The organism is Stenotrophomonas maltophilia complex sp. Om-AH-Sm3 (genome assembly GCF_059337855.1).
The window spans coordinates 1-114572 of record NZ_JBYBLQ010000007.1; the positions used below are offsets into that span (position 1 = coordinate 1).

At 67.2% G+C, this 114572-nt stretch carries 94 protein-coding genes, 1 other RNA gene, 2 pseudogenes and 1 riboswitch (1 of these 98 running past the window's edge); of the genes and pseudogenes, 49 read left to right on the top strand and 48 right to left on the bottom strand.

What is annotated here, in order from left to right; all coding sequences use genetic code 11:
- Positions 1-179: 179 nt before the first annotated feature.
- On the bottom strand, positions 180-1502 hold the full coding sequence (locus AC10QF_RS10255) for an aminopeptidase P N-terminal domain-containing protein (protein ID WP_088123875.1): 1323 nt from the start codon (positions 1500-1502) through the stop codon (positions 180-182).
- A gap of 5 nt (positions 1503-1507) precedes the next feature.
- Positions 1508-2056, bottom strand: coding sequence for a UPF0149 family protein (locus AC10QF_RS10260; protein ID WP_005418994.1), 549 nt, complete (start codon positions 2054-2056; stop codon positions 1508-1510).
- A gap of 154 nt (positions 2057-2210) precedes the next feature.
- Between AC10QF_RS10260 and AC10QF_RS10265 the strand changes: the two genes are divergently transcribed.
- The 8 genes from AC10QF_RS10265 (at position 2211) to AC10QF_RS10300 (ending at position 6337) form a co-directional block, all read left to right on the top strand.
- A complete protein-coding gene (locus tag AC10QF_RS10265; RefSeq protein WP_005418996.1) occupies positions 2211-2432 on the top strand; it encodes a TIGR02449 family protein in 222 nt (73 codons plus the stop codon).
- A complete protein-coding gene (locus AC10QF_RS10270) occupies positions 2429-2725 on the top strand; it encodes a cell division protein ZapA (RefSeq protein WP_005410899.1) in 297 nt (98 codons plus the stop codon). Before AC10QF_RS10265 ends, AC10QF_RS10270 begins: the two co-directional genes overlap by 4 nt.
- A 153-nt stretch (positions 2726-2878) precedes the next feature.
- Positions 2879-3064, top strand: a non-coding RNA gene (gene ssrS / locus AC10QF_RS10275) — 6S RNA.
- An 83-nt stretch (positions 3065-3147) separates the two neighbouring features.
- Entirely contained in the window at positions 3148-3741 is a 594-nt protein-coding gene (locus AC10QF_RS10280) for a 5-formyltetrahydrofolate cyclo-ligase (RefSeq protein ID WP_032954483.1), read from the top strand.
- Positions 3738-4217, top strand: a complete 480-nt coding sequence (locus AC10QF_RS10285) for an EVE domain-containing protein (protein WP_005419001.1) — start codon at positions 3738-3740, stop codon at positions 4215-4217. The genes AC10QF_RS10280 and AC10QF_RS10285 overlap by 4 nt, the downstream gene beginning before the upstream one ends.
- Positions 4218-4240: 23 nt before the next feature.
- A complete protein-coding gene (gene rpiA, locus AC10QF_RS10290; protein WP_005419003.1) occupies positions 4241-4888 on the top strand; it encodes a ribose-5-phosphate isomerase RpiA in 648 nt (215 codons plus the stop codon).
- 21 nt (positions 4889-4909) lie between these two features.
- Positions 4910-5356 (top strand): DUF192 domain-containing protein, encoded by a 447-nt coding sequence (locus AC10QF_RS10295; RefSeq protein WP_005419005.1) that lies wholly within the window; start codon positions 4910-4912, stop codon positions 5354-5356.
- Positions 5357-5491: 135 nt separating this feature from the next.
- Positions 5492-6337 (top strand): SirB1 family protein, encoded by an 846-nt coding sequence (locus AC10QF_RS10300; RefSeq protein WP_005419007.1) that lies wholly within the window; start codon positions 5492-5494, stop codon positions 6335-6337.
- Positions 6338-6377: 40 nt separating this feature from the next.
- Here the strand turns inward: AC10QF_RS10300 and AC10QF_RS10305 are convergent, their stop codons facing one another.
- The gene (locus AC10QF_RS10305; protein WP_014038358.1) at positions 6378-6602 is read right to left on the bottom strand and encodes a rubredoxin; all 225 of its coding nucleotides are present in this window, start codon (positions 6600-6602) and stop codon (positions 6378-6380) included.
- Between the two features lie 34 nt (positions 6603-6636).
- Here AC10QF_RS10305 and thiE point away from each other — a divergent pair, with 34 nt between their 5' ends.
- Both thiE and hemL read left to right on the top strand, forming a co-directional pair.
- Positions 6637-7263, top strand: coding sequence for a thiamine phosphate synthase (thiE, locus tag AC10QF_RS10310; RefSeq protein WP_053497472.1), 627 nt, complete (start codon positions 6637-6639; stop codon positions 7261-7263).
- Between the two features lie 16 nt (positions 7264-7279).
- Positions 7280-8569 (top strand): glutamate-1-semialdehyde 2,1-aminomutase, encoded by a 1290-nt coding sequence (hemL, locus tag AC10QF_RS10315; RefSeq protein ID WP_494542134.1) that lies wholly within the window; start codon positions 7280-7282, stop codon positions 8567-8569.
- Positions 8570-8670: 101 nt separating this feature from the next.
- Here the strand turns inward: hemL and azu are convergent, their stop codons facing one another.
- The gene (azu, locus tag AC10QF_RS10320) at positions 8671-9120 is read right to left on the bottom strand and encodes an azurin (RefSeq protein ID WP_049413722.1); all 450 of its coding nucleotides are present in this window, start codon (positions 9118-9120) and stop codon (positions 8671-8673) included.
- A gap of 123 nt (positions 9121-9243) precedes the next feature.
- On the opposite strand from azu, the gene AC10QF_RS10325 reads away from it, so the two are divergent.
- Positions 9244-9846, top strand: coding sequence for an HAD-IA family hydrolase (locus AC10QF_RS10325; protein WP_494542135.1), 603 nt, complete (start codon positions 9244-9246; stop codon positions 9844-9846).
- Positions 9847-9899: 53 nt separating this feature from the next.
- On the opposite strand, the gene AC10QF_RS10330 is transcribed toward AC10QF_RS10325, so the two are convergent.
- Positions 9900-11126, bottom strand: coding sequence for an acetylornithine transaminase (locus AC10QF_RS10330; RefSeq protein ID WP_494542136.1), 1227 nt, complete (start codon positions 11124-11126; stop codon positions 9900-9902).
- Between the two features lie 63 nt (positions 11127-11189).
- On the opposite strand from AC10QF_RS10330, the gene AC10QF_RS10335 reads away from it, so the two are divergent.
- Complete coding sequence (locus tag AC10QF_RS10335) at positions 11190-12062, top strand: ion transporter (protein WP_069139259.1); 873 nt, start codon at positions 11190-11192, stop codon at positions 12060-12062.
- Positions 12063-12164: 102 nt separating this feature from the next.
- Here AC10QF_RS10335 and AC10QF_RS10340 read toward each other — a convergent pair whose 3' ends face one another.
- From AC10QF_RS10340 to AC10QF_RS10350, 3 genes are all read right to left on the bottom strand, one after another.
- Entirely contained in the window at positions 12165-13106 is a 942-nt protein-coding gene (locus AC10QF_RS10340) for a YiiG family protein (RefSeq protein ID WP_494542137.1), read from the bottom strand.
- A 160-nt stretch (positions 13107-13266) separates the two neighbouring features.
- The gene (locus AC10QF_RS10345; RefSeq protein ID WP_494542138.1) at positions 13267-14259 is read right to left on the bottom strand and encodes a YiiG family protein; all 993 of its coding nucleotides are present in this window, start codon (positions 14257-14259) and stop codon (positions 13267-13269) included.
- Positions 14260-14351: 92 nt separating this feature from the next.
- Positions 14352-15170, bottom strand: coding sequence for an SDR family oxidoreductase (locus AC10QF_RS10350; protein WP_494542139.1), 819 nt, complete (start codon positions 15168-15170; stop codon positions 14352-14354).
- Positions 15171-15278: 108 nt separating this feature from the next.
- Between AC10QF_RS10350 and AC10QF_RS10355 the strand changes: the two genes are divergently transcribed.
- Complete coding sequence (locus tag AC10QF_RS10355) at positions 15279-15962, top strand: hypothetical protein (RefSeq protein WP_494542140.1); 684 nt, start codon at positions 15279-15281, stop codon at positions 15960-15962.
- Positions 15963-16017: 55 nt separating this feature from the next.
- On the opposite strand, the gene AC10QF_RS10360 is transcribed toward AC10QF_RS10355, so the two are convergent.
- Together AC10QF_RS10360 and AC10QF_RS10365 are read right to left on the bottom strand one after the other, a co-directional pair.
- Positions 16018-16524 carry a DUF2867 domain-containing protein gene (locus AC10QF_RS10360; RefSeq protein ID WP_134971396.1) on the bottom strand — a complete coding sequence of 169 codons (507 nt, stop codon included), beginning with the start codon at positions 16522-16524 and terminating at the stop codon, positions 16018-16020.
- Complete coding sequence (locus AC10QF_RS10365; RefSeq protein ID WP_049413709.1) at positions 16521-17183, bottom strand: serine/threonine-protein kinase; 663 nt, start codon at positions 17181-17183, stop codon at positions 16521-16523. The genes AC10QF_RS10360 and AC10QF_RS10365 overlap by 4 nt, the downstream gene beginning before the upstream one ends.
- Before the next feature lie 85 nt (positions 17184-17268).
- Between AC10QF_RS10365 and AC10QF_RS10370 the strand changes: the two genes are divergently transcribed.
- A complete protein-coding gene (locus tag AC10QF_RS10370; RefSeq protein ID WP_065185341.1) occupies positions 17269-19263 on the top strand; it encodes a bifunctional DedA family/phosphatase PAP2 family protein in 1995 nt (664 codons plus the stop codon).
- A gap of 128 nt (positions 19264-19391) precedes the next feature.
- On the opposite strand, the gene AC10QF_RS10375 is transcribed toward AC10QF_RS10370, so the two are convergent.
- From AC10QF_RS10375 to AC10QF_RS10385, 3 genes are all read right to left on the bottom strand, one after another.
- Entirely contained in the window at positions 19392-19970 is a 579-nt protein-coding gene (locus AC10QF_RS10375; RefSeq protein ID WP_005419042.1) for an LON peptidase substrate-binding domain-containing protein, read from the bottom strand.
- Positions 19967-21331 carry a UDP-N-acetylmuramate:L-alanyl-gamma-D-glutamyl-meso-diaminopimelate ligase gene (mpl, locus tag AC10QF_RS10380; RefSeq protein ID WP_494542141.1) on the bottom strand — a complete coding sequence of 455 codons (1365 nt, stop codon included), beginning with the start codon at positions 21329-21331 and terminating at the stop codon, positions 19967-19969. The genes AC10QF_RS10375 and mpl overlap by 4 nt, the downstream gene beginning before the upstream one ends.
- Before the next feature lie 328 nt (positions 21332-21659).
- Positions 21660-22223 (bottom strand): adenylate kinase, encoded by a 564-nt coding sequence (locus tag AC10QF_RS10385; RefSeq protein ID WP_005419045.1) that lies wholly within the window; start codon positions 22221-22223, stop codon positions 21660-21662.
- A 136-nt stretch (positions 22224-22359) separates the two neighbouring features.
- Here AC10QF_RS10385 and AC10QF_RS10390 point away from each other — a divergent pair, with 136 nt between their 5' ends.
- Together AC10QF_RS10390 and AC10QF_RS10395 are read left to right on the top strand one after the other, a co-directional pair.
- The gene (locus AC10QF_RS10390) at positions 22360-23616 is read left to right on the top strand and encodes a 6-phosphofructokinase (RefSeq protein ID WP_005419049.1); all 1257 of its coding nucleotides are present in this window, start codon (positions 22360-22362) and stop codon (positions 23614-23616) included.
- 117 nt (positions 23617-23733) lie between these two features.
- Complete coding sequence (locus tag AC10QF_RS10395) at positions 23734-24123, top strand: DUF488 domain-containing protein (protein ID WP_005419050.1); 390 nt, start codon at positions 23734-23736, stop codon at positions 24121-24123.
- Positions 24124-24175: 52 nt separating this feature from the next.
- Here AC10QF_RS10395 and AC10QF_RS10400 read toward each other — a convergent pair whose 3' ends face one another.
- A complete protein-coding gene (locus AC10QF_RS10400) occupies positions 24176-24679 on the bottom strand; it encodes a hypothetical protein (protein ID WP_061480501.1) in 504 nt (167 codons plus the stop codon).
- Positions 24680-24987: 308 nt separating this feature from the next.
- Between AC10QF_RS10400 and AC10QF_RS10405 the strand changes: the two genes are divergently transcribed.
- On the top strand, positions 24988-27015 hold the full coding sequence (locus AC10QF_RS10405; protein ID WP_494542142.1) for a sodium-translocating pyrophosphatase: 2028 nt from the start codon (positions 24988-24990) through the stop codon (positions 27013-27015).
- Positions 27016-27134: 119 nt separating this feature from the next.
- On the opposite strand, the pseudogene AC10QF_RS10410 reads toward AC10QF_RS10405, so the two are convergent.
- Together AC10QF_RS10410 and AC10QF_RS10415 are read right to left on the bottom strand one after the other, a co-directional pair.
- Positions 27135-27577: pseudogene (locus AC10QF_RS10410) on the bottom strand (YbaN family protein).
- Between the two features lie 31 nt (positions 27578-27608).
- A complete protein-coding gene (locus AC10QF_RS10415; protein ID WP_262222003.1) occupies positions 27609-28196 on the bottom strand; it encodes a biliverdin-producing heme oxygenase in 588 nt (195 codons plus the stop codon).
- A 107-nt stretch (positions 28197-28303) separates the two neighbouring features.
- On the opposite strand from AC10QF_RS10415, the gene AC10QF_RS10420 reads away from it, so the two are divergent.
- Positions 28304-28561 carry a DUF2789 domain-containing protein gene (locus tag AC10QF_RS10420; RefSeq protein ID WP_164093374.1) on the top strand — a complete coding sequence of 86 codons (258 nt, stop codon included), beginning with the start codon at positions 28304-28306 and terminating at the stop codon, positions 28559-28561.
- A gap of 98 nt (positions 28562-28659) precedes the next feature.
- Here the strand turns inward: AC10QF_RS10420 and AC10QF_RS10425 are convergent.
- The 5 genes and pseudogenes from AC10QF_RS10425 to AC10QF_RS10445 all read right to left on the bottom strand — a co-directional run bounded on the left by AC10QF_RS10425 (position 28660) and on the right by AC10QF_RS10445 (position 34440).
- Positions 28660-31577, bottom strand: a pseudogene (locus tag AC10QF_RS10425) (TonB-dependent receptor).
- Positions 31578-31832: 255 nt separating this feature from the next.
- Entirely contained in the window at positions 31833-32768 is a 936-nt protein-coding gene (locus tag AC10QF_RS10430; protein ID WP_494542143.1) for a FecR family protein, read from the bottom strand.
- Between the two features lie 104 nt (positions 32769-32872).
- Positions 32873-33373, bottom strand: coding sequence for an RNA polymerase sigma factor (locus AC10QF_RS10435; protein WP_138952562.1), 501 nt, complete (start codon positions 33371-33373; stop codon positions 32873-32875).
- An 84-nt stretch (positions 33374-33457) separates the two neighbouring features.
- Entirely contained in the window at positions 33458-33949 is a 492-nt protein-coding gene (locus AC10QF_RS10440) for a hypothetical protein (protein WP_494542144.1), read from the bottom strand.
- The gene (locus AC10QF_RS10445) at positions 33949-34440 is read right to left on the bottom strand and encodes a hypothetical protein (protein WP_061480508.1); all 492 of its coding nucleotides are present in this window, start codon (positions 34438-34440) and stop codon (positions 33949-33951) included. The genes AC10QF_RS10440 and AC10QF_RS10445 overlap by 1 nt, the downstream gene beginning before the upstream one ends.
- A gap of 184 nt (positions 34441-34624) precedes the next feature.
- Here AC10QF_RS10445 and ppa point away from each other — a divergent pair, with 184 nt between their 5' ends.
- Together ppa and AC10QF_RS10455 are read left to right on the top strand one after the other, a co-directional pair.
- Entirely contained in the window at positions 34625-35161 is a 537-nt protein-coding gene (gene ppa / locus AC10QF_RS10450; protein WP_005410935.1) for an inorganic diphosphatase, read from the top strand.
- Positions 35162-35313: 152 nt separating this feature from the next.
- Entirely contained in the window at positions 35314-36435 is a 1122-nt protein-coding gene (locus AC10QF_RS10455) for an HDOD domain-containing protein (RefSeq protein WP_494542145.1), read from the top strand.
- A 67-nt stretch (positions 36436-36502) separates the two neighbouring features.
- Here the strand turns inward: AC10QF_RS10455 and AC10QF_RS10460 are convergent, their stop codons facing one another.
- The 6 genes from AC10QF_RS10460 to thiC form a co-directional block, all read right to left on the bottom strand.
- Positions 36503-36712 carry a hypothetical protein gene (locus AC10QF_RS10460; protein ID WP_032954496.1) on the bottom strand — a complete coding sequence of 70 codons (210 nt, stop codon included), beginning with the start codon at positions 36710-36712 and terminating at the stop codon, positions 36503-36505.
- A 166-nt stretch (positions 36713-36878) separates the two neighbouring features.
- Positions 36879-39749 (bottom strand): TonB-dependent receptor plug domain-containing protein, encoded by a 2871-nt coding sequence (locus AC10QF_RS10465; RefSeq protein ID WP_494542146.1) that lies wholly within the window; start codon positions 39747-39749, stop codon positions 36879-36881.
- Between the two features lie 49 nt (positions 39750-39798).
- On the bottom strand, positions 39799-40698 hold the full coding sequence (locus tag AC10QF_RS10470) for a helix-turn-helix transcriptional regulator (protein WP_049435641.1): 900 nt from the start codon (positions 40696-40698) through the stop codon (positions 39799-39801).
- A 115-nt stretch (positions 40699-40813) separates the two neighbouring features.
- Positions 40814-43132: a winged helix-turn-helix domain-containing protein gene (locus tag AC10QF_RS10475; RefSeq protein WP_494542147.1), complete on the bottom strand. Its 2319-nt coding sequence runs from the start codon at positions 43130-43132 to the stop codon at positions 40814-40816.
- Between the two features lie 259 nt (positions 43133-43391).
- Positions 43392-44063 carry an ion channel gene (locus AC10QF_RS10480; protein WP_494542148.1) on the bottom strand — a complete coding sequence of 224 codons (672 nt, stop codon included), beginning with the start codon at positions 44061-44063 and terminating at the stop codon, positions 43392-43394.
- A gap of 136 nt (positions 44064-44199) precedes the next feature.
- The gene (thiC, locus tag AC10QF_RS10485; RefSeq protein ID WP_494542149.1) at positions 44200-46044 is read right to left on the bottom strand and encodes a phosphomethylpyrimidine synthase ThiC; all 1845 of its coding nucleotides are present in this window, start codon (positions 46042-46044) and stop codon (positions 44200-44202) included.
- An 82-nt stretch (positions 46045-46126) separates the two neighbouring features.
- Positions 46127-46228, bottom strand: a riboswitch (TPP riboswitch).
- A gap of 224 nt (positions 46229-46452) precedes the next feature.
- On the opposite strand from thiC, the gene AC10QF_RS10490 reads away from it, so the two are divergent.
- Entirely contained in the window at positions 46453-48030 is a 1578-nt protein-coding gene (locus AC10QF_RS10490; RefSeq protein ID WP_494542150.1) for a BCCT family transporter, read from the top strand.
- A gap of 558 nt (positions 48031-48588) precedes the next feature.
- On the opposite strand, the gene ggt is transcribed toward AC10QF_RS10490, so the two are convergent.
- Complete coding sequence (gene ggt, locus AC10QF_RS10495) at positions 48589-50307, bottom strand: gamma-glutamyltransferase (RefSeq protein ID WP_053499098.1); 1719 nt, start codon at positions 50305-50307, stop codon at positions 48589-48591.
- Between the two features lie 686 nt (positions 50308-50993).
- Here ggt and ilvC point away from each other — a divergent pair.
- From ilvC to leuB, 9 genes are all read left to right on the top strand, one after another.
- Positions 50994-51968: a ketol-acid reductoisomerase gene (gene ilvC, locus AC10QF_RS10500; protein WP_053499062.1), complete on the top strand. Its 975-nt coding sequence runs from the start codon at positions 50994-50996 to the stop codon at positions 51966-51968.
- Positions 51969-52007: 39 nt separating this feature from the next.
- Positions 52008-53744 carry an acetolactate synthase 2 catalytic subunit gene (gene ilvG, locus AC10QF_RS10505; protein ID WP_005419106.1) on the top strand — a complete coding sequence of 579 codons (1737 nt, stop codon included), beginning with the start codon at positions 52008-52010 and terminating at the stop codon, positions 53742-53744.
- Positions 53728-53979, top strand: coding sequence for an ACT domain-containing protein (locus AC10QF_RS10510; protein ID WP_494542151.1), 252 nt, complete (start codon positions 53728-53730; stop codon positions 53977-53979). The genes ilvG and AC10QF_RS10510 overlap by 17 nt, the downstream gene beginning before the upstream one ends.
- 96 nt (positions 53980-54075) lie before the next feature.
- Entirely contained in the window at positions 54076-55167 is a 1092-nt protein-coding gene (locus AC10QF_RS10515) for a threonine dehydratase (RefSeq protein WP_053499063.1), read from the top strand.
- Positions 55164-56750: a 2-isopropylmalate synthase gene (locus AC10QF_RS10520; protein WP_197577121.1), complete on the top strand. Its 1587-nt coding sequence runs from the start codon at positions 55164-55166 to the stop codon at positions 56748-56750. Before AC10QF_RS10515 ends, AC10QF_RS10520 begins: the two co-directional genes overlap by 4 nt.
- Before the next feature lie 10 nt (positions 56751-56760).
- The gene (locus AC10QF_RS10525; protein ID WP_057503969.1) at positions 56761-57540 is read left to right on the top strand and encodes a class I SAM-dependent methyltransferase; all 780 of its coding nucleotides are present in this window, start codon (positions 56761-56763) and stop codon (positions 57538-57540) included.
- A 60-nt stretch (positions 57541-57600) separates the two neighbouring features.
- Complete coding sequence (gene leuC / locus AC10QF_RS10530) at positions 57601-59019, top strand: 3-isopropylmalate dehydratase large subunit (RefSeq protein ID WP_049413322.1); 1419 nt, start codon at positions 57601-57603, stop codon at positions 59017-59019.
- A complete protein-coding gene (gene leuD / locus AC10QF_RS10535) occupies positions 59019-59597 on the top strand; it encodes a 3-isopropylmalate dehydratase small subunit (RefSeq protein WP_099483929.1) in 579 nt (192 codons plus the stop codon). The genes leuC and leuD overlap by 1 nt, the downstream gene beginning before the upstream one ends.
- Positions 59587-60648 (top strand): 3-isopropylmalate dehydrogenase, encoded by a 1062-nt coding sequence (leuB, locus tag AC10QF_RS10540; protein WP_494542152.1) that lies wholly within the window; start codon positions 59587-59589, stop codon positions 60646-60648. Before leuD ends, leuB begins: the two co-directional genes overlap by 11 nt.
- Positions 60649-60755: 107 nt before the next feature.
- Here the strand turns inward: leuB and AC10QF_RS10545 are convergent, their stop codons facing one another.
- Complete coding sequence (locus AC10QF_RS10545) at positions 60756-61529, bottom strand: SDR family oxidoreductase (RefSeq protein ID WP_019662047.1); 774 nt, start codon at positions 61527-61529, stop codon at positions 60756-60758.
- A 117-nt stretch (positions 61530-61646) separates the two neighbouring features.
- Between AC10QF_RS10545 and AC10QF_RS10550 the strand changes: the two genes are divergently transcribed.
- Positions 61647-62552 carry a LysR family transcriptional regulator gene (locus AC10QF_RS10550; protein ID WP_021202147.1) on the top strand — a complete coding sequence of 302 codons (906 nt, stop codon included), beginning with the start codon at positions 61647-61649 and terminating at the stop codon, positions 62550-62552.
- A gap of 127 nt (positions 62553-62679) precedes the next feature.
- On the opposite strand, the gene AC10QF_RS10555 is transcribed toward AC10QF_RS10550, so the two are convergent.
- Both AC10QF_RS10555 and AC10QF_RS10560 read right to left on the bottom strand, forming a co-directional pair.
- The gene (locus AC10QF_RS10555; RefSeq protein WP_019662049.1) at positions 62680-65841 is read right to left on the bottom strand and encodes an efflux RND transporter permease subunit; all 3162 of its coding nucleotides are present in this window, start codon (positions 65839-65841) and stop codon (positions 62680-62682) included.
- A 4-nt stretch (positions 65842-65845) separates the two neighbouring features.
- Positions 65846-66976: an efflux RND transporter periplasmic adaptor subunit gene (locus tag AC10QF_RS10560; protein ID WP_019662050.1), complete on the bottom strand. Its 1131-nt coding sequence runs from the start codon at positions 66974-66976 to the stop codon at positions 65846-65848.
- Between the two features lie 117 nt (positions 66977-67093).
- Here AC10QF_RS10560 and AC10QF_RS10565 point away from each other — a divergent pair, with 117 nt between their 5' ends.
- The 3 genes from AC10QF_RS10565 (at position 67094) to AC10QF_RS10575 (ending at position 69932) form a co-directional block, all read left to right on the top strand.
- The gene (locus AC10QF_RS10565; RefSeq protein WP_494542153.1) at positions 67094-67774 is read left to right on the top strand and encodes a TetR/AcrR family transcriptional regulator; all 681 of its coding nucleotides are present in this window, start codon (positions 67094-67096) and stop codon (positions 67772-67774) included.
- A gap of 135 nt (positions 67775-67909) precedes the next feature.
- Positions 67910-68557: a protein-L-isoaspartate O-methyltransferase family protein gene (locus AC10QF_RS10570; protein ID WP_049416694.1), complete on the top strand. Its 648-nt coding sequence runs from the start codon at positions 67910-67912 to the stop codon at positions 68555-68557.
- Between the two features lie 16 nt (positions 68558-68573).
- Positions 68574-69932 carry a TolC family outer membrane protein gene (locus tag AC10QF_RS10575; RefSeq protein ID WP_049416692.1) on the top strand — a complete coding sequence of 453 codons (1359 nt, stop codon included), beginning with the start codon at positions 68574-68576 and terminating at the stop codon, positions 69930-69932.
- A gap of 95 nt (positions 69933-70027) precedes the next feature.
- On the opposite strand, the gene AC10QF_RS10580 is transcribed toward AC10QF_RS10575, so the two are convergent.
- A complete protein-coding gene (locus AC10QF_RS10580) occupies positions 70028-71227 on the bottom strand; it encodes an APC family permease (protein ID WP_428993119.1) in 1200 nt (399 codons plus the stop codon).
- 271 nt (positions 71228-71498) lie between these two features.
- On the bottom strand, positions 71499-72797 hold the full coding sequence (gene waaA, locus AC10QF_RS10585; protein WP_049416687.1) for a lipid IV(A) 3-deoxy-D-manno-octulosonic acid transferase: 1299 nt from the start codon (positions 72795-72797) through the stop codon (positions 71499-71501).
- A 60-nt stretch (positions 72798-72857) separates the two neighbouring features.
- Between waaA and AC10QF_RS10590 the strand changes: the two genes are divergently transcribed.
- Entirely contained in the window at positions 72858-73775 is a 918-nt protein-coding gene (locus AC10QF_RS10590; RefSeq protein WP_099485843.1) for an LpxL/LpxP family Kdo(2)-lipid IV(A) lauroyl/palmitoleoyl acyltransferase, read from the top strand.
- 101 nt (positions 73776-73876) lie between these two features.
- Here the strand turns inward: AC10QF_RS10590 and AC10QF_RS10595 are convergent, their stop codons facing one another.
- From AC10QF_RS10595 to AC10QF_RS10605, 3 genes are read right to left on the bottom strand one after another with little or no spacing between them, the layout of a single operon-like run.
- On the bottom strand, positions 73877-75208 hold the full coding sequence (locus AC10QF_RS10595) for an O-antigen ligase family protein (protein ID WP_049440945.1): 1332 nt from the start codon (positions 75206-75208) through the stop codon (positions 73877-73879).
- Positions 75189-76304, bottom strand: coding sequence for a glycosyltransferase (locus tag AC10QF_RS10600; RefSeq protein ID WP_494542154.1), 1116 nt, complete (start codon positions 76302-76304; stop codon positions 75189-75191). Before AC10QF_RS10600 ends, AC10QF_RS10595 begins: the two co-directional genes overlap by 20 nt.
- 15 nt (positions 76305-76319) lie before the next feature.
- Complete coding sequence (locus AC10QF_RS10605) at positions 76320-76517, bottom strand: zinc-finger domain-containing protein (protein WP_494542155.1); 198 nt, start codon at positions 76515-76517, stop codon at positions 76320-76322.
- A 418-nt stretch (positions 76518-76935) separates the two neighbouring features.
- Between AC10QF_RS10605 and AC10QF_RS10610 the strand changes: the two genes are divergently transcribed.
- The gene (locus AC10QF_RS10610; RefSeq protein ID WP_494542156.1) at positions 76936-80280 is read left to right on the top strand and encodes a GH92 family glycosyl hydrolase; all 3345 of its coding nucleotides are present in this window, start codon (positions 76936-76938) and stop codon (positions 80278-80280) included.
- Entirely contained in the window at positions 80277-81020 is a 744-nt protein-coding gene (locus AC10QF_RS10615) for a basic secretory protein-like protein (protein ID WP_099495284.1), read from the top strand. Before AC10QF_RS10610 ends, AC10QF_RS10615 begins: the two co-directional genes overlap by 4 nt.
- A 392-nt stretch (positions 81021-81412) precedes the next feature.
- Here AC10QF_RS10615 and AC10QF_RS10620 read toward each other — a convergent pair whose 3' ends face one another.
- Positions 81413-83704: an NADP-dependent malic enzyme gene (locus AC10QF_RS10620; RefSeq protein ID WP_005419150.1), complete on the bottom strand. Its 2292-nt coding sequence runs from the start codon at positions 83702-83704 to the stop codon at positions 81413-81415.
- Between the two features lie 229 nt (positions 83705-83933).
- Positions 83934-85277 carry a dicarboxylate/amino acid:cation symporter gene (locus tag AC10QF_RS10625; protein ID WP_494542157.1) on the bottom strand — a complete coding sequence of 448 codons (1344 nt, stop codon included), beginning with the start codon at positions 85275-85277 and terminating at the stop codon, positions 83934-83936.
- Positions 85278-85608: 331 nt separating this feature from the next.
- Here AC10QF_RS10625 and AC10QF_RS10630 point away from each other — a divergent pair, with 331 nt between their 5' ends.
- Positions 85609-86778, top strand: a complete 1170-nt coding sequence (locus AC10QF_RS10630) for an OprO/OprP family phosphate-selective porin (RefSeq protein WP_494542158.1) — start codon at positions 85609-85611, stop codon at positions 86776-86778.
- A 66-nt stretch (positions 86779-86844) separates the two neighbouring features.
- Positions 86845-89487, top strand: a complete 2643-nt coding sequence (locus AC10QF_RS10635) for a hybrid sensor histidine kinase/response regulator (protein ID WP_494542159.1) — start codon at positions 86845-86847, stop codon at positions 89485-89487.
- 558 nt (positions 89488-90045) lie between these two features.
- Here AC10QF_RS10635 and AC10QF_RS10640 read toward each other — a convergent pair.
- Genes AC10QF_RS10640 through AC10QF_RS10655 form a run of 4 tightly spaced genes read right to left on the bottom strand, consistent with a single transcriptional unit; the run spans position 90046 to position 93850 of the window.
- Complete coding sequence (locus AC10QF_RS10640) at positions 90046-90696, bottom strand: response regulator (protein WP_494542160.1); 651 nt, start codon at positions 90694-90696, stop codon at positions 90046-90048.
- A gap of 28 nt (positions 90697-90724) precedes the next feature.
- Positions 90725-91780 carry an ABC transporter substrate-binding protein gene (locus AC10QF_RS10645; protein WP_494542161.1) on the bottom strand — a complete coding sequence of 352 codons (1056 nt, stop codon included), beginning with the start codon at positions 91778-91780 and terminating at the stop codon, positions 90725-90727.
- Positions 91777-93168: a sensor histidine kinase N-terminal domain-containing protein gene (locus AC10QF_RS10650; protein ID WP_494542211.1), complete on the bottom strand. Its 1392-nt coding sequence runs from the start codon at positions 93166-93168 to the stop codon at positions 91777-91779. The genes AC10QF_RS10645 and AC10QF_RS10650 overlap by 4 nt, the downstream gene beginning before the upstream one ends.
- Positions 93161-93850 carry a response regulator transcription factor gene (locus AC10QF_RS10655; RefSeq protein ID WP_164145465.1) on the bottom strand — a complete coding sequence of 230 codons (690 nt, stop codon included), beginning with the start codon at positions 93848-93850 and terminating at the stop codon, positions 93161-93163. The genes AC10QF_RS10650 and AC10QF_RS10655 overlap by 8 nt, the downstream gene beginning before the upstream one ends.
- Before the next feature lie 232 nt (positions 93851-94082).
- Between AC10QF_RS10655 and AC10QF_RS10660 the strand changes: the two genes are divergently transcribed.
- The 4 genes from AC10QF_RS10660 (at position 94083) to AC10QF_RS10675 (ending at position 99886) form a co-directional block, all read left to right on the top strand.
- Positions 94083-95222: an OprO/OprP family phosphate-selective porin gene (locus AC10QF_RS10660; RefSeq protein ID WP_494542212.1), complete on the top strand. Its 1140-nt coding sequence runs from the start codon at positions 94083-94085 to the stop codon at positions 95220-95222.
- A gap of 74 nt (positions 95223-95296) precedes the next feature.
- On the top strand, positions 95297-96625 hold the full coding sequence (locus AC10QF_RS10665) for a CitMHS family transporter (RefSeq protein WP_029550722.1): 1329 nt from the start codon (positions 95297-95299) through the stop codon (positions 96623-96625).
- 24 nt (positions 96626-96649) lie between these two features.
- A complete protein-coding gene (gene phbB, locus AC10QF_RS10670; protein ID WP_005419193.1) occupies positions 96650-97390 on the top strand; it encodes an acetoacetyl-CoA reductase in 741 nt (246 codons plus the stop codon).
- Between the two features lie 201 nt (positions 97391-97591).
- Positions 97592-99886: a TonB-dependent receptor gene (locus AC10QF_RS10675; RefSeq protein ID WP_494542162.1), complete on the top strand. Its 2295-nt coding sequence runs from the start codon at positions 97592-97594 to the stop codon at positions 99884-99886.
- Between the two features lie 447 nt (positions 99887-100333).
- Here AC10QF_RS10675 and AC10QF_RS10680 read toward each other — a convergent pair whose 3' ends face one another.
- Both AC10QF_RS10680 and rsgA read right to left on the bottom strand, forming a co-directional pair.
- Complete coding sequence (locus AC10QF_RS10680; protein ID WP_494542163.1) at positions 100334-101611, bottom strand: flavohemoglobin expression-modulating QEGLA motif protein; 1278 nt, start codon at positions 101609-101611, stop codon at positions 100334-100336.
- A 99-nt stretch (positions 101612-101710) separates the two neighbouring features.
- The gene (gene rsgA / locus AC10QF_RS10685) at positions 101711-102820 is read right to left on the bottom strand and encodes a ribosome small subunit-dependent GTPase A (RefSeq protein ID WP_494542213.1); all 1110 of its coding nucleotides are present in this window, start codon (positions 102818-102820) and stop codon (positions 101711-101713) included.
- Positions 102821-102934: 114 nt separating this feature from the next.
- Here rsgA and AC10QF_RS10690 point away from each other — a divergent pair, with 114 nt between their 5' ends.
- The 3 genes from AC10QF_RS10690 to AC10QF_RS10700 are packed head-to-tail and all read left to right on the top strand — an operon-like array spanning position 102935 to position 105554.
- Entirely contained in the window at positions 102935-104209 is a 1275-nt protein-coding gene (locus tag AC10QF_RS10690; protein ID WP_005419200.1) for a pyridoxal phosphate-dependent aminotransferase, read from the top strand.
- Positions 104210-104212: 3 nt separating this feature from the next.
- Positions 104213-104830: an SGNH/GDSL hydrolase family protein gene (locus AC10QF_RS10695; protein WP_494542164.1), complete on the top strand. Its 618-nt coding sequence runs from the start codon at positions 104213-104215 to the stop codon at positions 104828-104830.
- A gap of 4 nt (positions 104831-104834) precedes the next feature.
- The gene (locus tag AC10QF_RS10700) at positions 104835-105554 is read left to right on the top strand and encodes a methyltransferase domain-containing protein (protein ID WP_494542165.1); all 720 of its coding nucleotides are present in this window, start codon (positions 104835-104837) and stop codon (positions 105552-105554) included.
- 125 nt (positions 105555-105679) lie between these two features.
- Here AC10QF_RS10700 and AC10QF_RS10705 read toward each other — a convergent pair whose 3' ends face one another.
- The gene (locus tag AC10QF_RS10705; RefSeq protein ID WP_032954516.1) at positions 105680-106459 is read right to left on the bottom strand and encodes a polysaccharide deacetylase family protein; all 780 of its coding nucleotides are present in this window, start codon (positions 106457-106459) and stop codon (positions 105680-105682) included.
- A gap of 59 nt (positions 106460-106518) precedes the next feature.
- Here AC10QF_RS10705 and grxD point away from each other — a divergent pair, with 59 nt between their 5' ends.
- A complete protein-coding gene (grxD, locus tag AC10QF_RS10710; RefSeq protein ID WP_494542166.1) occupies positions 106519-107445 on the top strand; it encodes a Grx4 family monothiol glutaredoxin in 927 nt (308 codons plus the stop codon).
- Positions 107446-107567: 122 nt separating this feature from the next.
- Here the strand turns inward: grxD and AC10QF_RS10715 are convergent, their stop codons facing one another.
- From AC10QF_RS10715 to AC10QF_RS10725, 3 genes are all read right to left on the bottom strand, one after another.
- Positions 107568-108107 (bottom strand): DUF924 family protein, encoded by a 540-nt coding sequence (locus tag AC10QF_RS10715; RefSeq protein ID WP_005419210.1) that lies wholly within the window; start codon positions 108105-108107, stop codon positions 107568-107570.
- 43 nt (positions 108108-108150) lie between these two features.
- On the bottom strand, positions 108151-108927 hold the full coding sequence (locus AC10QF_RS10720) for an AMP nucleosidase (RefSeq protein ID WP_494542167.1): 777 nt from the start codon (positions 108925-108927) through the stop codon (positions 108151-108153).
- A 125-nt stretch (positions 108928-109052) separates the two neighbouring features.
- Positions 109053-112646: an autotransporter domain-containing protein gene (locus AC10QF_RS10725; protein ID WP_494542168.1), complete on the bottom strand. Its 3594-nt coding sequence runs from the start codon at positions 112644-112646 to the stop codon at positions 109053-109055.
- Between the two features lie 249 nt (positions 112647-112895).
- On the opposite strand from AC10QF_RS10725, the gene AC10QF_RS10730 reads away from it, so the two are divergent.
- Complete coding sequence (locus AC10QF_RS10730) at positions 112896-114305, top strand: amidohydrolase (RefSeq protein WP_235646793.1); 1410 nt, start codon at positions 112896-112898, stop codon at positions 114303-114305.
- Positions 114305-114572 carry the 5' end (the start) of an amidohydrolase family protein gene (locus AC10QF_RS10735; RefSeq protein WP_494542169.1) on the top strand. The gene runs 995 nt beyond the window's last position, so 268 of the gene's 1263 nt are visible here — the first part of the coding sequence; it begins with the start codon at positions 114305-114307; its stop codon lies off the right edge, out of view. Before AC10QF_RS10730 ends, AC10QF_RS10735 begins: the two co-directional genes overlap by 1 nt.

The window sequence follows — 114572 nt, forward strand, 5'->3', positions numbered from 1 at the left end:
GGGTGGGCAGGACCGTTGGCGCCATGGATGGCGCCATCGAGCCCCCATGGATGGGTTTACGGCGTGTCCTGACCACCCACACCGCCCCGCCATCCCACGCAATGCCGCTCTTGCTTCGGCCGTTGCCGTTGCTTCGGCTTGCAGCGGGTGCAGGGCCGCAAGCCCTGCAGAAAAACACCCTACCCCGCCATCACCGCTTCGATCTCATCGGCGCTGCGCGCCAGGCCTTCGGTCAGCACGCGATGACCGTCATCGGTGATCAGCACATCGTCTTCAGTGCGGATGCCGATACCGCGCCAACGCGGTTCCACCGTCGTGTCGTCCACGCCGATGTACAGCCCCGGCTCGATGGTGAACGCCATGCCAGGCTCCAGAAGGCGTGAATCACCGGCGAGGCGGTAATCGCCTACATCGTGCACGTCCAATCCGATCCAGTGGCCGGTCTTGTGCCGGTAGAAGCGCTGGTACAGGCCTTCGGACAGATTCTTTTCCAGCGTGCCCTTCAGCAGGCCCAGCCGCAGCAGGCCCTCGGTCAAGGTCTGCACTGCGGCCAGATGGCCGGCCTCGTAGGGCACGCCCGGCTTGGCCTGGGCCAGCGCCGCCGCCTGCGCTTCACCGACCAGGTCGTGCAGCGCGCGCTGCTCGGCACTGAAGCGGCCGTTCACCGGGAAGGTGCGGGTGATGTCGCTGGCGTAGCCGCGGTACTCGGCACCTGCATCGATCAGCACCAACTCGCCATCGCGCGACCGCGCGTTGTTGTCGCGGTAATGCAGGATGCAGCCGTTGCGGCCGGCACCGACGATGCTGCAATACGCAGGCACCGCATCGCTGGCGCGGAACACGCGTTCCAGCTCGGCCTGCAGCTCGTACTCGTGGATGCCGGCCCTGGCGGCCTTCATCGCCGCCAGATGCGCACGCACGCTGATCTGTGCGGCGTGGTGCATCAGTGCCACTTCGGCGCCGGATTTGAACAGGCGCTGCTCGTGCAGCAGGTGGCCCAGCTCCAGGAACTCATGTGGCGGCTGCGCACCGTGGCGTACCTGCGAACGCACGCGGTTGACCCAGCCGATCAGCTTCAGATCGAAGTCGGCGTCGCGGCCGAAGTGGTAGTAGACGCGCGAGCGCCCTTCCAACAGGCCCGGCAGGATGTCGTCCAGATCATCGATCGGGTAGGCATCGTCCATGCCGTACTGCGCTACCGCGCCTTCCTGGCCGGCGCGGCTGCCGTCCCATGCCTCGCGCTCGGCATCGCGCTCGCGGCAGAACAGGATGGCCTCGCCATGGCGGCGGCCCGGAATCAGCACCAGCACCGCTTCCGGTTCCGGGAAGCCGGTCAGGTACTGGAAATCCGAATCCTGGCGGAACGGATAATGGGTATCGAGGCTGCGCACCTTCTCGGCTGCGGCCGGCAGTACCAGGATCGCATCCTCGCCAGCCATGTCCATCAGCTGGCGGCGGCGACGCTTGTATTCGCCGGCCGCGATGCCGGTGCGCTGCTTGATATCCATCAGTTCAGGCGCTGCCGATGGCGCGCGGCCAGCACCACGTCGCCGTGCAGCAGCAGCACCGCCACACGGATGAATTCCTCGATCTCCGACAGGGCTTCGTCGTCGTCATCGCCGCCGGCCTCGAAATCCTCACTGGACGCACGCGCCAGGCTGGCCATGTCGGTCAGCGCTTCTTCGCCCTCTTCGGACAGGGCCGGGCGGCGGCCGCCGCTGCCCAGGCCGAAGCCGCCCAGGAACGAGCGGGTCCAGCTGAACATGGCATCGGCCTGCGCGGACACATCGTCGCTGTCGGCGAGCAGCAGTTCGAAGGCGAAGTCGCGGTCTTCCAGCTGCTTGATGGTGGCCTGCAGCAGCTGCCCCAGCACGCTGTCGGCAGCCACCGGTGGCAGGGTGTCATCGGCCAGCACGCGCGCCGGCCAATCGTTGCCGGGGGCGCCGCCGGCGGCCAGCCAGCCGCACAGCGCTCCGTGCAGCTCGGCAGCGGTAGCGCCCAGGCCCAGCGCCTGGCTGGCGCGGGTAACGTCGTCGACGGAGGGAAGTTCGGTCATCGTGCGGCTCGTTCGGAATAAGGAAACCCGGGGTGCGCACGCGCGCGCCCGTGAGACCCCGTAGTGTAGCAACCCTGCGGCATCCTCTCGTGGCCGTCCGGCCTTGCTGCGACAGCGCTTGACCGCCCTCACCCGGCTTGCCTATCGTGCCCGCATGGAACCCGCCGATCCCCTTGCCCAGCTGCAGGACTTTGCCGCCCGCGTGGACGCGTTGCTTGAACGCAACCAGCGCCTGGCCGAGGAGAACCGCAGCCTGCGCCACCAGCAGGAACAGCTGGTGGCCGAGCGCTCGACGCTGCTGGCCAAGAACGAACAGGCGCGCTCGCGGGTGGAAGCGATGATCAGCCGGCTCAAATCCCTGGAGCAGCACACATGAGCGCCGAACCGGTCAGTGTCCGCATCCTCGATCGTGAATACACCGTGGGCGTCGGCGGCGACGAACGCGACAGCCTGATGGCTGCTGCGCGCCTGCTCGATGCGCGCATGCGCGAGATCCGCGGCAGCAACCGCATGGCCGCCGTCGACCGCGTCGCCGTGCTGGCCGCGCTGAACCTGGCCCACGAACTGCAGCTGCTGCGCGACGAGAACGCCCGCCAGGCCGTGGCGCTGCAGCAGACGCTGGCCGACCTGAACCGGCGCCTGGACCGCGCCATCGACGGCACCCCATAAAAAAAGGGGACGGAGGGAATTAAGGCGCATTCGCCCCTTCCGTGCTGGAAACGCCTTAATTCCCTCCGTCCCCTTTTCGCTTGTCTGAATTGGCACGGACTGTTGCCGACGAACGGCCTATCCAGATCCTGCGTGCTGGCTATAATGGCCACGCGTTCTCTGCGGTACTCGACGGCATGTGCAAACATTCGCCTTGTCCCTTAAGAACGACACCGGGAGCGCGACAGCGCCGGGAGTGCAGGTCCGCCTTGTAGCGGGAAGCCCGATGGTTCTCCAGCGTTCCCACTTGAGCCCCCGGGTTCAAGGTCGTTTCGCATGCATCGACATTGCGGAGAATGCAATATTCCAGCAAGGGCGGCGTCTTCGGGCGTCGCCCTTGTTCTTTCCGGCACAATGACGGCTGATCCTTGCCGCTCGCTGCCATGACCGACCCGCGCCAGGCCCTGCGCCACGACCTGCGGCAACGCCGCCGTGACCTTAACGCTGGTGAGCGCATCGCCGCCGCCGAATCGCTTGCCGATGCCCTGCTCGCCCTGCCGTTCGCCCCGCGCGAAGGCGCCGTGGCCGGCTACTGGGCGCTGGATGGCGAAATCGCCCTGCACCGCTGGCAGCTGCAGCTGCCCGAAGGACTCACCTACTGCCTGCCGGTGCTGGCCGGCGACGTGCTGCGCTTCGCACCATGGCGGCCCGGGCAGCCGCTGACCAGCAACCGCTATGGCATCCCCGAGCCGGACGTGGCCGTGGAAGACACCCTGGAACCGGAACGGATGGCGCTGGTCGTGACCCCATTGGTGGGTTTCGACGCACAGTGCCGCCGGCTGGGCATGGGGGGCGGCTGGTATGATCGCAGCTTCGCCTTCCGCCACGACCGGCCGGCGCCGCCCTGGCTGGTCGGTGCTGCGTTCGCGGTGCAGCAGGTCGAGTCCTTGCCGGTGGCGTCGTGGGACGTGCCGGTGGATGCGATCTGCACCGAAGACGGCACCCTGTTCCCCTCCGCTGCCCCCGTGAACGCATGACCGCCCGCAAGCGCTACTGGCTGATGAAGTCCGAACCGGACGCCTTCTCCATCGATGACCTGGCCAAGGTCAAGGTCGAACCCTGGAACGGGGTGCGCAACTACCAGGCGCGCAATTTCATGCGCGATGGCATGCAGGTGGGCGACGGCATCCTGTTCTACCACTCCAACACCAAGGTGCCCGGCATCGTCGGCCTGGCCACCGTCGCCAGCCCAGCCTACCCGGACGACACCCAGTTCGACCCGAAATCCGACTACCACGACCCCAAGAGCACGCGCGAAAACCCGCGCTGGATGCTGGTGGACGTGGCCTTCGACCGCAAGCTCAAGCAGGTGATCGCGCTGGACGAGATCAAGCTGCACGCTGACGAGCTCGGCGAGGGCTTCCCGCTGGTTGCCAAGGGCAATCGCCTGTCGGTGTTCCCGGTGACCGCCGCGCAGTGGAAGCTGCTGCTGTCGCTGGAAAAGAAATCCTGATTCCCCGCCTGAGAGTTCTTCCCATGTCCGAAGCCAAGCGCCTGGCCGCCGAGAAAGCCATCGAGTACGTCGAAGACGGCATGATCGTCGGTGTCGGCACCGGTTCCACCGTGGCCTATTTCATCGATGCCCTGGCCCGCATCCAGCACCGCATCAAGGGAGCCGTGTCCAGCTCCGAGCAGAGCACCGCACGCCTGAAGCAGCACGGCATCGAGGTGATCGAGCTGAACCACAGTGGCAACCTGTCGCTGTACGTCGATGGCGCCGACGAGTGCGACCCGAACAAGTGCCTGATCAAGGGCGGCGGCGCCGCACTGACCCGCGAGAAGATCATTGCCGAGGCCAGCGAGCGCTTCATCTGCATCGTCGACCCGAGCAAGCAGGTGCCGGTGCTGGGCAAGTTCCCGCTGCCGGTGGAAGTGATCCCGATGGCGCGCAGCCTGGTCGCCCGCCAGATCCGCGACATGACCGGCGGCCAGCCGACCTGGCGCGAGGGCGTGGTCACCGACAACGGCAACCAGATCCTGGACATCCACAACCTGCAGATCACCGATCCGGAAAAGCTGGAGCGCGAGCTCAACCAGTTGCCGGGCGTGGTCTGCGTCGGCCTGTTCGCGCGCCGTCGCGCCGATGTGGTGATCGTCGGTGGCGAGCCGCCGGTCGTGCTCTGACCCTTCCCAAGGATCCTGACAATGTCGCTGTTGCGTTCGCTGCTGATGCTTCCGCTGCTGGCCCTGGCCGGCTGCGCCACCGACGCGGCCCGCCATTGGGTCGAGCTGGACGGCGCCCGCTACCAGGTCGAGCTGGCCACCAACGATGAAACCCGCGCGCGCGGGCTGATGTTCCGCGACCAGATGGCGGCCGACCACGGCATGCTGTTCATCCACGACCGCGAGGAAATGCAGGCGTACTGGATGAAGAACACCAAGATCGCGCTGGACATCCTTTACTTCGACAGCCAGCGCAAGCTGGTCAGCCAGCAGCGCGACGTACCGCCGTGCTCGGCCGGCGACATGTGCCCGCCCTATCCCAGCGGCGGCCCGGCGCGTTATGTGCTGGAACTCAACGCCGGCCAGGCCGAGAAGCTGCAGCTCAAGGACGGCACGGAGCTGAAATTCGGTCCGGGCATCGAAAAATAACGGTAGTGCCGGCCGCTGGCCGGCAATCCAACCCGACCGGGGTCAGATCCCTTTCGCGAGCGAAAGGGATCTGACCCCTGAATTTTTCACGCGACACCGCTTGAAACCGCCTGCGAATGACGCCAGTCTGTGGCCATGCAGGACCGGATCACACTCCCCGACTGGGATGCCTTGGCCGACCTCGAAGACGAGGCGCTGCCACTGTTGCCGACCGCGCTGCTGATCGCGCGCGATGAATACCCCGATCTGCAGCCGTCCACCTACGACGCGCTGATCCAGAGCCATGTCGAGCACCTCCGCTCGGAAGTGGAGAGCATCGACAACAGTCCGCTGAAGATGGCGGCGATCAACCGCCACCTGTTCGACGAGCTGGGCTACAGCGGCGACCACGACGAGTACTACGACCCGCGCAACAGCTACCTCAACCAGGTATTCGAGCGCCGCCTGGGCAACCCGATCTCGCTGGCGCTGGTGCAGATGGAAGTCGCGCGCCGGCTGGGTATTCCGCTCGATGGCGTGTCCTTCCCCGGCCACTTCCTGGTGCGCCTGCCGGTGGACGACGGCGTGCTGGTGATGGACCCGTTCAACGGTGGCCGGCCGCTGGACGTGGACGAACTGCGCGAGCGGGCCAAGTCACACCTGGGCGGGCAGATGCCCGACGACCAGGTGCTGGCGCAGATCCTCGACCCGGCGCCCGCGCGCGCGATCCTGATGCGCATGCTGCGCAACCTGCACGGCGTGTATGCCGAAGCCGGCGAGTGGGACCGCGCCGCGCGCAGTGCCGACCGCCTGCTGAAGCTGGCCCCGGAGCAGGACGATGCGCTGCGCGACCGCGGCCTGGCCTACCTGCAGCTGGAGTACCTGGCCGGTGCCCGCCACGATCTGGGCCAGTACCTGAAGCGCAACCCGGAAGCCAGCGACGCGCAGTGGCTGCGCGAGAAGCTGATCGACCTCGGCGGGCCGATGCCGCGGCTGCATTGAGGGAGGCGGTGTGCGGACCGACAGTCCACACCTGCCCTCATCAATCGACCTCGACCATCTCGAAATCAGCCTTGGTCACCCCGCAATCCGGGCAGGTCCAGGTCTCGGGAATGTCCTCCCAGCGCGTCCCTGGCGCGATGCCTTCCTCCGGCAAGCCTTCTGCTTCGCTGTACAGGAAGCCGCAGACCACGCACATCCAGGTGCGCAAGGTGGTGGGGGTGGCATCGCTCATCGGATAATCAGGACTGGATTCACGGGCCGCCATTGTCCCATCGCGGTCCACTCACCGGTAGCCATCGATGACTTCTGCTTCCCCGGCGCCCCGCGGCGTCTACCTGATCACCCCGGACGAGCCCGATACCGCACGCCTGCTGGCCCGTACCGCGCCGCTGCTGGCCGCGGGCGCCACCTGGCTGCAGTACCGCAACAAGACCGCAAGCGACGCGCTGCGGCGGGAGCAGGCCACCGCGCTGCAGGCACTGTGCGCAGACCACGGCGTACCGCTGATCGTCAACGACGACCCGGCGCTGGCCAAGGCCGTGGGCGCGGCGGGCGTGCACCTGGGCGGCACCGACGGCGACATCCCCAGCGCGCGCGCCCTGCTCGGCCCCGAGGCCATCATCGGCGCCTCCTGCTATGACCAGCTGGCCAATGCCGAGAGGGCCGTGGCCGCCGGCGCCAGCTACGTGGCCTTCGGCGCGTTCTTCCCGACCACCACCAAGATCACCACCAGCCGCGCCCATACCGACCTGCTGCGGCAAAGCGCCGCACTGGGCGTGCCGCGGGTGGCGATCGGTGGCCTGACGCCGGACAATGTCGGTCCCATCATCGACGCCGGCGCCGATCTGGTCGCCGTGGTCAGCAGCGTGTTCGCCGCCGAAGACCCGGTCGCGACCCAGCGCGCCTACCTCGCCCAGTTCGCGTAATGCCCAGGAAAGCCCCATGAACCACGACCAGTCCCACGCCCTGTTCTCCCGCGCCCAGCAGCTGTTGCCGGGCGGCGTCAATTCGCCGGTGCGCGCGTTCAAGTCGGTCGGCGGCGAGCCGTTCTTCGTTGAAAGCGCCGACGGTGCCTACCTGTACGACGTCGATGGCAACCGCTACATCGACTACGTCGGCTCCTGGGGCCCGATGATCGTCGGCCACAACCATCCGGCGGTACGCCAGGCGGTGAAGAAGGCGATCGACAACGGCCTGTCGTTCGGCGCGCCATGCGCGGCCGAAGTCACCATGGCCGAGACCATCACCCGCCTGGTGCCGTCGTGCGAGATGGTGCGCATGGTCAACTCCGGCACCGAGGCCACCCTGTCGGCGATCCGGCTGGCGCGTGGCGCCACCGGCCGCAACCGCATCGTCAAGTTCGAAGGCTGCTACCACGGCCACGGCGACTCGTTCCTGGTCAAGGCCGGCAGCGGCATGTTGACCCTGGGCGTGCCGACCTCGCCGGGCGTCCCGGCCGGGCTGAGCGAACTGACCCTGACCCTGCCCTACAACGACTTCGAAGCGGCCACTGCGCTGTTCGAGCAGCAGGGCGATGACATCGCCGGCCTGATCATCGAACCGGTGGTCGGCAACGCCAACTGCATCCCGCCGCGCGAGGGCTACCTGCAGCACCTGCGCGAACTGTGCACGAAACACGGCGCGCTGCTGATCTTCGACGAAGTGATGACCGGCTTCCGCGTTGCCCTCGGCGGTGCGCAGGGGCACTACGGCATCACCCCGGACCTGACCACCTTCGGCAAGATCATCGGCGGCGGCATGCCGGTGGGCGCCTACGGCGGGCGCCGCGAGCTGATGCAGCAGATCGCCCCGGCCGGCCCGATCTACCAGGCCGGCACGCTGAGCGGCAACCCGGTGGCGATGGCCGCTGGCCTGGCGATGCTGGAGCTGATCCAGCAGCCGGGCTTCCACGCCGACCTGGCCGAGCGCACCGCACGCCTGTGCGCCGGCCTGGAAGCGGCCGCCGCCGAAGCCGGCGTGGCGGTGACCACCACCCGCGTGGGTGCGATGTTCGGGCTGTTCTTCACCGATGAGAAGGTGGAGACCTATGCGCAGGCCACCGCCTGCGACATCCCAGCGTTCAACCGCTTCTTCCACGCGATGCTGGAGCAGGGCGTGTTCCTGGCGCCGTCGGCGTACGAGGCCGGTTTCCTGTCCAGCGCGCACGACGATGCCGTGATCGAGGCCACCCTCGCCGCCGCACGCGTAGCATTCAAGGCCGCCAAAGGCTGAGACACCCTCTGGTAGGTGCCAACCTTGGTTGGCACAAAAAGGGGACGGAGGGGATTAAGTCGTTTATGCACAAACGACTTGATCCCCTCCGTCCCCTTTTTTCAACCGAAGACGAACTTGCCCTTCATCATCGCGAAGTGGCCGGGGAACGAGCAGAAGAAGGTGTAGTCGCCGCCCTTCTGCAGGCCCTGGGTGGAAAAGCGCACGCGCGTGGTCTCGCCACCACCAATTACTTTGGTGTGCGCCAGCACGCGCTTGTCAGCCTTCGGCAGGTAGCTGTCGGCCAGGGTCATGCGCATGCCCGCCAGTGCCACCGGCTGGTAATCGGCCGTGCGGGTCAGCACCCAGTTATGGCCCATCGCGGTAGCGGCCAGCTTGCCGGTATGGCGCAGGGTCAGATCCACGGCGGTGCAATCAGCGGCGACCTTGATCTCGCGACTGCTGAAGCTCATCTGGTCGGTGCTGTCGATGCTCACCGCACACACCCGCGCCATCGCCGACGGCGCCAGCATCAGCGCGCCCAGTCCCACTGCCACCCACCAAGCCTTCATCGTTGCCTCTCCTGCGGATTCAAGCGCCATTCTAGGCAGGCCCCTGCGGCCGCGTCTGCGACCGTCTGTCGCATGCGCACTCCAGGGTTTCCCGCGCACTCACTGCAATGGCATGCTCGACCGATGCGGATCGACCTGTTGCTGCTGGATGTGGACGGCGTGCTGGTGCAGTACCAGCGCGCGCAGCGCGTGCTGCACCTGGCGCAGGTACTGGATGTTACCCCTGCCGCAGTGCAGGCGGCGCTGTTCGACAGCGGACTGGAAGCGGCGCATGACAACGGCACGCTGCAGGGTCCGGCCTATCTGGCGCGGCTGGGGGAGTGCCTGGGCAGGACCGTCGATGTACCCAGCTGGATCGCCGCACGCCAGGCGGCCAGCCATCCGCAGCACGCGGTGCTGCAGCGGCTGCAGGTCCTGCAGCTGCCACTGGCGGTACTGACCAACAATGGCGCGCTGATGGTGCAGGCGCTGCCCATCCTGCTGCCGGAACTGTTCCCTGCGCTGCAGGGACGCGTGTTCTGCAGCGCCGATTTCGGCCTGCGCAAACCTGCGCCCGCGGTATTCATGCGCACACTCGACGTACTGGGCGTGGCGCCCTCGCGCACGCTGTTCGTCGATGATCTGTTCGCCAATGTGCGTGGCGCGCGCGCTGCCGGCCTGCACGCGGAAACCGTGCGCGATGGCCGAGGGCTGGGCAAGGTGTTGAAGCGTTACGCGGTGGGCTGATCGGGGTCAGAGCCCTCTCCGCAGGAGAGGGATCCGACCCCAGCGCCGGGGCGTCAGCGCGCGGCGATGAACGCAGCAATCGCTGCGCGCAGGCGCTTGAGGCCTTCGGCCACTTCTTCGTCGGTGATGTTCAGCGACGGCACGAAGCGCAACACGTCCGGGCCGGCCTGCAGGGTCAGCAGGCCGTGCTCGGCGGCATGGTCGAGGATCGCCCCGGCCTGGCCGGCAAAGTCCTTGCCCAGCACCGCACCCAGCATCAGGCCGCGGCCACGCACGTCGCTGAACACACCGAACTCGTCGTTGATGCGGGCAAAGCCATCGCGCAGCGCCTTCGACTGGCGGCTGACATTGGCGGCGATCTCCGCCGAGGCCAGCTTGCGCAGTGCCACGCGGGCCACCGCAGCGGCCAGCGGGTTGCCGCCGAAGGTGGTGCCGTGCGCGCCGAACTGCATGGTCTCGGCCACCTTCGGGCCGGCCAGCATCGCGCCGATCGGGAAGCCGCCACCGAGTGCCTTGGCCAGGGTGACCATGTCCGGCACCACATCATCCTGCCAGTGCGCGAACAGCGTGCCGGTACGGCCCATGCCGGCCTGGATCTCGTCCAGCACCAGCAGTGCGTTGTGCTGGTCGCACAGTTCACGCACGCGCTTGAGGAAACCGGACTTGGCCGGCATCACGCCGCCCTCGCCCTGGATCGGCTCCAGCATCACCGCCGCCACGTCGCCGGCGGCCATCGCGGTTTCCAGCTGCACCTCATCGTTGAAATCGATGTAGCGGAAGCCGCCAGGCAGCGGCTCGTAGCCTTCCTGGTACTTCGGCTGGGCGGTAGCGGTCACCGCGCCCATCGTGCGGCCGTGGAAGCTGCCACGGAAAGTGATGATCACCCGCTTGTCGGCGGGACGGCCCTGGCTGGAGGCCCACTTGCGGACCATCTTGATCGCCACTTCGTTGGCTTCGGCGCCGGAGTTGCACAGGAACACGCGCTCGGCAAAGCGGCTGGCCTTCACCAGTTCCTCGGCCAGGTGCAGCGGCGGCGCGCTGTAGAACACGTTGCTGGTGTGCCAGAGCTTGCCGGCCTGCTCGACCAGCGCCGCCACCAGGTCCGGATCGTTGTGGCCCAGGCCACACACCGCGATACCCGCAGCCAGGTCGATGAACTCACGCCCCTGGCTGTCCCACACGCGGGCGCCCTGGCCTCGCTCCAGTACCACCTGGCGGGGCTTGTAGACCGGCAGGTAATAGTGCGAAAGGCAGATCAGCGGATCGGTCGCGGCAGTCATGGCAGTCGGCAGGGTTCAGGAATGCCCATTCTCGCGCCGGAACCCCTGCGGCACAATGCGCCCATGCGACCGTTTTCCGCCCCCCAGCTGAATCCCGCCACCGAGACCGGCTGGCGCCGTCGGTGGTTCGACATCATCTACCGCCATGACTCGCGGCCCTCGCGCAACTTCGACCTGATCCTGGTGGTGGCGATCGTCGCCAGCATCCTGGTGGTGATGATCGACAGCGTGCAGCACCTGCATGCCGAGTGGTCCACCGGCCTGTACATCCTGGAATGGGGCTTCACCATCATCTTCACCGCCGAGTACCTGCTGCGGCTGGCGGTGGTCAAGCGCCCGCTGCGCTACGCGGTGAGCATCTGGGGCATCATCGACCTGCTGTCGATCCTGCCCGCCTACCTGTCGATGTTCATCCCCGGCGCGCAGAGCCTGCTGGTGGTGCGTGCGCTGCGCATCCTGCGCGTGTTCCGCATCCTCAAGCTGACCCGCTACATCGAGGAAAGCGGCGTCCTGATGACGTCGCTGTGGCGCAGCCGGCGCAAGGTGCTGGTGTTCCTGTTCACGGTGATCACCATCACCATCATCGCCGGCGCGCTGATGTACGTGATCGAGGGCCCCGAACACGGCTTCACCAATATCCCGGCCAGCATGTACTGGGCGGTGGTGACCATGGCCACGGTCGGCTTCGGCGACATCGTGCCGCAGACCGTGCTTGGCCGCTTCGTCACCTCGGTGCTGATCCTGATCGGCTACAGCATCATCGCCGTGCCGACAGGCATCTACACCGCCGAACTGGCCAGCACCATGCGCGAAGCCGAACTGGCCGCGCGCCGCGATGCCCGCGGCTGCCCGCATTGCGGGCTGGAGGGGCATGAACCCGATGCGCGGCACTGCCGCAAGTGTGGTGGCCAGCTGCCGGATGCGTTCAGCCATTGAGGCACATGCCGGCCAACGCCCGGCACTACCGGACCAACAGGGTGCGCGCCGGGCATGGCCCGGCGCTACCGTGGGCAGATCCACGCCCTGCGTGGATCGCCCTCAACGCATCCGGTTGCTGGTGGTCACCAGGTCGTTGTAGGCATCCAGAATCGTCGACTGTGCGCCTTCAGGGTCGGTGGTGAGCCAGCTGCCCGACGCCTTGCGCTCGGCGGCCAGCGCATCGGCGGTGATCGGCTTGCCCTGTTCCAGGCGCTCGACTCCGCGCCCGGCGGTACGCACCAGCTTGTCGGCCGAGCGCTGCACATGGCCCCACATCGGGTCGTCCTTGCCGACACCACCGTTCTGGATTTCCGTCACCAGCGCCTGATAGTCGGCCAGCTGGCCGCGCAACACCGCAACGTCCGGTGCCTCGCCCTGGAACGCCATTGCCAGCTGCTTGCCATCGCCGACAAGGCGCAGATGGTAGTACGCCAGCGAGCGGCCTTCGCTTTCCTCGATCTGCTTCAGCTGGGCGGCGCGGCGATCGTTCTCGTTCTTTTCCAGCGCCGCATCCATCGCCTCGCTGGCCTTGAAGAAATCAGCATAGGCCTGCATCAGCGGGGCATGCTGGCTGCGCATCCCTTCACCACCATCGCGACGATAGTCCTCGCGGGTGAAATAGCCATCGGCGCGCTCGATCAGGGTGTTCAGCGCCAGGAACGCCTGCTGGTACTGCCGCACGGCCGCATCCAGCGACGTCGCCGGGGCCTTTGCCAGCGCCTCGCTCAACGGCTGGCCGCAGTACTCGACCCGGTGCGACAACACCTTGCCAGGTGAGCGCGGCTGCGCTTCCTTGCCGGTTGGACCGGCTTCGGGATCCTTCATCCAACCGGTGTAGGTCTGGAAACCCTCGTGGATGGGCTGTTCGACGCCGTTGTAGCACTCGATATAGGCGTTCACCTTTTCCAACCCGGGATCGGCGACAGCCAGCCCGGCCGGGTTGTTGCAGCCGGCCAGCGCGCAGAGCAGGAGAACAGGAATCAGGCGTGTGGATGCATTCAAATCAGTTCCTTGCGCAAGTGAAAACTGCAGGCATCGTCATGCATGGCGCGAGCGCGCGCTCCAGCACCTCGGCAAGGTGCTGGCATTCGGGGCTGCAGGGCGTGTCATGCCGCAATCAACCTGCTCAATCGCGACAAAAATGAAGCGTTGAGCTTCCCGCTTACTGGCGGTTGCTCTGGAAAACCAGCGAGTTGTATTCCTGCATCAGCTTGCTGGCCGAGCCGCGTGGCGCCATCGAGGGCGAATCCAGCATGCGCCGTTCGAAATCGCTGTAGGGCGTCTTGCTGCTGACCCGCTGCAGCCGCTCCTTGCCTTCCCGACGGAAGTTCTCTGCTTCGCGCTCGAAGCTGTTCCAGTCCAGCTTGCCCGGCTCCTGATCGGCCACCTTGGCATGCGCCTCGTCGGAAATACGGTTGAAGGCGTCGAGTCGTTCACGGGCTTGGGCCGGATCAAAGTCGTCCTCGCTCATCAGCTCCACGATCGCTTTGGCTTCCAGCATCATCGCCAGACGGTAGTACTCGCGCGTTCGCCCCTCGGCCTGTTCCAATACCTTGAGCTGCTCACGCTGGGCAGCGTCATTCTGGCGCTCCAGCTCGGCGTTGAACGTTTCGCTGGCAGCCACGAAGTCCTTGAATGCGGCCATCAAGGGCGCGTGCAGTTGCTTGCCCTTGGCAAACTGGTCGTCTTCGTAGTCCTGGCGATCGTAGTAGTCGTGCGCCTCCTTGCTGATCGGCACCAGCGCCTTCAGCGCCTGCTGATAATGGCTGGCAGCAGCATCGAGTTCGGCCAGCACCGGCTTGGCAGCCATCGCCTCGGTCACCGGGCCATCGCACTGCTTCATGTCGTAATCGCTGATCTCGAACGGGCCGTACACCTGTGTCTCGCGCCCGGTCGGGCCGGCCTCGACGTCCTTGATCCAGCGCGTATAGGACTGGAGGCTGTCGTGCGTCTTCGAATCAAGCGCGTTGAAGCAGCCGATGTAGGCGTTGAGCTTCGCCGTCAACTGCTGCTGTGCGTCGGACGGCACCGTGTTGGCCTCCGGCTTGCCCGAGGCGCCGGCGTCGCCAGCGGTTGCAGGGGCCTTGCCACCGCAGGCGGCCAGGACAAGCGACAGCGAAGCGGCCAGCGCCGCGATGGAAAGCGTACGTGTCATGTGCTCACATCCTTGTTGAAAACGATTACAGCCCTGCATTCTAGCGCAGCAGGCCGAGCGCCGCAGCCCTCGGCCCTTGCGCAACGTAGCACTCAGTCCAGGAACAGATCCGGCAACAACGACCGCGACGGGTCCACGGCATAGCCGGACAGATCGCTGACGCCGGCCTGTGCCAGCACTTCATCGTCGATCAGGAACTGGCCGTGGAAGCCTGCCGCTTCACGCACCAGCACCGCATGCGCGGCGTCGGCCATGATCTGCGGCGTACGGCAGCCGGCCGCATCGACGCCCGGAATCATGTTGATTGCATCGGTGGCGATCACCGTGCGCGGCCATAGCGCGTTCACCGCCACCCCCTGCGGGCCGAATTCTGCGGCCAGGCCGAGCGTGACGAAGCTCATGCCCATCTTCGCCAGCGTGTAGCCGGTATGCGCGCCCCACCACTTGGGTTCCAGGCTCGGCGGCGGCGCCAGGGTCAGGATGTGCGGATTCGGCGCCTGCAGCAGGTACGGCAGGCAGGCCCGCGCGCACAGGAAACTGCCGCGCGAATTGACCTGCTGCATCAGGTCGAAGCGTTTCATCGGCGTATCCAGCGTGCCACGCAGCCAGATCGCGCTGGCGTTGTTGATCAGGATGTCGATGCCCCCAAAGGTGTCGACCGTGGCCGCAACCGCGGCCTGCACCTGCTCTTCCTCGCGGATATCGCACTTCAGCGCCAGCCCCTGGCCACCGGCGGCGGTAACGGCCTCGGCCGCGCTGTGGATGGTGCCCGGCAGCTTCGGGTTCGGCACCGCCGACTTGGCCGCAATGGCCACGTTCGCCCCGTCACGCGCAGCGCGCAGTGCGATGGCCAGGCCGATGCCACGCGAGGCACCCGTGATGAAAAGCGTTTTGCCCTGCAGACTGCCCACGTTCCACACTCCAGCGCATGCAATGAGCCGCTAGTATGCCGCGCCGACGTGGAGTTCACCCGGCCTTGACGATACTGGCGCCTCCAGTCAACGCACGAGGTCCACGCCATGCGCCGTTCCCGCCTGTTGCTGCCTGCCCTGGGGCTTGCCCTGCTGACCGCCTGCCAGGGCCGTTCGCCGGAACCCGGCAAGGAACCGTCGGCCGGTGACACGCCCAGCGCGGAGAAAGCCGCCGCAGACGGCAAGCTGCGCTGGAGCGAGGCAGTGGTGTGGGATGGCGACCTCAACGCCTGCCGCCAGGGCGAGAATGCGGCCACGCGTGAGTGCCTGCGCGATGCGATGCGCGCTGGTGGCGCCAGCGCCGATGCGATCATCGCCGCCGAACAGCTGTCCACCGGCGGCGAGTTGGCCTATGTGACGGCCTGGCACGAGAACGAAGGCCTGGGCATTGCCACGGTCGAGTATCCGTTCCGCGCCAACACCAACGAGGGCACCCGCCTGGTCGACGCCACCGGCAAGCGCATCGATGTGGATGCCGTGCAGCTGGACGACATCCTGCGTGCCGACCCCGCCGTGCAGGCCCTGCTGAAGGACCACCCGCAGGCCACGCCGTTCGCACCGGCGCAGTCGGCCGGGGCCACGCCGCTGGAGAACGGCGGCATCCGCCTGCTGTACCGCACGCCGCTGCGTGACTGCCACGCCTGCCCGGATGTAGGCCAGCTGCAGATCGCCTACGACTTCGACGCCAAGCGCAACTTCATCGGCCAGCAGGTAGTGCCGGCAACGCCGTAAGGTCGCCGGCACTACATCAAGGCCGTCAGCGGGCGCATCCACGCATCGCGTGGATCTACCGGTACGCCTGCGCCTGCTTCCTCAGCAGATGCGGCACGATCAGCTGATGCACGGGTGCAACCGGCAGCATGTACATGCGCCCGAACGCGTTGTGCGTATGCACCACGGTCGCCACTTCCAGCACGTCACCCTGCCATTGCAGGGCCAGCTGCACACGCAGGTGGCGGTCGTCGTCTTCCAGCACGATGGCATCGTCACTGAGCGACTGCAGGGTGAAGATGCCCAGTCGCTGCCCGGGTTGAGGATCCGCAACATCCTGCACCGCGCGCAACGAGCCCAGGTGCTTCATGCCGAGCAGGCGCATGCCGCGATTGCGCAGCGCCATCAGCCCATCGAACCAGCCGGGAATGGTCGCGGCCATATCGCGATAGGCCTGCAAGGCCGAGCGCCCATCACGATGGGTTGTTGCTTGGCAGGCGTGCACGAAGTCGGCACCGGCCAGCTGTGGGCGCAGGACGCTGCCCGCACTCGGTGGGCCGGTCACTACCTGCAGTGGACTCACGGCTTGGGCCCCTGCCCCTCGTTGTCTTCCCAATGCAGGATGCGACGGGTAACGAAGCGGTAGACCGGCTTGCCCGTGGCGAACCACAGTTCGCGCACCCACGAGGTGCGCTTGAGCACGCGCTTTTCCACTGGGGTGAGCGACTCACGGCAGTACATGCGCTTGTGCTTGAGCAGGTGGCGCAGGTCCTCGCGGGCCAGCAGGCGCATCCAGCGCGAGCGCGGGTTGCCGATCACTGCCAGCTGGAAGTCGATCAATGCCGGGCGGCCGTCTTCGGTCACCAGCCAGTTGGCTTCCTTGGCCAGGTCGTTGTGGGCCACGCCGCGCCGATGCAGCTGCTGCAGCAGCCGACGCGCGGCGCGGAACCAGGCCAGGTCGCCACGCGGTGGGCGCTGGTACATGGCGTCGCCGGCCATGAAACTGCGGTCGAGATGATGCCCATTCCACGCCAGCAGCTGCGGCACGTCGGCCATGCCATGGATATGGCGCAGCGCGCGCGCTTCGCGGCGGGCCAGCCACCAGGCCGGCAGGCGCAACCACAGCGGCGTGGCGCCCAGGTCACGGCGTACGAAGGGGCCGGCAGGCCCTTCCACACGGAGGATGCGACCGAAGCTGTCGGCCTTCAAAGCATGTGGTGGCGTGTCTGGCGTATGCGGCATGGGCCCATTCTAGGCGATGGCGCCGGTTGCAAACGGTCACCAAGCGGCTGGGAACCAGTCACCTTCACGCCCCTATAATCGGGCAATGGACTCTTCATGGATCGACGCCACGCTTGCGTGGATTGCCGCTCACCCCGTGCTGGCGGGTGCCGTTATCTTCCTCATCGCCTTCTGCGATGCGGTGATCATTCTCGGCGCCATCGTGCCGGCGCTGCCGCTGCTGTTTGCGGTGGGCGTGTTCATCGGCCTGGGCCAGATCTCCGGACCGTACGCGGTGGCGGCGGCCGCACTGGGCGCATTCGCCGGCGATGGCATCAGTTACTGGATCGGGCGCCGCTGGGGCGACCGCCTGCGTGGCGTGTGGCCGTTCAGCCGTTACCCGCAGCTGCTCGACCGCGGCGAAAACCTGTTCCGCCGCAACGCGTTCAAGAGCATTCTGGTGGCACGCTACGTCGGCGCGATCCGGCCATTCGTGCCGGCCATCGCGGGCATGATGAAGATGCCAGCCAGCCGCTATGTACAGGCCAGTGGTATCGCCAGCATTTCATGGGCGGTGCTGTTCCTGGCCCCCGGCTGGATTCTTGGCGAGGCCTATGACGCGGTGGCCGCAGTAGCCGGTCGGCTGGTGGTGGTGGTCGGCCTGCTGGCGGTGATCCTTGGCCTGGTCTGGGCCATCGTGCTGTACGGCTACCGCTGGTCGGCCGCGCGCATGGACAACTGGCTGGCACGCCTGCTCGACTGGTCCAACCGCCATCCGACGCTGGGCCGCTACACCGTCGGCGTGCTGGATCCGAAGCGGCGCGAGTCGGTGCCGCTGGCGATGCTGGCGCTGATGCTGCTGGTGCTGGGCTGGGGCTGGTTCGCGCTGCTGACCGTGGTGGTCGCGCATGGCGAGCCACTGGCGATCGACCTGCTGGTACACCAGGCAATGCTGGCCCTGCGCAACCCGCTGGCCGATTACCCGATGGCCGCGCTGGCGTCGCTGGGCGCCTGGCAGGTGCTGCTGCCGGCCACTGCGGCGGCGATGGGCTACCTGGTCTGGCGCCGGCGCTGGATGGCGGCCGCGCACTGGCTGGCCGCGCTGGCTTTCGGCCTGGCGCTGACCATGCTGCTCGGCGCTACCGTCGATGTTGTGCGCCCGGTCGACGCCAGCAGCGGCTTCGGCTTCCCGTCGGTGTCGGTGACGATGGCCACCATCACCTTCGGCTTCTTCGCGGTGCTGATCGCCCGCGAGATGCCCGGCCGTACCCGCGTCTGGCCGTACCTGGTGTCGGGCATCGTGGTCAGCCTGATCGGTTTCTCGCGCCTGTACCTGGGCGCGCATTGGCTGAGCGATGTGATCGGCGGCATGCTGTTCGGCACGTTCTGGCTGCTGGTGCTGGGCATCGCCTACCGCCGCCGCTTCAACCGCTCGTTCTGGGTGAAGCCGGTGGCATGGCTGTTCTACGGCGTCTTCGCCGTCGCCGCGATGTGGTACGCACCGCGCAACATCCCGGTGAAGCTGGAACGCTTCGAGCCGACCTTGCCGGCCCCGCAGGCAATGGACACGCAGGCCTGGTGGCAGCACGACTGGGCGACACTGCCGGCGCGCCGCAACGAGTTCGATGACGACCAGCGCTGGCCGCTGGACGTACAGGTGGCCGGTCCGCTGGCACCGCTGCAGGCGCAACTGGAAGCGCGCGGCTGGAAGCGGCAGGAGCAGGCCGGCTGGCAGCAGGCGCTGCTGATGCTGGACAAGAACACTGGCGCCGATGAACTGCCGGTGCTGCCGGCGACGCTGGAAACCCGCGTGGAAGCGCTGTTGATGGTACGCCCGGGTACACACCGTGATGAGCGCTACGTACTGCGCCTGTGGCCGGCCCCTGCGCAGTTGCAGCCGGGCAACACGCCGCTGTGGCTGGGCAGTGCACAGACCCTGCGCTACGAACGCCATTTCGAGTGGATCGGCATGTGGCACCCGCTGCGTGGCGTCGACCCGGCATTGAATGCCGTAAAGGACGCCGTGCAGGACCTGCCGCAGCGCGAGGACGTGCACAGCGAAACCGGGTTGCCGGTGCTGCGGTTGAAGACCACGCCGTGATCGAGCCGGTGCTTCTCTGGTAGTCGCCAACCTTGGTTGGCGCTTCGGGTGAAGGCTGCCAACCAAGGTTGGCATCTACCGGTTCCGCTGCGCTCTGGTAGTGGCCAACCTTGGTTGGCTTTTACCGGCTACGGCATCCAGCCCAGCAGCTGCTGCAATCGCTGGTGCGGATCGTCCATCTGCAGCAGCTGAAGGCGCTGCTGCTCGCTCAGCGGCAGCAGCTCGGCCAGCCGCCAGCCGACCCAGCTGGCCTGGTCCAGCAGCGCCGGATTGGCCGGCGCATAGGCCTCGCCGGCCTGCTCGATGATGTGCCCCAGCACCGTGGCCAGCAGTGCATGCTGCGGCCGCAGTTCGTCATCGGGGTCTTCCTCGCACCAGCGCACATCAGCCACCACCAGGCCGTTGTCGCGCACGCGGGTGCGCTCGACATGGAAGCGACGGGTACCGCGCAGGCGCAGCTGCAGCACGCCGTCGGCGCCGACATCGAAGTCTTCGATGCGTACCTGCACGCCAAAGGCGGCCGGTGTCGCCGGTGCGCCGACCTCCTCGCCCTCGAGGATCAGGCAGACGCCAAATCCCTCACCACTGCGGCCGCTGTCGCGGACCAGGTCCAGATAGCGCCGCTCGAACACGCGCAGGCCTACCGCTGCACCCGGTACCAGCGCGGTGTGCAGCGGGAACAGCGGCAGCGAGCCGTCGCCGCTCATCGGGCCTGCAGCGCGGAGAGGAAGCGGCGCGGGGCACCGTCGAAGCCACCGTTGGACATGAATACCACGTGGTCGCCGCTGCGCGCGCTGGCCTGCAGCTGCGCCAGCAATGCGTCGGTATCGGGCACCGCGTGGGCTTCGCCACGCACCGCGGCGATCACCGCCGCAGCATCCCAGGCCAGTTCCGGGCGATGCAGGAACACCACTTCATCGGCCAGCGCCAGCGAGGGAGCCAGCGCCTGCGCATGTGCGCCCAGCCGCATCGAGTTGCTGCGCGGCTCCATCGCGACCACGATGCGCGCATCACCCACCTTGGAACGCAGGCCCTCCAGCGTGGTGGCGATCGCAGTCGGATGGTGGGCGAAATCGTCGTAGACGGTGATGCCGTCATGGCTGCCGATCACTTCCATGCGGCGCTTGACGCTGCGGAAGCGTGCCAGCGCCGGAATAACCTGGGCGGGTGCCACGCCCACTGCATGCGCGGCGGCCAGCGCGGCCAATCCATTGAGCACGTTGTGGCGGCCCAGCAGCGACCACTGCACATCACCCAGCGCCTGCCCACGATGGTGCACGCGGAAGGCGCTGCCATCAGCGGCCAGCAGCTCGGCATGCCATTCCAGCGACGGATCGAATCCAAATCGCTCGACCGGGGTCCAGCAGCCCATCGCCAGCACTTCGGCAAGGTACTGATCCTCGCCGTTGACGATCAGCCGCCCACGTGCGGGTACGGTACGCACCAGATGGTGGAACTGGCGCTGGATCGCGGCCACGTCCGGGAAGATGTCGGCGTGGTCGTACTCAAGATTGTTGAGGATGGCCACCAGCGGCCGGTAGTGCACGAACTTGCTGCGCTTGTCGAAGAAGGCCGTGTCGTACTCATCGGCTTCGACCACGAACTCGCGCCCCTGGCCCAGGCGGGCGGAGACACCGAAATCCTCGGCGACACCGCCGATCAGGAAGCCCGGCGAGCGCCCTGCACTTTCCAGCAGCCAGGTGAGGATGGTGGTGGTGGTGGTCTTGCCGTGGGTACCGGCCACGGCAAGCGTGTCGCGGCCCGGCAGCACCTGCTCGGACAGCCACTGCGCGCCGGAGATATAGCGCTGGCCGGCATCGAGCACGGCTTCCACGGCGGCATTGCCGCGCGACAGCGCGTTGCCGATCACCACCTCGTCGGTACCGGCCGGCACGCTGTCGGCACGGTAGCCCTGGTCCAGTGTGATGCCCAGCTGTTCGAGCTGGGTCGACATCGGCGGGTAGATGGCCTGGTCGCTGCCGCTGACGGAATGCCCAAGTTCCCGCGCCAGGGCGGCCACGCCGCCCATGAAGGTGCCGGCAATTGCAAGGATATGTACGCTGCTCATGACCGAGGATTGTGACCGATGACGGCTGTATAGGGCCAATGTCCGCTATCGGGTAAGACAACCCCTACACGGGATGTGAGAAAACTCCAATCAGCTGTCAGGGAATTCCCGATAGCGATGTTCTGTGAACCCGGACACAATTCGAACTGCCAGCCGCAGTACCCGAACCGGTCCTACTCCCCAAGAGGCCATCCCCAAGGGAGCTCATGCTGCGGGGCCCTGAGCAAGCCCTTCGCTGGCGCCTATCAAACGACACAGGCCTGATCCTCGCGGACCAGGCCTGTGTTTTTTGCGCCCGAAGGACCGGACGCATGCCGGCCCCGCCGGATCAGGCCTTGATCGCTGCCAGGATGCGGGCTTCGATCTCGTCCAGCTCACCGACGCCATCGACGCGGGCCAGGGTGCCACGGCCGGCGTAGAAATCGACCACCGGGGCGGTCTGGTCGTTGTAGACCTGCAGGCGCTGGCGCACCGCTTCCGGGTTGTCATCGGCGCGGCCCTGCTCCTTGGCGCGGCCGGCGATGCGGTCCACCAACAGCTCGGTGGGCACATCCAGCTGCACCACCGCGTCCAGCGGCTGGCCGATCTTGGCCAGCAGGCCATCCATCGCATTGGCCTGGGCCACATTGCGCGGGTAGCCATCGAGGATGAAGCCCTTGGCGACATCAGCCTGGGTCAGGCGCGACTCCAGCATGCCCAGCAGGATGTCGTCCGACACCAGGTTGCCGGCATCCATCACCGTCTTGGCCTGCTTGCCCAGCTCCGTGCCGGCGGCGATTTCCGCGCGCAGCATGTCACCGGTCGAAATGTGGGCGATCCCCAGCTTTTCCTTCAGGCGCGTCGCCTGTGTCCCCTTGCCCGAACCGGGCGGTCCCAACAGAACCAATCGCATTGACCTGACTCCAACGTGTTGAAAACAAAGAAGGTTCGCGTCCCGGACGGTCCGGTATCGCTGCACCGCAATAGCGCCACTTTACCGCATCCGGGTAATGTCCCTGCAATGTCCCCTCCCCCGAGCAGGTAGAAGCATGCGCAACGGTACTCTCCTTTATGCCCAGTCCGGCGGTGTCACCGCCGTCATCAATGCCACGGCGGCAGCGGTGATCGAGCAGGCCCGGGCCAAGGGCATCAAGGTCCTGGCGGCCCGCAACGGCATCCTCGGCGCGCTGCGCGAGGAGCTGATCGACACCAGCAGGGAGAGTGCCGCCGCGATCCGCGCCCTCGCCCATACCCCGGGCGGCGCCTTCGGCTCGTGCCGGGTCAAGCTGAAATCGCTGGATGCCGACCGCGCCCGCTATGACCGCCTGCTGGAGGTGCTGCAGGCCCACGACGTGCGCTGGTTCCTCTACAACGGCGGCAACGACTCGGCCGACACCGCACTGAAGGTCTCGCAGCTGGCCAAGGCCTCCGGCTACGACCTGACCTGTATCGGCGTGCCCAAGACCATCGACAACGACCTTGCCGTTACCGATACCTGCCCCGGCTTCGGGTCAGCGGCCAAGTACACCGCGGTCTCGGTGCGCGAAGCAGCACTGGACGTGGCGGCGATGGCCGAAACGTCCACCCGTGTCTTCATCTACGAAGCGATGGGCCGCCACGCCGGCTGGCTGGCCGCCGCCGCCGGCCTGGCCGGCAACGGTGATGACGAAGCGCCGCACATCATCCTGCTGCCCGAGCGCGCCTACGACGAGGCCACGTTCCTGGCCAAGGTGAAAGCCGTGGTCGAGCGCGTCGGCTACTGCGTGGTGGTGGCGTCGGAAGGCATTGCAACCGCCGATGGCCGCTTCGTTGCCGATGCCGGCGGTGGCAAGGACTCGTTCGGTCATTCGCAGCTCGGCGGCGTGGCGGCGCACTTGGCCGGCCGGGTCAAGGATCAGCTGGGCCTGAAGGTGCACTGGGCACTGCCCGATTACCTGCAGCGCTCGGCCCGCCACCTGGCCAGCAGGACCGACTGGGAGCAGGCGCAGGCGGTGGGCAAGGCCGCGGTGCAGCTGGCACTGAAGGGCCAGAATGGCGTGATGCCGGTGATCGTGCGCAGCAGCGATGCGCCCTATCGCTGGAAGATCGAAGCGGCGCCGCTGTCGAAGATCGCCAACCACGAGAAGAAGATGCCGGCTGGTTTCATCCGCCGCGATGGCTTCGGCATCACGGCCAGGGCGCGCGCCTACCTGTCACCATTGATCAAGGGCGAAGCACCGCTTCCCTATGGCACCGATGGCCTGCCGAAGTACGTCACCCTGAAGAACGTAGCGGTGAAGCAGAAACTGCCGGCCTTCGAAGGCTGACCTGAAAAAGGGGACGGAGGGGATTAAGTCGCACACGCCCCTCTGTCATCTCCAACAGCATCAGCAGTGGATCGGATACGACTTAATCCCCTCCGTCCCCTTTTCATGGAGATCATCATGGCACTGCGTGTTGTCCGACTCGGTACGCCGCGCCAACCCGGCGAGGGACTGCGCATCGGCACGGTGCGGCGGCCGCCGCGCGGCGTGCCGCGCAGCGAGTTCGCCCGACAGGACTGGTACGACGTCTGGTTTCCGACCCTGTCACCCAGCGCGGAGCTGGTGAAGCGGGCACATGAGGCAACGACGGCGGCCGATTGGACCGCCTTCTTCCGCCATTACAAGGCCGAGATGAAGGCGCCCGATGCCGCCCACGCGCTGGACCTTCTGGCCGCGATGTCGCAACACAGCGACATCAGCGTGGGCTGCTACTGCGAGGATGAAGCGCACTGCCACCGCAGGGCATTGCGCGAGCTGCTGGTGGCGCGCGGGGCAATGCTGGCGGATTGATCAGCCGGATGTCGGCCGTGGATGACGGCACGGGTGCACCACCCACGCGACTTCAATTGCAGGCCTTGCCTTCCATCTGCAGCTGCGCGGCGAACATCGTCACCTGCGGAATCTGGCCGGCGGCGGCCTGCTTCTTCGCCTCCTCCAGATAAATGCGCGATTGGCCCTGCCCGTCCAGCTCGACCTTGTGGCTCGACGGCAGGCGCCACACCCGCACCACCGCCTGCTGCGCCGGGCACGCGGCGTTGGGCACGCGGATCACATCATTGAGCTTCCAGCCCTTGTCGGCACTCGGCTGCGCCTTGGTGTAATCGACGAAGCGCGCGCGTGGCTGGCATTGCTCGCTGGTCCGGACGGCGGAGAAGCGATATGGCGCGGCGGCATCACCGGTGAACGCACCTTCCAGCCGCGCGCAGGCCTCGGGGATCTGCCGCAGCGTATGCACCGCGCCCACCGCCTGCGGCGCACCGACCGCACGCTGCAGTTCCGGCGTTTCCGCAGCGAAGGCCGGTGCGGCCGGGACCAGGGCGGCAAGCATCAACAGGGACAGGCGCATGGGGAATCTCCTACGGGGCTGTGCGCAGGCTTGCAGAGGCTGCCTTAACGGGGTGCAAAGGCCGTTGGCTCGCCAATCATGCCCAGGGCCCGACGGCATGCGCCGCGGCTCCCAGGAGCCGGTCAAGCATGGCTCGACTCTACAAGTGGCGGCACGCATACTGCGGGCACCAGGGAATGCTGAACACCGCCATACGTCGGACGACCGCCAAGGTCGGTACGGGTTGGTTCCAGGCTGCAGCCCGTCGTCCCCCTCGTGGTGCCGTTCATCGCCACTGGATGCCTACATCCATTCTGCGGAGGGGTCTAATGCTGGAACGTCACGGGCTGTCACTGGCGCTGGGCTGCGCCATTCTCGCGATCCTGTTCGGAATCGTCTCGGCGCGCTGGATCCTGCGCCAACCCACCGGCAATGCGCGCATGATCGCGATCGCCACCGCGATCCAGGAAGGTGCGCGTGCCTATCTCAACCGCCAGTACCTGACCATCGGCATCGCCGGCGTGGTGCTGTTCGTGCTGGTCGGCATCTTCCTCAGCTGGTACACCGCGATTGGTTTTGCAGTCGGCGCGGTGCTGTCCGGCGCCGCCGGCTACATCGGCATGAACGTGTCGGTACGCGCCAACGTGCGTACCGCAGAGGCGGCGCGCAACGGCATCAGCGCGGCGATGGACGTCGCCTTCCGCGGCGGCGCGATCACCGGCATGCTGGTGGTCGGGCTGGGCCTGCTGGGCGTGGCCGGCTACTACGCACTGCTGTTGCAGATGGGCCTGCCGATGGAACAGGCGCTGCACGCGCTGGTCGGCCTGGCCTTCGGCTCCTCGCTGATCTCGATCTTCGCGCGCCTGGGCGGCGGCATCTTCACCAAGGGCGCCGACGTGGGTGCCGACCTGGTCGGCAAGGTCGAAGCCGGCATTCCCGAGGACGATCCGCGCAACCCGGCGGTGATCGCCGACAACGTCGGTGACAACGTCGGCGACTGCGCCGGCATGGCGGCCGACCTGTTCGAGACCTACGCGGTGACCGTGATCGCCACCATGCTGCTGGGCAGCCTGATGCTGGCCGAAGCCGGTGCCAATGCCGTGCTGTATCCGCTGGTACTGGGCGGCGTGTCGATCATCGCTTCGATCATCGGCGCGCTGTTCGTCAAGGTGAAGCCAGGCGGCTCGATCATGGGCGCGCTGTACAAGGGCGTGATCGTTTCCGGCGTGCTGGCCGCCATCGCCTTCTACCCGATCACCACCGGACTGATGTCCGACAACGTACATGGACCGATGCCACTGTACGGCTGCGCGTTGATCGGCCTGGTCCTGACCGGGCTGATCGTGTGGATCACCGAGTACTACACCGGCACCCAGTACAAGCCGGTGCAACACGTGGCGCAGGCCTCGACCACCGGGCACGGCACCAACATCATCGCCGGCCTCGGCATCTCGATGAAGTCCACTGCACTGCCGGTGGTGGCGGTGTGTGCTGCGATCTGGGGTGCGTTCGCGCTGGGTGGCCTGTATGGCATCGCCATCGCCGCCACCGCGATGCTGTCGATGGCTGGCATGATCGTCGCGCTCGATGCCTACGGACCGATCACCGACAACGCCGGCGGCATCGCCGAAATGGCCGAGCTGCCCTCGGAGATCCGCGACATCACCGATCCGCTGGATGCGGTGGGCAATACCACCAAGGCAGTGACCAAGGGCTATGCGATCGGCTCGGCTGCACTGGCCGCACTGGTGCTGTTCGCCGACTACACCCACAACCTGCAGGCCGCCAACCCCGGCCAGGAATTCCGCTTCGACCTCAGCGACCACACGGTGATCATCGGCCTGCTGATCGGGGGCCTGATTCCCTACCTGTTCGGTGCGATGGCGATGGAAGCGGTCGGTCGTGCGGCGGGGGCAGTGGTGGAAGAGGTGCGGCGCCAGTTCCGCGAGATCCCCGGCATCATGCAGGGCACCGGCAAGCCGCAGTACGACAAGGCGGTGGACATGCTGACCCGCTCGGCGATCCGCGAAATGATCGTGCCCTCGCTGTTGCCGGTCGCCGTGCCGGTGGTGGTCGGCCTGCTGCTGGGGCCGCGCGCACTGGGCGGCCTGCTGATCGGCACGATCGTCACCGGCCTGTTCGTGGCCATCTCGATGACCACCGGCGGCGGCGCCTGGGACAACGCCAAGAAATACATCGAGGATGGCCACTTCGGTGGCAAGGGCAGCGAAGCGCACAAGGCTGCGGTGACCGGCGATACCGTCGGTGACCCGTACAAGGACACCGCCGGCCCGGCAATCAATCCGCTGATCAAGATCATCAACATCGTGGCGCTGCTGCTGGTGCCGCTGCTGTAGATCCACGCGACGCGTGGATGGCAGGCTCGACGGGGTCAGAACCCTTTCCTGCGGAAAGGGATCCGACCCCGATGGAGATCACCGCCCGCGCAGGAAGAACCACACGGGCACCATGACGTTCACCGGGCCGCCGGCCACCTCGGGCGGCGGCGGGCCGCGCGAGGATCGTTGGCGTCGTCCACTTCCACGACCGGATTGGACTCCAGCCGCGGTGCGGGTCGGCTCAGCACGTAACCGGCGCTGGCGGCAAAGAACAGGCCCACGCCGAGCAACAGGCGCCACGACGGATGCGCGCCCCAGCAGAACAGGGCAAAGCCCGCCGCCATGCCTGCGCTGGCAAACGCCTTGCCCTTGCCCGACACGGCGCCTGCTCGCGCCACAGCCGCAGCGACGGGCCGTAGCGTGGATGCGCCAGCAGGCGCTGCTCGAACGTCGGCGAGCTGCGCGCGAAGCAGCCCACCGCGAGGATCAGGAAGATGGTGGTCGGCATGACTGGCAGCAATGCGCCGATCACCCCGAGGCCGACCATCAGCCAGCCCAGCGCGAACCAGAGCCAGCGCATCAGCGCTGCACCTGCGGGCGCGCGCCGCGCATCAGGCGAATTCCACTTCGACGTGGCGGTACACGCTGCGGAACGCAGCGTCGGCTGCATCGATCACCTGCTGGTCCTGCTCGGCACTCAGCGGCACCGCGTCCAGCACAGCGGTGAACTCGCGCCAGTGGCGCGCTGTGCCATCGGGATGGGCGGCCAGGTGGCGGGCGCCGAAATCACGGTGCAGGCCGAGCCTGGCCGCCATCTTGTACAGAAGGGTGCCACCGAGATTGGAGCCTTCGGCCACGTACAGCCAACCCAACGCAGTCGGCAGCGCGAGGTCCGAGGGCAGCGCGTCGATGTCCGCGCCAGGCAGGGCCTGCTCCAGGTCCTGCAGGTCGCGTGCGACCTGTGTCAGGCGCCGGCGCTCTCCAAGATCGGGCAGCAATGCGCCCAGGGCAGGGTTGGCATACAGCGCATCGATGCTGCGGTGGAAGCGATACTGCACGCGCAGGAAACGGGCGAAGTTGCTGCGGTCGGCGAAGATGTCACCGGCCATGATGCGCTTGTCCAGCGCACCGTGGCTGTCGCGGGTGGCGGCCTTGAGCCGCAGGCTGCGGCTGTCTTCGGGAGCGATGTGTGCGTTCATGGGGGAATGCCAGGGGGGTCGTCCTGCTGTAGACGTCTGCCACGGGGCTTTCCCCAAGGCCGTCTACACCGATAATGGGCCATCCCCTTGTCCATCCGGAACCGACGATGATCACCACCGAACCGCGCATGACCAACCTGTTCCTGCAGCTGGGCCTGGACGCCAGCGCCGAAGGCATCGCCCGCTTCATCCGCGAGCACCAGCTGGCCACCGACGTCGAAGTCGTCGAGGCGCCCTACTGGAACGATGCCCAGCGCCAGTTCCTGGCCGAGTCGCTGCAGGCCGATGCGGCATGGACCACCGTGGTGGATGAGCTGAACGAGTCGCTGCACGAAGATGCGGTGAAGGCTTCGAGTGGGCTGTAAGTGCCTGGCGGAAGGCACCGGGCATGGCCCGGCGCTACCGTTGTCTTTCCCGCTGGGGTCAGAGCCCTTTCCGCAGGAAAGGGATCCGACCCCGCAGATCAGTACTTCCAGGTCAACGCCAACCGCGCGGTGCGGCCCGGTGCCGGCATCACGCCCAGGGCCAGCGGGTCCAGGTAGTAACGGTCGGTCAGGTTGTCGACGCCGGCTTCCACCGACAGCTGGTCGTTGAAGCTCCAGCTGGCGAACAGGTCGACCAAGGTGTTCGGCCGGTACAGCTGCTGGATCGCCGACAGGCCCACGTTCCAGTCCTTGTCCAACTTGCTGATCGGGCCAGCGTTGTGGACCATGCGGGTGCCGAAGGTCAGGCGCTCGTCGAACAGGCGCGAGCCCAGGATCAGGTTGACTGTGTAGCGCGGCGGGTTCTGGGTGTTGGTGTACGAGCCCTCGAAGCACCGTCCACGCAGTTGGGTGTATTGGCCAGCTCGTCGTTCCCGCGCTGCGCACCATAGGCACGACGCTCGGCGGCGATGTCCGGCGCGCAGGTCTTGGCCTTGAAATAGTAATGCGCGGACAGGTCGGCGAAGACCTTGCCGCTGTCATAGCTGGACTGGAATTCCATGCCTGAGACCTTGAACTGATCGACGTTGCGGATCAGGCCGGCCGACAGCGTGCGGTAGTCACGGGTGATCAGGTCGTCGATGCGGGTATCGAAGTACGCCAGCTTCAGCGCCAGGCGGTCGCCAGCGGTAAACAGGTCGTAGCGGAGGGTGCTGGCACCGATTTCCCAGCTGCGCGCGCGCTCCGGCTTCAGCTCACCGACCGGCTTGGCAGCGGTGAACAGGCCCAGCGTGGTCTCGAACAGGCTCGGCAGCTTGGTGCCTTCGGCGAACTTCACGTAGACCAGGGTGTCTTCGCTGAAACGGTAGGCCACGCTGGCGGTCGGCGAGAACGCGGTGTCGCGACGGCGGATCGGCTGCGACCAGCTCCAGCTGACCGGCACTTCCAGATCCTGCGGCTTGCCGGCGTCGTAGAAGTTCCAGCCGGCGATGTCGCCCACCGTACCCTTCTTGTACGGCGAGGCCAGCAGCGAGGCCTGGGTGAAGTTGCCGTTGGCATCCGGATACCAGTTCAGCAACGCGATGCGCTTGGCGCGCCACGAGGGCAGTGCCGGGTTTCCGTTGAGCAGCTCGGTGTAGCGGTACTGGCCCTGCACCTCGTAGGCATCGGGCGTGGCCAGCCGGTTGCGGTCGTGCACGTCCACCCGGTTCCAGCGGCCACCGGCCAGCAGCTCCCAGTGTTCGTCGGGCTGCCACTTCAGCGAGGCCACGGCGCTGTATTCCTTGCGCTCGGCGTTGCGCAGGAAGCGGTTGTTGACCAGGTCGTCATGCTTGATCGGGCCCGAGCTGCCCGGGGCGATGTTTTCGTCGCTGTAGGACAGGCCATAGTCGAGCGTGAACGCACCGACGCGGGTGCCGAACGTCGAGGTGTTGCTGGCATCCAGGCCGAAGCGCTTCTGCCGCAGCGGGTTCCGGTAGGCATCCTTGTAGCCGGGATCGCCACTGAAACTGGGCGCGTCGTACCACTCGGTGCGGCGATCGAAGTACCACGGCGTGATGCCGGTCAGGCTGTTGTACATCACGCTGTCGGTGTCGGTGTACGCTGCATTGACGCGCAGGTCGATCAGCTCGCTGTCCGGATCGAAGCGATAGCGCAGGGTGTAGCTGTCCATGTCGACGTGGCCCGGGTCCCACTGCGGGATACGGTCACGGTCGACGCGGATGATCTGCGAGGCCATGATCTCGCCGGCCGTGCCTTCATAGCGGCGGTAGCCGGCTTCCAGGCTCTGCGTGTCATCGATGCGCCAGGTGCCCTTGAGCAGCGCCGACTTGGAGCGCGAGGAGGTGTTGAACACTTCGGTGCGCGGCGGATTCAGCGGCGCCAGCGTGCGCCGCGTCTGCGGGAAATCATCGTAGCCATGCTTGCCGGAGAAGTAGTTGCCGTTGTCCCGGTACGCGTAGGCCGCAACCAGGTCGAAGCGGTCCCGGTGACCGGCACCGGCCACGTTGAAGAACTGGCTGCCGGTAGCGCTGCGATCACTGCGCGGCGCCGCACTGTATGACGGCAGGTTGTTGGCACTGCCATTGGCCAGGCCACCGCGCACGCGCACGCCGAAGTCGCGGCCCTCGCGCAGCACGTCACCGATCTTCAACGTCTCCATCTCGACCACGCCGCCGATGCCACCGGACGCGTTGGCCTGCAGGCTCGGGCCCTTGGTGATGGTCAGGCTGGAGATCAGGTCGGGGTCGAGGTAGGTGCGCTGTGACTGGCCCGCATAGCCGCGGTAGGTGTCCATGCTGGACTGGCCACCGTCGATGATCACCGGTACGCGGCCCTGGCCCTGGATGCCACGGATGTTGACGTCGAAGCCATTGCCGACGCGCGGATCACCGGCGGTGACACCGGCCACACCCTTGACGATGTCACCGTTGGAGGTGCCGCGGAAGCGCTCCAGATGCGCGCGGTCGAGCGTGGTGGTCGAACCCACGCTGCGATAGCTGTCGAGCAGGCGCGCTTCATCGTTGTTCGCACCGCTGTCGACGCGGTCGCCGGCCACACTCAGCGTGTCGGTGACGATCACACCGCTATCGGCCGGCACCGGCGTTGCTGCCCCCAGAGTGGCCGCATCGGCGCTGACCCGGCGCACCGCCACGCCACTGCCCTGCAGCAGGCGCTGCAACGCCTGGTCGGCCGACAGGCTGCCGCTGACCGCGTGGGAGGTTACGCCGTGTGCCAGCGATGCGGGGTACACCACCTGCACGCCGGATTGGCGCATGTAGCTGCGCAGGGCCTCATCCAGCGGTTGTGCAGGAATATCAAAGCGCAGTACGGCCGCGTGCTCGCTGCGGGCGCTCTGCGCCAGTGCGGGTGGCGTCGTACTGGCCAGCCCGGCGGCAAGCAACGCAATGCACAGACGGGACGGGCGCAGTACGCGGCCCGAGCGGTGGGAGTCGAACATGGAAGAACCTGTCAGGTAATCGGTGCCGCGAACGCGGCGTCATCCGCAACACGGGCGGACACGGCGACGTACGTGGCGACGGCGGGTACGTTCGCCGGGTAAGACGGCTGGGCGCGCGACAACCCCAAGAGCGATTTGCGGTCACGGGCGATGCCGACGTGGCGCGGGTGGGTGCCGACCGCTGGTCGGCCGGTGGTAGCGGTGGGTGCCGACCGTTGGTCGGCACAGGGACGCTCATCCACGCGTGGCGTGGAGCTACTGCACGATGGCGACGCCGAATGGAAGACGAGTAACCTGAAGACCTGCCGTTGCCGCCAGCGCGTCCAGCGCCTGTTCCGGGCGGTCGATGCGCAACGCAGCACTCACTGCAGGCAGACGTGACAGATCGCCGCGCACGAAGGTCGGCCCCGCGCGATAGCGCCCCACCCACTGCACCGCATCGGCAACGGGGACCTGCTCCAGCAGCAGCTCGCCCTGGCGCCAGGCGCCGACGCTGTCGGCGGTCACGTCAGCCCGTCGCATGACCCCGCCACGTTCAGTGTAGACGGCACGCTGCCCCTGCTGCAGGTAGGTCCAGCCACCGTCGGCCGGGCTGGCCACGCGCACCCTGCCCTGCCCAACCTGGGTTTCCACCCCCTCGTCTCCACGCGCCACGGTGAACGCGGTCGAGATGTCCTCGACCAGGCCATTGCCGGCGCGCACGCTGAAACGCCGCTGTGCATCTGGGCTGACCTCGAACCAGGCGCGCCCGCGCAGCAGCTCGACCTCGCGGGCGTTCGCATCGAAGCGCACGGCAATCGCACTGTCCGCATCCAGCACCGCCCGACTGCCATCGGGGAGCCGCACGTGCTGCACCTGATGCGTGCTGCGATGATCGGACTGCAGGCGCAGCCACGCCTCCGGCCATGCCACCAGCATCGCCAGCATTGCCGCCACAGCCATCGCCCAGCGCAGTCGATGCGGCCCACGGCATCCGCTGGCCCCGGCGGCCTGTGGGCGCGGCCCGACACTGCGCCACAACGCGCGCTCGTGTTCGAAGGCCCTGCGGTGCCCCGGCTGTTGCAGCCAGTGCTCGAACGCCTGCATGCGTGCATCGCTGATGTCACCCGAGGCCAGCCACGCGATCCAGTCCCGGGCCTGTTCGGCCAGGGCATCGTCATTGGCGGCGGGCTGCATGTTCGGCGGGCTCATCGGCTGGCGGACAGGCGCATTCAAGCGCAGGCGGGGGAACTAGACCGCATCCACGGTCCAGTGATCAAGACGTCTGCGCGAAGGCCAGCCCCAAGCCGGCGCGCTCATCGACCGCTGCGCGCCCAGGCCAGGCGCTGCAGCGCGGAGCGCACATGATTCTCGACGGTGGTCACCGACACCCCCAGGCGGCGTGCGATCTCGGCCTGGGTGAGGCCCTGCAGGCGGTTGAGCCGGAAGATGGTGCGGGTCGGCTCCGGCAGGTGACCCGCCGCATCGAGCACCCGCTGCAGCTCATCCTGTGCCATGGCCTGCTCCTCGGTGGAGATCACCTCGTCGGCCCCCCACAGGTAGTGGTCGGCCAGCAGCCGGTTGCGGCGGCTCGATTCGCGGCCGTGGTCAGTGGCAAGGTTGGCGGCCAGCCGATACAGATAGGCCCGCGGGTTGCCGATCGCCTGGCTGTCACCGACCCCACGGGCCTTGAACCAGACCGCCTGGATCACGTCCTCGGCGCCGTTGTCGCCCCCGAGGATGCGCTGCACCCGGCGCAGCAGCGCGGGCCGCTCGCGGATCAGCAGCTCAGTGAGGGAGGCAGCATTGGAGGACATGCGCGGAGCCGGGACGACAGACGGGAGGCACCGCGCATGCTACTCCAATAATGCGAATACGTCACATTCGTATCTTTGCCGGAGCTACAGGCAATCAACCAGTGCGTCGTACGTATTGGCAGTCGTGCCGGGCAGCGGCGCGTGCAACGCATCGAACCCGTCCCCCGTTTCCCACACCTGCAACAGGGTTTCCAGGCGTGTTCCGGTTGCCAGCGGCAGCACGCAGGCATAGCGTCCGCGGTTGACCGTGATCAGGCCGCTGGGCTTTACCCTGGTGTTGCTACCGGCGAAGGTCCATACACACTGGACAACCACCCCCGTGGCCTGGTCCACGGAACAGCGCAGGCGCATGGCCCACAGATTGATGTACTCGCCCTCGCAGAAGGTATCGCCACATACCTCATCGAAGCCACGCACCAGTTGCCGCTCGGCAGCAAGGAAACGCTCGTGGCCGCCCCCCGGGCCGGCGTAATCCCGCGCATCGACGAACGCAGGCGCAGCCTGCGCGAAACCGGCGCACGGCAGGCTGACAGACAGCACGCCACACAACAGCCAGCATCTACGGAAGCTCCCCATCAGCCCACCCTCCCCTGCGTGCGCAGGCATTCAGGCAGCCCATCGAAGAGACCATGGCCAAGCCCGGGCAGAGGGGCGATCAGGCCACCCGGCGCTTCCAGGGAGGCGTAGAACGCGTCGACGGGCACCCCGGGCTGCATTTCGACCGGACAGACCCAGCTCCCGTTGTCGATCCGCACGTGTCCCGTGTCGGGCTCAACCTCCAGCTCGCTGGCGGCCACCACCCAGACACAGCGCTGCACGGTGCCGCGGTGGGCGAGCACGGCGCAGCGGAACTCCATCACCCGGTAGTTGCTGTAATCACCTTCACACAAGGTGTCGGCACACCATGCGGCGAATTCGCCGGCGACCGCGTCCTCCAGCGCAAAGGCACGGTCCCATCCGGCCTCGTCGGAGGGATAGTCAATCAGGTTGACATGCAACCCGCGCGCGAGCGCGGGCAGCGGCGCCAGCAGCAGCAAGGCACAACAGCCCAAGCGGTTCCAGTTCATGGCAAGTCTCCTTGGCAAGGACGTCCAGCCTGCCGCGGGGACCGGGTCGAACCCATCGGGAAAGCCCGCTCTGGCTCCTCCGCCATGGCCGAGCGCCCAGGTCGGCCCTGCCCTACCCTGCACAGCGCCCGGCAAAGGCATAAAATGGTGAGCTATCCGTCTATATCCCCACCTGGAGCACACCATGGGCCTGGAACTCGTCTCGCCCGGCAAGAACCCGCCGGAAGAAATCAACGTCATCATCGAGATCCCGAAGGACTCGGAGCCGGTGAAGTACGAAGTGGACAAGGAAACCGGCGCGATCTTCGTCGACCGCATCCTGTCCACCCCGATGCGCTATCCGTGCAACTACGGCTACGTGCCGAGCACCCTGTGTGGCGACGGCGATCCGGCCGACGTGCTGGTGGTGCTGCCGCTGCCGCTGGTGCCGGGCTCGGTCGTGCGCTGCCGTCCGGTCGGCGTGCTGAAGATGAGCGATGAGGCAGGCAGCGACGAGAAGATCCTGGCCGTGCCGGTCTCGAAGATCTTCAGCGGCTACGCCCACGTCGAAGACATCGCCCAGGTCTCGAGCCACTGGCTGGAGCGCATTGGCCACTTCTTCGAGCATTACAAGGACCTGGAGAAGGGCAAGTGGGTCAAGCTGGACGGTTGGGGTGGCGCCGCTGAGGCCAAGCAGATCCTGATCGAGGCGCACCAGCGCCATCTCGACAGCAAGGCCTGAGCCTGAACCGGATCGCTCCGGCGATACCCCGCCGGAGCGATGCGGGTCACGTTTCATGATGACGGCACATCACTCTTGCTGCCGTATTAGGTAAATTGCGTCACTTCACACGTCATCGACATCCATCGTCGAGACAGCCAGGGGAACGTGTCGTGCGTATTCTGCTTGTTGGGGATGCAGCCAGCCTGCCGGCTGAGCTGACCGAATTCATTGCCGATCTTGGGGAAGACTGGCAGCCGCTGACCGCCGCCGATGGCCAGACCGCGATGACCGCGGTGGCCACGCAGGGCGTGGACGCGGTGATCGTCTGCCCGCAGTTGCCCGATCTCAATGCCACCACGCTGCTGGGCCAGATCCGGACACTGCGCCCGGAAACCATCCGCATCGCGCTGGTCGATGCGCACCATGGCAACCGCCCGCCGCCGGCGCGCCTGATCGGTGTCGCCCACCGCTTCCTGCCGCTGCCGCTGGCGCCGGAAGTACTGCTGGAGGCATTGACCAGCCTGGAAGAACTGCGCGAAGTGCTGGACAGCCCGCGCCTGCGCGATGCCATCGGCCGTATCGAGAAACTGCCATCGCCACCGCACCTGTACCTGAGCCTGACCCAGGCCCTGGAACATGACGACGATACCGACAGTGCCGATGTGGCCAAGCTGGTCGCCGCCGATCCGGCCATCGCGGCCAAGGTGCTGCAGCTGTCGAACTCGGCGTTCTTCAGCCAGGGCCGCACCATTGCCGACCTGCGCACTGCGGTCACCCGGCTGGGCCTGGCCACGCTGCGTGACCTGGTGCTGGCCAGCGAAGTGTTCTCCGCGCCGACGCTGTCGGCTGCCGAGCGCAACTCACTGCAGCAGCGCGCACTGCTCGCCTCCCGGCTGGCCGCACGCCTGCTGCCCGAGTCCAGCGCCGAACTGGGGGCGACCGCCGCACTGCTGGCCGACATCGGCCTGCTGCTGCCCGGCGTGCGCAACGAGCGCAGCGAGCCCGCGCTGGCCGGCGATACCCGCCCAGGCCATGCCGAGGCCGGCGCCTACCTGCTGGGCCTGTGGGGCCTGCCGATGCCGATCATCGAAGCGGTGGCATTCCACCTGCAGCCGCAGCGCGCCATCACCCGCAGCTTCTGGGTGACCGGCGCGGTGCACGTGGCCCTGGCGCTGGTCAATGGCGACCCGGTGGACGAGGACTACCTGCAGCGTGCAGGCGTGCTGAACAAACTGCCGCAATGGCGCGAGCACGCCAATGCACTGATGGGGCTGACACCCACTGACGCCTGAGCGGCACGCGGGCGCCTGCCTCCGCCTCGCATGAGGGCGCGCCAACGGACGCGCCCTTTTTCCTGTCTCAGCGCTGCGGACAGGCGTCCAGCACGCACAGACGCCATTGGCGCTCGCACAGGGCCGGGGCGTTGCCCTTGGCCAGGCACTCCAGCCGGAATTGCTCGCAGTACACACCGCCGCCGCAGACGATGATGTTCTGTGCGGACAGCGAGCCCACCAGCGTTGCATAGATCAGGACTGCGGCCGATACCTGGCGGAAAAGCGTGCGCTTCATATCCATCTCCCAGTGTCCGGTATTGGACGCGCCTACTGTGCTGAATGTGACAAGAGCAGACAGTGACTGCACTCACCTTCTCGACATGATCAGAATTTCCTTACAGAAATGAAAAGGGCGGACCTTGCGGTCCGCCCTCCTCGTTCTGCTATCGCACTTCGATGGATCAGAAGCGCTGGGTGTACTTCATGTACAGGAAGCGACCCACGTCGAAGCCGCCGTAGTAGGCGAAGCTCGAGTTCGGCTGGGTGAACATGATCGGACCCTTATGGTCGAACACGTTGTTGGCGCCCAGCGCGATGGTGGCATCCCACGGTGCCTTCCAGCTGACCTGCAGGTCGTGGAAGGTGTTGGAGCCGGTCTTGCGCAGCGGCGACTTCTCACCGTTCTGGTAGCGGTCGGCGTCGTCGCACGGACGGTTGGCCACGCAGGCTTCGTTCATGCCCGAGTAGTAACGCGCGGTGTACGCCACGCCGAAGTCACCCTTCGACCAGGTCAGGCCCAGGTTCGAACGCACGCGGAACAGGCCCGGCTCACCCACACGGCCGATGGTGATGTTGTCACCGTCAGCGTTCTGGCCCTGCTCGTCGTACTTGGCCAGGTAGCTCGTCTGCCAGTCGATCGCGAACTGGCCGATGGCCAGCTCCGGCAGGCGGTACTTGATGCCCAGGTCGTAGCCCTGGGTTTCCATCTGGCCGAGGTTGGCCAGGCCGTAGGTCATGCCGTTGATGTGGCCATCGCCTGCACGGGTGTGTGCGGCGCAACGCGAAGCATCGCCCAACACGTAGCAGTCACGCAGGATGCGGTCGACGCTGTCAGCGATGATCATGTCGCTGATTTCGTACTTGTACCAGTCCAGCGAGATGTCCAGGCCCTGCACCCAGCGCGGGCTCCAGACCAGGCCGATGGTGGTGCTCTTGGAGGTTTCCGGGGTCAGGTTCGGGTTGGCACCCGAGATGAACTGGTCTGGCGTCGCACACGGGGTCGAGGTGCACGGAATCAGGCCCTGGCCCAGCTGGGTGTAACCGACCGGGACGCCCGCCGCCGAGCAGGCCGCGTTGCCGTTGACCGAACCCGGCGCGGTGATGCCGCACGGATCGGTGTACGACTCGAAGCTGCTGCTCAGGCCACCGTACAGGTTGTCGATGGTCGGAGCACGGAAGCCCTCAGCCCAGGTACCGCGAACCAGCAGCTCGTCCAGCGGACGCCAGGTGAAGCCGAACTTCGAATTCAGGGTGTCGCCGAAGTTGCTGTAATCCGAGTAACGGGTCGCAGCATTCAGGGTCAGTTCCTTGGCAAACGGCATGTCCGCCAGGACCGGCACGTTCAGTTCCAGGTAGACCTCGTCCAGCGAGTACTCACCCTGGGTGGTCTGCGCGCCCAGGCCGGTGGACTGGCCCGACTGTGCGAAGGCGTCCGGCGAGAAGCGGCCTTCTTCCTTGCGGTGCTCGACGCCCACGGCGAAGCCCAGGTCACCGGCCGGCAGGGTCACGATCGAACCCGACAGGTTGGCGGTGAAGCTGGTGGTCTTGGTCAGACCGGTATCGGTGAAGTACGGGAACAGGAAGTCCTGGGTGGCCTGGTCGGCCAGCGAACCGGCACCGGCAACGCCGAACGGCAGCAGCGGGTTCCACGGACGGCAGCCGCTGGTGGCGAGCGGATCGGACATGCTGGTGCCGCAGCGGGCGACGCCATCAGCACCGATGAACGAAGCGCCCAGCGCCTGTTCCGATGCGATCAGGCTCATGTCGCCGTGACCACGCTTGGTGGTTTCGTTGCGGTTCCACAGCGCGCCGACGTCCCAGTCGAAGGTCTTGCCGGCGAAGTCGAAGAAGCCGCTGATGCTCGGGGCGAAGCGCAGGGTCTTGACCTGGCTTTCGGTGGTGCGCGGCACTTCCCACAGACGGCGGCGGAAGGTCAGGTCTTCACCGGTCGGGTTGAACGCGCTGTCGGCCGACAGCGGGGTGCCGAAGGACGCCGACTGGTACGGATAGCCCGCGATCTGCTGGGTGGTGTTGCGCTCGTTGTAGAGCACGTCAGCGTTGAACGAGATCGCGTCGGTGAAGTCGTAGTTGCCGTTGACGTACAGCGACTTACGCTCGATACCGGTCTGCACCATCATCTGCTCGTTGGCATTGACGGCGTCAGCAGAGGTTTCCAGACGGTAGTCGGCGCGGTTGGCCGGGTTGCCGCCATCACGCAGGGTGTACCAGCGCTGGTCGCTCGGGCCGACATAGCCCGGCTCGCCCTGCTTCAGGTTCGGGGTGACGCACGGGTCGCAGAAGCCACCCTTCTGGTTGATCGGGCTGGCGCCCGAACCCGGGTAGTTCGGGCCGGCGTTGCCGTCACGGCTGAACCAACGATCCTTCGCCCACACCGGATCCTGCTTGGAATACTCGGCGGACATGGTGACACCGCCGCGCTCGCCCATGCTGCCGAGGGTGAACGAATAGGTTTCGGTGTCGCCGTCGCCCTTGCCGTACTGACCGACATAGACGCTGGCTTCAGCGCCGTCGAAGCGCTTGCGGGTGATCACGTTGACCACGGCCGCGATGGCGTCCGAACCGTAGATGGCCGAGGCGCCATCCTTCAGGATCTCGATGCGCTCGATGGCCGCCATCGGGATCTGGCTCAGATCCTGGTAGCCGGCGGTGGTCGCGCCCAGGCGCTTGCCGTTCATCAGCACCAGGGTGCGCTGGGCGCCCAGGTTGCGGATGTCGACGTAGTAGCCGCCGACGTTTTCGCCCGAAGCCAGCGACTCCGAACGCGAAATGGCCGGGGAACCGGCCGAGGTCAGGTTCTGCAGGACGTCAGCAACCGAGGTGTAGCCCTGCTTTTCCAGGTTCTCACGGCTGAGGGTGACGATCGGCTGCTGGGTTTCAACGGCAGCGCCGCGGATGCGCGAGCCGGTGACCGAAATGCGGTCCAGGTCGGTGGTGCCCTTTGCTTCCTGCGCCGAAGCAAAGGCCGGCGCCAGCGCCAGCGCAATGCCGGCCGGCAGCAAGCCGAACCGCACTGCGGGATTACGAACGTTCATCTATCTCTCCAAGGTACGTGTTAGCAGCGTGTTAAAACACCCCAGCACGTTACGATTGCGTTGCAGCGCTGTATTTGCGCGAACCAACCGGAGACTTTGCGGATTGTGGCGGGAGCAAGCCACCGTTCTCCCTGAAGCGCGATGCGGACTGGCCGTAGCGGGCGCGGAACGCACGCGCGAAGCTGCAGCAGTTGTCGAAACCGCTGGCGGCAGCGACCTCGCCCACCATCATGTCGGTGTCGCGCAGCAGATCAGCGGCGCGTTCGAGGCGCAGTCGTGCCGAAAGCGACTGCGGGCTTTCCTCGTACAGGCTCTGGAAGGTCTTGGACAGGTACCAGCTGGAGAAGTTGGTCAGCTCGGCCAGTTCGCCGATGCGCACCACCCGGTGGCTGTTGCCTTCCAGATAGAGGCGCGCGCGCTGCATGCGGCCGAACACCTGGCGCTTGCGGCTGCGCGAGCGGCCCGGGCAGCGCTGCACGTTGTCGGCCAGGCCGCGCTGCAGGCCCGCGAGGTGCAGCAGCAGCGGGCGCAGGGTCTGCGCCGGCTGGCCGCTGGCCAGCGCATCGCGCCACAGGCGCAGCGCCACGCGCGCATCAGTGCGGTTCATCCGGCCACGACCTGCATACAGGCCGCAGTCGGCCATCTCGGTCAGCACGCGAAGCGCTTCGATGTTCAGGTTCAGGCCAACGCACAACCCGTTGCGACCGGCCTGCACCAGCGGCCGCGATTCCTTCTCGAACGCGATCCACTCGCCTTGGCGCAGGCGGAAGCGCCCTTCCTTGGCCTCGACCCACGAGCTGCCACGCACCTGCATCCAGACAGTGAAGCTGGAGCCGGCGGTCTGCAGGCTGCCCAGCCGGGCCACGCCCAGGCAGGTCGGTGCGACGTCGTCGAGCGACCGGTCCAGGGAAACAGTTTGGCCGCGATCGGCCAGCGAGAGTTGACGCATGGGGGCACCACGGATTTGCCTAGTACAGGACTCCGTTTTGCCAAATCAGGCGGCACCGCGTCAGGAAGGTCCGACGAGATCGCCACGAATTCGCGACGAGATCCCGACGAAGAAATTACGAAGGCCCATTTCCCTTGAACAACAACAACTTGGAGAATGCGGGGAACAGTGCAGGCGGGCGTTCGGGCAACCGCATCACGCCGATGTCAGCGCCATCGCTGACCGCCATCGCCACGAACAGGTCCTTTCCGTCAGCGCTGGCACTGAGCCCGTTGCCGGCGCTGAGCCGTTCTGCGTCCAGGCAACGTTCCGGCTCCTCGCGGCCGGGCTGGATGCGCACGAAGGTAGTGCCACACCTGGTCGAGGTACCGAGGTAGCCGATGCCGCTGTTGCCGGTCACGGTCCAGGCCCGGTATCGCCAGCGGCTGGGCCGGTCATCGCTGATCTGCTGCACGCTGGCCGGGGACAACGCGGCATCCGCCGACCACAGGCCACCGGCGGCCAAGCGGGTGAACAACACGCGGCCACTGCTCCGGTCAAAGCGCGCCTGCGACACCCCATCGATGCTGGCCAATCGGCGCCAGGGCTGGACGCTGCGATCGAACAGGCTCAACCGCGTGCGCTGGTCGGCATCGCGCTCGACCACAAACAGCTGCTGCGGCGAGGCGCCATACAGTGCCTGCAACGGCTGTTCGGCCGGAACCGGCAAGGGTTGCAGGCGTTCATCGCGTGGCGCGATTTCATAGAGCACCGTGCGCCCATGCGCATCGCGGCCAACCACGAGCAACTGCCGGCTGTCGGCCGACCAGTCAGGCGCCTGCCGCGCCTCCGGCCGCAGCCCTTCGATGGGACGCAACGAATCCGGTCGCTGCATGTCCGCCCACCACAGGGCGAAGCTGCCGGAACGATCGGAGGTGAAGACCAGCTGGCGGCCATCAGGCGCTGCCATCGGCTGCCCATCGCGGCCACTGGAGGCGAACAGGCGCTCGGGCGTGCCGCTGCCCTGCATCGGCACCTTGAACACGCCGAACTGCGCGCGCCGGTGGACGAACGCCAGCATGCCACCGCGTCGCGACACCGCTGGCCACTGCGCATCATCCAGGCCGGCATCGCGCAACGTGTGCCGCTCGACGTCCAGGTAATAGAGCCGCGCCTCGCTATCGACACGGCGACCGAAGACGATGGTTCGGCCATCGTCCAGCCAGGCCCAGCCGCGCAGCTCTGCCGCTTCATCGGTCAACTGCTCGGGCGTACCGCCTGCGGCTGGCACCCGCCACAGATCACCCAGCTGCGGGTTGCGCACGAACACCAGCCATTGCCCATCAGGCGAATAACGCGGTGCGTAGTCGAAGTCATCCTGGTCGACGCTGTAGGCCAGCGCGCGCCACTGGCCACTGGCCAGGTCCAGCACGCGGATGCCACGGTGCGCGTAGCGACCGACCATGCTGCCGAACACCAGGCCACGCCCATCTGGCGTCCAGTCGAAACTGAGCAGCTCCGTGCCATCGCAGCGTGTGGCCTGGCGCAGTGCGCCACCGGTGGCGCTGGCGATCAGTACCTGGCAGCCGCCGTCGGCGGAGAACCGCGCGAAGGCGATTTCGCGACCATCCGGCGACCAGTTCGGGAAGCGATCGACGGCACCGGCCGGTGGCGCCAGCAACTGGCGCGCCGGTGCGTTGCCGGAGGTCTGCAGCTTGATCGCGCCACCGCCGTTGCCATCCTCGTTGGCGCCCTCATAGGCCACCAGCGAACCGTCCGGTGACAGCGTGGGATAGGTTTCGAAGCCGCTGGTTGCGGTGATCAACCGATACGGTCGCTGCGGGCTGCCGATCACCCGCGTACCGTTCTCCACGGCAGCCTCCACCGGCGAGCTGCCGGCCGGTGCACGACGCAGCAGCAGCGTGGTCAACACCAGCAGCATGGCCAGCATCAACACGCCCAGCACCAGCAGCACGCGCCGACGGATATGGCGCCAGCGGCGGCGCGCTGCCTGTGGATGCGCAGGCAACGCAGCAGTGGTCACCGGCTGCGCGGCCATGCCTTCGTCGTCGGGGACGCCTGCGGCCACGGGCTCGGCATCGTCCAGCACCTGCACCGGGACCAGAAGCCGATAGCCTGTCTTGGCGATGGTTTCGATGTAGGCCTGGCCGTTGTCGTCGTTGTTGCTGAACGCCTTGCGCAGCTGGGTGACGGCCTGGGTCAGCACATCGTTGGTCGGCAGCGTGTCCGGCCATACCTCGGCGAACAACTCGTCGCGGGTGACAACGCGACCCGGCTGCCGCAGCAGCACGCGCAGCACGCCCAGCGCCTTCGGCGTCAGCCGGCGCGGGCGACGCGCGCCGACGACCTCGACTTCGCGCGAGGACAGAGTGACGGTGCACTCTCCTATCCGGATCCGATCGGATACCGGGAACTGGATTTCGCTGCTGTTCATTTTCTGCTACACAGTAGAGACAGGTCCCGGGCAGTGTTTGCCTTCGATACCGCCCCGTCCTGGGAACAGCGAAAAGCCAGACTCCGCACAAAGCATCGGCGCATACCGCAAAAACAATCGAGCGCGCGAATACTAGCCTATGCAAGTTACCTCGCCTATCGCGTGGTCGACATCAGGCTCTCTCTCGCCGACGAATTCACATAATTTGCGACATCATTCGCGCCCTTTCGGGCGCGAAATTTTTATCTGGCGTTCATTTTCACATGCGCCGCAACATGGTCAATCCGACCAGCCGCGAAACCACCAAAGCCACGTACATCACGCCGGAAAACTGCTCCAGCATGACCAGTGCGCGTGCCTGTGGATGCAACGGCACGACGTCACTCAAGCCGACGCCAGACAGCAAGCTGAAGCTGAGATAAAGCAGCTCCATCCAACTGCGCTGCGCGCCTCCGCCGGTGCCCTGGAAGCTGCCCGGGTACCACTGCTGGCATACCGCGAATGCGAACGCAAATGCCCATGCAAGCAAGGTGAATGTCGCGCCTGCGGCGAACAGTTCGTCGCGGGTGACCTTGTGGTCCTGGAGCATGTAGGTGATCAGCGCGCCGGCCGTGTAGAAGTACAGCAGGCTCTCCAGCAACTGCGCGGTGGTCAGCAATGCGCTGCGGTCGAGCAATGCACCGGCCAGCGAGAACACCACCGACGGGATGGCCAGCACCAGTGCCAGCCAGGTGCCCAGCGGGCTGCGCTGCACCACCCACAGCGCCAGGCCCAGTACCGCCATGCCGAACATGCCCAGCGCCGCGCGGCCGGCAGCGGTGTCGTCCAGCGCGGGGTACAGCAGCACCGCGATCAACTGGGCACCCAGCAGCCAGGCAGAAGGATGACGGCGGGCGATGGCCAGCCAACGGGTGGTCATGGCAACAGGCATGGTGTCCTTTCCCCAGGGTGATGCGCGGAGCATAGCCGGGAGAGGCGTGATGAGCGGTGGTGCCGGCCGCTGGCCAGCACGCTTCCCGGCCCCTGCACAACCGGCTGCTGGGCAGCGGCCGGCACCCGGCTACTCGTCATCCTTGGTGGTAGACCTCTGCGCCAGCCGCGCGGAACTCCTCCGACTTCTCCTTCATGCCGGCCTCGGCGTAGTCACGCACGTCCTGGGTGATCTTCATCGAACAGAAGTGCGGGCCGCACATCGAGCAGAAGTGGGCCAGCTTGTGCGCATCCTTCGGCAGCGTCTCGTCATGGAACTCCTTGGCCTTCTCCGGGTCCAGGCCAAGGTGGAACTGGTCCTCCCAGCGGAACTCGAAGCGCGCCTTGCTCAATGCGTTGTCGCGAACCTGCGCGCCCGGATGGCCCTTGGCCAGGTCGGCTGCATGCGCGGCAATGCGATAGGCCATGATGCCGTCGCGCACGTCCTGGCGATTGGGCAGGCCGAGATGCTCCTTCGGCGTCACGTAACAGAGCATGGCCGTGCCGAACCATCCGATCATCGCCGCGCCGATCGCGCTGGTGATGTGGTCGTAGCCCGGTGCGATATCGGTGGTCAACGGCCCCAGCGTATAGAACGGCGCCTCGCCGCACTCACGCAGTTGCTTGTCCATGTTCTCCTTGATCAGCTGCATCGGCACGTGGCCGGGACCCTCGATCATGGTCTGCACATCATGCTTCCAGGCAGTCTTCGTCAGCTCGCCCAGCGTTTCCAGCTCACCGAACTGCGCGGCGTCATTGGCATCGGCGATGCAGCCCGGACGCAGGCCGTCACCCAGCGAGAAGGTCACGTCATAGGCCTTCATGATTTCGCAGATCTCTTCGAAATGCGTGTACAGGAAATTCTCCTTGTGGTGCGCCAGGCACCACTTGGCCATGATCGAGCCCCCGCGGCTGACGATGCCGGTCACCCGCTTGGCGGTGAGTGGCACGTAGCGCAGCAGCACGCCGGCGTGGATGGTGAAGTAGTCCACGCCCTGCTCGGCCTGCTCGATCAGTGTGTCGCGGAAGATCTCCCAGGTCAGTGCTTCGGCGCGGCCGTCGACCTTCTCCAGCGCCTGGTAGATCGGCACCGTACCGATCGCCACCGGCGAGTTGCGGATGATCCACTCGCGGGTTTCATGGATGTGCTTGCCGGTGGACAGGTCCATCACGGTGTCACCGCCCCAGCGGATCGCCCACACCAGTTTCTCTACCTCCTCGGCGATTCCCGAGGAGACGGCGCTGTTGCCGATGTTGGCATTGATCTTGGTCAGGAAGTTGCGGCCGATGATCATCGGCTCGCTTTCCGGATGGTTGATGTTGTTGGGCAGCACGGCGCGGCCGCGCGCGATTTCATCCCGCACGAACTCCGGAGTGATGATCTTCTGGATCGCGGCGCCGAACGCCTCGCCCGGGTGCTGCTGCAGCAGGCCCGCATCGCGGATCGTCTCCAGCCGCTGGTTCTCGCGGATGGCAACGAATTCCATTTCCGGCGTGATGATGCCGCGCCGCGCATAGTGCATCTGGGTGACGTTCGCGCCTGCCCGTGCACGGCGCGGCAGGCTGCGGGCGGGGAAGCGCACGGCAGCGAGCTTCGGGTCGTGCTCGCGATCACGCCCGAACGACGAACTCAGGCCTTCGAGCTGCTCGGTATCGCCACGTTCCTCCACCCAGCCGCGACGCAGTGCCGGCAGCCCGGCGGACAGATCGATACGCGCGTCCGGATCGGTGTAGGGGCCGGACGTGTCGTAGACCGTGACCGGTGCATTCTCTTCGCCGCCGAACAGCGTCGGGGTGCGGGTCAACGCGATCTCCCGCATCGGCACCTGCAGATCCGGGCGCGAACCGGGCACGTGGATCTTGCGCGAGCCGGGAATGGGCCGGGTCACGGATTCGGAGAGTTGCTGGGCCTGTTGCTGCAGGGCGGAGAGCTGTGCGTTCATCGGGCATCGTCCAGGAAGGTCAGGGACGAAGCGGCGGCGCACTGCGACCGCGCCCGGACGGTCCTTGGGCGGAGTCCAGGCACGGCTGCATTGCAAAGCTTCCCTACGCCGGTATGAGCCGGATCAGGTTCCAAGGGACTGTCTCAACCGTGGCCACGTGGCCTCGGTACCCCCGCTTCTTGGCGTGCATTAGAGCATAGACCGCCCGCTTCCGGATCTGACCCCAATCGCTATTCGTTAACAGAACCATGACGTCGCGTTCAGTAACGTGCACGTCCGTCGCGCTCCCGCGACCGATGCTTCCTTCGCCGCCGACGCGGCCCCTGCCCGGTTCGCGCTGCATGCCGCCGGCCCTTCGCTGCAAGCTCTGCTCGCTCCCCTCAATCCCTTGATCGGAGAAGCTCCTTCATGGTGTTTCGTGTTTCCATCGCACTGGTTCTGATGCTGGTGCTGCTTGCCGGTATTGCACCTGGCCCCTTCAATACCGTGGTGCAGAGCATCCTCGGCGAACTCATCCGCGGTATCGGCTGGCTGTACCTGCTGGTGGTGTTCCTGGCCCTGGTGTTCCTGATGTACCTGGCCTTCGGACGCTTCGGCAACCTGCGCATCGGTGGCGAAGACGCCGAGCCGGAGTTCTCGCGGGCCAGCTGGATGTCGATGCTGTTCGCCGCCGGCATGGGCATCGGCCTGGTGTTCTGGGGCGCTGCCGAGCCCATTTCGCACTTCAGCAAGCCGCCGGAAGGGCTTGCTCCGCAGAGCCTGGATGCGGCACGCGCCTCGATGCGCTATGCATTCTTCCACTGGGGCCTGCACCCGTGGGCCATCTACGCGCTGATCGGGCTGGCAATGGCCTGGTTCCAGTTCAACCGCAACGGCCGTGGCCTGGTCAGCGACATGCTGCAGCCGATCATCGGCCGCCATCATCGCGGCTGGATCGGTCGGGTGGTCAACATCGCTGCAGTGGTCGCCACCGCGATCGGTGTCGCGACGACGCTGGGCTTCGGCACCATCCAGATCGCCGCCGGCATCGAGCGCGTGTTCGGCGTGCAGGCTACCGTCCCAGTGCAGATGACCATCATTGCCGTCGCCTTCGTGCTGTATATGGCGTCCACCGCCAGTGGCGTGGAGCGGGGTGTGAAGTGGCTGTCCAATTTCAACCTGGCGTTGGCTGCCCTGCTGGCAGCCATCCTGCTCGTGCTGGGGCCGACCGGCTTCATCTTCGATACGTTCACCACCACGCTGGGCTCCTACCTCAACCAGCTGGTGACGATGAGCCTGCGCATGTCACCGTTCTCCGGCAGCACCTGGGTGGCGGACTGGACAATCTTCTACTGGGCCTGGTGGATCTCGTGGGCACCGTTCGTGGGCTCATTCATCGCACGCATCTCGCGCGGCCGCAGCGTACGCGAGTTCGTGATCGGCGTAGTGCTCGCGCCGACGCTGCTGGGCTTCTTCTGGTTCGCGGTGTTCGGCGGCACCGCGCTGTGGGCGCAGATCTTCGGCCATGCCGACCTGGTGCAGGCGCTGGGCAATGGCTACGAGACGGTGCTGTTCACCTTGTTCGACAGCATGCCGCTGCCGCTGTTGCTGTCGTGCATCGCACTGGTACTGCTGATGATCTTCTTCGTAACTTCGGCCGACTCGGCGGTACTGGTTCTGGCCAGCATGTCCACTGACGAAGCAGGCGATCCTCCGTTGAAGCGCAAGCTGGCCTGGGGCATCGCGGTGGCGTTGATCGCAGCGGCGTTGCTGCTGGCCGGTGGCCTGGATGCACTGCAGGGCATGATCACGATTGCGGCGTTGCCATTCGCGCTGCTGATGGTGCTGGTGATGGTGGCGCTGTACCGCGTGCTCGACCAGGAGTACACGCGTGAGCGACGGCAGGCGCAGCGCCAGCGGCACATGATCGATGCGTGGATCGCACGCGAGATGGCGGCGCAGGAAGAGACGCAGGCCGAGGCCGCACGCGCGCACGATCAGGATTGAGGGTGTTTTGCAGCCTGCGGCTGCACCGCTTTTTCAAGCAAGTGCAAGTGCAAGTGCAGAAGCCAAGGCGGCTCTGGGCTTCTGCTTGCTTGGCGGGGAGGGGGCAGATGGCGGGACACGCCGCAAGTACGTCCCTGTAGGCTCGGCCACGGCATCCATGCCGTGGACGGTCCCGCCATCTGCCCCCTCCCCGCCTCCGACGATCTCCCAGTGACGGCAGTAGATCCACGCCATGCGTGGATCAGGTGTATCGGAAAACAAGAAGGGGTCGGATCCGTTTTCCTTCGGAAAACGGATCCGACCCCAACCCACAGCGCGCGGCTGTTGCTGTTGCCTTTGCTCTTGATCTTCTTCCTTCTCTTCCGTGGCTGACGCGCACGGAAATTTTCGGGGGGCGTGCGGGTGGGAGTGGCGGGGGTATCCGCGCCATGGATGGCGCGGCTAAGCCTACAAGGACGTATTTACGGCGTCCCCCGACACTCCCACCCGCACGCCCCAGCGCATGAACCTGCTCCAGCGCTCAGCCGCGAGGGGGCTCAGCCCGGTGGCCGGGAAACCTCAGTACCCCGCCGCCTGCCCGTCCTTGCGGCTCTCCGAAGCACCGTAGTAAACCCCGGTGTCGGGATCGCGCATGATCGCCTGGTAACCGCCATACGGCCCATCTGCGAACACGATGCGATGCCCCTTGCGCATCAGCGCACGCACTGTTTCATATGGGAAGCCGGTTTCCAGATTCACTTCGCCACCGTCGGTCATCGCCGTGGCCTGGCCGGTCGGCTCGGTGGAACCCTCATGCTGGATGCGCGGTGCGTCACCGGCTTCCTGCAGGTTCATGCCGAAGTCCACCAGGTTCATCACGATCTGCGCATGGCCCTGCGGTTGCATCGCGCCGCCCATCACGCCGAAGCTGGCATACGGCTTGCCCCCCTTGGTGATGAACGCCGGAATGATCGTCTGGAAGGGGCGCTTGCCCGGTGCGTATCCGTTGGGATGGTTCTTCTGCAGCACGAACATCTCGCCGCGGTCCTGCAGGATGAAGCCCAACCCCGGCGGCGCCATGCCGCTGCCCATGCCGCGGTAATTGGACTGGATCAACGAGACCATCATGCCGTCGGCGTCGGCCACCGTCATGTAGATCGTGTCGCCTTCCTCCAGCTGCTTCGGTGTGCCCGGCTGCACTTCCTTCAAGGCCTTGTCCATCGAGATCAGCGCGCGGCGCTGCGCGGCATACTCCTTGGAGATCAGCTTCTGCACCGGCGCCGGCTGGAATGCCATGTCGGCGTAGAAGCGCGCACGGTCGGCGAAGGCCAGCTTCTTCGCCTCAACGAACAGGTGCACATGCTCGGGTGAGCCGAACGGGATCTTCGAGAAATCGTAGCCTTCCAGCACGTTGAGGATCTGAAGCGCAGCGATGCCCTGGCTGTTGGGTGGCAGCTCCCAGACATCGTAGCCACGGTAGTTGCTGCTGACCGGCTCGACCCATTCACCGTGGTGGTCGGCCATGTCCTGGTAGCTCAGGTAGCCACCGTTGGCCTTGAAGTAGTCACCGATGGTGCGCGCGATCTCGCCCTTGTAGAAGGCGTCGCGCCCGCCGTCGGCGATCTTCTGCAGGGTGCTGGCCAGGTTCGGGTTCTTCCACATCTCGCCCTTGCGCGGGGCGTGGCCGTTGATCGTGAACTGCTCCTTGAAGCCCGGGTACTGCGACAGCTTGGGCACCGAACGGTCCCAGTAGTAGGCGATCACCTCGGCCACCGGGTGGCCCTCGCGGGCGTAGCGGATGGCCGGCGCCAGGTTATCGGCCATCGGCTTGCGACCGAAACGGTCGTGCAGGGCGAACCAGCCGTCGACCGCTCCGGGCACCGACACCGGCAACGGGCCGGTGGCCGGGATGTCCTTCAGGCCACGACGCTGGAACTCGGCCAGGGTGAGCGACTTCGGCGAGCGGCCCGAGCCGTTGTAGCCGTAGAGCTTCTGCGTCTTTGGGTCCCAGACGATGGCGAACAGGTCGCCACCGATGCCGTTGCCGGTCGGCTCCATCAAGCCGAGCGCGGCATTGGCCGCGATCGCCGCGTCGACCGCCGAGCCACCGCCCTTCATCACGTCCAGCGCGATCTGGGTGGCCAGCGGCTGCGAGGTAGCCGCCATCGCATGCGGGGCGATCACCTCCGAACGGGTGGCGAAGGTGTGGCCGGTGATGCGGTCGGCGGCGATGGACAGTGCAGGCACGGCAGCCAGCACGGCGGCGGCGAGCAGGGAGCGGGCAAGGCGTCGGGACACGGTCGGGTTCCGGTGGAAGGTGGTTCCGCGATCTTCGCCGCTGCGGCCTTCATGCGGTATCGGGCAGAGGTCATGGGCGATGGCCTTTCGGTGGGTGCCGACCAAGGTCCGCCCCAGCATGGCGAACAGCGACCCGGAATCCGCGCAAAAAGCGTGTTGAAAGGAGTGAATTCGGGTTCACTGAAACACTTTCAGTGGCAACCATCCTTGCGGCGCAAGCGATTTCGCTGGACTCACTGGAAACCGATAAAAAAACTGTCGTGAGGGTTGACACCGCCAAAACTCCTGTGCTTCTCTCGATCGCATGTTGCATCACAACACGCCACCGCGAACCCACATCGAAGCCGCCGCCATCGGCGCCGCCTCGCTGCGTTCGATTCTTGTGCTCGTACTTATTACCCAACCCACAGGTGCGGGACGAGCCAGCGTGTAAGCAACAGACACACCGGAACTCTTCAAAAACCCGCACCCGCCCCGGTGCGGGTTTTTTCATTTCAGAACCTGGTTTCAGACGCAACCACCATGACCAACGCTCATCGAACAACCCGGACCTGCAGCACCGCGCCTCGTGGTGGCTGTGCCTGTGCGATGCGCGGCGCCCCCTCCACCGCTTTCCCCTGACCGGCCGGCACGTCACCTCGACGACCGGCCGTTCTTTTTTCTTCCCACCGCAAGGAACCTCCCCCATGAGCACCAACGACCTGCCCCAGACCAAGATCGCCGTCATCGGCTACGGCAGCCAGGGCCGCGCCCACGCACTGAACCTGCGCGAATCCGGCTTCGACGTGGTGGTAGGCCTGCGTCCGGGCGGCCCGACCGAAGCCAAGGCCCAGGCCGATGGATTCACCGTGGTCGCGCCCGCCGATGCGGTGAAGGACGCCGATCTGGTCGCCGTGCTGACCCCGGACATGGTGCAGAAGAAGCTCTACAACGATGTGCTGGCGCCGAACATGAAGCAGGGGGCGTGCCTGCTGTTCGCCCACGGACTGAACGTGCACTACGGCATGATCGAGCCGCGCGCCGATCTGGACGTGGTGCTGGTCGCGCCGAAGGGCCCGGGTGCGCTGGTGCGCCGTGAGTACGAGATCGGCCGTGGCGTGCCGTGCATCTGGGCGGTCTACCAGGACGTCAGCGGCAAGGCCGCGCAGCATGCCCAGGCCTATGCGGCCGGCCTCGGCGGTGCCCGCGCCAACCTGATCCAGACCACCTTCAAGGAAGAGACCGAGACCGATCTGTTCGGCGAGCAGGCGGTGCTGTGTGGTGGTGCGTCGGCGCTGGTGCAGGCCGGTTTCGAGACCCTGGTGGAAGCCGGCTACCAGCCGGAGATCGCCTACTACGAAGTACTGCACGAGCTGAAGCTGATCGTCGACCTGTTCTACGAAGGCGGCATCTCGCGCATGCTGGAATTCATCTCCGAGACCGCGCAGTACGGCGACTACGTCAGCGGCCCGCGCGTGATCGACGCCGGCACCAAGGCACGCATGAAGGAAGTACTGAAGGACATCCAGGACGGCACCTTCACCAAGAACTGGGTGGCCGAGTACGAAGCGGGCCTGCCGAACTACAACAGGTTCAAGCAGGCCGACCTGGAGCACCCGATCGAAAAGGTGGGCAAGGAACTGCGCGCCAAGATGGTCTGGTTGCAAGGACAGGCCGCGTAACCGCGCGGCCCTCCCCCACCCGCTTTGCAAGGTTCCCCCATGAACTCTTCCACACACCGCAGCGCGCCGCCCAACGGCGCGCGCTGGCTGACCCAGGCGCTGGAGGCCGAAGGCGTCCGCACGCTGTTCGGCTATCCCGGCGGCACCATCATGCCGTTCTACGACGCGCTGGTGGATTCGTCGCTGAAGCACATCCTGGTACGCCATGAGCAGGGCGCGGCGCTGGCCGCCAACGGTTTCGCCCGCGCCAGCAACCAGGTGGGCGTCTGCGTGGCCACCTCCGGCCCGGGCGCGTCGAACCTGGTCACCGGCATCGCCGATGCGATGCTGGACTCGGTACCGATGGTCTGCATCACCGGCCAGGTCGGCACCCCGCTGCTGGGCACCGACGCCTTCCAGGAACTGGATGTGTTCGGCCTGACGATGCCGATCGTCAAGCACAGCTGGCTGGTGCGCAGCGTCGATGACCTGCCGCGCGTGGTGGCCGATGCGTTCCGGATCGCCCGCGAAGGTCGCCCCGGCCCGGTGCTGATCGACCTGCCCAAGGACGTGCAGCTGGCCGACGCCAGCCATCTGCCGGCCCATGCGCCCAGCAGCGTCGAACCACCGCCGGCGCCGGCCGAGGCCGCCATTGCCGAAGCCATTGCCGCGCTGGCCGCGGCCGAGAAGCCGGTGGTCTACGCCGGCGGTGGCATCGCGCTGGGTGATGCGGTGCAGGACCTGCGCGATTTCGTCGAGGCCAGTGCCATCCCCACCGTGATGACGCTGCGCGGCCTGGGCGCACTGCCGGCCAGCCATCCGCAGTCGCTGGGCATGCTGGGCATGCACGGGACCCGCGCGGCCAACATGGCGGTGCAGGAAAGCGACCTGCTGCTGGTGCTGGGTGCACGCTTCGACGATCGTGCCACCGGCAAGCTGGCCGAGTTCGCACCGTTCGCCCGCGTCGTTCACATCGATGCGGACGCATATGAGATCTCCAAGCTGCGCAGCGCCGATGTCGCCGTGCCCGGCAACGTCGGTCACGCCATCCGCGCCCTGCGTGCGGCCTTCCCCTCCCCCAAGGCCCACCAGGACGCATGGCGCAAGCGCTGTGCACAGCATCGCGATCGTTTCGCAGCGCGCTACGACGCACCGGGCCAGCACATCTACGCCCCGGCGCTGCTGAAGCGCCTGAGCGAACTGGCACCGGCCGATGCGGTGATCGCCTGCGACGTCGGCCAGCACCAGATGTGGGTGGCGCAGCACTGCCGCTTCAACCACCCGCGCAACCACCTGACCAGTGGCGCACTGGGGACCATGGGCTTCGGCCTGCCGGCAGCGATGGGTGCGCAGTTCGCCTGCCCCGATCGCACCGTGGTGCTGGTGTCCGGCGACGGCAGCTTCATGATGAACGTGCAGGAGCTGGCGACCATCGCGCGTTGCCGCCTGCCGGTGAAGATCGTGCTGCTGGACAACAGTTCGCTGGGCATGGTGCGGCAATGGCAGGAGCTGTTCTTCGCCGAGCGCTACAGCGAGATCGACCTGTCCGACAACCCGGACTTCGTGGCGCTGGCGCAGGTGTTCGGCATTTCCGCCACCCGCATCGACGCGCGGGATGACGTCGAGGGTGGCCTGGCCGCGCTGCTGGCCGAACCCGGCCCGGCACTGCTGCACGTGGCCATCGATGCACGCGCCAACGTATGGCCGCTGGTGCCACCGAACACCGCCAACAGCACGATGCTGGAAAGCAACCCCGCCCATGCCCGCCAGGAGATCCCCAATGCACTACCGGCTTGACCTGGTGCTGCACCCGGCCGAAGGCGCGCTGTTGCGCGTGATCGGCATGGCCGAGCGCCGTGGCTTCGCGCCGCGTGCGATCAGCGGTGCGCCGGTGGCCGCCGACGATGGCCGCTGGCACCTGCAACTGGTGGTGGATGGCCAGCGCCCGGCGGAAACGCTGTGCCGGCAGATCGAGAAGATCTACGACTGCGTGTCCGTGCAGGTCACCGCCGTGGAAGGAGCATCCGCATGAACACCCGTACCGTAGTGACCACGGTGCCGGTACGGAGGCGTCTTCTTCGCCGCCCGTGCCCGCATGCGGCGGTCGCCTGCACCCCGCTGGTGGCCCATGCCGGCCGCTGATGCCAGCCAGGAAAGCGATGTCGGCGACGTAAGCGTCGCCGACGTACTGGCGGCGCAGGCCCGGCTGCGCCGCTTCCTGCCGCCTACCCCGCTGCACCATGCCGAGCGCTTCGGCACCTGGCTGAAGCTGGAGAACCTGCAGCGCACCGGGTCCTACAAAGTGCGCGGCGCGTTGAACGCGCTGCTGGCCGGCCGCGAGCGCGGCGATACCCGGCCGGTGATCTGCGCCTCGGCCGGCAACCATGCCCAGGGCGTGGCGTGGGCGGCCTACCGCCTGGACGTTCCGGCCATCACCGTGATGCCACATGGCGCACCGGCCACCAAGATCGCCGGCGTCGCTCACTGGGGCGCCACCGTGCGCCAGCATGGCACCAGCTATGACGAGGCCTACGCCTTCGCGGTTGAACTGGCACAACGCCACGGCTACCGCTTCCTTTCCGCGTTCGACGACGCCGATGTGATTGCCGGCCAGGGTACGGTCGGCATCGAGCTGGCCGCGCACGCACCGGACGTGGTGATCGTGCCGATCGGCGGCGGTGGCCTGGCCTCCGGCGTTGCACTGGCGCTGAAATCACAGGGCGTGCGCGTGATCGGTGCCCAGGTGGAAGGCGTTGACTCAATGGCGCGCGCCATCCGCGGCGACGTACGCGAGATCGCCCCCGTCGCCTCGCTGGCCGACGGCGTGCGGGTGAAGATCCCTGGATTCCTGACCCGACGCCTGTGCACCTCGCTGCTGGACGACGTAGTGATCGTGCGCGAAGCCGAACTGCGTGAAACCCTGGTCCGGCTGGCACTGGAAGAACACATCATCGCCGAGGGCGCCGGTGCGCTGGCGCTGGCAGCAGGCCGCCGTGTCGCTGGCCGCCGCAAGTGCGCGGTGGTGTCCGGCGGGAATATCGATGCGGGTGTCCTGGCCGGCCTGCTCACCGACATCCGGCCGCGCCCGCCGCGCAAACCACGGCGACGGCGTAGTGAAACCCCGCGCTCGCCCGGCAAGGCCAGCGCCCTCGCGTCCCCCACCTCTTCCCCTTCCCCCCTGCAAGCCGCCGCACCCGCTGTCGAGGAGATTTCCCTGTGACCACCATCGAACGAATTACCACCCCGCGCATCCGCATCTTCGACACCACCCTGCGTGACGGCGAGCAGTCCCCCGGCTGCAGCATGAGCCCGCCGCAGAAGCTGGTGATGGCGCGTGCGCTGGACGAACTGGGCGTGGACATCATCGAGACCGGCTTCCCGGCCAGCTCGCAGTCCGACCGCGAGGCGATGGCGCTGATCGGCCGCGAACTGCGCCGCCCGAGCCTGAGCCTGGCTGTGCTGTCGCGCTGCCTGCAGGCCGACATCGAGACCTCGGCACGTGCCCTGGAGGCCGCAGCCAACCCGCGCCTGCACGTGTTCCTGTCGACCAGCCCGCTGCACCGCGAGCACAAGCTGCGGATGACCCGCGAGCAGGTACTGGAATCGGTACGCAAGCACGTCTCGCTGGCTCGCTCCTACATCGACGATGTCGAGTTCTCGGCCGAGGATGCCACCCGTACCGAGCTGGACTACCTGATCGAAGTCTCGCGCGTGGCCATTGCCGCCGGCGCCACCACCATCAACCTGCCCGACACCGTCGGCTTCACCACGCCGGAAGAGATCCGCGCGATGTTCCAGCAGGTCATCGCCGGCGTCGCCGACGTGCCGAATGCCGCCAATGTGATCTTCAGCGCGCACTGCCACAACGACCTGGGCCTGGCGGTGGCCAACTCGCTGGCCGCCATCGAAGGCGGTGCACGCCAGGTCGAGTGCACCGTCAACGGCATCGGCGAGCGCGCCGGCAACTGTTCGCTGGAAGAGATCGCGATGGTGCTGAAGGTGCGCCAGGCCTTCTACGAACAGGACAGTTCGATCAACACCCCGCGCATCGTCGGCACTTCGCAGCTGCTGCAGCGCCTGGTCGGCATGCCGGTACAGCGCAACAAGGCCATCGTCGGTGCCAATGCCTTCGCCCACGAATCGGGTATCCACCAGCACGGCATGCTGCGCCATCGCGGCACCTACGAAATCATGCGCCCGGAAGACGTGGGTTGGGAGGACTCGCAGATGGTGCTGGGCCGCCACAGTGGCCGCGCCGCTGTTGAAGCGCGCCTGCGTGCGCTGGGCTTCTGGCTGGACGAAGACGAACTGAAACTGGTGTTCGAGCAGTTCAAGGGCCTGTGCGAACAGCAGCGCGTGGTCACCGATGCCGACCTGCAGACGTTGATGCAGGGCGGCTCCAACGCGCAGGGCTACCGCCTGGCCTCCATGACCATCAGCGATGTCGGCAGCCGCGCCAACGCGCTGGTCGAACTGTCCGACCCGGACGGCAACCGCGTGGCCGAGACCGCGCAGGGCGATGGCCCGGTCGATGCGCTGTTCGGCGCGCTGTCGGCCGCTACCGGCGTGCAGCTGATGCTGGACAGCTACCACGTGCACAGCGTCGGCATCGGCGCCGATGCGCGCGGTGAGGCCAACCTGAGCGTGCGCCACGAAGGCGTGGAGTACGACGGCACCGGCACCAGCAAGGACATCATCGAAGCCTCCGCGCTGGCCTGGCTGGATGTGGCCAACCGCCTGCTGCGCCAGCGCCAGGCCACCGCCCACAACAGCACCGACGTTCCCACCCCTGCCACCGCCTGAGGAACCCGCCATGAGCGCCTTCGACACCTTCACCCCGGCCAGCGCCGCTGGCCAGCAGTGGAACGCCCAGGACTATGCGATCGACGCCGGCTTCGTCCCGCTGCTCGGCGGCGCGGTCTCGCGCCTGCTCGACCCGCGCGCCGGTGAGCGCATCCTCGACCTGGGCTGTGGCGATGGCGTGCTCAGCACCGAACTGGCCCTGAGCGGCGCACGCATCCACGGCGTGGATGCCTCGCCGGAACTGGTGATCGCCGCCCGCGCGCGCGGTGTCGATGCCCAGGTGATGGACGGCCACGCACTGTCGTTCGACAGCGAGTTCGATGCAGTGTTCAGCAACGCGGCACTGCATTGGATGGGCACCCCGGACCGCGTGCTGGAAGGCGTACGCCGCGCGCTGCGCCCCGGTGGCCGCTTCGTCGCCGAGTTCGGCGGCCATGGCAACGTGGCCACGATCATCGCGGCCGTGCAGGCCGCACGCGTGGCGCACGGCCATGGCGCCAGCGCCTTCCAGTGGTACTTCCCGACGGCCGATGCCTACGCCGACCGCCTGCGCCAGCATGGCTTCCAGGTGCAGCTGATCGAGTGCACGCCGCGCCCAACAGCATTGCCGACCGGCGTGGCCGGCTGGCTGCGCGTCTTCGCCGCGCCGCTGCTGGACGACCTGCCAGCCGAGGCACGCGCTACGGTGCGCGAGGCCGCCACCGCGCTGCTGGCCGAGCTGCCGCGCAATGCCGCCGGCCAGGCGCTGGCGGACTACGTGCGGCTGCGCGTGCTCGCCCGCCGTCGCTGACTTGACCGTTCCGCTTTCTTTACTGATGTTCGCTATTTCGTACTTCTGCCAGGCATACGCATGACTTCCGCACCCCGCACCCTGTACGACAAACTGTGGGACGCCCACGTGGTGGTTCCCGAATCCGACAGCGCGCCCGCCGTGCTGTACATCGACCTGCACCTGATCCACGAGGTGACCTCGCCGCAGGCGTTCACCGAGCTGCGCGAGCGCGGCTTGTCGCCGCGCCGCCCGGACCGCACCAAGGCGACGATGGACCACTCCACGCCGACCCTGCCGGCCGCCGCTGACGGCACGCTGCCCTATGCCAGCGCCGCCTCCGAGGCACAGGTCGCCACGCTGGCGCGCAACTGCGCCGAGCATGGCATCGAGCTGTTCGACATGGCCTCGGACAACCGCGGCATCGTCCACGTGATCGCGCCGGAACAGGGCTTCACCCAGCCGGGCATGACCATCGTCTGCGGCGACAGTCACACCTCCACCCATGGTGCGTTCGGTTCGCTGGCCTTCGGCATCGGCACCAGCGAAGTCGGCCACGTGCTGGCCACGCAGTGCCTGCTGCAGCGCAAGGCCAAGACCTTCGCCATCACCGTTGATGGCCCATTGGCGCCAGGCGTCGGTGCCAAGGACGTGGTGCTGCACATCATCGGCGTGATCGGCGTCAACGGTGGCACCGGCCACGTCATCGAGTTCCGTGGCAGCACCATCGAAGCGATGGACATGGAACAGCGCATGACCCTGTGCAACATGTCGATCGAAGCCGGCGCGCGTGCCGGCATGGTGGCGCCGGACCAGGTCACCTTCGACTTCGTCGCCCGCACGCCGCGCGGCCCCAAGGGCGCCGACTTCGACGCTGCCGTGGCGCGCTGGCAGCAGCTGCGCAGCGATGACGGCGCACGCTTCGACAGCGAAGTGCACATCCACGCCGCCGACATCCGCCCGACCCTGACCTGGGGCACCCATCCGGGCACGGCCATCGCAGTGGACGCGCCGATTCCGGCGGCCAACGATGCCGCCGCACAGAAGGGCCTGGACTACATGCACTTCCAGGCGGGCAAGGCGCTGGCCGGTACGCCGGTGGACGTGGTGTTCGTCGGTTCGTGCACCAATGGCCGCCTGAGCGACATGCGCGAAGTCGCGCAGGTCCTGCGCGGCCGCCGCGTCGCTGACCGCGTGCGCATGCTGGTGGTGCCGGGCTCGGAGATCGTCAAGCGCGAGGCGGAGGCCGAAGGCATCCACGAAATCGTGCGCGCGGCCGGTGCCGAGTGGCGCGAGCCGGGCTGCTCGATGTGCATCGCCATGAACGGCGATCTGGTCGCACCCGGCCAGCTGGCCGTGAGCACCAGCAACCGCAATTTCGAAGGCCGCCAGGGCCCCGGTTCGCGCACGCTGCTGGCGTCGCCGATGAGCGCGGCGTGGGCCGCTGTGAACGGGCACGTTGCCGATACCCGCGAACTGTTCGCACAGGAGGTGGCGTGATGGCCGGTTTCCGTACCCTGACCTCGGCCAGTGTGGTGCTGCGCCAGACCAACATCGACACCGACCAGATCATCCCGGCGCGGTTCCTGTCCACCACCGAACGTGCCGGCCTGGGCCGCAACGCCTTCAATGACTGGCGCTGGCAGGCCGACGGTTCGCCGGTGGCTGACTTCGCCTTCAACCAGCCGCACAACGCCGGCCGCAGCATCCTGCTGGCGGGCCGCAACTTCGGCTGCGGTTCCTCGCGCGAGCATGCGCCGTGGGCACTGACCGACCTGGGCCTGCGTGCCATCGTCAGCAGCGAGATCGCAGATATTTTCCGCGGCAACTCGCTGAAGAACGGCCTGCTGCCGATCGTGCTGGACGAGGCCGACGTGCAGGCGCTGATGCAGCGCCCGGACGATGCGCTGACCATCGACGTGGCTGCGCGCGAACTGCGCACGCCCGATGGCCGCGTCTATTCCTTCCCGCTGGATGGCTTCTCGCAGACCTGCCTGCTGGAAGGCGTCGACCAGTTGGGGTATCTGTTGGGCCGTGTCCCTGAAATCGAACGTTACGAGAGTGAGCATGCACGCTGAAATTGTTGTCCTGCCCGGTGATGGCATCGGCCCGGAAGTGGCCGCCGCGGCAGTGGCCGTCCTGAAGGCCGTCGCCGAGCGCTTCAACCACACCTTCACCTTCAGCGAGCACGACATCGGTGGCGTTGCCATCGACCGCCACGGTGAACCGCTGCCGGCGTCGACCCTGGAAGCCTGCCAGGCCGCCAACGCGGTGCTGCTGGGCGCGGTCGGCGGCCCGAAGTGGTCCGACCCGAACGCCAAGGTGCGTCCGGAACAGGGCCTGCTGGCAATCCGCAAGGCACTGGGCCTGTATGCCAACCTGCGCCCGGTGCGTACCCATGAAGCCGCGCTGCACGCCTCGCCGATCAAGGCCGAGCTGCTGCAGGGCGTGGACTTCGTGGTGGTGCGCGAGCTGACCGGTGGCATCTACTTCGGCGACAAGACCCGCGACGCCGACAGCGCCAGCGACCTGTGCCGCTACACCGTGGCCGAGATCGAACGCGTGCTGCGCAGTGCCTTCCGCCTGGCGCAGCAGCGTCGCGGCAAGGTCACCTCGGTGGACAAGGCCAACGTGCTGGAGACCTCGCGCCTGTGGCGTGACGTGGCCGCACGCATCGGCCGCGAGGAGTTCCCGGAGGTGGCGCTGGAGCACCAGCTGGTCGATTCGATGGCCATGCACCTGCTGGCCAAGCCGCGCGAGTACGACGTGATCGTCACCGAGAACATGTTCGGCGACATCCTCACCGACGAAGCCTCGATGCTGGCCGGCTCACTCGGCCTACTGCCGTCGGCCTCGCTGGGTGAGCCGGGTGCGGTCGGCATCTACGAACCGATCCACGGTTCGGCCCCGGACATCGCCGGCAAGGGCATCGCCAATCCGTACGCGACGATCTTCAGCGCCGCGATGCTGCTGCGCCATTCGCTGGGGCTGGAAGCCGAGGCTGCGGCGGTGGAAGCTGCAGTGCACGCCGTGCTGGAAGATGGCGTGTTCACCGCCGATCTGGCCGCCAAGGGCCAGGCGGTGAGTACCGCCGCTGCCACCGACGCCGTGCTCGCCAAGCTGCGCTGACCCATCGGGCAACACCTGTAGAGCCGAGCCATGCTCGGCTCATGCAACAGCAGTCGAGCATGGCTCGACTCTACAGGTAGCAGGCAGCCACGCCAGGCGTGGCTGCATTATTTGGTGGTGTACCCACCATTGACCAGGATGGTCTGCCCCGTCATCCACCAGCCATCGGTGACCAGGAAGCGGATCCACGGCACGATATCGGCGATGTCGGTCAGCCCGGTGCGGGTGAACGCCGAGAGCGCGGCCGCGGTCTTGTGGTACGCCTGCGCATCGGCACTCTCGGCCGGGTAGAAGAACGGCGTGTCCATCGGGCCGGGCCCGATCGCAGTCACCGAGATGCCGCGCTCACCGAACTCCTTCGACGCCGCGCGGGTGAAGTGCTCGACTGGCGCCTTGGTACCGGCGTAGCTGGAATAGAACGGCGTGTAGGCACCCAGCAATGAGGTGACCAGGGTGCAGATGCGACCACCGTCGTTGACGTGGCGGCCGGCTTCCTTGAGGAAGAAGAACGCCGCCTTGGCGTTGACCGCGCTCATCTCGTCGTACTCCGCTTCGCTGATGTCCAGCAGCGGTTTCTTCAATACCTTGCCGACCGTATTGATGGCGATGTCGGGACGGCCGACTGCGGCCACGGCATCGGCGAACAAGCGCTCCATCGCTGCCGCCGAGGTCAGGTCGCCCTGCAGGGCCACCGCCTTGCTGCCGGCGGCCTGCACTGCGGCTACAGTCGCTTCTGCATCGGCCTGGGTAGCGGCACTGTTGTAGTGGATGACGATGGCTTTGGCGCCCTGTGCGGCGAAGTCGCGGGCGATCAGGCCGCCCAGGTTCTTGGCGCCACCGGCGATCAGCACGGTCTTGCCCTTGAGGGAATGCTCGGTCATGGCTTCGGTCTCGGGAGGGGGCTACCCGGGGTGGCAACCCTGCCCTGACGACGATATCGTGCAGAAAAAGCGGATAAAGCCCGCCACATTGACTTAACTTTCCAGAGCCAGCGAACAATGGACCGGATCGATCGCTTCCGCATCTTCACCCGGGTCGTGGAGTGCGCCAGCTTCACCCGCGCCGCCGACCAGCTCGGCCTGCCCCGCTCGACCGTTTCGGCGGCGGTGGCCGAGCTCGAACAGCGTCTTGGCACCCGCCTGCTGCAGCGCTCGACCCGCCGGGTGTCCACCACCCATGATGGCGACGTGTTCCATGCCCGCTGCCTGCGCCTGATCGCCGAGGTCGAGGACGCCGAATCGCTGTTCCGTCAAGACGATGCGCAACCGGTCGGTCTGCTGAAGATCGACGTGCCCAGCCGCATCGGCCGCCGCATCATCGCACCAGCGCTGCCCGAATTCTTCGCGCAGTATCCGCAGGTGGAAGTGGACCTGGGCATGACCGACCGCGCGGTAAACCTGATCGAGGATGGTTGCGATGCGGTGCTGCGGGTCGGTCAACTGGGCGATTCCAGCCTGGTGGCGCGCACGCTGGGCCAGCTCGACTTCGTCAACGTCGCCGCGCCCGCTTACCTGCGCGAACACGGCATGCCGCAGCATCCTGCCGACCTGCCGCAGCACCGCGCGGTGAACTACGCGTCGCCGACCACGGCACGGGTGGAACCGTGGGAGTGGCAGGACGGCGGCCAACTGCGCACGCTGCCGATGCCCGGCTGGGTGCGGGTGAACAGCGCCGAGGCATCGATTGCGTGCTGTGTGGCGGGGTTGGGGTTGCTGCAGATTCCGCGCTACGACGTGCAGGCCGAACTGCAATCCGGCGCGTTGGTGGAGGTGATGCCACAGCACGTGGCGCAGCCCTTGCCGGTGACGCTGTTGCAACCGCATCGGCAACACCGCGCGCAGCGTGTTCAGGTGTTCATCGAATGGCTGCTGCCGGTCTTGAGGGCCGGCCTGCAGCTGCAGTAGATCCACGCCATGCGTGGATGGGGCATCCGTGCCAACCAAGGTTGGCCCCCACCTGGGAAGGGACCAACCGGCATGGGTGGGGCCAGACCCTTTTCCCGGAGGAAAAGGGATCCGACCCCGGTCGGCGTTACGCCCCGGATTCGTCCGGCTTCACCCGGAACCACGCCGCATACAGCGCCGGCAGGAACACCAGCGTCAGCACCGTACCGACGATCAGGCCGCCCATGATCGAGATCGCCATCGAGCCGTAGAACGCGCTGCGCGACAGCGGAATCATCGCCAGCACCGCCGCCAGCGCGGTCAGCACGATCGGGCGGAAGCGGCGCACCGTGGCATCGATGATCGAATGCCAGCGGTCATGCCCGGCATCGATGTCCTGCTGGATCTGGTCGATCAGGATCACCGAGTTGCGCATGATCATGCCGGCCAGTGCGATCGTGCCCAGCAGCGCGACGAAGCCGAACGGCGCCCGGAACAGCAGCAGGAACAGGGTCGCGCCGATGATGCCCAGCGGCGCGGTCACCAGCACCATCGCTGCACGCGAGAAGCTGCGCAGCTGCAGCATCAGCAGCGTGGCCACCACCACCAGGAACAGCGGCATGCCGGCCTTGATCGAGTTCTGGCCACGCGCCGAATCCTCCACGGTACCGCCGGTTTCCAGCAGGTAACCACTGGGCAGCTCGGCACGGATGCCATCCAGTGTGGGCAGGATCTGATGAACCACGTCCAGCGCCTGCATGCCATCACTGATGTCGGCGCGCACGGTCACCGTCGGCAACCGGTTGCGGTGCCAGATGATGCCGTCCTCGAAGCCGTACTCCATCGTCGCCACCTGCGACAGCGTGATGCTGCCACCGTTGGCGGTGGGCATCGACAGGCTGGACAGCAGCTCCAGCTGGTTGCGCTCATCGGCCGGCCCGCGCAGCAGCATCTCGATCTGGCGATTGCCTTCGCGATACACGCTCACCGACTGCCCGGCCAACGAACTGGACAGGAACTGGCTGACCTGGGCGCTGCTAACGCCCAGCGCACGGGCGCGCTCCTGGTCGACCACCAGGCGCACCACCTTGCTCGGCTCGCTCCAGTCCAGGTTGACGTTCATCACGTGCGGGTTCTCCCGCACCTTGGCCTCGACCTGGCGCGCGATCGCCTGCACCTTCTCGATGTGCTCGCCGGAGATGCGCATCTGCACCGGATAGCCGACCGGCGGTCCGTTCTCCAGGCGGGTCACGCGCATCTGCACGTCCGGGAACTTCGGGATCACCTCGTGCAGCAGCCAGTCGCGGGTGCTCTCGCGCGCCTTGATGTCCTTGGCCAACACCACGAACTGGGCGAAGTTGGTCGCCGGCAGCTGCTGGTCCAGCGGCAGATAGAAGCGCGGCGAACCGGTGCCCACATAGGACACGTAGTTGGCAATGCCCTCGCGGCGGGACAGCAGCTTTTCCAGCTTCTCGGCCTGGGCCTGGGTCGAGCGCAGCGAGGCGCCCTCGGCCAGCTCGATGTCCACCATCAGCTCCGGCCGGGTCGAGTCCGGGAAGAACTGCTGGGGCACGAAGCGGAACATCATCAGCGAGAACACGAACAGGGCGATGGTCGCGGCGATCACCCACCAGCGATGGCGCAGGCAGGTATCGAGGAAGCGGCGGAAGCTGCGATAGAACGGGCGCTGGTACGGATCATGGTCGTGCCCATGCTGCGGCGGCGCAATCAGGTTGGCCAGCGCCGGGTAGCGGTCGGCCCACTGCTGGCGCTTGGCATGCCAGCGCGCGGACAGGCTGCCCGGCTTGGGCGGCTGCGGATTGAACAGGTCCGGCAGCATCTTGTCACCCAGGTAGGGAATGAACAGTACGGCCGCGATCCACGACACCACCAGCGCGATGGTCACCACCTGGAACAGCGAACGCGTATATTCACCGGTGCTCGATGCCGCCGTGGCGATCGGCAGGAAGCCGGCTGCGGTGATCAACGTACCGGTCAGCATCGGGAACGCAGTCGATTCCCAAGCGAAACTGGCCGCGCGCAGGCGGTCGTAGCCCTGCTCCATCTTGGTGGCCATCATCTCCACCGCGATGATCGCATCGTCCACCAGCAGGCCCAGCGCCAGCACCAGCGCGCCCAGCGAGATCTTGTGCAGGCCGATGTCGAAGTAGTGCATGACGAAGAAGGTCATCGCCAGCACCAGCGGAATGGTGACGCCCACCACCAGGCCGGTGCGCAGGCCCAGCGAGAAGAAGCTGACCAGCAGCACGATCACCACCGCCTCGGTCAGCACCTGCACGAACTCGCCGACCGACTCTTCCACCGATTGCGGCTGGTCGGACACCTTGCGCAGCTGCATGCCGGCCGGCAGGGTCTTCTGCAGCCGTTGGAACTCGGCATCAAGGTTGGCACCGAGCTTGAGGATGTCACCGCCATCCTTCATCGCCACCGCCAGGCCGATCGCCTCTTCGCCCATGAAGCGCATCTTCGGCGACGCCGGATCGGCGAAGCCGCGCTTGACCTCGGCGATGTCACCCAGGTGCACGGTGCGGTCGCCAGCACGGATCGGGAACTGGCGGATTGCTTCGATGTCGTTGAACTGGCCGGTCACGCGCAGCTGCACGCGATCGGTGGCGGTCTCGAAGAAGCTGGTGCCGGTGACCGCATTCTGGTCGGCCAGCGCCTGCTGTACCTGCTGCATCGACACACCCAGCGTGGCCAGGCGGGTGTTGGACAGCTCGATCCAGACCTTCTCGTCCTGCAGGCCGACCAGGTCGATCTTGCCGACATCGGGCACGCGCTGCAGTTCCAGCTGGATGCGGTCGGCGTAGTCGCGCATCACCGCGTAGTCGAAGCCCTTGCCGGTCAAGGCGTAGATGTTGCCGTAGGTGTCGCCGAACTCATCGTTGAAGAACGGGCCGACGATCTCGCGCGGCAGCGTCGCACGGATGTCGCCCACGCGCTTGCGCACCTGGTACCACAGGTCCGGGATCTGCCTGGAACGCAGGCTATCGCGGGCCATGAAGATGACCTGCGATTCGCCGGGGCGCGAATAGGAGCGGATGAACTCGTACTCGCCGGTGTTCATCAGCGCCTTCTCGATCGGCTCGGTCACCTGGCGCGAGACCTGCTCGGCGGTGGCGCCCGGCCACAGCGTGCGCACCACCATCGCCTTGAAGGTGAATGGTGGATCCTCGGACTGGCCCAGGTGCTTGTACGACCACGCGCCGATCAGCGCGAAGGCCAGCATCGCGAACAGCACCAGCGGGCGATTGGACAACGCCCACTCGGAAAGATTGAAGCGGCGCACCGGCTTACTCCCTGGCCTTGGCGGCAGCGGCCGGCGTGGCCGGCTTCAGCACCGGGCGGTTCTGCCGGTCCACGGCGATCACCGGCTGGCCCGCTCGCAGCAGGTGGCCACCGGCGGCAACCACCCAGTCACCCGCGTTCACGCCGGACAGCACCGGCACGGTCTCGCTGCCAAACGCACCGGTGGTGACCGAGGCGGCCTTCAGCGTGCTGTTGGCCGGATCGACCACCCACACGCTGGCGGCACCGTTGGCACCGCGCTGCAGCGCGCCCAGCGGCAGCTGCAGGGTACCGTGGCGACCGGCGCTGCTGTAGACGCGCGCGCTCTGGCCCAGTTCGACATCGGCCAGCGCATCGGCGGCCAGGCTGACGCGGGTGGCATAGGTGCGTGCCTGCGGATCGGCGGCGGCGGCGATCTCGCGGATCGTACCGGGCAGGCGCTGGCCCGGGCGGTTCCACAGTTCCACCTCGACCGGCTGGCCGACCGCGTAGTCGCGGATGGTGGCTTCAGGCAGGTCGATCAGCACTTCGCGGCCGCCATCGGCGGCCAGGTTGAAGATGGTCTGGCCGGCGGACACCACCTGCCCGGCTTCGGCCTCGCGGCTGGCGATCACGCCATCGGCCGGCGCGCGCAGCTGCGCGTAGTCAGCCTGGTTGCGCAGCACATCGAGGTTGGCGCGGGCCGCATTGGCCTGGCCCTGCGCGGCCTTGAACGCCGCGGACTGCTGGTCCAGCTGCGAGCGGCTGACCAGTTGCTGGTCGGCCAGCACCTGGTAGCGCTTGAGGTCATCGCGGGCACGCACCAGGTCGGCCTCGGCCGCAGCCAGCTGCGCCTGTGAGGCACGGGCCTGCAGCGCGAAGTCAGCCACGTCCAGTTCGGCCAGCACGTCGCCCTTCTTCACCCGCTGGCCGGCATCGACGTGGCGCTTGACCAGGTTGCCGCCGACGCGGAACGACAGCGGGCTTTCCTGGCGGGCACGCACCGTGCCCGGGAATGCCGCCGGCGCCTGTCCGGCCTGTTCGCCGGGGTGAACCACCAGTACCGGCACGGCCGCCTGCGGCGCCTGTTCCTGTCCCGAACAGGCTGCCAGCGCAGCCACCCACACCATACCGCCCATCCAGCGCACGATCTTCATCGGTCAACGTCCTGAAAACACAGGGTTGCAACAAGGGGGAGCCGCGACTGCCGGCCCAATTTAATAAACCGGCCGGTATAGTATAAATATCGAACCGCTTGGTCTAGTATTGTTGCGATGAGTTCTTCCACTTCCCGCAAGCCGTCGGCCAAGCCTGCTGCCAAGGCCGCCGGACCCGGGCGCCCCAAGGATCTGGGCAAGCGCGCGGCGATCCTTGAAGCAGCCAAGGTACTGTTCATCGAACAGGGGTATACCGGCGTGAGCATGGACACCATCGCCGCCCAGGCCGGCGTCTCGAAGCTGACTGTGTACAGCCACTTCGGCGACAAGGAAACGCTGTTCTCCGAGGCGGTGCAGTCAAAGTGCATTGAAATGCTGCCCGACGCGTTGTTCGTAGCCGACGCGGACGGCCCGCTGCGCGACCAGCTGATCGGCATCGGTCTGGCCTTCTTTGAACTGATCACCTCCGACGCGGCGATCTCGATCCAGCGCATGATGATGGCGCCGGAGACCGACGAACGCCTGCGCGCGCTGTTCTGGAAAGCCGGCCCCGAGCGTACCTGCGAGGCGCTGGCCGATTTCCTGCGCGCCCGCGCCGAGCGCGGCGAACTGGATATCCCCGACTGTGCTCTGGCCGGCGAGCAGTTCCTGACCCTGGTCAAGGGCGAAGTGCACATGCATATGATGTGCGGCATGCCACTGTCACCCGTGGAATGCGACCCTCTTGCCCACGTGACCGCCAGCATCGACTTCTTCCTGCGCGCCTACGCGCCGCGAGGGGCCGGACCGGCTGAATAACCAAAACTGAACGAACCGGAGGTCGCGATGACTTCCGGCACTGCGACCCCGGCCCCCGGCAGCTGATGCTCTGGGCGCGCCGCCGGCCTCCGGCACCGGTAAAATGGCCGGCCCACTGCGCTGGATTTGAACCTCATGACGATTGATTACGCCCACGCCCGCGAACTGATGGTGGAACAGCAGATCCGTCCCTGGGACGTGCTGGACATCAAGGTGCTCGACGTCCTGGCCCGCCTGCCGCGCGAGGCCTTTGTCGCCGACGCACACCGGGCACTGGCCTACGCCGATGTCGAACTGCCGATCGGCCACGGCCAGAAGATGATGAAGCCGGTCATCGAGGGCCGTACCCTGCAGGCACTGGACCTGCAGCCGGGTGACGAAGTACTGGAAATCGGCACGGGCAGCGGCTTCCTGTCGGCCTGCATCGGCGCGCTGGCGCGCGATGTGCTGAGCCTGGAAATCGACCCGGAGCTGGCCGCCGCTGCGCGTGCCCGCCTGGACGCCTCCGGCCTGGGCAGCAACGTCCGCGTGGAAGTGGCCGATGCCCTGTCCTGGCAGACCGAACGCCGCTTTGACGTGATCTGTGTCACTGGTGCGGTCGACGTGGTGCCGTCACAGTTCGCCTCGTGGCTGCGTCCGGGTGGCCGCCTGTTCGTGATCCACGGCCGCTCGCCGGCGATGGAGGCCCTGCTGGTCAAGGCCGACGGCAGCTCCGAGTCCCTGTTCGAGACCGATATCGATTACCTGCGTGGTGCCGCCCCGGCCCCCCAGTTCCACCTCTGAGTCCAAGGAAGCCGCAATGATCCGCCGATCCCTCGCTGTTGCGCTGGCCACTGCCCTGCTGCCGTTGTCCGCCCATGCCGCCGACCTGCTGCAGGTCTACGAAATGGCCCGCAACGGCGATCCGCAGCTGTCGGCCGCCGAATCGACCCGGCTGTACGACAAGGAAGGCGCCGTGCAGGCGCGTGCCGCCCTGCTGCCGCAGATCAACGGCCAGGCCGCGCTGAACCGCACGCGCAGCGAGCCGAACGCCGACGCCAACTCCGGCTCGTTCACCAACAAGCGCCGCACCTACACGATCGACGGCAGCCAGACGCTGTTCAACTGGACCCAGATCAACAACCTGCGCTCGCAGCGTGAGCTGAGCAAGGCGGCGGACTTCACCCTCGAATCGGCCAACGACAACCTGATCGTGCGCACCTCGGCGGCCTACTTCAACGTGCTGGTGGCGATCGAATCGCTGAACGCCGCACAGACCAATGAAGCGGCCGCGAAGAAGCAGTTCGACTTCGCCGACAAGCGCCTGGAAGTGGGCCTGGCGCCGATCACCGACGTGCACGAAGCACGCGCCCAGTACGACCAGGCGCGCGCCAACACCATCATTGCGCAGAACACCCTGGCCGATAACTACCAGGCCCTGACCGAACTGACCGGCCAGCCGGTGACCAACCTGCGTGGCCTGCCGACGGACTTCCGCCCGGAAGTGCCGGCCAACCGCGGCAACATTGACGAGCTGGTGCAGCAGGCCACCACCCAGAATCCGGCGCTGAAGGCGCAGGAGCTGAAGGTCAGTGCCGCCGAAGCCGGCGTGCAGGCTGCCCGTGGTGGTCATTACCCGACCCTGTCGCTGGGCGGCAGCTGGGGCAAGAGCGCCACCTGGGGCGACAGCACCGGTGCCGGATCGCTGTCGCCGGATGCGCGCACCAACAGCATCGGCCTGACCTTGAGCGTGCCGATCTTCTCCGGTGGTGCCACCCAGTCCGGCGTGCGCCAGGCGCTGGCGCAGCGTGACATCGCCCAGGACGGCTACGAGCAGCAGAAGCGTGCCCTGGATCGCAATACCCGCAATGCCTACCAGACCCTGGTGCAGGGCATCAGCGAGGTGGAAGCGCGCCGCCTGGCGGTGGTCTCGGCGCAGAGCGCGTACGACGCTTCGCAGGTCGGCCTGGAAGTCGGTACCCGTACCGTGCTGGATGTGATCCAGAACCAGCGCATCCTGTTCTCGGCGCAGCTGGACTATGCCCAGGCCCGCTACACCTTCCTGCAGAACCGCCTGCTGCTGAGCCAGTCGCTGGGTGCGCTGGACGTGGCCGAACTGCAGGACGTCAATCGACTGCTGACCCAGGACGCGGGCAACCCGGCCACGACCACGCACTGAGTCGTCGCCCCTGCAACGAAAAAGCCACCCGCGAGGGTGGCTTTTTTGCAGGTGGTGCATCCACGCGCTCGTCCCCGGCGTGGCCCCACGAACCGTCAGCCCGGCCATGCGCGCAGGCGTTCCAACGCCGCAAGCACGCACAGCGCGGCTGCCAAGGGGGCCAGCATCGACATCATCAGCCCGCAGCCGGCTGCGCCTTGCCGGGTGTCATCCCGACGCCGCAGCACCGCCAGGCACAGCGCCGCCATCACCACCAGCGTCGCTGGACCCGGCAGCGCCGGCAAGGTGCCCTGCGGCAGCCACAGCACCAGCATCACCGCCGGCAGCCCAACCACCATTGCGCTCAGGCGCGTGCGGGATCGTCCCGCCGCGTCAGCTGCGCGGAGCCACAACGATGTGGCCAACCGGACGGCCAGCATCAGCAGTACCAACTGCAGGGCGGCCAGGCCCGCTGCACCGGCCAGGGGCAACAATGGCAGCATCCACTGCAGCTGGGGATGCACCTGCAGCGCCACGGCCAGTGGCCGGGTACTGGCGAGCGCGGAGAACTCGACCAGCCCGGCCTGCAATGCTGCCAGCACGATCAGCAGCAGCATCGCCAGCAACGAGACCAGCGCCAGCACCGCCGGCTGCCACATCGCGCCCTGGCGGCGCAGCGCAGGAAAGCCCAGTGCCAGGCCCACGCTGGCAAATATGCCCAGCAGCGGCACCGCAGCCGCCAGCACCCCCCCCAGCCCGAAGCGATATGGCGCCGTCGCCGGAGGCAGCCAGGGAACCCAATGCCCGTAGTGCACGTGACGCGCCGCCAGCGCCAGCAGCAGCACCCCCACACCGATCTTCACCGTCAGCAGCGCACAAGCCGCCAGGGCCACACCCCGCGGCGGCAGCAACGCGAGCGCGGTCAACATCAGCAGACCCACGGCCGCCGCTACCTGCACGGGCAGCCAGTCGTTGGCATGGAGGCCTCCGGTAGCCAGCACGGCATGTACATGGCGGGCCATGGACTGTGCCGCGCCCGCCGTGGTCGCCATCAGCTCAAGCAACAGGATCGCGCCCAGAACGACGGCCACCCGTGGCCCCCAGCTGGCGGCCAGCAGCCCGTACAGGCCATTGGCCACCGGCAGTCGCAGCACCAGATCCTGCAGGCAGCACAGCACCAGGCCAGCCCCCAGTGCGGCCAGCAACAGGCTCAGCACGATGGCGGGGCCCGCCTGTGCCGCCGTGTGCTGGCCCACCAGCGCGATCACACTGCCGCCCACCAGCAGCGTCAGTGCCACCACAGCCAGGTGGTCCATCCCCAAGCGCGCCCCACCGGTGCCGTCCCTGCCCCTGTCGCCGTCCATCGCAAGTTCCCTTGATATCCGCCCAAGCGCGGTCGACAGCAGGCTGGCAGCCTGCGTCGTCCTGCGGAATCGGAATCGGTACTGCGTGCGCCACGATGTGATGGCAGGCACGCTGCCATCGGCAGGGTCGGTCCAGCAACGACAGAAAAATCGTCGCTAAGCAGAATTGATGAAGTTGATCACGACAACGCTGCGCAGCGCCGCCGACGCAGCAACGCCGGGATCACTCGCGCGGTGGTGGCAGATGCGGTGCGACCAGCGCAAGCGTGCGCTGCAGCGCGCCACGGCCATTGCTGACCAACGTGCAACCCGCACGCGCCATGTCTTCGCGGGCCTGCGCATCTTCAAGCAGATGCTGCAGCAGGTCGCCCACCGCCTGCGCATCTTCGCCGATCAGCAGCGCACCGGCCTCGCGCATGCGCCGGGAGATTTCCGCGAAGTTGTGCAGGTGCGGGCCGGTCACCGCCGCGGTTCCCATCGCAGCGGGCTCCAGCAGGTTGTGGCCACCGATGGCCTGCAGGCTGCCGCCGACGAAGGCGACCTGGGCGCAGGCGTAGAACGGCATCAGCTCGCCGAGGGTATCGATGACGAACACGTCTGTGGCGGCGTGCGGCCACTGGTCCACGCGGCGGGTCGCCACGCTCCAGCCCTGTTCGCGCGCCAGCGCTTCCACCTTCGCGAAACGTTCGGGATGGCGCGGTGCCCACAGCAGCAGCAGATCCGGATGCTGCTGGCGCAGGCGCCGGTGCAGGTCGATCACCGCCTGTTCTTCGCCATCATGGGTACTGGCGGCGATCCATACCGGGCGCGCGCCCGGCACCCGTGCATGGAACTGTTCGACGAAGCCCTGCACGTCCGGCGTGGTGATGTCGAACTTCAGGTTGCCCAGTGCCTGCACCTGGCCGGGCTCCGCCCCCAGCTGCACGAAGCGCTCGGCATCGTCCTGCGACTGCGCGGCCACGCAGGTGACGGTGCGCAGGGCGCGGCGGATCAATGCGGCCAGCAGCCGGTAGCCGCGCAGCGAACGCGCCGACAACCGGGCATTGAGGATGTAGACCGGAACACCACGGTCACGGCAGCCGAACAGCATGTTCGGCCACAACTCGGTTTCCAGGATCAGCGCCAGGCTGGGCTGGAAATGGCCGAGGAAGCGGTTGACGCTGCCCGGCACGTCGTACGGCAGGTAGACATGGTCCAGCGCGTCGCCCCAGAGCGCACGCACGCGCTCGGAGCCGGTCGGAGTGATGGTGGTGATGACCCAGCGGATGTCCGGGCGCTGCTGGCGAAGGGCATTGACCAGCGGCGCGGCGGCATTGACCTCGCCCACCGAGACCGCGTGCAGCCACACCCGCGGCTGGCCGGTCGGCTGCGGATAGGAGGCGTAGCGTTCGTCCCAGCGCCGGAAGTACTCACGGACCCGGAAGCCGCGCCAGACCAGGTGGTACACGGTGATCGGCAGCAGGATGTAGAGCACGACCGAGTACAGGCCGCGCAGGATCCATTCGACAGGGTCTTTACGCATGCGGCAAGGATACGGGAGCCCCCCGGGAAAGACACGCGGCCGCCTTGGTAGAATGGCCCCATGTCAGATGCCTCCACCGCCGTCCGCCCGTCGCTGCGCGATCCGCGCAACTGGCCGATGTTCGCCGCCATGCTCGGCGCCTTCGCCATCGCCCGCCTGCCGTGGATGCTGCAGCGCGCGCTGGGCCGGGGCGTCGGCTGGATCACCTGGCGCCTGCTCGGCAGCCGCCGCCGCGCCGCCGAGGTCAACCTGCAGCTGTGCTTCCCCGAGAAGGACGAAGCGTGGCGGCAGCGCCTGGTGCGCGACAGTTTCGATGCGCTGGGCGTCGGCGTGTTCGAGTGCATCCGCGCCTGGTGGGGCAGCATCGACAGCATCCGCCCGCAGGTACGGATCGAAGGCCTGGAACACCTGCGGCAGATGCAGGCCGAAGGCCGCGGCGTCCTGCTGGTCTCCGGCCACTTCATGACCCTGGAAATGTGCGGCCGCCTGCTGTGCGACTACGTCGATCTTTCAGGCATGTACCGCAAGCACAAGAACCCGGTGTACGAGTGGGCGGTGAAGTTCGGCCGCCTGCGCTATGCCAAGGCGATGTTCGCCAACGAGGACATCCGCGCGACCGTGCGCCACCTGAAGAAGGGCGGCTTCCTCTGGTACGCGCCAGACCAGGACATGCGGGGCAAGGACACCGTGTTCGTGCCGTTCTTCGGCCACACCGCTTCGACCATCACCGCCACCCATCAGTTGGCACGCATGACCGGCTGTGCGGTGATTCCGTACTTCCACCGTCGCGAAGGCGGAAAGTACTTCCTGAAGATCGGCGCGCCGCTGGAGAACTTCCCCAGCGAGGATGTGGAAGCCGATACCACCCGGGTCAACCAGGCCATCGAAGCGATGGTGCGAGAGGCTCCCGACCAGTACCTGTGGATCCACCGCCGCTTCAAGCGCCAGCCGGGCGGCCGGAGCGATTTCTACAAATAGCCGGATGCGGTGGAAGGGCCGGCGTCCTCGCGGTAGTCGCCAACCTTGGTTGGCGCCGGATGAACCGAGGCCGGTCCCGGGGAGCCCACCAAGGTTGGCAACTACTGCATCGGCGGAGATTCGTCCGATTCGCGGGCCAGCAGACTGCCGGCGAACAGGGCCGCCAGCAGCACGGTCAGGCCGCCCCAGAACGCGGAATAGAACGCCAGGTGCGTATTGAGCGGGAACACCGTGACCGCCAGCGCCAGCATCGCCGGTCGGGCCCGATCACGCGCAGCCGCCGGAGCATAGCGCCAGGCCCGCCAGGCCTGCGCCACCGCCGCCAACCACAGCAGCAGGCCCAGAACGCCGGTCTCGGCAAGGATTTCCAGCACGATCTGGTGGGCGTGCAACGCCGGTTGGTTGCCCCACACGGCGGGGCCCTCATCTGACACGCAGGCCGGATACGCATCGCGGAAGCCGCGCGCACCGACACCGTTGACCGGATGCCCCTCGATCATGCACACCGCCGCGGTCCAGATGCGCGCGCGGCCCGAAAGCGCCTCGTCAACGCCCTGCCCGTCTTCGTTCCATGCCTGTGCCGTGCGCGCAACACGCTCGCGCAGCTGCGGCACGCCCGCTGTCAGTGCGGCCGTGCCCAGCGCTGCCACCAGGGCCAGCAGCAGCAGCCGCTTCCAGCCGAACTGGCGCACGCCGCTGTAGGCCAGCACCAGCACAAAGGTGATCCACGAGGCGCGCGAGCCTGCCAGCAGCAGCACGCATCCCAGTGCGGCAGCGGCCAGCAACCACCCTGCATTGCCGAAACGCCGTGCCATCGGCAGCAGCAGGAACGGTGACAGGCTGGCCAGCACCTGGCCGAATTTCAGATTGCAGGGCCCAAGCGCGCCACTGAGGCGGTCGGCCAGTGCGGCTTCGTCGGCCGGGCACAACGCGTGGCCACTCACGGCCAGCTTCAGGTGTTCCAGCGACCAGAACCACGGGCTGGTGCCAGCCAGCGCCTGCACCAGCGCATCCAGCGTCCACGCGCCGGTGATCAGCGCCAGGCCACCGAAGGTCAGGCGCCGCCGTTCCGGCGTGGCCACCGCGATCGCCACCAGCCACATGAAGGGCAGGTAGCGCAGTCCGGCGGCCGCCTTGGTCCACGAGGCCGAAGGGTCGATCGCATCGATGGCCGAAAACGCCTGCGGCAGCCAGTAGCCGAGGAACAGGATCGAGGTCAGCGCCCACGCCGCCGTGCTCAACAGGTGCGGGCGGCGCTGCAGCCGGCGCATCACCATGCGCGCGGCAGCATAGAGCGCGCCAAGGCCCAGCACGGTTTCGGCAATGCCCGGCAGCGGCCACATCGCCACGTACGCCAGCACCCACCAGGGCGCCCAGCGCCCGGCACGGTCGTCGCGCACGATGGCAGCGGGGTCAGCCGGCGAGATCGGCATAGAGGCGGAGGGTATCGCGCTGCATGGCCTGCAGGGTAAACGGGATGCGGGTCGGCAGGGACGGCGGCTGCGCCAGCAGGGCCAGCGCACGTTCACCCAGCGCGCGCGCGTCGCCGAGCGGCACCGCACCGTTGGGCTGCAGCTGCTGCAGCAGTTCGCCGACGCCACCATGGTCCCAACCCAGCACCGGGCGGCCGACCGACAGCGCCTCGACCACGGTGCGGCCAAAGGCTTCCGGCTTGTCCGACAGCTGCAGCACCAGATCGCTGGCGGCGTAGGCCTGGGCGATGCGGACGGTAGGCGTGCTGATCTGTACGGCCTCGGCCACGCCCAGTACCGCGGCCTGGCGGCGCAGGTCAGCCACGTAGGCCTCGCGCCCGGGTTCGTCGGTGCCCAGCATCCACAGCTGGGCAGGCACGCCGGCGGCACGCACGTCGGCCAGCAGCTGCAGCGCGTGGGCGTGCCCCTTCAGCCGGGTGCCGCGCCCCGGCAGCAGCAGCAGCGGGCCTTCGACCTGGGCCAGCCACGGGTAGTCGGCCGCCAGGGCCAGCCGCGGGCGGCGGTCGGCGCGCGCCACGCGCGGGAACTGGCCGACATCCACACCCCGCGGTATGACCTGCAGGTTGTCTTCCGGCACCGTCGGGTAATGGCGCTGCACGTAGGCGCGCACGGTGTTGGAGACGCAGATCACGCGTTCGCCACTGGTCATCACCGCGCTGTAGCGGCTGGGCGAGTTCAACCCGTGCACGGTGGTCACCCAATGCGGGCGCTGTGCGGCGGGCATGGCGCGGATCGCGTACAGGCCCAACCAGGCCGGCAGCCGCGAACGGGCATGCACGATGTCCGCGCCCACTTCGGCAAACAGCCGACGCAGGGTCGGCAGATGGCGCAGGGTCAGCACCGACTTCCGGCCGATGTCCAGGGAGAGGTGCTCGGCACCGCTGTCCAGCAGCGGCTGCACCAGGCGGCCACCGGCAGACACCACCAGCGCGCGATGGCCGGCGGCAACCAGGGCCGCAGCGATTTCCAGGGTCGAGCGCTCGACACCACCGGAGTGCAGCGCCGGCAGCAACTGCACCACGGTCAATCGGCGCATCGAAGGGGCCGCCGTTTAGTCGGCCAGCACGAACACGGAACCGCAGTACGGGCACTGCGCTTCGCCGTTGGGCTCGTCTTCGATCGGCAGGTACACGCGCGGATGCGAGTTCCACAGCGCCATTTCCGGGGTCGGGCAGCTCAACGGCAGATCGCTGCGGTGCACGGTGTAGCGCTTCTCGGCGTCGGCGGGCGCGGTGGCGGTATGGCTCATGGCGGATTCGGTGAACGGGTTGCGAGGCCCGTGATTCTAGCATCTGGGCCGCAACGACATTGCGCCGCAACGGGCCTCTACGCGCTCCTGCGAAGGTCGCGTAGCTGCGCGCGGCACGCGGCGCGATGGCCGCCACGGGAATTCTGCGGCTGTTCCGGCAGGTGGGCTCGCCAGAATCGGCTCCAGCGATATTTCCCGCATTTGGATCGAACTAAATGGCACTTGCCAGCGCGCGGCGGCTGTTGCAGGATCGGGCCAGGTCGCACCCCGACCCACCCAATCCAACCCGATCGCATGGCCCGCCCCCACCGGACCGGCATCGCCTCTTCCACTGCCAGCCTGGCGGGCGGAGCGATGCTGTCCGTGGTATCCGCCGATGCGGGTTCGCCCGCCGCCAGCCCTTCCGGGAGACCCTTGCATGACCCTGTCCGATCCGCGCCGCGCCCTGCTTCCGCTCGCCCTGGCCCTGGCCTGTGCGACCCCTGCGATGCCGGTGCTGGCGCAGGGGCTGCAGACCTCGTTCGAACCGGGCGAACCTGCCCCGGCGCAGGCCACCGGTGCGCTTCAGGTCACGATCGGCAATGGACCGGCCGCGCCCTACGCCGCCAAGCGCAACGCCGGCTACAGCGGCCTGCATGCGCTGCGCTACAGCAGCGAAGGCGGCAGCGCGCGGCGCGAACTGTTCAAGGCCGACCTGCCCATCGAGGCCGATACCACGCTGTCGTGGCTGGTGCTGCCGGAAATCGTCGGCAAGGACACCGTCGCCTCGACCTATGTATCGCTGGACCTGCTGCTGGATGATGGCAGCCGCGTTTCGGCCGGTGCGGCACGCGACCAGCATGGCGTGGCGATCGGCGCGCGCGCGCAGGGCGAATCGAAGACGCTGTACCCGCAGCAGTGGGCCCGCAAGGCGGTGCGGCTGGGCGACGTGCCCACGCTGAAGGGCCGCCGCGTGGTGGCGATCGAGCTGGAGGTGGCCAGTGCCGAGGGCGCGCCGGTCTCTGGCTGGATTGATGACGTGCGCCTGGATACCCAACCGCGGCAGCGGCCGCAGCGCGTCTCCGACTGGGTGCTGACCACCCGCGGCACCCAGGCCAACGGCACCTTCTCGCGCGGCAACAATTTCCCGGCCACGGCGGTGCCGCACGGGTTCAACTTCTGGACCCCGGTGACCGACGCCGGCGCACTGAACTGGCTGTACCGCTGGAACGAACAGAACGATGCGCAGAACCGCCCACAGCTGCAGGCGCTGGCACTCAGCCACCAGCCCAGCCCGTGGATGGGCGACCGCCAGACCTTCCAGGTGATGCCCTCGGCCAGCCGTGGCGTGCCGGAGGCCGACCGCAGCAAGCGCGCGCTGTCGTTCGACCGCCGTCATGAAAGCGCGCGCCCGTACCGCTACGACGTGCGCTTCGACAATGGCATCGCTGCTGCCATCGCACCGACCGACCATGCCGCGCTGTTCCGCTTCGAGTTCCCCGAGGGCGGTGACGCCAACCTGCTGTTCGACAATGTCGATGCGCGTGGCGGCCTGACCCTGGACACGGCCACGCAGACCCTCAGCGGCTATACCGATACGCGCAGCGGCCTGTCCAACGGCGCCAGCCGCATGTACGTGGTGGCCAGCTTCGACAAGCCGTGGCGCAGCAGCGGCCGCCTCGAGACCGGCCGCCCGACCGGTTACATCAAGTTCGATGCCGGCAGCGACCGGCAGGTGACGATGCGCATCGCCACCTCGCTGATCTCGCTGGAACAGGCGCGTCACAACCTGGCGCTGGAAATCTCCGCCGCCGACACGCTGGAAAGCGTGGCCGGCCGTGCGCAGGATGCATGGGACGCGCGCCTGGCCCGCTTCGACATCGGCGATGCCAGTGACGACCAGAAGACCACGCTGTACTCCAGCCTGTACCGGCTGTACCTGTACCCCAACTCCGGCCACGAGAATGCCGGCAGCGCGGCCGCGCCTGACTGGCGCTACGCCAACCAGGCCAGCGCCAGCGACGACAACACCGAGGGCAGCGCGAACCGCAGCTTCACTGGCGTGCGCGATGGCAAGGTGTTCGTCAACAACGGCTTCTGGGACACCTTCCGCACCACTTGGCCGGCCTATGCACTGTTCACGCCGGACGATGCCGGGCAGATGGTGCAGGGCTTCATCGAGCAGTACCGAGCCGGTGGCTGGATCGCACGCTGGTCGTCGCCGGGCTACGCCGACCTGATGGTCGGCACCAGTTCGGACGTGGCCTTCGCCGATGCGTGGCTGAAGGGCATCGGCGGCTTCGATCCGGCCGAGGCCTACGCCGCCGCGCTGAAGAACGCGACCGTGGTCCCCCCCGACCGCCATGTCGGCCGCAAGGGCATGGACCGTTCGACCTTCCGTGGCTACGCCAGCGCGGACGTGCACGAAGGCATGTCGTGGACGATGGAAGGCGCACTGAATGACTTCGGCATCGCCAACATGGCCGAGGCCCTGGCCAGGCGCGCGACCACGCCGGCCGCACGCGAGCGCTACAGCACCGAGGCCGACTACTTCCGCCATCGCGCCGCCAGCTACGCGACGATGTTCGATCCGGCCGCCGGCTTCTTCCAGGGCCGCAAGGCCGATGGCCAGTGGCGCGTGGACGCCAGGGCCTACGACCCGCGCGTGTGGGGCCACGACTACACCGAATCCAATGGCTGGACCTTCGCCTTCACCGCCGTCCACGATGGCGAAGGACTCGCCGCGCTCTATGGTGGCCGTGACAAGCTGGCAGCGAAGCTGGATACCTTCTTCTCCACGCCGGAAACCGCCGACCCCGCGTTTGCCGGATCCTACGGCGGCACCATCCACGAGATGACCGAAGCGCGCGATGTGCGCATGGGCATGTACGCGCACAGCAACCAGCCGGCGCACCACATCCCATGGATGTACCTGTACGCCGGGCAGCCGTGGAAGACCCAGCAGCACGTGCGCGAGATCCTGTCGCGGCTGTACGTCGGCAGCGAGATCGGCCAGGGCTATCCGGGCGACGAGGACAACGGCGAGACCTCCGCGTGGTACGTGCTGGCCTCGCTGGGCCTGTACCCGCTGCGCATGGGCGCCCCGGAGTACGTGATCGGTTCACCGGCATTCGAACATGCGAGGGTGGAACTGCAGGGCGGCGCGGTGCTGGCCGTGAACGCGGCCAACAACTCACGCGAGAACGTCTACGTGCAGTCGCTGAAGATCAATGGCAAGCCGTGGACGAAGACCTGGGTGCCGCACGAGCTGATCGCCAAGGGCGCGACGCTGGACTTCGTGATGGGGCCGCAGCCGTCGCGCTGGGGCAGCGGCGTGGATGACGTGCCGCGCTCGCTGACCGCGCGGGGCCAGCGCCCGCAGCTGCTGCACGACCTGCTCGGCAGTGGCGCCAAGGCGACGCTGGCCGATGGCCGCGCCCTGCCGGCGCTGGTCGATGACGATGCGGCCACCACCGTCGGCCTGGGCGGCGGCGCAACCATCGCACTGACCGGCCTGGGCGACGGCGCGCCGACCATGTATACGCTCACCAGCGGTGACGGCCGCATCCAGGGCGGCGAATGGACGCTGGAAGCGCGCAGTGGCAACGGCCGCTGGATGGTGATCGACCAGCGCAGCGGCGAAGCGTTCGAGTCTGCCCGCCAGACCCGACCGTTCCGCATCGCCAAACCCGGTCGTTACAGCGAGTATCGGCTGCGCCTGGCCGCACCGGGCCGGCTGCCGCTGGCGGAGATCGAACTGTTGGCGCCCAGCGCCGTACAATGAGCCCCATGCGCTACCGTCTGCTGCCTCTGGCCCTTGTTGCCCTTTCCTTCTCCAGCTTCGGCCAGACCCAGGCCTTTGATGCGCAGCTGACCCGCGACGGCGTGACGCTGAACTACCAGGACGCCCGTGGCGCCCTGGCCGCGCCGCAGCGCAAGCGGATCATCGATACGTTCTACTTCGCCTACCTGCGCGAACGTGCGGACTTCCACCCGGCCGCGCCGTCGATGGTGCGCATCGTGATCGACCCGGACTACACCGGGATCGCCTTCGTCGGTGACAAGGACCAGGCCGCAACGATCACCATCAACCCGGGTTGGCTGGCGCAGCACCCCAACGACATCGACCTGGTCACCCATGAGGCCATGCACATCGTGCAGGGCTATCCGGGCTATGGCGACGCACGGGTGCCGGGTTGGCTGGTGGAGGGCATCGCCGACTACGCACGCGACCGCTACGGCATGGACAATGCCGCTGCGGGCTGGGCACTGCCGGGCAAGGTCGAGAAGGGGCAGAACTTCGACAGCGGCTACCGTGTCACCGGTGCGTTCCTGAAATGGGCCGACGCCGAACATCCGGGCCTGGTGCTGGCACTGGACAAGGCCCTGCGCGACGGCCGCTATGCACCGGCGCTGTGGCAGAAGCACACCGGCAAGGCACTGCCGGCGCTGTGGGCGCAGTACGCCAAGCCGCGTTCCGACGCTCCGCCGCCGGCCCCTGCACGCCGCGGCAAGCGGCGCTGACGCCCCCGCTGTCGCCGGCGCCTCAGCGCGACTGCACGAAACCGGCGTACAGCGCGAACAGCTGCTGGAAGTACCGCCGCGCCACTCGACTGCGCATGACACCCTCGCCGATGGGAAGTTGGTCGGGCCCAGGGTGGGAAGGCCGGTCCGGTCCCTTCCCACGGCCGGGCCGCGTGGGCGTATTGGGCCGCAGCGGCGTTGCAGGGAAATGACCGGGCGGCGTAGCGCGTGTGGCACAGACCGGAGTAGGACCGGCCGCTCGCCGGCTGCCGTCGTGTATCTGAGCACGATTGGGGTTGCCGGCCAGCGGCCGGCACTACCCGTTTCCGCTGCGCGGAAACAAAAACGCGCCCCGTGGGGCGCGTTTCCGCAGCTGTCGCTGGAAAGAAGGCTTATGCCTTCTTTTCCGCTTCCAGCTGCTTCCTGATCTGCGCATCGACCGCCGCAATGGCGGTCATGTTCAGGATCCGGCGCGAGGTCGCGCTGGTGGTCAGGATGTGCACCGGCTTGTTCACGCCCATCAGGATCGGGCCGATCGCCACGCCGTCGGTGAACACGCGCACCAGGTTGTAGGCGATGTTGGCCGCTTCCAGGTTCGGCAGCACGAACAGGTTGGCGCGGCCCTGCAGGGTCGAGCCCGGCAGCAGCTTCTGGCGCAGCGCTTCATCCCATGCGGTGTCGCCCTGCATTTCGCCATCCACGTTCAGGCGCGGGTTGCGCTTGAGCAGCAGCTCGCGCACCTGGCGCATCTTCAGCGCATCCTTCGAATCATGGCTGCCGAAGTTGGAGTGCGACAGCAGCGCCACCTTCGGCTCGATGCCGAACAGCTTCATGCGATAGGCCGCCTGCAGGGTCGCCTCGCACAGCTGCTCGGCGGTCGGATCTTCCTGCACGTGGGTATCGACGAAGAAGAACACGCCCTGCTGGTTGATCACGCCGGTCATCGCCGAGGTCGAGGTGACCTTCGGCTCCAGCGGCAGCACGCTGCGCACGTAGCCCAGCTTCTTGTGGAAGCGGCCGACGATGCCGGTCAGCATCGCATCGGCTTCGCCACGGGCGACCATCACCGCTGCGATCAGGGTCGGGCGCGAACGCATCAGGTTCTTCGCCGCAGCCACGGTCACGCCACGGCGCCCGGTCAGGCCGTGGTAGTACTGCCAGTATTCGTTGAAGCGCGGGTCGTCGTTGATGTTGGTGACTTCAACGTTCTCGCCGATCTTCAGGCGCAGGCCGAGGCGCTCGATGCGCGACTCGATCACTTCCGGGCGGCCGATCAGGATCGGATGCGCCAGGCCGTCATCGACCACGTTCTGCACCGCCTGTAGCACCACTTCCTCTTCGCCCTCGGCGTACACCACGCGCTGCTTGTCGCTGCGGGCGCGGTCGTACACCGGCTTCATCATCAGGCTGGTGCGGTAGACGAACTGGGCCAGCTTGTCGCGGTAGGCGCCCATGTCCTCGATCGGGCGCGAAGCCACGCCCGAATCCATCGCGGCCTGGGCCACGGCGGCCGACAGTTCCACCAGCAGGCGGCGGTCGAACGGGCGCGGGATCAGGTATTCACGGCCGAAGCTCGGGGTCTCACCGCCGTAGGCCGAGCCCATGTCGGTGGCCGCGCGGCGCGCCAGCGCGGCGATGGCGCGCACGCAGGCGATCTTCATTTCCTCGTTGATCGCGGTGGCGCCCACGTCCAGCGCACCACGGAACAGGTACGGGAAGCACAGCACGTTGTTGACCTGGTTCGGGTAGTCCGAACGGCCGGTGCCGATGATCGCGTCCGGACGCGCGGCGCGCGCCACCTCCGGCATGATTTCCGGGGTCGGGTTGGCCAGCGCGAAGATCACCGGGTCCGGCGCCATGGTCTTGACCATGTCGGCGGTCAGGATGCCCGGTGCCGACAGGCCCAGGAAGATGTCCGCGCCGTCGACGATCTCGGCCAGGGTGCGCTTGTCGGTGTCGCGCGCATAGCGCTGCTTTTCCGGGTCCAGGTCGGTACGACCGGTGTGGATCACGCCCTCGCGGTCGAAGGCCAGGATGTTCTCCGGCTTCAGGCCCAGCTGGACCAGCATGTTCACGCAGGAAATGCCGGCCGCGCCCATGCCCGTGGTCGCCAGCTTCACTTCCTCGATCTTCTTGCCGGTGATCGCCATCGCGTTGAGCACGGCCGCGCCGACGATGATCGCCGTGCCGTGCTGGTCGTCATGGAACACCGGGATCTTCATGCGCTCGCGCAGCTTGCGCTCGACCACGAAGCACTCCGGCGCCTTGATGTCTTCCAGGTTGATGCCGCCGAAGGTCGGTTCCAGCGAGGCGATGATGTCGACCAGCTTGTCCGGGTCGGTTTCATCCACCTCGATGTCGAACACATCGATGCCGGCGAACTTCTGGAACAGCACGCCCTTGCCTTCCATCACCGGCTTGCCGGCCAGCGCGCCGATGTTGCCCAGGCCCAGCACCGCGGTGCCGTTGGAGATCACCGCCACCAGGTTGCCGCGGGCGGTCAGCTCGCTGGCCTGCTGCGGGTCGGCCTTGATCGCTTCACAGGCATACGCCACGCCCGGCGAATACGCCAGCGACAGGTCGCGCTGGGTCAGCATGGGCTTGGTAGCGGAAACCTTGATCTTTCCCGGCGGGGACATCCGGTGGTAATCGAGGGCGGCCTGTTTGAAATCTTCGTTGGACATCGATGTGGGTTACATGAATGGGCAGAAGGGACAGGGGATCATACCCCCGTTGGAGCGTCTGGACCTGTCGCTATCCTGTCGCAACCATGCTGCGACCGCACAATTCCGTACCGTATGCGACGGGAGCCCAGACCAGCATCGGCGCTGCCCATGACAGCCATGGGACGCCCTGAAACGCCGCGGGGCCGTACCACTGACGTGACCGGCCCCGCGGTACCACACACCTGGATCAGCCCTTGGCCGGCAGCGCCTCGGGCAGCGCATCGACCGGCGGCGGCAGTTCGCTCTCGCGGCCATCCAGCGCCAGCTGCAGGCGGTTGCGGTCCAGCGCGCCTTCCCAGCGCGAGACCACCACGGTGGCCACCGCATTGCCGATGAAATTGGTCAGCGAGCGGCATTCGCTCATGAAGCGGTCCACGCCCAGGATCAGCGCCATGCCAGCCACCGGCACCTCCGGCACCACCGCCAGGGTGGCGGCCAGGGTGATGAAGCCGGCGCCGGTGACGCCGGCCGCGCCCTTGGAGCTGAGCATGGCGACCAGCAGCAGCGCGATCTGGTGGCCCAGGGTCAGTTCGGTGTTGGTGGCCTGGGCGATGAACAGCGCCGCCAGGGTCATGTAGATGTTGGTGCCGTCCAGGTTGAACGAGTAGCCGGTCGGGACCACCAGGCCCACCACCGACTTGCTGCAGCCGGCGCGTTCCATCTTCTCCATCAGCGACGGCAGCGCCGACTCCGACGAGGACGTGCCAAGCACCAGCAGCAGTTCGGCCTTCAGGTAGCGCGCCAGCTTGAACACCGAGAAGCCGCACAGGCGGCAGACCACACCGAGGATCACCGCCACGAACAGGAAGGCGGTGAGGTAGAACGAGCCGACCAGCCAGGCCAGGTTGATCAGCGAACCGACGCCGTACTTGCCGATGGTGAAGGCGATCGCACCAAAGGCGCCGATCGGGGCGGCCTTCATCAGGATATGCACCAGCTTGAACACCGGGGCGACCAGCGCCTCCAGGAAATTCAGCACCGGCTTGCCCTTCTCGCCCACCATCGCCAGCGCGATGCCGAACAGCACGGCCACGAACAGCACCTGCAGGATGTTGCCATCGACAAAGGCACTGAGCAGCGTCTTCGGAATAATGTCCATCAGGAAGCCGACCAGGGTCAGGTCATGCGACTTCTCGACGTAGCTGTGCACTGCAGTCTGGTCCAGCTCGGCCGGGTTGATGTTCATGCCCGCGCCGGGCTGCACCACGTGCGCCACGATCATGCCGACGATCAGCGCCAGCGTGGAGAAGAACAGGAAGTACGCCATCGCCTTGGCGAACACGCGGCCCACCGTGCGCAGGTGGGTCATGCTGGCGATGCCGGTGACGATGGTGAGGAAGATCACCGGCGCGATGATCATCTTCACCAGGTTGATGAAGGCATCGCCGAGCGGCTTCATCTTCTCGCCAACCAGCGGTTCGTAGTGGCCGAGGATGGCGCCGAGGACGATCGCCACGATCACCTGGAAGTACAGCTGGCGATAGATCGGCAACGGCTTTGCAGGCGCCGGGGCTGCGGTCGGGATGTGCATGGCGGACTCCGGAAGGGGCGTTTTCAGGCACGTACGGTCCCGGGACTGCACGGGAACCGTTACCGTGGAAACTGATCGCAGGTCCTGTACAGCACGCACAGGGGTGCGACCAATGGACGCCTTTGTACGCGCCAGGCACGCCGGCGCAGATAACCTATTGGTACTAGCCCCCCGGTTCAGGTGGCACAGGTGCCTACACTGGCGCCGCACCGTCCATAAACGGGAAGGCCGGTGGCCCGGGCTGAACGGCTGGGCATGTCCCTGCGAAAGTTTCGGCCCCTGCGGCCGTTGATGTCCTGTCCACACGCAATCTGAGAGAGCCGCACCCAACATGCGCCCGAATCCCACCTTGCTGGCCCTGTCGCTGGCCGCCCTACCCGCCTTCGCTTCGGCTGCGGATTTCGACAACTGGCCGACCAGGTACACCTTCGGGGATGGCACCGAACTGGCGGCCACCGCCAACATCGCCTACGACTACAACGATTTCTCCTCGGGCAGTGGCCTGGAGGATGACGACGCGGTGCGTCGCAAGGAGTTCGGTGCGACGCTGAAGAAGAAGGGCGTTTACGACGCGATGGTCTACTACGACTTCCAGTCCGATACCTGGCTGGACGTGTTCGTGCGCTTTGAAAGCAAGGCCTTCTTCGGCCGCGACATCGGCCGCTTCCGCTTCGGCTACATGAAGACCCCGGTCGGCCTGGACGCGAACACCTCTTCGCGCGCCGGCAGCTTCCTGGAAACCGCGCTGCCCGTGCAGGCCTTCTACGCCGGCCGCCGCACCGGCGTGGAATGGGTGCTGGAGCGCCCGCAGTACCTGCTGCAGGCCGGCGCCTATGGCGGCAAGGACCTGCAGGGTGACAACCCCGGCACCACCCAGGCCGTGCGTGCGGTGTGGACCCCGGTGAAGGCGCCGGGTGACGTGATTCACCTGGGCCTGGCCTATTCGCAGGAGAATCCGCGCGGCTACAGCGATGGCCGTGACGTGCACCACGAGGCCAGCGCGCGCCTGCGTGCACGCCCGGAAGCCGGCCTGACCGACATCCGCTATGTCGATTCCGGCGCGCTGGTCACCGCCGACCAGATCCGCCGCACCGGCCTGGAAGGCATCTGGATCCGCGGTCCGTTCTCGCTGCAGGCCGAAGCCCTGCGTGCCACGGTCACCCGCCATGACGGCAAGCCCGACTACACCGGCAGCGGCCAGTACGCGATGGCCAGCTGGGTGCTGACCGGCGAGTCGCGCCCGTACAACGCAGGTGCCGTGGCCAACATCAAGCCGGCGCACGACTACGGCGCGGTGGAACTGGTGGCCCGTTACAGCCGCTTGGACCTCGACGATGGCAGCATCCTTGGTGGCCGCCAGCACGACCTGACCCTGGGCGCGAACTGGTACCTGACCAGCCACTTCAAGTTCCAGGCCAACTATGTGAAGGTCGACGCCAGCCGTCGCGGTGTGCACAGCACGCCGGAGATCTTCGAACTGCGCGCGCAGATGCACTTCTGACCCCTTCCACGTCAGACCCCGGCGTGCGTGCACGCCACGCCCGCCGGCCCTGCGTAGACTGCCGCCATGTACCGGCTCAGCCGCCACCGGATGCTGTTGCTGACCCTCCTGGTGATGGTCGGTGGCACCGTGCTGTGTGCGGTCGCCGCCGGCCACTACGCCTGGCGGCGCGCGCTCGGCGACGAAAGCAGCCAGGTGCAACGCCAGCTGCAGCTGTATGGCCAGGGCCTGCAACAGCGCATCGACCGCTTCGGCACCTTGCCGCAGGTCATGGCGCTGGATCCGGATCTGCTGCACGCACTGCGTGTGCCGCCCTCGCCCGGCGAACGGCAGCGACTGAACCTGAAGCTGCAACGTGCCAATGAAGTCACCCGGGCCTCGACCCTGACCCTGGTCGGCCACGATGGTGTGGCGGTGGCGGCCAGCAACTGGGACCAACCGACCAGCAACGTCGGCGAGAACTACAGCTACCGCCCCTACTACCGCCAGGCGCTGGCGCAGGGCCGTGGCCGCTTCTACGGCATCGGCATGACTACCGGCGTGCCCGGCTATTACCTTTCGCAGGCCATCGAGGATGACGGCAAGCGGCTCGGCGTGGTGGTGATCAAGGTCGAGCTGTCCGCGCTGGAACAGGAATGGTTGAGCAGCCCGGACGTGGTGCTGGCCAGCGACGACCATGACGTCGTGTTCCTGTCCAACCGGGACAGCTGGCGCTACCGGCTGCTGCGTCCGCTGCGTGCCGGTGAGCGCCGCGAAATGCTCGATGCACGTCAGTACGCCGACCGTGCCCTGCAGCCCTTGCGTGCACGTACCGAAGACGTGCTGTCCGATGGCGGCCGCATGGTGCGGCTGCTGGAGCCTGCGCTGCCGCAGCCGATGCTGTGGCAAAGCCTGGCGCTGCCCGCCGAGGGCTGGAACCTGCACCTGCTGCACGACGCCGGCGCCGCTACTGCTGCCGGTCGCGCGGCCGCCCTGACCGGCGGTGCCGCGTGGCTGGCCTTGGGCTTCCTGGTGCTGTTCGTGCAGCAGCGCAGGCGCTTGGCCAAGCATCGCCTGCGCAGCCGCCGCGAACTGGAAACCCTGCTCAAGCAGCACGCACAGGAGCTGCGCACCGCACAGGATGGCCTGCTGCAGGCCGCCACCGACGCCGACAGTGGTCTCAGCCGCAGCCTCGAACACCTGCCGCAGGGTGTGGTGGTGATCGACCGCGACCTGCGCCTGGTCGCGTGGAATTCGCGCTATCTGGAACTGTTCCGGTTCCCGGCAGACCTGGTGCGCGTGGGCCGGCCGATCGAGGAACTGTTCCGTTTCAATGCCCGTCGTGGCCTGCTCGGTCCCGGCCCGGTGGACGAGGCCATCGAGCGCCGCCTGAACCACCTGCGCAGTGGCCGCCCGCACATGCGCGAGAGCGAAAAGGACGACGGCACGGTGCTGGAGATCCGCGGCAATCCCCTGCCTGATGGCGGCTTCGTCACCAGCTACGCCGACATCACCAGCTACAAGAATGCCGCGCGCGAACTGCGCTCGCTGGCCGATGCGCTGGAACACCGCATCGCCGAACGCACCCGTGACCTGGACGAGGCGCGGCGCGAGGCCGAGCAGGCCAACCGCTACAAGACCCGCTTCGTCGCCTCGGCGGTGCACGACCTGCTGCAGCCGCTCAACGCTGCGCGCATGTTCGTCTCGGTGCTGCGCGGCAAGCTGGGCGACCCGGTGCAGCAGCAGACTGCCGATCATATCGATGCCGCGCTGGCGGCGCAGGATGCGATCCTCAACAGCCTGCTGGATATAGCGCGCTTGGAGTCGGGCAGTCTGCCGACCCGTGTGCAGGCGTTCCGGCTCGGACCTTTGCTGCAGACGCTGGCGCGCGAATTCGGCATCGCCGCACAGTCGCGTGGCCTGGTGGTCGACTGGGTCGATACCGATGCGGTGGTGGTCAGCGATGAAGCCCTGTTGCGCCGCATCCTGCAGAACTTCCTGTCCAACGCGCTGCGCTATAGTGAACGCGGCCGCGTGCTGCTCGGCTGCCGTCGCCGTGAAGGCATGCTGTGGATCGAGGTGCACGACCAGGGCCCGGGTATTCCCGACACGTTGCAGGGCGAGATCTTCGAGGAGTTCCGCCGCCTGCACGACGGCCAGCAGCGCGGCGCTGGCCTTGGCCTGGCCATCGTCGATCGCATCGGTCGCCTGCTCGGGCATCCGATCCGGCTGCGCTCGCAGCTGGGCCAGGGCAGTGTGTTCGCGGTAGGCGTTCCGTTCGGTGAAGCCAGCGCGATTCCCGCCACGGCACCCGCGCCGGTGCTGGTGCAGGAACCGGCCGCAGACAATCCGCTGCGCGGGCGCCGGGTGTGGGTGATCGACGACGATCCACACGTCTGCGCGGCCAGCCGCGCGCTGCTGGAGCGCTGGGGCTGCGAGGTGGCGCTGGCCGATGGTCCACAGGCGGCGCTGCAGGTGGCAGCAACAGGCGCGGTACCGGAGCTGGTGCTGCTGGATGTGCGCATGGGCGATCACCACGGGCCGGTGCTGTACGAGACGTTGGCCGAATTGTGGCAGGCCCGCCCGCCGGTGGTGCTGGTCACTGCCGAGCGCGATGCGGGATTGCGTGAGATGGCCGTCGAACGCGGCTGGGGAATGATCGCCAAGCCGGTTAAGCCACCGGCGCTGCGGGCGCTGATGAGTCAGTTGTTGATCCGGCATCGCGGGTAGTTTCCAGCCAACGGCGCAGCCCCTCGTGGGTGGTGTCTGGTTGGTCGTGGAAAGCAAAAGCCGTGGGTGGGCCGGTCGGGCTGGGTGCGCGGGGGACGCCGTGAATCCGTTCCTGGAGGCTTGGCAGCCGCATCCATGCGGCTGACACCCCCGCGCACCCAACCCGACCGGCCTCCGACAGATTTCGGTGGCCTGCACCCACGAAGAAGAAAATAAGATCAAAAGCGGGTCGCGCGCTGCGCTTGCTCGTGTAGAGCCGAGCCCATGCTCGGCTTCACGGACCGTCCAGAAAGCAGCCGAGCGTGGGCTCGGCTCTACAAAAAGCAGCCTGTCAGGCTGTCTTTGCTTTTGATCTTCTTTTCTCTTCCGCGGGTGGACGCGCACGGAACCTGTCCGTGGCCGGGCAGGTGGGCTGCGCAGGGGCGTGAGCCGCATGGATGCGGCGACCGAGCTTACATGGACGTACTTGCAGCGGCCCCTGCGCAGTCCACCTGCCCGGCCTCACCCATGAACTGCTCTACGTGTCCACCCACGAGGGGCTGCGCCGTTGGCTGGAAACTACAACCCGATGCCGGCGTCGCCCTCGGGCTCCAGCGCCTTCACCAGCACCGCTGCCTGCGTTCGGCTATGGCACTCGAGTTTTTTCAGGATGGCGGTGACATGCACCTTCACCGTGTTCTCGGCCAACCCCAGCGTATAGGCGATCTGCTTGTTGAGCAGGCCATCGGCCAGGCACAGCAGCACGCGGAACTGCTGCGGGGTCAGCTGGGCCAGACGGCTGGCCAGCAGCGCATCGGCCTCCGAGCGCTCGGCGGCCATTGCCGGGAACCACAGGCCGCCGTCGAGCACCGTCTGCACGGCCTCGCCGATGGTCTCGGCCGGGGCCGACTTCGGGATGAAACCGGCCGCGCCGAACTGCTGGGCACGACGGATCACCCGCGGATGGTCGTTGGAGGAGAGGATCACCACCGGAATGTCCGGATGCGAGCCGCGCACGTGCAGCAGCGCGGAGAAACCGTGCGCGCCGGGCATGGTCAGGTCGAGCAGCACCAGGTCCACGTCCGGCTGCGCGTCGAGCGTCTCGGCCAATGCCTCGGCGCTCGCAACCTCGCGCACCTGTGCCAACGGCAGGCTCTGCCGCAAGGACTGCACCACCGCCGAACGCAGCAGCGGGTGGTCATCGGCGATCAGGATGGTGTATTCGCTCATACCGCCATTGTACGGGCAGGTCGCCGCCTCAGCGCCCGGCCGGCTCGACGCTGCTGCGCCAGGCATCGAGGAACTGGCGACGCTTGAGCGCGTCCAGGTACACCAGCAGGCCCGGGCCGAGCTGGATCGGGCGGCGGCTGCGGCCCGGCGCATCATCGCCGCGCGCGTTGCCGGTCACGATCGGCATCAGCCGTGCCTCGCGCGACAGCACCTGTTGGCCGCGTGGCGACAGCAGGTAGTCGAGGAAGCGCCGGGCTTCTTCCGGGTGTGGGCCGGTACGCGGGATCACTGCGGTACGCAGCACCACCAGCGTGTAGTCCTCGGGCTCCACAATGCCCAGCGGCGCGCCGGCATCAACGCGCGCCTGCGCGTAGGAGCCAAGCACGTTGTAGACCAGCGACAGCTGGCCACTGGCCACCTGGTCCAGCAGCACGCCAGTACGCTCCTCCCGCACCACGTCGTTGTCGCCGAGCGCGCCCAGCAGCGCGCCGGCAATGCTGCCGCGCTGCGCGTCCTGGGTCGCCAACAGGTAGCCGACGCTGCTGCGCTCGATGTCATAGGTGCCGACCCTGCCGCGCAGGGGTGCACCTTCAGCACGCAGCCGGTCGAGCAGCTGCCGACGCGTGTGCGGCACCTTCGCGGCCGGCAGCATGCGGGTGTTGTAGACCATCACCACCGGCTCGTAGCTGATACCGAACGCCTCGTTGCGCCACTGTGCCCAGGCCGGCAGTGCGGCGGTCTGCGCCGAACGGTGTGGCAGCGCGTGGCCATCGTTGACCAGCTTGGTCTGCAGATCCATGCCGCTGGAGATCAGCAGGTCCGGCGATGCCGGTCCGGCGCGGTCGTGCAGGTAACGCGCGTACAGGTCCTGGGTGATGATGTCCTCGTACACCACCTCGGTGCCGGGATGCAGGCGCTGGTAATCGGCGATCACCACCGCGAACACTTCGATGTCGGTGGTGCCGTGAATGCGCAGCTGCGCAGTGGCCTTTGCCTGGGTCGGGAAACGGCGTACGTCGCCGGGCGCGGCCAGTACCGGCAGGGCCAGCAGCAAGGCAACGGCAGCAGCGAACAGGCGGATCATGGACTGCTCCGTGGCAGGCGGATGGTGGCGACCAGCCCGCCCTGCGGGCGGTTGCTCAGGTCAATGCGGCCGCCATGGCTGTCGACCACGCGCTTGACGATGGCCAGGCCCAGCCCGGCACCACCTGAGGGCGCGCCTTCGCCACGTGCGAAACGCTCGAATACGCGCTCGGCATCGGCCGGGGCGATGCCTGCGCCGTGGTCGGCGATGGTCAGCACGGCCTGCTCGCCTTCCACGGTAAGGGCAATCTGCAGGTCGCCGTCACCGCCGTACTTCAGTGCGTTGTCGACCAGGTTCTTGATCGCCTCGCGCAGCAGCAGCGCATCGCCGTGCACCAGTGCCGGTTCGGCGGTCATCGCCAACTGCACGCGCGGCGCCGGACCGGCCTGCGGCAGCGCTTCATGCAGGGCCTGGTGCACGGTCTCGGCCAGGTCCACCGCTGCAAAGCGCTGCAGATGCGAACGATGGATCACGCTGGCATCGCTGAGCAGCTGGTTCAGCAACCGGCTCATGTGGGTGGCATTGCGCTCGATCGCCTGCAGGCTGCGCCGCATGTCTTCGGGGTCGTCGTCGTCCAGCGCAAGCTGTGCCTGCGCGCGCAGGGCAGCCAACGGCGTGCGCATCTGGTGCGCGGCCTCGGCCATGAATGCGCGTAGTGTCTCGTTGCTGCTGGACAGGCGTTCCATGAAGCGGTTCAACGCCGCCACCATCTGGTCCATCTCGCGCGGCACGCGCGCGTCGAGGGGCTTCAGGTCGGACGGTTCGCGGCGCGACAGCTCGCGTTCCACCCGCACCAGTGGGCGGAACGCGCGATGCACGCCAAACGCCACCAGCGCCAGCAGCAGGCCGGACAGCACGCCGATCGCCAGCAGTGCGCGATTGACCATGTCCTGCGCGACGGCTTCGCGCGCACGCCGGGTCTGGCCCACCTGCACCTGCACCTCGCCCTGCGCCGAGGCCGCGGCGAAACTGCGGCCGACCACTACGAAGCGTACGGTCTCGCCGCTGTACGCCGCATCAAACAGTTGCGGCTGCGTGCCCGGACGGCGCGGCGACACAGGAAGGTCACCGTAGCCGGTGATCAGCGTGCCGCGGCTGTCGGCCACCCGATAGAACACGCGGTCTTCCGGGGCCATCGCCAGCAGGTCCAGCGCCGCATACGGCAGATCGACCTGCCACTGTCCATCGACCAGGGCCACCGAATCGGCGATGGACAGCGCCGAGGACACCAGCAGGTGATCGTAGGAACGGTTGGCGGCACGCTGGCCGTAATCGCGTGCGGCGAACAGGAGGGCCACCGCGAACACCGCCAGCAGCAAGCCGAGGTAGAGCAGCAGCGTGCGCCGCAGCGAACCTGGCGCCGCGTTCGCAGCGCGTGCGTCAGCCATCGGCGTCGGCGCTGCCATCGCTGGCTTCCAGCAGGTAGCCGACACCGCGCACCGTGGTGATGCGCAGCGGTGCGCCCGCCAGCTTCTTTCTCAGGCGGCCAACATACAACTCGATGGCATTCGGGCCCGCTTCGTCATCGAAACCGAACAGGCCGTTGCCGATCTCGTCCTTGCCGACCACCTGACCAAGACGGCCGACCAGGATCTCCAGCAGGCGGTACTCGCGATTGGGCAGTTCGATCGGCTCCCCGTCGAGGCTGACCCGGTGCGCAGCGTTGTCGAACTGGAAGCCGCCAATCTGCACTACTTCGCTGGCCTGCCCACGCGCGCGCCGCAGCAGTACGCGGCAGCGTGCTTCGAACTCGCGGAAGTCAAATGGCTTGCCCAGGTAGTCGTCGGCGCCCACATCCAGCGCCTGCACGCGATCCTCGATGCCATCGCGCGCGGTCAGCATCAGCACCGGCGTGCCGTCACCGCGCTCGCGCATGCCGGCCAGCACGCGCAGGCCGTCCAGCTTGGGCAGGCCGATATCCAGCACCACCAGGTCGAAGCTCTGGTAGCGCAGCACGCTGGCAGCGGCCAGGCCGTCGGCCTGCCAGTCCACGGCATGGCCACTGCGACGCATGCGACGGATGATCGCATCGGCCAGATCCGGGTTGTCTTCGACCAGCAGCAGGCGCATGGGCACGACGGTGGGAGGGGAAGCGAATGCTACCGCATGACGCCGGGGCCGCCCGCCGGGCCATGCCTGGCGACCATTTACGCTGCACCGCACAAACCGCTGACAGGACGATGACAGCTACGGCGACCCAGACTGCGGCCGCGCACCGTCCGGTGCCCACGATTGCCGCGCGCCTGGCGCGCACCTGGGAGGGTTTGTGGAATTCACGTTTGCCTGGCGGCGTCCTGCCGCCATGATGGCGCTGGCTGTCCTGTCGGCGCCGGCCTTCGCTGCCGAAGACGACCGTCCGGTCACCGCCACTCTCGGTGGCCGCCTGCACCTGGACTTCGCCACCTTCGACAACGACAAACGCGGCACCCCGAACAAGGACGACACCGAAATCCGCCGTGCGTGGGTTGACGTGTCCGGCAAGTTCTTCGTGGTCGACTACAAGCTGGAAGCCGATTTCTCCGGCGACCGCGTCGAGGCCAAGGACGTGTACCTGGCGCGCAGCTTCGGCAAGGCCGGCAAGCTGACCGTCGGCCAGTTCAAGCAGTACTTCTCGCTGGATGACCGCACCAGCTCCAACTACGGCAGCTTCCTGGAGCGCGGCAATGCCGGCACCACGCTGGCGCCGCTGTACCGACTGGGCGCGTCGTGGCAGGCCAATCCGGGTGACTTCACCTGGGCCGCCAGCATCTACAGCCTGGAGAGCATCGACGCTTGGCAGGTGAAGGGGCGTGCTGCCGGTGGCCGTGTCACCTGGGCGCCCTCGCCCGCCGATGGCGACGTGCTGCACCTGGGCCTGTCGCTGGCCCGCGAGGCCTATGACAACCCGGGCGCGAACGGCGTTCCGGGCCTGAAGATCCGTCCGCGCCCGGCCGGCCACCTGTCCGACAACAGCCGCCTGACCCTGGTGGACTTCTCCGCCGGCCGCGATACCGATGTCAACAAGTGGTCGCTGGAGTACGCCCAGGTGCGCGGCCCGCTGTCGTGGCAGGGCGAGTTCAGTGGCGCCACCTTCGATGACGGTGCGCAGCGTGGCGACGTGATGGCCGCCTACGGCATGGTCAGCTGGTTCGTCACCGGCGAAAGCCGCGCCTACGACCGCAAGACCGGCCGCTTCGCGCGGGTGAAGGACATCCGCCACAAGGCCGGCGCGTTCGAAGTGGCGCTGCGCTACGACCAGATGTGGGGCGCGCAGCATCTCGATGGTGCGCCGGACCTGCGCCGCGGCAGCACCGAGGCGTGGACGCTGGGTGGCAACTGGTACCTGCGCGACAACCTGCGCTTCATGCTCAACGTGATCGAAAGCCGCAACCGCGACCGCTTGGCCGGGGTGACGGTGGACCGCACGCGCGCGGTCACCGGCCGCCTGCAGTACGACTTCTAGGCCCGACATTCCGGGCATTCCGCCCGGGCCCCTTCCACTCCCCACGTCCTGTTTTCGCAAGGAGTCCGCAGATGATGCTGAGCATCCTCGGCTTTGGCATGGTCATTACGTTCATGTACTTGATCATGAGCAAGCGCCTGTCGCCGCTCGTCGCCCTGATTACCATCCCCATCCTGTTCGCGCTGATCGGTGGCTTCGGTGCCGGCATCGACGAGATGATGCTGGAGGGCATCAAGAAGATCGCACCCACCGGCGTGATGCTGATGTTCGCCATCCTCTACTTCGGGGTGATGATCGACGCCGGCCTGTTCGATCCGCTGGTGCGGGTGATCCTGCGCTTCGTCAAGGGCGACCCGATGAAGATCGTGCTTGGCACCGCGGTGCTGGCGATGCTGATCTCGCTCGATGGCGATGGCTCGACCACCTACATGATCACCGTCTCGGCGATGCTGCCGCTGTACCAGCGGTTGGGCATGAACGCGCTGAACATGACCTGCGTAACCATCCTGGCCGGTGGCGTGATGAACCTGACCCCGTGGGGCGGCCCGACCGCACGCGCGGCCACCGCGCTGCACGTGGACCCGGCCGATGTGTTCGTGCCGCTGATCCCGTCGATGGTGATCGCCTGTGCCGGCGTGCTGCTGCTGGCCTGGTACCTGGGCCTGAAGGAACGCCGTCGCCTGGGTGTTGTGACCCTGCCCAAGGGCGGCAGCTGGATGGACAACAGCGTGTCCGACGACAGCAACGCGCTGCCGACCGTGGAAGATGCCGAAGACATCAAGCGGCCGAAGCTGCTGTGGGTGAACCTGGCACTGACCGTGGCGCTGATGACCGCGCTGATCATTGGCGTGCTGCCGATGCCGGTGCTGTTCATGGTCGGCTTCGCCATCGCCCTGGTGATCAACTATCCGAACCTGGCCGAGCAGCGCCGCCGCGTGGTCAACCACGCCGGCAACGTGCTGTCGGTGGTGTCACTGATCTTCGCCGCAGGCATTTTCACCGGCATCCTCAACAACACCGGCATGGTGGAGGCGATGTCGCACAGCTTCCTGGCCGTGATTCCGGAATCGTGGGGCCCGTACCTGGCGGTGATCACGGCGGTGGCGTCGATGCCGTTCACCTTCTTCATGTCCAACGACGCGTTCTACTTCGGCGTGCTGCCAATCCTGTCCGAGGCCGCCGGCAATTACGGCATCACCCCGGTGGAAATGGCGCGCGCCTCGCTGGCCGGCCAGCCGGTGCACCTGCTCAGCCCGCTGGTGCCGTCCACCTACCTGCTGGTGGGCCTGGCCAAGGTCGAATTCGCCGACCACCAGAAGTTCACCCTGAAGTGGGCCATCGCCATCTCGATGCTGCTGATGATCGGCAGCCTGCTGTTCGGCCTGTATCCCCTTGCCGCCTGACCCTTTGCCAAGGAGCCTTCTGCAATGACGCTTCGAATCGCTTACGTCACCAGTGGAATGGGCAGTGTCGGCACTGCCATCTGCCAGAGCCTGGCCCGCAGCGGCCACACCGTGGTTGCCGGCTGCGCGCCGAACTCGCCGCGCAAGGCCAACTGGCTGCGCGAGCAGCGCGAACAGGGCTTCGACTTCATCGCCTCCGAAGGCAACGCCACCGACTGGGCGTCGACCAGCGCCGCGTTCGCCAAGGTCCGCGCAGAAGTCGGTGAAGTGGACGTGCTGGTCAACAACTCCGGCGGCAGCCGCGACCTGCTGTTCCGGCAGATGACGGTGGAAGACTGGAATGCGGTGATCGCCTCCAACCTCAATGCGCTGTTCAACCTGACCAAGCAGGTGGTCGATGGGATGGCCACGCGTGGCTGGGGCCGCATCATCAACATCGGTTCGGTCAGCGCCCACAAGGGCCAGATCGGCCAGGTGAACTACGCCACCGCCAAGGCCGCGATGCACGGTTTCAGCCGTGCACTGGCCGCCGAAGTGGCCTCGCGCGGCGTTACCGTCAACACGCTGTCGCCGGGTTACATCGCCAGCCAGGCGATCAGCAGCTTCCCGCCGGACGTCCTGGATCGGCTAGCCGCATCGGTGCCGGTGCGCCGCCTCGGCCGCCCCGAGGAAGTGGCCGGCCTGTGCGCGTGGCTGGCCTCGGATGAAGCCTCGTACGTGACCGGTGCCGACTATCCGGTCAACGGTGGCCTGTACATGGGTTGAGCCCTCCCCCACGGAGTGCGCGGGGCCGGTGAACCTTCGTTCGCGAGGGGATCCGGCCCCTTTTTCCATCTGGTAGCAGGACACGCACGGGGGCCTGCGTCGTTCGTTGGTTTTTCGTAAAGAAGGTTTCATGTTCCGTTCGCATAGTGGCCAAGCACCGCGCACGCGTGCCGGTGACCACCCCCCACGCAACGGACCACCATGCAGACCCGACACCTGACGATCGCCGTGGCGATCGCGCTCTCCGCCGCCAGCGCCCACGCTGCCACCACCGCCGATACCGGCGCCAGCACCGATGCCGCGCTGAGCGCGCAGACGCTGGATACCGTCTCCGTGATCGGCCAGGGCGAGACCCGCCAGGTGCAGCGCATTACCACCGTCGACAAGCAGGTGCTGCCGCCGGGTACCAGTGGCCAGAAGATCCTCGACCGCCTGCCGGGCGTGTCGGTGCAGTCCAACGATGCCTTCGGTGCCAATGAGGAATCGCAGACCATCAGCCTGCGTGGCTTCGACAAGAGCCGCCTCGGCTATACGCTGGACGGCATCCCGTTGGGTGACAACAGCTACGGCAACTACAACGGCCTGAGCATTGCCCGCGCGATCATTGCCGAGAACCTGGCCGGTGCCGAGCTGTCGCAGGGCATCGGTTCGCTGGGCGTGGCTTCGACCAGCAACCTGGGCGGCACCATCCAGTATTTCTCGATGGACCCGTCCACTGAATTCGGTGGCCGCGCCAGCGTCACCGTCGGCGACAACAACCAGCGCCGTGGCTACCTGCGCGTGGACACCGGCGACCTCAACGGCTTCTCGGCCTATGTGTCCGGCGTGCACCAGGACCAGGACATGTGGGCCGCGCCGTACCAGAACCAGACCACCCGCCAGTTCAACGCCAAGGCCGTGTGGAATGTCGGCGACCACCGTTTCGGTGCGTTCGTGGCGACCTCGCGCGCCAGCCAGGCCAACTACGCCTACCTGTCCAAGGACATGCTGGCCCGCGGCCTGGGCTATGACTGGAACATCTACGCACCGGACTGGGACCGCGCCGTCGCTGCTGCGTACTGCGCGCCGGGCACCTACAACAAGGCGCGCTGCAGGTTCAGCGGCGGCGTCAACAGCATCGACGATGCGTACTACCAGAGCCGTGCACTTCGCGACGACAACCTCTATTCGGTCGATGCCGACCTGCGCCTGGGCGAGCAGGGTCGCCTGAAGCTGCTGGCCTACCACCACGACAACCGTGGCCAGGGCCACTGGTGGGCACCGGGCCAGCCGTCCTACCCGGGCACCGACAGGATGCTGCCGATTTCGATCCGCAGCACCAACTACACGATCAACCGCGATGGTGTGACCGCCGCGCTGTCGTGGACGGTGGGCATCCACGAACTGGAGGCCGGCCTGTGGTACGAGCAGAACGACCATAACGTGTCGCGCAACTTCTACTACATCAGCGGCCCGTTCCTGGACGACCTGTACCTGAAGAACCCGGACCGCCGGCTGTTCAACCAGGATTTCGACATCCGCACGCGCCAGTTCTACGTGCAGGACCGCATGCGCTTCCTCGACCAGCGCCTGACCGTGGACGTGGGCATCAAGAGCCCGAACACCCGCATGCGCGCCACCGCCCAGCCGGGCGTGGAAACCAGCATCGCTTCGGGCACGCTGACCGCCAAGAAGTCGGTGCTGCCGCAGGTGGGCCTGGGCTTCAAGCTCAACGCCAACAATGAACTGTTCGCCTCGTACGCCGAGAACATCGCCGCCTTCGTCGGTGGCGGCAGCGGTGGCCCGTTGCAGGTGTCGCCGGAATCGTTCGCAGCCAGCGCCGGCCTGGAGCCGGAGAAGTCCAAGAGCCTGGAAGCCGGCTTCCGTACCTTCGGCGAGAAGTACCAGGCCTCGATCGCGGCCTACAACGTGAAGTTCGACAACCGCCTGCTGTCGCTGAACCCGTGTTCCAGCATCGAAGTCGGCACGCGTCCGGAGTGCGTAACGCGCTTCATCAATGTCGGTTCGGTGAAGAGCCACGGCGCGGAGCTGACCTTCATCCTCAAGCCGATCGACGGCCTGCAGTGGTACAACGCGCTGTCCTGGAACAAGACCACCTACGAGGATGACTACACCTCGGGCGGCGCGATCGTGCCGGTGGCCGGCAAGATCACGGTGGATACGCCGCAGCGCATGGCCTCCAGCGAGATCAGCTGGAACCGCGATGGCTTCTTCGCCAGCCTGCGTGCCAAGTACACCGGCAAGCGCTACTACACCTACACCAACGACCAGTCGGTGCCGGGCGTGACCACCTTCGACGCCGGTGCAGGCTACGACTTCGGCCCGGGCCTGGGCCTGCGCAACGTTCGGGTGTCGTTGAATGCGACCAACCTGACCAACAAGCGCTACGCCGGCCAGCTGAGCTCGTTCGCACCGACCGATCCGAAGGGCACGCGCTATGCGATCCATGCGAGCGCACCGCGGCAGCTGTTCATGACGGTGGCGGCGGAGTTCTAAATCGAAAGCGTTGCCCCGCGGCGTCTTGATTACCGCTGCGGGGCAGGGCCGGATGGGCCGGCGCAGGACACGCCGTAAACCCATCCATGGGGGCTCGATGGCGCCATCCATGGCGCCAACGGTCCTGCGCCGGCCCATCCGACCCTGCTCGACGGTTTCCCGCGCCACGGTGCGGAGGACAAAGAAGAGCAAGAGCAAAGAGCCGGGCATTGCCCGGCTCTTTGCTTTTCCAGATTTTCAAGCGCAATCCCTTCGGCGCGGTGATGTGCTGCCGCCCGCGCGGGAAACTGTCTGGCGGCGGTGGCGCACCCTGGCCAGGACCGTGAGGCGCATGGATGCGCCGATCGAGCCCCCATGGATGGGTTTACGGCGTGTCCTGGCCAGGGTGCGCCACCGCCGCCCAGCGATATCAATCGAGGCGCCAGCGCATCATCCCGCCAACGCATTTCATTCCGGCGCCAGCTGGTCCATCCGTATCCGGTTGGCAAACAGCGAAAACGCCAGCATGCCGGCCAGCCCATTCGCCCGGCTCACCCAATGCGGCAGCCAGCGCGGTGGCTTCAGCACCCCCGCCTCGAACAACGGTGCGAACGCGATCGCATCGGCCAGGCTCATCTTGCCGGCGAACAACCAGCGGCAGACCTGCAGGCGGTCCTCGGCCAGCATGTGGCGGAAGAAGGTGTGCACCGACACCAGGCCGCGCAGGTACACCGTGTCCTTGGTGAAGGCCAGGCCGCCACTCGGCGGCACGCCGCGGAACACGCGCTGCGCCGAGGCGAAACTCTCTTCCGCGTTCTGTCCCGCGTCGCAGAAGTAGCGGAACACCTCGATGAAGTCGGCGCCTTCGCGGGCCATCGCGATCGCTTCAGTGCGCAGACTGATTCGCTTCAGGCGTTCGATGTCGATGCTGCCGGTGATCTGTTCGGCGAAGGTAGCCAGCCCTTCCTGGGTGGCCGTCACCCGCGGCGAGGACAACGCCAGGCTGGGCAGCACCGGTTGTTCGCGGCCATTCAAGGCGGTCAGCGAATGCACCAGCGCTTCGTGGTGGAACAGCTGCGCGCGGTCGTAGGCACTGAAGCGCGCACTGGTGCGCAGGCGGATGCGGGTCGGTCCGGCAGCGGCCTTGGACACCAGCTCTGGATCGAGCTGCACCTGGATGATGCGCGATTCGAAGAACGCATCCAGGTCATTCTGCAGCTGCAGCTGCAGGGCAATGGCCGAGACTGGCACCTGCTCTTCCGGCGCCAGCAGTTCGTGATCGAGTTCGGCAGCAATCTGGATGAAGTGACGCGCCGCTTCGCGCGTGCTCGGGCCATTGCCTGGCAACGGCTGCTCGGGCGCGCCGAACAGCTGCACCGAACAGGTATCGACGGCGGCAGTGCCCAGCCCCTCAAGCAGCTGCGCGGCCAGGTCCCAGCTCTGTGCCGACTGGCGCACGTAGTGGCCCAGCGGATGGCTGTCATCGCAGTCAGCGGCGATCACAGCCAGCGCGCGACGTTCTTCGCTGAAGTCCAGCCGTGGGTAATCCACCTTCGGCAGCACCGGCTGGCCACGTGCCACGCTGTCCAGGAACGGTGCCTGCAGCGTGGCCGGCCAGCTGGTCAGCCCCAGCAGGCGGATGCCTCCCACGGCCTCGACCAGGCGCGCATCGAGCGCTGCATGGTGGGCCACCTCACGGTCCAGCGTCGCGGTCGGTTCCATGGGCGGACTATAGCGCCCTGCCATGTCCGGCGCTGCGCGCCGCCGCCCGAGCGTTGGCTCGGGCGCTACAGTGTGTCCCGGGATGCATCTCTTGTAGAGCCGAGCCCACGCTCGGCTGCACTGTCAGCGCCTACGCGGCTTTCCGGCCGGGCGGAACTGCTGGCCCTTGCCCTTCTTGCCGCCACGTTCCTGCGCGGTCTCGGCCTGGCGCACCGCCAGCTTGGCGGCAGCGGCGGCCACTTCTTCCTTCAGCTTGAAATAGTTCAGCAGCCGGCTCTCTTCGATCTCGCCAGCGTCGATCGCTGCGCGGACAGCACAGCCCGGTTCCTGCTGGTGCTTGCAGTCGTTGAAACGGCACTGCGTGGCCAGCGCTTCGATGTCGGCGAAGCCACCTTCGGACAGCGTTTCTTCGCCGGTCGGTTTCAGCTCGCGCATGCCGGGGGTGTCGATCAGGCAGGCGCCGGTCGGAAGCGGCATCAACGCGCGATGGGTGGTGGTGTGGCGGCCGCGCGAATCGTTGGCACGCACCGCGTTGGTCTTCATCCGCTGCTCGCCGAGCAGGGTGTTGGTCAGCGTGGATTTGCCGGCACCGGAGGAGCCCACCAGCACCACCGTGCGGCCCGGGCCCAGCCACGGTTGCAGCACCGCCACACTGTCGGCATCCAGGCCGTTGATCGCATGCAACGCGATGCCCTGCATCTCCAGTTCTTCCAGCACCGCCAGCGCATCCCCGCTGTACTCGGTCTGGTCGGCCTTGGTCAGCACCACCACCGGTTTGGCGCCGCCACCGCCGACCAGCAGCAGGTAGCGCTCGATGCGGCGTGGATTGAAGTCGGCATCCAGGCCACAAACGATGAACACCGTATCGATGTTCGCTGCGATCACCTGCTGGTGGTAGTGCTCGCCCGCCGCGCCACGCTTGATCGCGGTGCGACGCGGCAGCAGCGCAACGATGCGGATGCCGTCCAGCAGCACCCAGTCGCCCACTGCAGGCCGCTCGTGGCTGGGGAAGCGCGGGCGCTGCCATTCCGGCAGTGACTCCGCTTTGATCGCCGCATCCGGGTCATCGGCCACCACGTAATGGGTCCGGTGCTGCTCGATCACCCGCGCCGGGCGGGCCTGCGGGTGTGCGGCCATCACGGCCTGCCAGTCGGCCTGCTGCGCCGGGCCCGGCCAGGGCCAGCCGATGGTCTGCAGGGCGATGAAATCGGGGGTCTGGGTCATCGCCGCCATTCTACCTGTGACGGCCCCCGGCCAGCCCAGCAATGGCAGGCGCGGAGCCGTTGCCATGCACTGCAGCAATTCCGGTAGGATGGAATCCCCATGCCTTTTGACGGCCCAGCCCCCATGTCCACCCTTTCGCCCAAGCCCCTGGCCATCCGCGAGCGCCTTTCCGAAGTGCGCTACGAGATCCGCGGAGAACTGGCCCGGCGAGCGCGGGAGCTGGAGGCGCAGGGCCGCAAGCTGATCAAGCTCAACATCGGCAACCCGGGCAACTTCGGTTTCCGCGCACCCGAGCACCTGCAGCGCGCGATCGCCGACGACATGGGCCGCACCGACCCGTACACCCACCAGCAGGGCCTGCCGGTGGCGCGTGAAGCCATCGCCGATTACTACGCCCGCCGCGGCGCACCGGATGCACACCCGGACCGCGTGTTCGTCGGCAACGGTGTCAGCGAGCTGATCGACCTGTCGCTGCGCGCACTGCTCAATCCGGGCGATGAGGTGCTGGTGCCGTCGCCGGACTACCCGCTGTGGTCGGCCTCCACCATCCTCAACGATGGCCGACCGGTGTACTACCGCTGCGCCGCCGAAAACGGCTTCCAGCCGGACCCGAGCGAGATCGAGACACTGGTGTCGTCACGCACCCGCGCCATCGTGCTGATCAACCCGAACAACCCCAGCGGCGCCAGCTACCCGCGCGAACTGCTGGAGCGCGTGGTCGAGATCGCGCGCCGCCACAACCTGCTGCTGCTGGTCGATGAGATCTACGACCAGATCCTGTACGACGACGCGGTGTTCCAGCCAGTCGCGCCGCTGGCCGGTGATCATCCGTGCCTGACCTTCAGTGGCCTGAGCAAGGTGCACCGTGCCTGCGGCTGGCGCGTGGGCTGGGCCCACCTCAGCGGCGATGACGCGCGCCTGGGCGACTTCCGCGCCGCGCTGGACCTGCTGGGCGCGCTGCGCCTGTGCGCCAATGTACCGGGCCAGTACGCCATCGAGGCCGCAGTGAACGGCCCGGACACCATCTCCGAACTGTGCACCCCGGGTGGCCGCCTGTATGAAACCCGCCGTGCGGTGATCGACGCCTGCGAAGCCAGCGAGCACCTGTCGCTGGTCGCGCCGGCCGGTGCGCTGTATGCGTTCCCGGCCGTGGTCGGTGCCGCTGCCAAGGGCTTTGACGACCACAACTTCGCGCTGGACCTGATGAACAACGAAGGCGTGCTGGTGGTACCGGGTTCCAGCTTCAACGTGCCCTACCGCCATCATTTCCGCGTGACCCTGTTGCCGGAAGCCTCGGTGATGCGCGATGTGTTCGCCCGCATCGACCGCGTGCTGGCCCGGCGTGCCGAGGACGCGACCAAGGTCGTGCCGCTGAAGCCGCGCCGTTCGGTGGCCTGAGCGGTGGCGCTGTCCTACCTGGCGCTGGGCGACTCGTACACCGTCGGAGAAGCCGTTGCCGTCGAAGGCCGCTGGCCGCACCAGCTGGCCGCCGCCCTGCGTGCGCAGGAGGTGGCGCTGGCCGACCCTCAGACCATCGCCACCACCGGCTGGACCACCGACGAGCTGGACGCCGGCATCGATGCGGCCGCACCCCAGGGTCCGTTCGATTTCGTCAGCCTGCTGATCGGCGTCAACAACCAGTACCGCGGCCGTCCGCTGGACGAGTACCGCGTACAGTTCCAGGCCCTGCTTCAGCGGGCGATCGGCTTTGCCGGGGGCCGCCCCGGGCGTGTGCTGGTGCTGTCCTTCCCCGACTGGGGCGCGACGCCGTTCGGTGCCGGCAGCGGCCGCGACCTGGCCACCATCGAGATCGAGACCGACGAGTTCAACGCAGCGGCCGAGGTGATCAGCACCCAGCAGGACGTGGCCTTCGTCGACATCACCGACATCAGCCGTGACCAGGGTGACAACCCGGCAATGATCGCCGAAGACGGCCTGCACCCGTCGGCGCGGATGTACGCACTGTGGAGCGCGCGCGCGCTGCCGGTCGCCGCACACCTGCTCGGTGGCACGGACTGACACGATGGATGGTACGCCACGGAACGGCCCGCCCCTGCCCTGCACACCGCTGACCGCCCCGCAGGCCCGCGCGATCGCCGAAGCGTTCCGCCCGGCACGGGCCTGGGGCAGCCGCCGCGACTACTACTACACCCGCGGCAAGCTCGGCAGCGACCCGCTGTATGACGGCGTGCTGCAGCATCTGCCCGACGACGGGCAACCCCTGCTGGACCTGGGGTGCGGGCTGGGCCTGTTCGCCCACGTGCTGCGCCAGCGCAGCGGCACCCACCCCTACCTCGGCGTGGACGTGGATGCCGGCAAGATCACCCGTGCCCAGCGTGCCGCCGCCGGCCTGCACGCTGTGCGCTTCGAGTGCCTGGACGTGCAGGCGCCACTGCCGGCGCAGCCTGGACACGTCCTGTTGCTGGATGTGCTGCAGTACCTGGACGCGGGCCCACAACTGGCATTGCTGCGTGCGGCCAGCGCGCGGGTGGCCGCCGGCGGCCGCCTGCTGCTGCGCACGCCGCTGGCCACCGGCGATGGTCGCGACCACACCACGCGGGTGGCGGACCGGTTGGCCTGGCTGGTCGGCTGGATGGGCACGCGGCCGCGCCACTACCCCGACCCGCACGTGCTGCAAGCGACACTGGCCGAGGCCGGATTGCAGGTGACGGCGCCGCGTCCCCTGCATGGGCGCACGCCATTCAACAGCTGGTTGCTGGTGGCCGAACGCCCCGCGCTGTAGAGCCGCGCTGCGACGTTTTTCCGGTGCTTCACACCGCCGCCCGAGCATCGGCTCGGGCGCTACAGCCGCGCCCCCCTTGTAGAGCCGAGCCCATGCCCGGCTGCTCTACATCACCAGGGCCGGCGTTACGGGACCGGCAGCCGCGCTTTCAGCCCGCGCTCGTCCAGTGCCTGCAGCACGCCCTCGATGATCGCCAGGTTGTGGCCGTGGGCGGCCCCCTCATGCAGCAGCACGATGGCCCCCGGGCGCAGATCCGGCAGCAGGCGGTCGAGCACCCCCTGCGCCGTGCAACCGATGCCGTCGAAGCCGCGCGCGCTCCAGCCGACCCGGACCAGGCCCAGCCGCTGCAGTACCGGCGCCACGAACGGATTGGTCATGCCCACCACCGAGCGGTACCAGCGCACCGGGCGACCGCTTACCGCCTGCAGCGCGTGCTGGCAGCCCTCGATCTCGGCGCGCATCGCCGCCGGGCCCAGCCGCCAGAAGCGCGCCTGCGGGTGGCTGTGGCTGTGGTTGCCCAGGTCGTGGCCGCGGCGCAGGATCTCCTGCACCAGCTCCGGCTGCGCCAGCGCGCGCTCGCCCACCAGGAAAAAGGTGGCATGGGCCTGGTGGCGGTCCAGCAGGTCGAGCACGGCACGGGTTTCCGGGCCAGGACCGTCATCAATGGTCAACCAGACGCTGTTGCCGACATCCGGCAACCGGCTCAGCACCGGCGCATAGAAGCGACTGTTGGGCAGGAACACCGGCACCATGAACAGTGCGTGGCTGGCCACCATCAGCGGCAGCCCCCAGTGCCAGCCCGCCAGGGCCCAGACCAGGATCACCAGCAGCTGCGACGCCACCAGCCAGGGCAGCCAGCGCCAGGGCCGGGTCGGGATGCGATGCAATGTTCCTGCGTTGCTCATCCCCCATCATGCCATGAGGGGTAGAATTGATGGTTCGAATTCCCGGAACCCCGACGTCCATGTCCCTCGATCCTGCCCTGCGTTCGCGCATCGAATCCATCCTCAACGCCAACCGCGTCGTGCTGTTCATGAAGGGCCAGCCGTCGATGCCGCAGTGCGGTTTCTCGGCCAAGGCCGTGGGCGCCCTGCAGGACCTGGGCGTCGAGTTCGCCCACGTCAACGTGCTGGCCGACCAGGAAATCCGTGAAGGCATCAAGGCCTATGGCGACTGGCCGACCATCCCGCAGCTGTACATCGACGGCGAACTGGTCGGCGGCAGCGACATCGTGCTGCAGATGGCCGCCAGCGGCGAGCTGAGCAGCGTGCTGGGGCTGCCGGCACCGGACCGTACCCCGCCGAGCATCACCGTCACCCCGGCGGCCGTGGAAATGCTCAAGGGCGCGCTGGCCGATGCCCCGGGCGCCGCCCTGCAGCTGTCCATCGACGCCGGCTTCCAGCCGAACTTCCAGCTGGCCCCGCACGACGAAGGCGCCATCGCCGCCGAGTCCAACGGCCTGCGCGTGCAGTTCGACCTGCCCAGCGCCCGTCGCGCCAACGGCATCACCATTGACTGGGTGGACGACATCCGCGGCAAGGGCCTGGCCATCGACAATCCGAACGCGCCCAAGCCGGTGCAGGAAATCAGCGTGCGCGATGCCGACGACCTGGTGCGTGCCGGCAACATCACCCTGGTGGACGTGCGCCCGGCCGACGAACGTGAGATCGCCGCCGTGGGCGTGCCGTTCAAGTCCTTCGACGGCAACGGCCGCGCCGCGCTGGAAGCCCTGCCGAAGGACACCGCACTGGCCTTCATGTGCCACCACGGTGGCCGCAGCGCGCAGGCTGCCGAGCAGTTCCGCGCCCTGGGCTTCACCAAGGTGTTCAACGTGACCGGCGGCATCAACGCCTGGTCGGAAGACGTCGACAACGGCGTGCCGAAGTACTGATTGACGGCGCGGGGTCAGCGCCCTTTCCTGCGGGAAGCGGATCTGGCCCCCGAAAAAAAAGGGGACGGAGGGGATTAAGTCGTTTATGCCACAAACGACTTAATCCCCTCCGTCCCCTTTTTTCAGCCGGCGAATCCGCCTTCGGCCAGGTAGTCCAGTTCCTCCGGCGAGGGAATGCGCCCCAGCACGGCGTTGCGGTGCGGGAAACGGCCGAAGCGGCGGATGATGTCGCGGTGCAGCTCGGCGTACTGCAGGTATTCCTTGTCGCCCAGCACATCGAACATCGCCACCGAACGGTCCTGGTCCAACGGGTCCTCGGAGTGCTCGAACGGCAGGTAGATGAAGGCGCGCAGCTTCGGCACCAGCTGCAGGTCCAGGCCTTCCTCGATGGCGCGCATGGCGTAGTGCCGGGCCAGGCCATCGGTAGCATAGGAATGGGCAGTACCGCGGAAGCAGTTGCGCGGGAACTGGTCCAGCAGCAGCATCAGCGCCAGTGCGCCCTCGGCACTGCCCAGCCAGTGTTCACGCCCACGCGAAGCGGCGGCGAAATGCTCATCCAGGAACAACTGGCGGAACTGCGCGTCGAACGCATCGTCGCGGGCGAACCACTTCGCAGGGCCCGCTTCTTTCCAGAAATCCACCACTTGCGCGGCAACGTCCATCACCTACTCCCCAGGGCCGGCGCGCCGCGCCAGGCCATCATCATCATTCGTCGAAGCGCAGGTGGCGGACCGACTTGCCGTTGCGCCGGATAAGCTTAAGCGCCTCGATACCGATCTGGATATGGTTTTCCACGAACTGGGAGCTGACCTTGGCATCGGAGGCCTCGGTCTTGACCCCGTCGGGGATCATCGGCTGGTCCGAGACCAGCAGCAGCGCGCCACTGGGAATGTGGTTGGCGAAACCGGCTGCGAACACGGTGGCGGTTTCCATGTCGATGGCCATGCAGCGCATCGCCCGCAGCCGCTCCTTGAAGGCCTCGTCGTGCTCCCAGACCCGGCGGTTGGTGGTGTAGACGGTGCCGGTCCAGTAGTCGTGGCCGAGGTCGCGGATCATGGTCGAGACTGCACGCTGCAGCGCAAACGCCGGCAAGGCTGGCACTTCCGGCGGCAGGTAGTCGCCCGACGTACCCTCGCCGCGGATCGCCGCGATCGGCAGCACCAGGTCACCCAGCTGGTTCTTGCGCTTGAGGCCACCGCACTTGCCCAGGAACAGCACCGCCTTGGGCATCACCGCCAACAGCAGGTCCATGATGATCGCGGCATTGGGGCTGCCCATGCCGAAGTTGATCATGGTGATGCCATCGATGGTGGCGCTGGCCATCGGCCGGTCCAGGCCGATGACGGGCGCACCGGTCAGCTCGGAAAAGGTGTGCAGGTAGCCGCCGAAGTTGGTCAGCAGGATGTGCTGGCCGAACTGGTCCAGCGGCACGCCGGTGTAGCGCGGCAGCCAGTTGTCGACGATTTCCTGCTTGCTCTTCATGGGCGGTCCGGTACGGCGTGGGGGCCGCCATTGTAGGCGTGCACGGGCCAACCCACACCTGGGTCGGCAACGAAGAAGGGCGGCCCTGCGGCCGCCCTCCTGGTTTCCCTGCGGTAACCGGCGGCTCAGAAGCGCACCGACCAGCGCAGGTTGGCACTGTGGTCACGGCTTTCGTCGCCATACTGGCCGCTATAGCCCAGCTCCAGCTGCTGGCGTGCGGTCAACCATGCCGACAGCCCCAGTTCGGCCACCACCGTCCTGTCAGCCATCGGGGCACCGCTGACCACGAAGCTGTCGCTGCCGGTGGCAAAGGCGAAGCGGGCCGCCGGGTCGCGATCCCCGCTGGCATGGCGGTACCCGACGCCACCGCGCAGGTGCAGCCAGCTGTCCTGCTGGAACGAAGCCTTCAGGCCCTTGTCAAAACGCAGGCCGGCCGTGGCCACGGTGATACGGAGATCGTCCACCTCACCCTGCAGTGCAGCCGCGCCGCCGCGTTCGTTGACGCGCTTCATGTCCACTTCCACACGTGCGAGCTGCAGGTAAGGTTCCAGCCCCGCCTCGGGGCCGCCGAAGCGATAGCTCGCCTCGACGAACGCCTGGCGGGTGCGGCCGTCATAGCGTGCCGCCAGCGTATCGCTGTAACCGGAGAAGGCCAGCTCGCGGGTGCTCTTCACCTCATGCTCGCTCCAGGCCAGGCCACCCCGCAGGCCGAAGGCGCCCCAGTCGTGACTGGCATAGGCCCCCAGGTGCGTATTGTCGACCTTGGCACGCGCACGGCGTCCTTCCTGCTGCTTGGCATCGGTACGGCCGGTACCGGCCAGCATGCCCACCTGCCAGCCGTTGATCTCGCGGTCCACGCCTACCAGCAGGCCGCTGCTGTTGGCTTCGGTGCGTGCGGTGTTGCCATTGCCGTCCAGCGTGGTGCTGCCACCGATGGCCTGTACCCAGACCCCCGTGGCGGCGTCGCCGTCTGCTCCCGGCGCGCGTGCACCGACGCGGCGCGACAGTGCAGCATCACGCACGTAGCGGCTGCCCTCGACCAGGGCCATCGCGGTGGCCGCATGCAGCTCGCCGCTGAGGCCGTCCAGTGCAGCGCCTACCTGTTGAGGGAACAGCAGGGTCAGTGGGCGCGGCAGGCCCTGGTTGACCGCCAGCCGGTCGGCCACAGTGGCCACCGCGCGCTGGTTGTCGGTACTGGCGGCACTGGCGAGCGGATTGCCACGGGTGACTTCAATGCGCGCGCCACCGGTGCCATAGGACAGCCCGAATTTCAGGAACGGCGAGAACGCACTGAAGTCGGTGGTGGCGAACTGGCCACGGATTCCGCCGTCGGCACGGATGAAGTTGAACTGCTCACCCAGGTAATAGGTGCCCGCTTCCGGCAGGGCGATCAGGGTGCCGCCCAGGGTGGCGGTACCGGTGACGCGCAACTGGTCACTGTGCCCGCCCGGGGCCAGCTCGGCCTGGTACACACCGGTGGCGGTCTGCACGTAGTCGCCGTTGATGGTCAGCGTGCCGATCGAGTTGCCCGGTGCAACGATACCGGCCACGGTGGTATCGCCCAGCTGGCCGATGCCCTTCAGCGTGCCGTTGGGGCCAACGAGGGTGTGACCACCGCTCTGCGTGCCGTTGAACGACAGCACGCCACCGTTGACGGTCAGGTCGGAGCCTGCGAGTACCCCGCCTGCATTCACACGGCTGGTGCCCAGGCTGGTCAACGCGCTGTTTTCCAGCCTTCCGTTCAATTCGAACGTCCCCTGCGCGGCCACCGAGGTGTGGGCGCCGCGCTGCACACCGTCGAAGATGACCACGCCACCGTTGACGTTCAGGTCGGAGCCATCCAGCACACCGCGTGCGTTGATATGGCTGGAGCCCCCCTGACTGTTCAGCGCAGTGTTCTTCAACGTGCCATTGAGCAGGAAGCTACCGCCGGCCACGTCCACCGCTCCGGTGAGCGTATTGACGCCATCCAGTTCCAGCACGCCCTCGCGCACCAGCGCACCGTTGAAGCTGTTGTCGCCGCTCAAGCGCAGCCAGCCGATGCCGCTCTTGGTCAGCTTGCCGGGGCCGCCGATGTCGTTGGTCCAGTTGTCCCAGGCATCGCCTTCCCACACTTTCAGGCCACCGGCACGCTGGTTCATCACTACGTTGGTGTCCACGCGCAGCGAACCGTAACCCTCGATGGCCTTGGCCAGGTTCAACAGGCCCCAACCGTAGATGTCGTCGATGCCGGGCGCGCCCAGATCGGTGGTCGTGGTCAGCAGCACATCGCGCACCTGCGCGCTGTCCAGATAGGGGAAGCGTTCAAACAGCAGGCCCAGCGCGCCGGTGACGTGGGGCGCGGCCATGGAGGTTCCACTCAGCAGCGCATAGCCATAGGTAGGCACGCGCTGCTGGATGTCCAGGCTGACATTGCCGTTGGCGTCGATGCCGACGCTGCCGGCCAGGCTGGAATCATCACCATAGGCGGTCGATACGATGTCCGAACCCGGTGCGGCAAGGCACCAGTTGGCACTCAGGCCGCACTTGTTGGAGCGATTGCTCAGGGTCAGGTTGGTACCGACGTTGACCACGCTCAACCAGTACGGCTCGATGTCGGCGAATGCGCGCGGCAGCGTGGCGTAGAGGCCGGCGATGGGGCTCTGCGCAGGCGTCGGGATGACCGAACTGGTATTGCCGGTCGCCCACACCTGGATCATCCCGCGCGCACGCGATCCGTCGGCAAAGGTGTTCAGGTACTGGCGGTCGTCCGGGTCGTTGTAGATCGCGTCCATGTCCGTCGCTGTCGTCGGTTCCGTGACCAGGCCCCAGCTATGGTTGATGGCACGCACGCCCTGCGCGTTCATCTGGGCATACAGGTCCTGGAAGGCGCTGACTTTCGGGCCGATCGCGCCCAGCGTCACGACCGAGTAGCCAGTCGCCGTACGCTGCCACTCGCGGATGCTGTCGGAGAACAGCCGGCCAACGGTCAGGTCCGAACCGAAGGACACACCGTGCATGCCGCTTCCGTCCCGGTTCGCCGCGATGGTGCCGGCAACGTGCGTACCATGGATCTCGAACTGCATCCCCGGCTGCACATAGGGGCCCGACTCGATGATCCTGCGGATGTTGTCGGGCACGTTGGCGTTGTACCCGACATAGCTGATCTGGACGTCATCGCCATCACTGGCGAAGCAGGCCGCCGGCCCACGCACTGCGGTGGTGTTGGTGCAGCGCGTGCCGTCAGCCATCAAATCGGCGATGCGGACGCTGCGGTTGTCCTTGCCGGCGAATTCCGGATGGTCCAGACCCGTGCCACTGTCGAACACGCCCAGGCGGATGCCGGCACCGGTCAGCCCGCGCGCATAGGCCACGTCGGCATTGATCGCAGCCAGGCCCCAGTCCAGTTCGAATTCACTGGTGCGCCAGCTCGCAGCATCGCCGGGCCTGCCCATGACCGGCTCCGCGGAAGCACCGACGCTGGGAGCCAGCGCCGCCACCGGAATCGCTACCGAGGGAGCGATCATCGCGGGAGCGGAGGCGCTCACTCCGCCTTGCGCGGCGAACGCCGACTGCAGGCTGCGCTGCAGCTGGTAACGGGCCAGGGCGTCGTCACTGTCCTGGGCCAGGACCGGCAGTGCGGTGGCCACCAGCAAGGAACCGACAATGGCCGACGCCAGCGGCGAGGGCAGGAAGGAACGGCGCGAAACGGTCGAACGGCGGAGCTTTGCAGCAGTCATCGGTTGCGTCCTTGATTCCATGAAAGGTACGGGCCCGGCTCCGTCGTTGGAGCAGGTGCGTAAGCTGGTGATACAGGTCAGCGCAAGACGTAATCAGCCCATCGCTTCATCCAACGTTAATATTTCCTTCACAAATCCTCCATCAGAAAATTCCTACCCCCCCCCCACGCCCCTGTCCAAGGTCACTTGGCAAGCCACATCGGCCCCGGCTAGCGTCCGTGGATTCATGTTTCTGGTGAGGGGAACTGCATGGCATCGACGTTGTTGCGCACCGGGGTGGCACTGGCGCTGGTTTCATTGAGCACGGCACCGGCGGTGGGCGCCTCGCGCTTCGTCGCCGATCCCTACCCCAGCACCTACCAGGCACACCCCGATGCACCAGTGCTGATCCAGAACGCCACCGTGCTGACCGGCACCGGCCAGCGCCTGGACAACGCCGACGTGCTGCTGCGCGAGGGCCGCATCGTTGCCGTCGGCCGCCAGTTGCAGGCCGATGCTGGTGTCACCCGCATCGATGCGCAGGGCAAGTGGGTCACACCGGGCCTGATCGACGTGCACTCGCACCTGGGCGTGTACCCCAGCCCGGGCGTCGGCGCGCACAGCGACGGCAACGAGATGACCGCGCCGGTCACCGCCAACGTCTGGGCCGAGCACTCGGTGTGGCCGCAGGACCCGGGTTTCGCCACCGCACTGGCCGGCGGCGTGACCAGCATGCAGGTGCTGCCGGGCTCGGCCAACCTGGTCGGTGGTCGTGGTGTGACCCTGAAGAACGTCCCCGCCATCACCTACCAGGCGATGAAGTTCCCCGGCGCGCCGTGGGGGCTGAAAATGGCCTGCGGCGAGAACCCGAAGCGGGTCTACGGCGGAGGCAAGGGCGTCGCTCCGGCCACGCGGATGGGCAACGTTGCCGGTTACCGCGCCGCCTTCATCGATGCCGCCGACTACATCGCCAAGAACAAACCGAAGCCGGCCAAGCGCAAGGGCTGGTTCGGCAGCGACAAGGGCGACAGCGCCGGTGATGCCGGCGGCAAGCGCGATCTCAAGCTGGACACGCTGGCCGGTGCGATCGAGGGCGACATCCGCGTGCATATCCACTGCTACCGCGCCGACGAGATGGCCACCATGCTCGACCTGGCCAAGGAATTCGGCTTCAAGGTGGCCGCCTTCCACCACGGCGTGGAGGCCTACAAGCTGGCCGACCGGCTGGCCGCCGACGGCGTCTGCGGCGCGCTGTGGGCCGACTGGTGGGGCTTCAAGATGGAAGCCTTCGACGGCATTCCGGAGAACATCGCACTGGTCGATCGGCCGAAGAACAGCTGCGCCATCGTCCATTCCGACTCCCCCGAAGGCATCCAGCGCCTGAACCAGGAAGCGGCCAAGGTGATCGCCGCCGCGCGCCGCGCACGCATGCCGGAGATCCCCCCCGAACACGCCATCACCTGGATGACCGCCAACGCCGCCAGGGCGCTGGGGATTGAAGGCCAGACCGGCACCCTGGAGGCCGGCAAGATGGCCGACGTGGTGGTGTGGAACGGCAACCCCTTCAGCTCGTACGCGCTGGCCGAGCAGGTCTTCATCGACGGCCGCCGCCTGTACGACCGCAGCGCACCTGCGGCCACGCCACGTTCCGACTTCCAGCTTGGCCAGGAGGTGCACTGATGGGCGCGTTGAACAAGCGTCGCCGGGCATGGCTCGGCGCTACGGTCATGGTGCTGGCCTGCCTCTCCGCATCCGTGCAGGCGCAGGACCTGCTGGTGCGCAACGCGACCGTACATACGGCCAGCGCGCGCGGCAGCCTGCAGCACGCCGATGTGCTGGTGCAGGGCGGGATCATCCGCGCCGTCGGCAGCGGGCTGTCCGCCCCGGCCGGGGCCAGCGTGGTCGAGGCCGATGGCCGTCCGCTGACACCGGCGCTGTTCGGGGGCA

Excerpts from the sequence above, each read along its gene's own strand:
- AC10QF_RS10475 (WP_494542147.1), bottom strand. The coding sequence starts at position 43,132 with ATGAACAGCAGCGAAATCCAGTTCCCGGTATCCGATCGGATCCGGATA.
- AC10QF_RS10665 (WP_029550722.1), top strand. The coding sequence starts at position 95,297 with ATGCTGAGCATCCTCGGCTTTGGCATGGTCATTACGTTCATGTACTTG.
- AC10QF_RS10305 (WP_014038358.1), bottom strand. The coding sequence starts at position 6,602 with ATGGCGGCCCGTGAATCCAGTCCTGATTATCCGATGAGCGATGCCACC.
- rpiA (WP_005419003.1), top strand. The coding sequence starts at position 4,241 with ATGTCCGAAGCCAAGCGCCTGGCCGCCGAGAAAGCCATCGAGTACGTC.
- AC10QF_RS10550 (WP_021202147.1), top strand. The coding sequence starts at position 61,647 with ATGGACCGGATCGATCGCTTCCGCATCTTCACCCGGGTCGTGGAGTGC.
- AC10QF_RS10715 (WP_005419210.1), bottom strand. The coding sequence starts at position 108,107 with ATGGACGTTGCCGCGCAAGTGGTGGATTTCTGGAAAGAAGCGGGCCCT.
- AC10QF_RS10435 (WP_138952562.1), bottom strand. The coding sequence starts at position 33,373 with ATGTCCTCCAATGCTGCCTCCCTCACTGAGCTGCTGATCCGCGAGCGG.
- AC10QF_RS10295 (WP_005419005.1), top strand. The coding sequence starts at position 4,910 with ATGTCGCTGTTGCGTTCGCTGCTGATGCTTCCGCTGCTGGCCCTGGCC.
- mpl (WP_494542141.1), bottom strand. The coding sequence starts at position 21,331 with ATGAGCAGCGTACATATCCTTGCAATTGCCGGCACCTTCATGGGCGGC.
- phbB (WP_005419193.1), top strand. The coding sequence starts at position 96,650 with ATGACGCTTCGAATCGCTTACGTCACCAGTGGAATGGGCAGTGTCGGC.
- AC10QF_RS10265 (WP_005418996.1), top strand. The coding sequence starts at position 2,211 with ATGGAACCCGCCGATCCCCTTGCCCAGCTGCAGGACTTTGCCGCCCGC.
- AC10QF_RS10330 (WP_494542136.1), bottom strand. The coding sequence starts at position 11,126 with ATGACTGCCGCGACCGATCCGCTGATCTGCCTTTCGCACTATTACCTG.
- AC10QF_RS10490 (WP_494542150.1), top strand. The coding sequence starts at position 46,453 with ATGGTGTTTCGTGTTTCCATCGCACTGGTTCTGATGCTGGTGCTGCTT.
- AC10QF_RS10325 (WP_494542135.1), top strand. The coding sequence starts at position 9,244 with ATGCGGATCGACCTGTTGCTGCTGGATGTGGACGGCGTGCTGGTGCAG.
- AC10QF_RS10640 (WP_494542160.1), bottom strand. The coding sequence starts at position 90,696 with ATGAGCGAATACACCATCCTGATCGCCGATGACCACCCGCTGCTGCGT.
- AC10QF_RS10545 (WP_019662047.1), bottom strand. The coding sequence starts at position 61,529 with ATGACCGAGCATTCCCTCAAGGGCAAGACCGTGCTGATCGCCGGTGGC.
- AC10QF_RS10630 (WP_494542158.1), top strand. The coding sequence starts at position 85,609 with ATGCGCCCGAATCCCACCTTGCTGGCCCTGTCGCTGGCCGCCCTACCC.
- AC10QF_RS10700 (WP_494542165.1), top strand. The coding sequence starts at position 104,835 with ATGGATGGTACGCCACGGAACGGCCCGCCCCTGCCCTGCACACCGCTG.
- AC10QF_RS10690 (WP_005419200.1), top strand. The coding sequence starts at position 102,935 with ATGTCCACCCTTTCGCCCAAGCCCCTGGCCATCCGCGAGCGCCTTTCC.
- AC10QF_RS10440 (WP_494542144.1), bottom strand. The coding sequence starts at position 33,949 with ATGGGGAGCTTCCGTAGATGCTGGCTGTTGTGTGGCGTGCTGTCTGTC.
- ppa (WP_005410935.1), top strand. The coding sequence starts at position 34,625 with ATGGGCCTGGAACTCGTCTCGCCCGGCAAGAACCCGCCGGAAGAAATC.
- AC10QF_RS10270 (WP_005410899.1), top strand. The coding sequence starts at position 2,429 with ATGAGCGCCGAACCGGTCAGTGTCCGCATCCTCGATCGTGAATACACC.
- AC10QF_RS10420 (WP_164093374.1), top strand. The coding sequence starts at position 28,304 with ATGATCACCACCGAACCGCGCATGACCAACCTGTTCCTGCAGCTGGGC.
- AC10QF_RS10415 (WP_262222003.1), bottom strand. The coding sequence starts at position 28,196 with ATGAACGCACACATCGCTCCCGAAGACAGCCGCAGCCTGCGGCTCAAG.
- AC10QF_RS10635 (WP_494542159.1), top strand. The coding sequence starts at position 86,845 with ATGTACCGGCTCAGCCGCCACCGGATGCTGTTGCTGACCCTCCTGGTG.
- AC10QF_RS10395 (WP_005419050.1), top strand. The coding sequence starts at position 23,734 with ATGGCACTGCGTGTTGTCCGACTCGGTACGCCGCGCCAACCCGGCGAG.
- AC10QF_RS10595 (WP_049440945.1), bottom strand. The coding sequence starts at position 75,208 with ATGCCGATCTCGCCGGCTGACCCCGCTGCCATCGTGCGCGACGACCGT.
- AC10QF_RS10565 (WP_494542153.1), top strand. The coding sequence starts at position 67,094 with ATGAGTTCTTCCACTTCCCGCAAGCCGTCGGCCAAGCCTGCTGCCAAG.
- AC10QF_RS10605 (WP_494542155.1), bottom strand. The coding sequence starts at position 76,517 with ATGAGCCATACCGCCACCGCGCCCGCCGACGCCGAGAAGCGCTACACC.
- leuD (WP_099483929.1), top strand. The coding sequence starts at position 59,019 with ATGGCCGGTTTCCGTACCCTGACCTCGGCCAGTGTGGTGCTGCGCCAG.
- AC10QF_RS10510 (WP_494542151.1), top strand. The coding sequence starts at position 53,728 with ATGCACTACCGGCTTGACCTGGTGCTGCACCCGGCCGAAGGCGCGCTG.
- AC10QF_RS10620 (WP_005419150.1), bottom strand. The coding sequence starts at position 83,704 with ATGTCCAACGAAGATTTCAAACAGGCCGCCCTCGATTACCACCGGATG.
- AC10QF_RS10560 (WP_019662050.1), bottom strand. The coding sequence starts at position 66,976 with ATGAAGATCGTGCGCTGGATGGGCGGTATGGTGTGGGTGGCTGCGCTG.
- AC10QF_RS10525 (WP_057503969.1), top strand. The coding sequence starts at position 56,761 with ATGAGCGCCTTCGACACCTTCACCCCGGCCAGCGCCGCTGGCCAGCAG.
- AC10QF_RS10405 (WP_494542142.1), top strand. The coding sequence starts at position 24,988 with ATGCTGGAACGTCACGGGCTGTCACTGGCGCTGGGCTGCGCCATTCTC.
- AC10QF_RS10345 (WP_494542138.1), bottom strand. The coding sequence starts at position 14,259 with ATGACACGTACGCTTTCCATCGCGGCGCTGGCCGCTTCGCTGTCGCTT.
- AC10QF_RS10400 (WP_061480501.1), bottom strand. The coding sequence starts at position 24,679 with ATGCGCCTGTCCCTGTTGATGCTTGCCGCCCTGGTCCCGGCCGCACCG.
- AC10QF_RS10590 (WP_099485843.1), top strand. The coding sequence starts at position 72,858 with ATGTCAGATGCCTCCACCGCCGTCCGCCCGTCGCTGCGCGATCCGCGC.
- waaA (WP_049416687.1), bottom strand. The coding sequence starts at position 72,797 with ATGCGTAAAGACCCTGTCGAATGGATCCTGCGCGGCCTGTACTCGGTC.
- ilvC (WP_053499062.1), top strand. The coding sequence starts at position 50,994 with ATGAGCACCAACGACCTGCCCCAGACCAAGATCGCCGTCATCGGCTAC.
- AC10QF_RS10445 (WP_061480508.1), bottom strand. The coding sequence starts at position 34,440 with ATGAACTGGAACCGCTTGGGCTGTTGTGCCTTGCTGCTGCTGGCGCCG.
- AC10QF_RS10335 (WP_069139259.1), top strand. The coding sequence starts at position 11,190 with ATGCGACCGTTTTCCGCCCCCCAGCTGAATCCCGCCACCGAGACCGGC.
- AC10QF_RS10625 (WP_494542157.1), bottom strand. The coding sequence starts at position 85,277 with ATGCACATCCCGACCGCAGCCCCGGCGCCTGCAAAGCCGTTGCCGATC.
- leuC (WP_049413322.1), top strand. The coding sequence starts at position 57,601 with ATGACTTCCGCACCCCGCACCCTGTACGACAAACTGTGGGACGCCCAC.
- AC10QF_RS10720 (WP_494542167.1), bottom strand. The coding sequence starts at position 108,927 with ATGAAGAGCAAGCAGGAAATCGTCGACAACTGGCTGCCGCGCTACACC.
- AC10QF_RS10645 (WP_494542161.1), bottom strand. The coding sequence starts at position 91,780 with ATGATCCGCCTGTTCGCTGCTGCCGTTGCCTTGCTGCTGGCCCTGCCG.
- AC10QF_RS10660 (WP_494542212.1), top strand. The coding sequence starts at position 94,083 with ATGATGGCGCTGGCTGTCCTGTCGGCGCCGGCCTTCGCTGCCGAAGAC.
- thiE (WP_053497472.1), top strand. The coding sequence starts at position 6,637 with ATGACTTCTGCTTCCCCGGCGCCCCGCGGCGTCTACCTGATCACCCCG.
- AC10QF_RS10300 (WP_005419007.1), top strand. The coding sequence starts at position 5,492 with ATGCAGGACCGGATCACACTCCCCGACTGGGATGCCTTGGCCGACCTC.
- AC10QF_RS10465 (WP_494542146.1), bottom strand. The coding sequence starts at position 39,749 with ATGAACGTTCGTAATCCCGCAGTGCGGTTCGGCTTGCTGCCGGCCGGC.
- AC10QF_RS10515 (WP_053499063.1), top strand. The coding sequence starts at position 54,076 with ATGCCGGCCGCTGATGCCAGCCAGGAAAGCGATGTCGGCGACGTAAGC.
- AC10QF_RS10610 (WP_494542156.1), top strand. The coding sequence starts at position 76,936 with ATGACCCTGTCCGATCCGCGCCGCGCCCTGCTTCCGCTCGCCCTGGCC.
- AC10QF_RS10430 (WP_494542143.1), bottom strand. The coding sequence starts at position 32,768 with ATGAGCCCGCCGAACATGCAGCCCGCCGCCAATGACGATGCCCTGGCC.
- AC10QF_RS10725 (WP_494542168.1), bottom strand. The coding sequence starts at position 112,646 with ATGACTGCTGCAAAGCTCCGCCGTTCGACCGTTTCGCGCCGTTCCTTC.
- AC10QF_RS10260 (WP_005418994.1), bottom strand. The coding sequence starts at position 2,056 with ATGACCGAACTTCCCTCCGTCGACGACGTTACCCGCGCCAGCCAGGCG.
- grxD (WP_494542166.1), top strand. The coding sequence starts at position 106,519 with ATGTCCCTCGATCCTGCCCTGCGTTCGCGCATCGAATCCATCCTCAAC.
- AC10QF_RS10705 (WP_032954516.1), bottom strand. The coding sequence starts at position 106,459 with ATGAGCAACGCAGGAACATTGCATCGCATCCCGACCCGGCCCTGGCGC.
- hemL (WP_494542134.1), top strand. The coding sequence starts at position 7,280 with ATGAACCACGACCAGTCCCACGCCCTGTTCTCCCGCGCCCAGCAGCTG.
- AC10QF_RS10375 (WP_005419042.1), bottom strand. The coding sequence starts at position 19,970 with ATGAGCGGCGACGGCTCGCTGCCGCTGTTCCCGCTGCACACCGCGCTG.
- AC10QF_RS10650 (WP_494542211.1), bottom strand. The coding sequence starts at position 93,168 with ATGGCTGACGCACGCGCTGCGAACGCGGCGCCAGGTTCGCTGCGGCGC.
- AC10QF_RS10370 (WP_065185341.1), top strand. The coding sequence starts at position 17,269 with ATGGACTCTTCATGGATCGACGCCACGCTTGCGTGGATTGCCGCTCAC.
- leuB (WP_494542152.1), top strand. The coding sequence starts at position 59,587 with ATGCACGCTGAAATTGTTGTCCTGCCCGGTGATGGCATCGGCCCGGAA.
- AC10QF_RS10600 (WP_494542154.1), bottom strand. The coding sequence starts at position 76,304 with ATGCGCCGATTGACCGTGGTGCAGTTGCTGCCGGCGCTGCACTCCGGT.
- AC10QF_RS10470 (WP_049435641.1), bottom strand. The coding sequence starts at position 40,698 with ATGCGTCAACTCTCGCTGGCCGATCGCGGCCAAACTGTTTCCCTGGAC.
- AC10QF_RS10570 (WP_049416694.1), top strand. The coding sequence starts at position 67,910 with ATGACGATTGATTACGCCCACGCCCGCGAACTGATGGTGGAACAGCAG.
- rsgA (WP_494542213.1), bottom strand. The coding sequence starts at position 102,820 with ATGGCGGCGATGACCCAGACCCCCGATTTCATCGCCCTGCAGACCATC.
- AC10QF_RS10385 (WP_005419045.1), bottom strand. The coding sequence starts at position 22,223 with ATGCGATTGGTTCTGTTGGGACCGCCCGGTTCGGGCAAGGGGACACAG.
- azu (WP_049413722.1), bottom strand. The coding sequence starts at position 9,120 with ATGAAGGCTTGGTGGGTGGCAGTGGGACTGGGCGCGCTGATGCTGGCG.
- AC10QF_RS10680 (WP_494542163.1), bottom strand. The coding sequence starts at position 101,611 with ATGGCAGGGCGCTATAGTCCGCCCATGGAACCGACCGCGACGCTGGAC.
- AC10QF_RS10675 (WP_494542162.1), top strand. The coding sequence starts at position 97,592 with ATGCAGACCCGACACCTGACGATCGCCGTGGCGATCGCGCTCTCCGCC.
- thiC (WP_494542149.1), bottom strand. The coding sequence starts at position 46,044 with ATGAACGCACAGCTCTCCGCCCTGCAGCAACAGGCCCAGCAACTCTCC.
- AC10QF_RS10460 (WP_032954496.1), bottom strand. The coding sequence starts at position 36,712 with ATGAAGCGCACGCTTTTCCGCCAGGTATCGGCCGCAGTCCTGATCTAT.
- AC10QF_RS10285 (WP_005419001.1), top strand. The coding sequence starts at position 3,738 with ATGACCGCCCGCAAGCGCTACTGGCTGATGAAGTCCGAACCGGACGCC.
- AC10QF_RS10615 (WP_099495284.1), top strand. The coding sequence starts at position 80,277 with ATGAGCCCCATGCGCTACCGTCTGCTGCCTCTGGCCCTTGTTGCCCTT.
- AC10QF_RS10580 (WP_428993119.1), bottom strand. The coding sequence starts at position 71,227 with ATGGACCACCTGGCTGTGGTGGCACTGACGCTGCTGGTGGGCGGCAGT.
- AC10QF_RS10730 (WP_235646793.1), top strand. The coding sequence starts at position 112,896 with ATGGCATCGACGTTGTTGCGCACCGGGGTGGCACTGGCGCTGGTTTCA.
- AC10QF_RS10365 (WP_049413709.1), bottom strand. The coding sequence starts at position 17,183 with ATGCCGCATACGCCAGACACGCCACCACATGCTTTGAAGGCCGACAGC.
- AC10QF_RS10655 (WP_164145465.1), bottom strand. The coding sequence starts at position 93,850 with ATGCGCCTGCTGCTGGTCGAAGACAACCCGGATCTGGCCGATGCGATC.
- AC10QF_RS10280 (WP_032954483.1), top strand. The coding sequence starts at position 3,148 with ATGACCGACCCGCGCCAGGCCCTGCGCCACGACCTGCGGCAACGCCGC.
- ilvG (WP_005419106.1), top strand. The coding sequence starts at position 52,008 with ATGAACTCTTCCACACACCGCAGCGCGCCGCCCAACGGCGCGCGCTGG.
- AC10QF_RS10355 (WP_494542140.1), top strand. The coding sequence starts at position 15,279 with ATGCGCCGTTCCCGCCTGTTGCTGCCTGCCCTGGGGCTTGCCCTGCTG.
- AC10QF_RS10480 (WP_494542148.1), bottom strand. The coding sequence starts at position 44,063 with ATGCCTGTTGCCATGACCACCCGTTGGCTGGCCATCGCCCGCCGTCAT.
- AC10QF_RS10575 (WP_049416692.1), top strand. The coding sequence starts at position 68,574 with ATGATCCGCCGATCCCTCGCTGTTGCGCTGGCCACTGCCCTGCTGCCG.
- AC10QF_RS10390 (WP_005419049.1), top strand. The coding sequence starts at position 22,360 with ATGCGCAACGGTACTCTCCTTTATGCCCAGTCCGGCGGTGTCACCGCC.